Origin of the sequence: Rhizobium sp. IBUN (genome assembly GCF_000510625.1) — a bacterium.
Classification (GTDB): domain Bacteria; phylum Pseudomonadota; class Alphaproteobacteria; order Rhizobiales; family Rhizobiaceae; genus Rhizobium; species Rhizobium altiplani.
In genome coordinates this window covers 1-112,372 of sequence record NZ_AZNV01000009.1, presented here as the reverse complement: position 1 = coordinate 112,372, position 112,372 = coordinate 1, and the positions used below count along the sequence as shown (strand labels likewise).

At 57.9% G+C, this 112,372-nt stretch carries 104 protein-coding genes and 13 pseudogenes (1 of these 117 cut by a window edge); 64 read left to right on the top strand and 53 right to left on the bottom strand.

Annotated elements, in window-relative coordinates:
• Both RHIBUN_RS0111155 and RHIBUN_RS0111150 read left to right on the top strand, forming a co-directional pair.
• A protein-coding gene (locus RHIBUN_RS0111155; RefSeq protein WP_025659639.1) for a peptidogalycan biosysnthesis protein crosses the window boundary here: on the top strand, positions 1–804 show its 3' portion. Its footprint begins 351 nt before the window's first position; 804 of the gene's 1,155 nt are visible here — the last part of the coding sequence; its start codon lies off the left edge, out of view; it ends in the stop codon at positions 802–804.
• Positions 805–845: 41 nt separating this feature from the next.
• Complete coding sequence (locus RHIBUN_RS0111150) at positions 846–1,166, top strand: EamA family transporter (protein ID WP_245271656.1); 321 nt, start codon at positions 846–848, stop codon at positions 1,164–1,166.
• Between the two features lie 18 nt (positions 1,167–1,184).
• Here the strand turns inward: RHIBUN_RS0111150 and RHIBUN_RS0111145 are convergent, their stop codons facing one another.
• The gene (locus RHIBUN_RS0111145) at positions 1,185–2,030 is read right to left on the bottom strand and encodes a MipA/OmpV family protein (RefSeq protein WP_025659637.1); all 846 of its coding nucleotides are present in this window, start codon (positions 2,028–2,030) and stop codon (positions 1,185–1,187) included.
• Positions 2,031–2,651: 621 nt separating this feature from the next.
• On the opposite strand from RHIBUN_RS0111145, the gene RHIBUN_RS0111140 reads away from it, so the two are divergent.
• From RHIBUN_RS0111140 to RHIBUN_RS0111100, 10 genes and pseudogenes are all read left to right on the top strand, one after another.
• Positions 2,652–3,254 carry a hypothetical protein gene (locus tag RHIBUN_RS0111140; RefSeq protein WP_025659636.1) on the top strand — a complete coding sequence of 201 codons (603 nt, stop codon included), beginning with the start codon at positions 2,652–2,654 and terminating at the stop codon, positions 3,252–3,254.
• A 9-nt stretch (positions 3,255–3,263) separates the two neighbouring features.
• Entirely contained in the window at positions 3,264–3,926 is a 663-nt protein-coding gene (locus RHIBUN_RS0111135; protein WP_025659635.1) for an ABC transporter ATP-binding protein, read from the top strand.
• A complete protein-coding gene (locus RHIBUN_RS0111130) occupies positions 3,919–4,590 on the top strand; it encodes an ABC transporter ATP-binding protein (RefSeq protein ID WP_025659634.1) in 672 nt (223 codons plus the stop codon). The genes RHIBUN_RS0111135 and RHIBUN_RS0111130 overlap by 8 nt, the downstream gene beginning before the upstream one ends.
• A complete protein-coding gene (locus RHIBUN_RS0111125; protein ID WP_025659633.1) occupies positions 4,590–7,241 on the top strand; it encodes an FtsX-like permease family protein in 2,652 nt (883 codons plus the stop codon). Before RHIBUN_RS0111130 ends, RHIBUN_RS0111125 begins: the two co-directional genes overlap by 1 nt.
• 177 nt (positions 7,242–7,418) lie before the next feature.
• Entirely contained in the window at positions 7,419–7,670 is a 252-nt protein-coding gene (locus tag RHIBUN_RS0111120) for a DUF1344 domain-containing protein (RefSeq protein WP_025659632.1), read from the top strand.
• A 38-nt stretch (positions 7,671–7,708) separates the two neighbouring features.
• Positions 7,709–7,969 (top strand): annotated as a pseudogene (locus RHIBUN_RS37275) (hypothetical protein); the annotation flags it as partial.
• Positions 7,970–8,150: 181 nt separating this feature from the next.
• A complete protein-coding gene (locus RHIBUN_RS0111115) occupies positions 8,151–9,782 on the top strand; it encodes a phosphoethanolamine--lipid A transferase (RefSeq protein WP_037215650.1) in 1,632 nt (543 codons plus the stop codon).
• A gap of 46 nt (positions 9,783–9,828) precedes the next feature.
• Positions 9,829–10,179 carry a response regulator gene (locus RHIBUN_RS0111110; RefSeq protein ID WP_025659630.1) on the top strand — a complete coding sequence of 117 codons (351 nt, stop codon included), beginning with the start codon at positions 9,829–9,831 and terminating at the stop codon, positions 10,177–10,179.
• The gene (locus tag RHIBUN_RS0111105) at positions 10,179–10,874 is read left to right on the top strand and encodes a phosphatase PAP2 family protein (protein ID WP_025659629.1); all 696 of its coding nucleotides are present in this window, start codon (positions 10,179–10,181) and stop codon (positions 10,872–10,874) included. The genes RHIBUN_RS0111110 and RHIBUN_RS0111105 overlap by 1 nt, the downstream gene beginning before the upstream one ends.
• A 111-nt stretch (positions 10,875–10,985) precedes the next feature.
• A complete protein-coding gene (locus RHIBUN_RS0111100; RefSeq protein WP_025659628.1) occupies positions 10,986–11,276 on the top strand; it encodes a hypothetical protein in 291 nt (96 codons plus the stop codon).
• A gap of 284 nt (positions 11,277–11,560) precedes the next feature.
• On the opposite strand, the gene RHIBUN_RS0111095 is transcribed toward RHIBUN_RS0111100, so the two are convergent.
• The 3 genes from RHIBUN_RS0111095 to RHIBUN_RS0111085 form a co-directional block, all read right to left on the bottom strand.
• Positions 11,561–12,124: a dual specificity protein phosphatase family protein gene (locus tag RHIBUN_RS0111095; RefSeq protein WP_156932693.1), complete on the bottom strand. Its 564-nt coding sequence runs from the start codon at positions 12,122–12,124 to the stop codon at positions 11,561–11,563.
• Positions 12,125–12,194: 70 nt separating this feature from the next.
• Positions 12,195–13,544: a HAMP domain-containing sensor histidine kinase gene (locus tag RHIBUN_RS0111090; RefSeq protein ID WP_025659626.1), complete on the bottom strand. Its 1,350-nt coding sequence runs from the start codon at positions 13,542–13,544 to the stop codon at positions 12,195–12,197.
• A complete protein-coding gene (locus tag RHIBUN_RS0111085; RefSeq protein WP_025659625.1) occupies positions 13,531–14,208 on the bottom strand; it encodes a winged helix-turn-helix domain-containing protein in 678 nt (225 codons plus the stop codon). The genes RHIBUN_RS0111090 and RHIBUN_RS0111085 overlap by 14 nt, the downstream gene beginning before the upstream one ends.
• Positions 14,209–14,412: 204 nt before the next feature.
• Between RHIBUN_RS0111085 and RHIBUN_RS0111080 the strand changes: the two genes are divergently transcribed.
• The 5 genes from RHIBUN_RS0111080 to RHIBUN_RS0111060 all read left to right on the top strand — a co-directional run bounded on the left by RHIBUN_RS0111080 (position 14,413) and on the right by RHIBUN_RS0111060 (position 18,636).
• The gene (locus RHIBUN_RS0111080; protein ID WP_025659624.1) at positions 14,413–14,676 is read left to right on the top strand and encodes a hypothetical protein; all 264 of its coding nucleotides are present in this window, start codon (positions 14,413–14,415) and stop codon (positions 14,674–14,676) included.
• Positions 14,677–14,688: 12 nt separating this feature from the next.
• Positions 14,689–15,465, top strand: a complete 777-nt coding sequence (locus tag RHIBUN_RS0111075) for a membrane protein (RefSeq protein WP_025659623.1) — start codon at positions 14,689–14,691, stop codon at positions 15,463–15,465.
• Positions 15,466–15,566: 101 nt separating this feature from the next.
• Positions 15,567–16,319 carry a phosphatase PAP2 family protein gene (locus RHIBUN_RS0111070; protein WP_025659622.1) on the top strand — a complete coding sequence of 251 codons (753 nt, stop codon included), beginning with the start codon at positions 15,567–15,569 and terminating at the stop codon, positions 16,317–16,319.
• A gap of 237 nt (positions 16,320–16,556) precedes the next feature.
• The gene (locus RHIBUN_RS0111065) at positions 16,557–17,225 is read left to right on the top strand and encodes a response regulator (RefSeq protein ID WP_025659621.1); all 669 of its coding nucleotides are present in this window, start codon (positions 16,557–16,559) and stop codon (positions 17,223–17,225) included.
• 1 nt (position 17,226) lies between these two features.
• Entirely contained in the window at positions 17,227–18,636 is a 1,410-nt protein-coding gene (locus tag RHIBUN_RS0111060; protein ID WP_025659620.1) for a sensor histidine kinase, read from the top strand.
• Positions 18,637–18,796: 160 nt separating this feature from the next.
• Here RHIBUN_RS0111060 and RHIBUN_RS0111055 read toward each other — a convergent pair whose 3' ends face one another.
• Positions 18,797–19,810: an ABC transporter substrate-binding protein gene (locus RHIBUN_RS0111055; RefSeq protein ID WP_025659619.1), complete on the bottom strand. Its 1,014-nt coding sequence runs from the start codon at positions 19,808–19,810 to the stop codon at positions 18,797–18,799.
• 305 nt (positions 19,811–20,115) lie between these two features.
• Here RHIBUN_RS0111055 and RHIBUN_RS0111050 point away from each other — a divergent pair, with 305 nt between their 5' ends.
• From RHIBUN_RS0111050 to RHIBUN_RS0111035, 4 genes and pseudogenes are all read left to right on the top strand, one after another.
• Complete coding sequence (locus tag RHIBUN_RS0111050) at positions 20,116–20,505, top strand: transposase (protein ID WP_025659618.1); 390 nt, start codon at positions 20,116–20,118, stop codon at positions 20,503–20,505.
• A complete protein-coding gene (tnpB, locus tag RHIBUN_RS33315) occupies positions 20,502–20,888 on the top strand; it encodes an IS66 family insertion sequence element accessory protein TnpB (protein ID WP_084659684.1) in 387 nt (128 codons plus the stop codon). Before RHIBUN_RS0111050 ends, tnpB begins: the two co-directional genes overlap by 4 nt.
• 35 nt (positions 20,889–20,923) lie before the next feature.
• Positions 20,924–22,507, top strand: a pseudogene (locus tag RHIBUN_RS33310) (IS66 family transposase).
• Positions 22,508–22,551: 44 nt separating this feature from the next.
• Positions 22,552–23,613, top strand: a complete 1,062-nt coding sequence (locus RHIBUN_RS0111035) for a DMT family transporter (RefSeq protein WP_025659617.1) — start codon at positions 22,552–22,554, stop codon at positions 23,611–23,613.
• Between the two features lie 576 nt (positions 23,614–24,189).
• Here the strand turns inward: RHIBUN_RS0111035 and RHIBUN_RS0111030 are convergent.
• From RHIBUN_RS0111030 to RHIBUN_RS0111020, 3 genes are all read right to left on the bottom strand, one after another.
• Complete coding sequence (locus tag RHIBUN_RS0111030; RefSeq protein ID WP_025659616.1) at positions 24,190–25,071, bottom strand: ABC transporter permease; 882 nt, start codon at positions 25,069–25,071, stop codon at positions 24,190–24,192.
• A gap of 15 nt (positions 25,072–25,086) precedes the next feature.
• Positions 25,087–25,905, bottom strand: a complete 819-nt coding sequence (locus RHIBUN_RS0111025) for an ABC transporter ATP-binding protein (RefSeq protein WP_025659615.1) — start codon at positions 25,903–25,905, stop codon at positions 25,087–25,089.
• Positions 25,906–25,993: 88 nt separating this feature from the next.
• Positions 25,994–27,007, bottom strand: coding sequence for an ABC transporter substrate-binding protein (locus RHIBUN_RS0111020; RefSeq protein ID WP_025659614.1), 1,014 nt, complete (start codon positions 27,005–27,007; stop codon positions 25,994–25,996).
• A gap of 295 nt (positions 27,008–27,302) precedes the next feature.
• On the opposite strand from RHIBUN_RS0111020, the pseudogene RHIBUN_RS0111015 reads away from it, so the two are divergent.
• Positions 27,303–28,040, top strand: a pseudogene (locus RHIBUN_RS0111015) (glycosyltransferase family 25 protein); the annotation flags it as partial.
• A 448-nt stretch (positions 28,041–28,488) separates the two neighbouring features.
• Here the strand turns inward: RHIBUN_RS0111015 and RHIBUN_RS36375 are convergent.
• Positions 28,489–28,608: pseudogene (locus RHIBUN_RS36375) on the bottom strand (ribonucleotide-diphosphate reductase subunit beta); the annotation flags it as partial.
• A 6-nt stretch (positions 28,609–28,614) separates the two neighbouring features.
• Between RHIBUN_RS36375 and RHIBUN_RS0111005 the strand changes: the two are divergent.
• A pseudogene (locus tag RHIBUN_RS0111005) lies at positions 28,615–28,968 on the top strand (undecaprenyl-diphosphate phosphatase); the annotation flags it as partial.
• 344 nt (positions 28,969–29,312) lie between these two features.
• On the opposite strand, the gene RHIBUN_RS0111000 reads toward RHIBUN_RS0111005, so the two are convergent.
• The 5 genes from RHIBUN_RS0111000 to RHIBUN_RS35280 all read right to left on the bottom strand — a co-directional run bounded on the left by RHIBUN_RS0111000 (position 29,313) and on the right by RHIBUN_RS35280 (position 33,237).
• Positions 29,313–31,034, bottom strand: a complete 1,722-nt coding sequence (locus RHIBUN_RS0111000) for an NAD(P)/FAD-dependent oxidoreductase (RefSeq protein ID WP_025659610.1) — start codon at positions 31,032–31,034, stop codon at positions 29,313–29,315.
• Positions 31,035–31,050: 16 nt separating this feature from the next.
• The gene (locus tag RHIBUN_RS35285; RefSeq protein WP_025659609.1) at positions 31,051–31,353 is read right to left on the bottom strand and encodes a UBP-type zinc finger domain-containing protein; all 303 of its coding nucleotides are present in this window, start codon (positions 31,351–31,353) and stop codon (positions 31,051–31,053) included.
• A 449-nt stretch (positions 31,354–31,802) separates the two neighbouring features.
• Positions 31,803–32,012, bottom strand: a complete 210-nt coding sequence (locus tag RHIBUN_RS0110990) for a cold-shock protein (RefSeq protein WP_018859663.1) — start codon at positions 32,010–32,012, stop codon at positions 31,803–31,805.
• A gap of 314 nt (positions 32,013–32,326) precedes the next feature.
• The gene (locus RHIBUN_RS0110985) at positions 32,327–32,755 is read right to left on the bottom strand and encodes a VOC family protein (RefSeq protein ID WP_025659608.1); all 429 of its coding nucleotides are present in this window, start codon (positions 32,753–32,755) and stop codon (positions 32,327–32,329) included.
• Positions 32,756–32,856: 101 nt separating this feature from the next.
• Positions 32,857–33,237 carry a hypothetical protein gene (locus tag RHIBUN_RS35280; protein ID WP_156932692.1) on the bottom strand — a complete coding sequence of 127 codons (381 nt, stop codon included), beginning with the start codon at positions 33,235–33,237 and terminating at the stop codon, positions 32,857–32,859.
• Between the two features lie 334 nt (positions 33,238–33,571).
• Between RHIBUN_RS35280 and RHIBUN_RS0110975 the strand changes: the two genes are divergently transcribed.
• On the top strand, positions 33,572–33,808 hold the full coding sequence (locus RHIBUN_RS0110975) for a hypothetical protein (RefSeq protein WP_025659606.1): 237 nt from the start codon (positions 33,572–33,574) through the stop codon (positions 33,806–33,808).
• On the opposite strand, the gene RHIBUN_RS0110970 is transcribed toward RHIBUN_RS0110975, so the two are convergent.
• From RHIBUN_RS0110970 to RHIBUN_RS0110945, 5 genes are all read right to left on the bottom strand, one after another.
• Entirely contained in the window at positions 33,805–34,473 is a 669-nt protein-coding gene (locus tag RHIBUN_RS0110970) for a 3'-5' exonuclease (protein WP_025659605.1), read from the bottom strand. The two genes, RHIBUN_RS0110975 and RHIBUN_RS0110970, sit on opposite strands and share 4 nt — an antisense overlap.
• Positions 34,474–34,617: 144 nt before the next feature.
• Entirely contained in the window at positions 34,618–34,875 is a 258-nt protein-coding gene (locus RHIBUN_RS35275; RefSeq protein WP_084659682.1) for a glycine zipper domain-containing protein, read from the bottom strand.
• Positions 34,876–35,177: 302 nt separating this feature from the next.
• Positions 35,178–35,675, bottom strand: coding sequence for a DUF1269 domain-containing protein (locus RHIBUN_RS0110965; RefSeq protein WP_025659604.1), 498 nt, complete (start codon positions 35,673–35,675; stop codon positions 35,178–35,180).
• Positions 35,676–36,234: 559 nt separating this feature from the next.
• The gene (locus RHIBUN_RS0110950) at positions 36,235–36,834 is read right to left on the bottom strand and encodes an NAD(P)-binding domain-containing protein (RefSeq protein WP_025659603.1); all 600 of its coding nucleotides are present in this window, start codon (positions 36,832–36,834) and stop codon (positions 36,235–36,237) included.
• A 70-nt stretch (positions 36,835–36,904) separates the two neighbouring features.
• Entirely contained in the window at positions 36,905–37,639 is a 735-nt protein-coding gene (locus RHIBUN_RS0110945) for an SDR family oxidoreductase (protein WP_025659602.1), read from the bottom strand.
• Positions 37,640–37,870: 231 nt separating this feature from the next.
• Here RHIBUN_RS0110945 and RHIBUN_RS0110940 point away from each other — a divergent pair, with 231 nt between their 5' ends.
• Positions 37,871–38,779: a LysR family transcriptional regulator gene (locus tag RHIBUN_RS0110940; protein ID WP_025659601.1), complete on the top strand. Its 909-nt coding sequence runs from the start codon at positions 37,871–37,873 to the stop codon at positions 38,777–38,779.
• A 978-nt stretch (positions 38,780–39,757) separates the two neighbouring features.
• Positions 39,758–40,795: a hypothetical protein gene (locus RHIBUN_RS0110930; protein WP_025659599.1), complete on the top strand. Its 1,038-nt coding sequence runs from the start codon at positions 39,758–39,760 to the stop codon at positions 40,793–40,795.
• A gap of 853 nt (positions 40,796–41,648) precedes the next feature.
• On the opposite strand, the gene RHIBUN_RS0110920 is transcribed toward RHIBUN_RS0110930, so the two are convergent.
• Entirely contained in the window at positions 41,649–42,590 is a 942-nt protein-coding gene (locus tag RHIBUN_RS0110920) for an aldo/keto reductase (protein WP_025659597.1), read from the bottom strand.
• Positions 42,591–43,037: 447 nt separating this feature from the next.
• Between RHIBUN_RS0110920 and RHIBUN_RS0110910 the strand changes: the two genes are divergently transcribed.
• The 3 genes from RHIBUN_RS0110910 to RHIBUN_RS0110900 all read left to right on the top strand — a co-directional run bounded on the left by RHIBUN_RS0110910 (position 43,038) and on the right by RHIBUN_RS0110900 (position 46,328).
• Entirely contained in the window at positions 43,038–44,126 is a 1,089-nt protein-coding gene (locus RHIBUN_RS0110910; RefSeq protein WP_025659596.1) for a helix-turn-helix transcriptional regulator, read from the top strand.
• Between the two features lie 243 nt (positions 44,127–44,369).
• Positions 44,370–44,846, top strand: a complete 477-nt coding sequence (locus tag RHIBUN_RS0110905; RefSeq protein WP_025659595.1) for a DUF995 domain-containing protein — start codon at positions 44,370–44,372, stop codon at positions 44,844–44,846.
• Between the two features lie 669 nt (positions 44,847–45,515).
• Positions 45,516–46,328, top strand: coding sequence for a sulfite exporter TauE/SafE family protein (locus RHIBUN_RS0110900; RefSeq protein ID WP_156932691.1), 813 nt, complete (start codon positions 45,516–45,518; stop codon positions 46,326–46,328).
• Positions 46,329–46,331: 3 nt separating this feature from the next.
• On the opposite strand, the gene arsH is transcribed toward RHIBUN_RS0110900, so the two are convergent.
• Genes arsH through RHIBUN_RS0110870 form a run of 6 tightly spaced genes read right to left on the bottom strand, consistent with a single transcriptional unit; the run spans position 46,332 to position 49,853 of the window.
• On the bottom strand, positions 46,332–47,042 hold the full coding sequence (gene arsH, locus RHIBUN_RS0110895; RefSeq protein WP_025659593.1) for an arsenical resistance protein ArsH: 711 nt from the start codon (positions 47,040–47,042) through the stop codon (positions 46,332–46,334).
• Entirely contained in the window at positions 47,035–47,463 is a 429-nt protein-coding gene (gene arsC, locus RHIBUN_RS0110890) for an arsenate reductase (glutaredoxin) (RefSeq protein ID WP_198021143.1), read from the bottom strand. The genes arsH and arsC overlap by 8 nt, the downstream gene beginning before the upstream one ends.
• Complete coding sequence (arsB, locus tag RHIBUN_RS0110885) at positions 47,460–48,518, bottom strand: ACR3 family arsenite efflux transporter (RefSeq protein ID WP_025659591.1); 1,059 nt, start codon at positions 48,516–48,518, stop codon at positions 47,460–47,462. The genes arsC and arsB overlap by 4 nt, the downstream gene beginning before the upstream one ends.
• A gap of 1 nt (position 48,519) precedes the next feature.
• Positions 48,520–49,047 (bottom strand): arsenate reductase ArsC, encoded by a 528-nt coding sequence (locus tag RHIBUN_RS0110880; RefSeq protein WP_025659590.1) that lies wholly within the window; start codon positions 49,045–49,047, stop codon positions 48,520–48,522.
• Between the two features lie 15 nt (positions 49,048–49,062).
• The gene (gene arsN2 / locus RHIBUN_RS0110875) at positions 49,063–49,506 is read right to left on the bottom strand and encodes an arsenic resistance N-acetyltransferase ArsN2 (protein WP_025659589.1); all 444 of its coding nucleotides are present in this window, start codon (positions 49,504–49,506) and stop codon (positions 49,063–49,065) included.
• Entirely contained in the window at positions 49,494–49,853 is a 360-nt protein-coding gene (locus RHIBUN_RS0110870) for a metalloregulator ArsR/SmtB family transcription factor (RefSeq protein ID WP_025659588.1), read from the bottom strand. Before RHIBUN_RS0110870 ends, arsN2 begins: the two co-directional genes overlap by 13 nt.
• A gap of 352 nt (positions 49,854–50,205) precedes the next feature.
• Between RHIBUN_RS0110870 and RHIBUN_RS0110865 the strand changes: the two genes are divergently transcribed.
• On the top strand, positions 50,206–50,862 hold the full coding sequence (locus RHIBUN_RS0110865; protein WP_025659587.1) for an HAD-IA family hydrolase: 657 nt from the start codon (positions 50,206–50,208) through the stop codon (positions 50,860–50,862).
• A 330-nt stretch (positions 50,863–51,192) separates the two neighbouring features.
• Here the strand turns inward: RHIBUN_RS0110865 and RHIBUN_RS0110855 are convergent, their stop codons facing one another.
• Positions 51,193–52,080 carry a cation diffusion facilitator family transporter gene (locus RHIBUN_RS0110855; RefSeq protein ID WP_025659586.1) on the bottom strand — a complete coding sequence of 296 codons (888 nt, stop codon included), beginning with the start codon at positions 52,078–52,080 and terminating at the stop codon, positions 51,193–51,195.
• Positions 52,081–52,528: 448 nt separating this feature from the next.
• Between RHIBUN_RS0110855 and RHIBUN_RS0110850 the strand changes: the two genes are divergently transcribed.
• The 3 genes from RHIBUN_RS0110850 to RHIBUN_RS36805 all read left to right on the top strand — a co-directional run bounded on the left by RHIBUN_RS0110850 (position 52,529) and on the right by RHIBUN_RS36805 (position 54,009).
• The gene (locus tag RHIBUN_RS0110850) at positions 52,529–52,816 is read left to right on the top strand and encodes a DUF1236 domain-containing protein (RefSeq protein WP_025659585.1); all 288 of its coding nucleotides are present in this window, start codon (positions 52,529–52,531) and stop codon (positions 52,814–52,816) included.
• Positions 52,817–52,932: 116 nt separating this feature from the next.
• Positions 52,933–53,802 (top strand): DUF1236 domain-containing protein, encoded by an 870-nt coding sequence (locus RHIBUN_RS0110845; RefSeq protein WP_025659584.1) that lies wholly within the window; start codon positions 52,933–52,935, stop codon positions 53,800–53,802.
• Positions 53,803–53,856: 54 nt separating this feature from the next.
• Positions 53,857–54,009 (top strand): hypothetical protein, encoded by a 153-nt coding sequence (locus RHIBUN_RS36805; protein WP_198021142.1) that lies wholly within the window; start codon positions 53,857–53,859, stop codon positions 54,007–54,009.
• A 633-nt stretch (positions 54,010–54,642) separates the two neighbouring features.
• Here the strand turns inward: RHIBUN_RS36805 and RHIBUN_RS0110830 are convergent.
• On the bottom strand, positions 54,643–55,074 hold the full coding sequence (locus tag RHIBUN_RS0110830) for a hypothetical protein (protein ID WP_025659582.1): 432 nt from the start codon (positions 55,072–55,074) through the stop codon (positions 54,643–54,645).
• A 385-nt stretch (positions 55,075–55,459) separates the two neighbouring features.
• Positions 55,460–55,600, bottom strand: a complete 141-nt coding sequence (locus RHIBUN_RS36370) for a hypothetical protein (protein WP_156932690.1) — start codon at positions 55,598–55,600, stop codon at positions 55,460–55,462.
• Between the two features lie 341 nt (positions 55,601–55,941).
• Here RHIBUN_RS36370 and RHIBUN_RS0110825 point away from each other — a divergent pair, with 341 nt between their 5' ends.
• Positions 55,942–57,171: an MFS transporter gene (locus RHIBUN_RS0110825; protein ID WP_025659581.1), complete on the top strand. Its 1,230-nt coding sequence runs from the start codon at positions 55,942–55,944 to the stop codon at positions 57,169–57,171.
• On the opposite strand, the gene RHIBUN_RS33305 is transcribed toward RHIBUN_RS0110825, so the two are convergent.
• On the bottom strand, positions 57,143–58,651 hold the full coding sequence (locus tag RHIBUN_RS33305) for a PAS domain-containing protein (RefSeq protein WP_037215621.1): 1,509 nt from the start codon (positions 58,649–58,651) through the stop codon (positions 57,143–57,145). The two genes, RHIBUN_RS0110825 and RHIBUN_RS33305, sit on opposite strands and share 29 nt — an antisense overlap.
• Before the next feature lie 278 nt (positions 58,652–58,929).
• Here RHIBUN_RS33305 and RHIBUN_RS33300 point away from each other — a divergent pair, with 278 nt between their 5' ends.
• Complete coding sequence (locus tag RHIBUN_RS33300; RefSeq protein ID WP_198021141.1) at positions 58,930–59,454, top strand: ATP-binding protein; 525 nt, start codon at positions 58,930–58,932, stop codon at positions 59,452–59,454.
• A 45-nt stretch (positions 59,455–59,499) separates the two neighbouring features.
• A complete protein-coding gene (locus RHIBUN_RS0110810) occupies positions 59,500–59,943 on the top strand; it encodes a Rid family hydrolase (RefSeq protein ID WP_025659579.1) in 444 nt (147 codons plus the stop codon).
• Between the two features lie 20 nt (positions 59,944–59,963).
• Here the strand turns inward: RHIBUN_RS0110810 and RHIBUN_RS36365 are convergent.
• The 3 genes and pseudogenes from RHIBUN_RS36365 to RHIBUN_RS0110795 all read right to left on the bottom strand — a co-directional run.
• Positions 59,964–60,188, bottom strand: a pseudogene (locus tag RHIBUN_RS36365) (EmrB/QacA family drug resistance transporter); the annotation flags it as partial.
• 53 nt (positions 60,189–60,241) lie between these two features.
• Positions 60,242–61,000, bottom strand: coding sequence for an SDR family oxidoreductase (locus RHIBUN_RS0110800; protein WP_025659578.1), 759 nt, complete (start codon positions 60,998–61,000; stop codon positions 60,242–60,244).
• A gap of 93 nt (positions 61,001–61,093) precedes the next feature.
• Positions 61,094–61,513 carry a cupin domain-containing protein gene (locus tag RHIBUN_RS0110795; protein WP_025659577.1) on the bottom strand — a complete coding sequence of 140 codons (420 nt, stop codon included), beginning with the start codon at positions 61,511–61,513 and terminating at the stop codon, positions 61,094–61,096.
• Positions 61,514–61,835: 322 nt separating this feature from the next.
• On the opposite strand from RHIBUN_RS0110795, the gene RHIBUN_RS0110790 reads away from it, so the two are divergent.
• Entirely contained in the window at positions 61,836–62,774 is a 939-nt protein-coding gene (locus RHIBUN_RS0110790; protein WP_025659576.1) for an MBL fold metallo-hydrolase, read from the top strand.
• Between the two features lie 451 nt (positions 62,775–63,225).
• Positions 63,226–63,669 carry a nuclear transport factor 2 family protein gene (locus tag RHIBUN_RS0110785; protein ID WP_025659575.1) on the top strand — a complete coding sequence of 148 codons (444 nt, stop codon included), beginning with the start codon at positions 63,226–63,228 and terminating at the stop codon, positions 63,667–63,669.
• A 679-nt stretch (positions 63,670–64,348) separates the two neighbouring features.
• Here the strand turns inward: RHIBUN_RS0110785 and RHIBUN_RS33295 are convergent.
• From RHIBUN_RS33295 to RHIBUN_RS0110765, 4 genes and pseudogenes are all read right to left on the bottom strand, one after another.
• Positions 64,349–64,636 (bottom strand): annotated as a pseudogene (locus RHIBUN_RS33295) (hypothetical protein).
• A 491-nt stretch (positions 64,637–65,127) separates the two neighbouring features.
• Positions 65,128–65,601 (bottom strand): nucleoside deaminase, encoded by a 474-nt coding sequence (locus RHIBUN_RS0110775; protein ID WP_025659574.1) that lies wholly within the window; start codon positions 65,599–65,601, stop codon positions 65,128–65,130.
• 905 nt (positions 65,602–66,506) lie between these two features.
• On the bottom strand, positions 66,507–66,866 hold the full coding sequence (locus RHIBUN_RS0110770) for a Rid family hydrolase (protein WP_025659573.1): 360 nt from the start codon (positions 66,864–66,866) through the stop codon (positions 66,507–66,509).
• A gap of 109 nt (positions 66,867–66,975) precedes the next feature.
• A complete protein-coding gene (locus RHIBUN_RS0110765) occupies positions 66,976–67,836 on the bottom strand; it encodes a LysR substrate-binding domain-containing protein (RefSeq protein ID WP_025659572.1) in 861 nt (286 codons plus the stop codon).
• Between the two features lie 298 nt (positions 67,837–68,134).
• Here RHIBUN_RS0110765 and speB point away from each other — a divergent pair, with 298 nt between their 5' ends.
• The 7 genes and pseudogenes from speB to RHIBUN_RS0110720 all read left to right on the top strand — a co-directional run bounded on the left by speB (position 68,135) and on the right by RHIBUN_RS0110720 (position 74,548).
• Positions 68,135–69,196, top strand: a complete 1,062-nt coding sequence (speB, locus tag RHIBUN_RS0110760; RefSeq protein WP_025659571.1) for an agmatinase — start codon at positions 68,135–68,137, stop codon at positions 69,194–69,196.
• A gap of 51 nt (positions 69,197–69,247) precedes the next feature.
• Positions 69,248–70,039, top strand: coding sequence for a transporter substrate-binding domain-containing protein (locus RHIBUN_RS0110755; RefSeq protein WP_025659570.1), 792 nt, complete (start codon positions 69,248–69,250; stop codon positions 70,037–70,039).
• A 36-nt stretch (positions 70,040–70,075) separates the two neighbouring features.
• Entirely contained in the window at positions 70,076–70,744 is a 669-nt protein-coding gene (locus tag RHIBUN_RS0110750; RefSeq protein ID WP_025659569.1) for an amino acid ABC transporter permease, read from the top strand.
• The gene (locus RHIBUN_RS0110745; protein WP_025659568.1) at positions 70,741–71,388 is read left to right on the top strand and encodes an amino acid ABC transporter permease; all 648 of its coding nucleotides are present in this window, start codon (positions 70,741–70,743) and stop codon (positions 71,386–71,388) included. The genes RHIBUN_RS0110750 and RHIBUN_RS0110745 overlap by 4 nt, the downstream gene beginning before the upstream one ends.
• A gap of 568 nt (positions 71,389–71,956) precedes the next feature.
• Positions 71,957–72,622, top strand: a pseudogene (locus tag RHIBUN_RS33290) (sulfatase-like hydrolase/transferase); the annotation flags it as partial.
• A gap of 403 nt (positions 72,623–73,025) precedes the next feature.
• Positions 73,026–73,787, top strand: a complete 762-nt coding sequence (cmoA, locus tag RHIBUN_RS0110725) for a carboxy-S-adenosyl-L-methionine synthase CmoA (protein ID WP_025659565.1) — start codon at positions 73,026–73,028, stop codon at positions 73,785–73,787.
• Positions 73,788–73,798: 11 nt separating this feature from the next.
• Positions 73,799–74,548, top strand: coding sequence for an isoprenylcysteine carboxylmethyltransferase family protein (locus RHIBUN_RS0110720; protein WP_025659564.1), 750 nt, complete (start codon positions 73,799–73,801; stop codon positions 74,546–74,548).
• 307 nt (positions 74,549–74,855) lie between these two features.
• Here the strand turns inward: RHIBUN_RS0110720 and RHIBUN_RS0110715 are convergent, their stop codons facing one another.
• From RHIBUN_RS0110715 to RHIBUN_RS0110670, 8 genes and pseudogenes are all read right to left on the bottom strand, one after another.
• Positions 74,856–75,653 (bottom strand): hypothetical protein, encoded by a 798-nt coding sequence (locus tag RHIBUN_RS0110715; RefSeq protein WP_025659563.1) that lies wholly within the window; start codon positions 75,651–75,653, stop codon positions 74,856–74,858.
• A 208-nt stretch (positions 75,654–75,861) separates the two neighbouring features.
• Positions 75,862–76,018: pseudogene (locus tag RHIBUN_RS36360) on the bottom strand (IS3 family transposase); the annotation flags it as partial.
• Positions 76,019–76,084: 66 nt separating this feature from the next.
• The gene (locus RHIBUN_RS34735) at positions 76,085–77,776 is read right to left on the bottom strand and encodes an ATP-binding protein (protein WP_156932688.1); all 1,692 of its coding nucleotides are present in this window, start codon (positions 77,774–77,776) and stop codon (positions 76,085–76,087) included.
• 370 nt (positions 77,777–78,146) lie between these two features.
• Positions 78,147–78,743 (bottom strand): response regulator, encoded by a 597-nt coding sequence (locus RHIBUN_RS0110695; protein ID WP_025659561.1) that lies wholly within the window; start codon positions 78,741–78,743, stop codon positions 78,147–78,149.
• A gap of 242 nt (positions 78,744–78,985) precedes the next feature.
• On the bottom strand, positions 78,986–79,645 hold the full coding sequence (locus tag RHIBUN_RS34730) for a helix-turn-helix transcriptional regulator (RefSeq protein WP_025659560.1): 660 nt from the start codon (positions 79,643–79,645) through the stop codon (positions 78,986–78,988).
• A gap of 669 nt (positions 79,646–80,314) precedes the next feature.
• Positions 80,315–82,087, bottom strand: a complete 1,773-nt coding sequence (locus tag RHIBUN_RS0110680; protein WP_025659558.1) for an adenylate/guanylate cyclase domain-containing protein — start codon at positions 82,085–82,087, stop codon at positions 80,315–80,317.
• Between the two features lie 161 nt (positions 82,088–82,248).
• Positions 82,249–82,794, bottom strand: coding sequence for a transcriptional regulator (locus RHIBUN_RS0110675; protein WP_025659557.1), 546 nt, complete (start codon positions 82,792–82,794; stop codon positions 82,249–82,251).
• A gap of 458 nt (positions 82,795–83,252) precedes the next feature.
• Positions 83,253–84,353 (bottom strand): GSU2403 family nucleotidyltransferase fold protein, encoded by a 1,101-nt coding sequence (locus tag RHIBUN_RS0110670; protein WP_025659556.1) that lies wholly within the window; start codon positions 84,351–84,353, stop codon positions 83,253–83,255.
• 782 nt (positions 84,354–85,135) lie between these two features.
• On the opposite strand from RHIBUN_RS0110670, the gene RHIBUN_RS33275 reads away from it, so the two are divergent.
• From RHIBUN_RS33275 to RHIBUN_RS0110655, 3 genes are read left to right on the top strand one after another with little or no spacing between them, the layout of a single operon-like run.
• Complete coding sequence (locus tag RHIBUN_RS33275) at positions 85,136–87,334, top strand: arylsulfatase (RefSeq protein ID WP_245271655.1); 2,199 nt, start codon at positions 85,136–85,138, stop codon at positions 87,332–87,334.
• Entirely contained in the window at positions 87,331–88,014 is a 684-nt protein-coding gene (locus RHIBUN_RS0110660; protein ID WP_025659555.1) for a hypothetical protein, read from the top strand. The genes RHIBUN_RS33275 and RHIBUN_RS0110660 overlap by 4 nt, the downstream gene beginning before the upstream one ends.
• Positions 88,015–88,062: 48 nt before the next feature.
• Positions 88,063–88,410, top strand: coding sequence for a hypothetical protein (locus tag RHIBUN_RS0110655; protein WP_025659554.1), 348 nt, complete (start codon positions 88,063–88,065; stop codon positions 88,408–88,410).
• Positions 88,411–88,890: 480 nt separating this feature from the next.
• On the opposite strand, the gene RHIBUN_RS0110650 is transcribed toward RHIBUN_RS0110655, so the two are convergent.
• Complete coding sequence (locus RHIBUN_RS0110650) at positions 88,891–89,481, bottom strand: pyridoxamine 5'-phosphate oxidase family protein (RefSeq protein WP_025659553.1); 591 nt, start codon at positions 89,479–89,481, stop codon at positions 88,891–88,893.
• A 244-nt stretch (positions 89,482–89,725) separates the two neighbouring features.
• Here RHIBUN_RS0110650 and RHIBUN_RS0110645 point away from each other — a divergent pair, with 244 nt between their 5' ends.
• Positions 89,726–90,199, top strand: a complete 474-nt coding sequence (locus RHIBUN_RS0110645) for an NUDIX hydrolase (RefSeq protein WP_025659552.1) — start codon at positions 89,726–89,728, stop codon at positions 90,197–90,199.
• 34 nt (positions 90,200–90,233) lie between these two features.
• Here RHIBUN_RS0110645 and RHIBUN_RS0110640 read toward each other — a convergent pair whose 3' ends face one another.
• A complete protein-coding gene (locus RHIBUN_RS0110640) occupies positions 90,234–91,184 on the bottom strand; it encodes a LysR family transcriptional regulator (RefSeq protein WP_025659551.1) in 951 nt (316 codons plus the stop codon).
• Positions 91,185–91,280: 96 nt separating this feature from the next.
• Here RHIBUN_RS0110640 and RHIBUN_RS0110635 point away from each other — a divergent pair, with 96 nt between their 5' ends.
• The 9 genes from RHIBUN_RS0110635 to RHIBUN_RS0110595 all read left to right on the top strand — a co-directional run bounded on the left by RHIBUN_RS0110635 (position 91,281) and on the right by RHIBUN_RS0110595 (position 100,732).
• A complete protein-coding gene (locus RHIBUN_RS0110635) occupies positions 91,281–92,156 on the top strand; it encodes a dioxygenase (protein ID WP_025659550.1) in 876 nt (291 codons plus the stop codon).
• Positions 92,153–93,214 carry a maleylacetate reductase gene (locus RHIBUN_RS0110630; RefSeq protein ID WP_025659549.1) on the top strand — a complete coding sequence of 354 codons (1,062 nt, stop codon included), beginning with the start codon at positions 92,153–92,155 and terminating at the stop codon, positions 93,212–93,214. The genes RHIBUN_RS0110635 and RHIBUN_RS0110630 overlap by 4 nt, the downstream gene beginning before the upstream one ends.
• A 54-nt stretch (positions 93,215–93,268) precedes the next feature.
• The gene (locus RHIBUN_RS0110625; protein ID WP_025659548.1) at positions 93,269–94,549 is read left to right on the top strand and encodes an ABC transporter substrate-binding protein; all 1,281 of its coding nucleotides are present in this window, start codon (positions 93,269–93,271) and stop codon (positions 94,547–94,549) included.
• 127 nt (positions 94,550–94,676) lie between these two features.
• Positions 94,677–95,396: an ABC transporter ATP-binding protein gene (locus RHIBUN_RS0110620; protein WP_025659547.1), complete on the top strand. Its 720-nt coding sequence runs from the start codon at positions 94,677–94,679 to the stop codon at positions 95,394–95,396.
• Complete coding sequence (locus tag RHIBUN_RS0110615) at positions 95,396–96,118, top strand: ABC transporter ATP-binding protein (protein WP_025659546.1); 723 nt, start codon at positions 95,396–95,398, stop codon at positions 96,116–96,118. The genes RHIBUN_RS0110620 and RHIBUN_RS0110615 overlap by 1 nt, the downstream gene beginning before the upstream one ends.
• A complete protein-coding gene (locus RHIBUN_RS0110610; protein WP_025659545.1) occupies positions 96,105–96,968 on the top strand; it encodes a branched-chain amino acid ABC transporter permease in 864 nt (287 codons plus the stop codon). The genes RHIBUN_RS0110615 and RHIBUN_RS0110610 overlap by 14 nt, the downstream gene beginning before the upstream one ends.
• 6 nt (positions 96,969–96,974) lie before the next feature.
• Positions 96,975–98,090: a branched-chain amino acid ABC transporter permease gene (locus tag RHIBUN_RS0110605; protein ID WP_156932687.1), complete on the top strand. Its 1,116-nt coding sequence runs from the start codon at positions 96,975–96,977 to the stop codon at positions 98,088–98,090.
• A complete protein-coding gene (locus RHIBUN_RS0110600; protein WP_025659543.1) occupies positions 98,083–99,837 on the top strand; it encodes an FAD-dependent monooxygenase in 1,755 nt (584 codons plus the stop codon). The genes RHIBUN_RS0110605 and RHIBUN_RS0110600 overlap by 8 nt, the downstream gene beginning before the upstream one ends.
• 7 nt (positions 99,838–99,844) lie before the next feature.
• Entirely contained in the window at positions 99,845–100,732 is an 888-nt protein-coding gene (locus RHIBUN_RS0110595; RefSeq protein WP_025659542.1) for an intradiol ring-cleavage dioxygenase, read from the top strand.
• A 99-nt stretch (positions 100,733–100,831) separates the two neighbouring features.
• On the opposite strand, the gene RHIBUN_RS0110590 is transcribed toward RHIBUN_RS0110595, so the two are convergent.
• Positions 100,832–101,215: a helix-turn-helix domain-containing protein gene (locus RHIBUN_RS0110590; RefSeq protein ID WP_025659541.1), complete on the bottom strand. Its 384-nt coding sequence runs from the start codon at positions 101,213–101,215 to the stop codon at positions 100,832–100,834.
• A 107-nt stretch (positions 101,216–101,322) separates the two neighbouring features.
• On the opposite strand from RHIBUN_RS0110590, the gene RHIBUN_RS0110585 reads away from it, so the two are divergent.
• Together RHIBUN_RS0110585 and RHIBUN_RS35265 are read left to right on the top strand one after the other, a co-directional pair.
• Positions 101,323–102,336, top strand: coding sequence for a zinc-binding alcohol dehydrogenase family protein (locus tag RHIBUN_RS0110585; protein WP_025659540.1), 1,014 nt, complete (start codon positions 101,323–101,325; stop codon positions 102,334–102,336).
• Between the two features lie 354 nt (positions 102,337–102,690).
• Positions 102,691–102,867, top strand: a pseudogene (locus RHIBUN_RS35265) (GntR family transcriptional regulator); the annotation flags it as partial.
• Here the strand turns inward: RHIBUN_RS35265 and RHIBUN_RS37270 are convergent.
• Positions 102,868–103,048: pseudogene (locus RHIBUN_RS37270) on the bottom strand (IS30 family transposase); the annotation flags it as partial.
• A 545-nt stretch (positions 103,049–103,593) separates the two neighbouring features.
• Here RHIBUN_RS37270 and RHIBUN_RS36800 point away from each other — a divergent pair.
• From RHIBUN_RS36800 to RHIBUN_RS0110555, 3 genes are read left to right on the top strand one after another with little or no spacing between them, the layout of a single operon-like run.
• Positions 103,594–103,830 carry a hypothetical protein gene (locus tag RHIBUN_RS36800; protein WP_025659536.1) on the top strand — a complete coding sequence of 79 codons (237 nt, stop codon included), beginning with the start codon at positions 103,594–103,596 and terminating at the stop codon, positions 103,828–103,830.
• 49 nt (positions 103,831–103,879) lie between these two features.
• Positions 103,880–105,106 carry a DNA repair exonuclease gene (locus tag RHIBUN_RS0110560; RefSeq protein ID WP_025659535.1) on the top strand — a complete coding sequence of 409 codons (1,227 nt, stop codon included), beginning with the start codon at positions 103,880–103,882 and terminating at the stop codon, positions 105,104–105,106.
• Between the two features lie 3 nt (positions 105,107–105,109).
• Entirely contained in the window at positions 105,110–108,586 is a 3,477-nt protein-coding gene (locus tag RHIBUN_RS0110555; RefSeq protein ID WP_025659534.1) for a YhaN family protein, read from the top strand.
• Between the two features lie 233 nt (positions 108,587–108,819).
• On the opposite strand, the gene RHIBUN_RS0110550 is transcribed toward RHIBUN_RS0110555, so the two are convergent.
• From RHIBUN_RS0110550 to RHIBUN_RS33270, 4 genes and pseudogenes are all read right to left on the bottom strand, one after another.
• Positions 108,820–109,077, bottom strand: coding sequence for a type II toxin-antitoxin system Phd/YefM family antitoxin (locus RHIBUN_RS0110550; RefSeq protein ID WP_025659533.1), 258 nt, complete (start codon positions 109,075–109,077; stop codon positions 108,820–108,822).
• A gap of 559 nt (positions 109,078–109,636) precedes the next feature.
• The gene (locus RHIBUN_RS0110545; RefSeq protein WP_025659532.1) at positions 109,637–110,650 is read right to left on the bottom strand and encodes a nucleotidyl transferase AbiEii/AbiGii toxin family protein; all 1,014 of its coding nucleotides are present in this window, start codon (positions 110,648–110,650) and stop codon (positions 109,637–109,639) included.
• Entirely contained in the window at positions 110,643–111,236 is a 594-nt protein-coding gene (locus RHIBUN_RS0110540; protein ID WP_025659531.1) for a DUF6088 family protein, read from the bottom strand. Before RHIBUN_RS0110540 ends, RHIBUN_RS0110545 begins: the two co-directional genes overlap by 8 nt.
• Positions 111,237–111,301: 65 nt before the next feature.
• Positions 111,302–111,700: pseudogene (locus tag RHIBUN_RS33270) on the bottom strand (helix-turn-helix domain-containing protein); the annotation flags it as partial.
• Positions 111,701–112,108: 408 nt separating this feature from the next.
• Here RHIBUN_RS33270 and RHIBUN_RS33265 point away from each other — a divergent pair.
• Positions 112,109–112,372, top strand: a pseudogene (locus RHIBUN_RS33265) (hypothetical protein); the annotation flags it as partial.

Below are 112,372 nucleotides of genomic sequence, written 5' to 3'. Positions count from 1 at the left end.
TGCACGGAGACGGGTGCCATTGGATTCAGCCCGCGCGTCCCGACAGTCGGGCGCGAAGAGCTGCTCCAACGATTGCTCAAGGCTTTCCATGACCATGCGGCGTCCCAGCAGTGTTCCTTGACCGCGCTGAAAGACATTCCCCAACCACTCGATCCTGTTGTCGACGATGTGCTCAAGGGGCACGGCTACGCGATGGCCGGCGGGATGGCAACGGCACACCTCGATATCGATTTCGACAGTACCGATGTCTATCTCGCACGGCTTTCCTCGGGGACACGCAAGGACATGCGCCGAAAGCTGCGCATGCGCGAACACGTCCGGATCGAATATCGCAGCGAGCTCGACGGCGTGCAGGAACGAGTGGCTACCCTTTATCGACAGACGCGCGAGCGAAGCGAATGGCAATTCGAAGAGCTTACGCCGGATTACTTCCGGGGGGTTCTGACAAAGATGAGAGGACGCTCATTCTGCGCACTATATTTTGTCGGCGACGAACTACTGGCCGCTAATCTCCTGATCCACAATGGACACGCCCTCGTGGACAAGTTCTTCTGCATGGATGCGGATCGGGGAAGGTCGTTCAATCTCTATTATCTAAGCTGGTTCACCAATATCGAATACTGCCTTCGCCACGGAATCCGGCGGTATCAAAGCGGTCAGGCCTATTATGCAAACAAAGTTCGTTTGGGCAGCAAGCTAACGTCCAACGTCATGCTGTTTCGCCACCGCAACCGGGCCGTTCAATCGATCCTTCAGCTTGTTGCTCCGCTTCTTAGTCCGGGCGAAGCGGGAGGTGGCGGTTGAAGAGCGTACGGCCCATCTGGCTTGTCGTTCCGATCCTGAACGTGCTTCAGCAGATTTTCATCAAGCGAGGGGCCGAAGATTTGCAGGCGTCAACCTCAAACTGGATCATCGGAATGCTGTCTTCGCACTGGCTTGTCGCAGCAGTCATCGCTGAAGCTCTGTGTTTTTTCGTGTGGCTGCGGGTCTTGGCAGAGTTGGAGCTCAGCAAGGCATTTCCGCTTTCGGCCTTGAGCTACGTCCTGATCATGGCCGTTGCTTTCTTTGTTTTCTCGGAGAATGTTTCTTCGATGCAACTCATCGGAAGTTGTCTAATATTGTCGGGAATATGGTGCATTGTTGCGCACCCAGGTCGCGTTCGGTGAAAGCACTTGCCGGCGCTGTCAGAAACTCACACTGAACGACTTGCTGAGAGAAACGCCAATGATGTTTTGGTTGCTGCTGCCCAAATCCGACGTGATTGGGCTTGCCGCCGCATCCCCTACAAGCCGATCGAAGCGGTCGTAGACCTGGAGGCTCCACGTGGGGCTGAAGTCGTAGGTGGCCGAGACAGACAGCCCTACGGACTTGAAGCCACTGCTTGCATCAAACGATGCCAACCTGCCGCTTCGCGCCGCTTCGTCGGAGGTGACAGAGAAGTACTTTCGCATGAACGCCCCGTTGCCATAGGAGACGCGTGGGCCCACCGACAGTGTCCATTTTTCGTTCAGCGGCTGGAACCAGTCCACCCCAAGGTCGAGCTCTAGGCCGCTTCCGTTCGAAACCGCCTGCCGCGCTTCCGTCCTGAAACGCAACTGGTCGGGCACCGCCCAATACTGCGCAAAGAGCCCAAGATCCACGTCCCAACGAACATCATGAAGTCCGGCAAGTCTTCTGTCGTCGGATTGGGAGCGACCGTCGCGAAAACCGATGGCAGGGCCGATTTCAATACCGCCGAGATCGATGAGGCCATAGCTGATGCTGTCGTCGGGAGCACTGTTTTCGTCCGGCTCGTCGAACCGCCTTATGTCGAAGGAAGGAAGGGCGCTGAAGGCGTTGTGACCAGAACCCGGATACTTGGGGCCATACTCGACGGCGCCACCAAGCGTGATGACAAAAGTCGATGGAGACGAGGCGATTGGCGCTGAAGTATCGGCGGCAAAAACATTTTGCGAGACGACGGCCCAAAAGGCCGTTGCACCCGTGAATAAGCCGGTGGCTGTCTTACGCAAAACTGTGACCCGCTTCATCGTTTAGTTTCAGCATATTACCGCAAGGGTGCTGTTCACAAGCGCAATCATAGGCCGCGCCACGGCCTGCGTTTGCGCATTGGTTGCCCGAGGCTTCTCTATCGGCGGATTATTCGTCGCGGAGCTTGTTGATATCATTGGCGAAGAGGGCTCGCCGCGAAGCTTGCGCGGCGCTCTCAATGCCCTCAAGCTTACAAATTCGTAAACTCAGTGTAAGGCGGCAATAAGCATTCCACAGTAGCTCCAAGTTATCATGGTTTCTTGATATTGGATCCTAGGCCTTTCGATAAGCTGTCGGCAACTATACGGATTCGTAAATTTTGACCGGCATCACCGACCGTGCAACGTCGTGAAGCGATCCTGATCTTGCTGTTTCTCTCTGCTACGGTTTGGGTTCAGTGTCATGCGTTCCATTGCTTAGATGAATTGCATAACGACAGGGCCGGCAGAAGGCAGAGCTGGTTTGCGGTCGTAACGATTTTCCGGCGCTGCGAAGGCAGGCGGCGTATCAAGGTCGCGGGGCGTTATCACGAGAGCTTACGGATTCGTAAAAATACAGCGAACCGTCCGTAAACTAGCGATCCTAAAATGGGCCGTCCCTTGATATGAAAGATCGCATCCATGAACAACATCGCTACCAATAGGGCCCGGACGATCCTTGCGGCCGTGCTTTTCTCGGCTGCTTGCCTTGGCTTTGTTCTACCCTTTGCCACCGGTTCGCAAGCCTTGTCCGCCGAAAAGGCCGTTCAGGCGGAGAAGAACCCCCCGGGTGACATTCCCGATACGCAGGTTTTCATCGACTACGCGTCGTCCCAAGGCTTTGCCATGAAGGTCCCTGAAGGTTGGGCGCGTTCCGATCGCGCCGACGGCGCGAGTTTCGTCGATAAGCTGGATGGTGTGATCGTCAAGATTTCGAAGGCCGCCGTCGCACCGACCGTCGAGAACGTCAAGGCAAATGAAGTGCCCAATCTCAAGACCACCGAGCGAGCTGTGACGGTAGCATCGGTCAATGCCGTGAAGCTGCCGGCGGGCTCAGCGATCCGCATCGTCTATACGTCGAACTCGGAACCCAACGCCGTGACCAACAAGCAGATTCGGTTGGAGAACGAGCGCTATCTCTACTTCAAGGACGGAAAGCTGGTCACACTCGAACTCTACGCACCGAAGGGCGCGGACAATGTCGATCAGTGGCAATTGATGTCCCAGTCGTTCCAGTGGAAGTAGGGAGCTTGGATGTCCTTGCTGGTTGCGCATGAACTTTACCGCTTCTTCCACACAGGCGAGGACGAGACGTTCGCGCTGCGCGGCGTTTCCCTATGCCTGTCACCGGGCGAGTTTGTAGCCTTGATGGGCCCCTCCGGAAGCGGCAAGTCCACACTACTGTCATGTCTGACGGGATTGGACGAGCCCGATGGAGGGCATGTTGAGGTGTGCGGCATGCGCCTGACCCGACAATCCGAGGCCGTACGGGCGCGCATCCGCGCCACGAGTTTTGGAATCTTGCTTCAGTCGGGCAATCTGTTCGCGCACCTCAACGTGTCGCAAAACATTCACCTACAGATGCAACTGGCCGATAAGGCCGATCGTGCGCGCGTTGGTCAGTTGCTCGAGATGGTAGGGCTGCAGCATCGTGCGCATTCCTACGTCCTGCAGCTTTCCGGTGGTGAAATGGCGCGGGCCGGTCTTGCCGTTGCGCTAGCCGCCGATCCGCCGATCCTTGTCGCCGACGAGCCCACGGCCGAAGTCGACGCCGACACGGAATCGCGACTGATCTCACATTTCGAAACCAGACGCCGCAACGGCCTCACTACCTTGCTTGCGACCCATAGCAGCGCATTGGCACGAAAGGCTGACAGGATCATCCGGTTGCACGATGGGAGGGTGGAGGGTGACTGACATCCTGACGATCTGCCGGAAAATCTGCCGGACCTTTTCAAGCGGCGGCGAGCGCCTGTCCGTGTTGTGCGATGTGGACTGCGAGATCCGTGAAGGTGATCGTATCGTTCTGGCGGGCCCTTCCGGTTCGGGCAAGACCACCTTGCTGCATATTCTTGGCGGACTGGACCACCCGACGAGTGGCGAGATTGAATGGCCGGGTTTAGGCCCTGTCGAACAGCTTCGTCCACGCCGGATTGGCGTCGTGTTCCAGTCGCCCAGCCTTTTTCCGGCCTTGACGGTGGCACAGAATCTCGATCTGCCGGCGATCCTCGCAGGACAGCTTTCCGTATCCGGCCGCAGCGACGCGCTTTTGTCCTCCTTCGGTCTTGGCGGGCTTGCAGACAAGCTGCCGGAGGACCTGTCGGGCGGCCAGGCGCAAAGGGTCGCGATGGTGCGCGCCCTGGCCCTTCGACCGAAACTCGTCCTGGCCGATGAGCCGACCGGACAGTTGGACGGTGTCACGGCGCAGCTCTTCATGGACAAGGTGCTGGAGTACCTTGAGGCGATCGGGGCAACTCTCGTCGTTGCTACACATGACGAAGCGATTGCCGCGCGGATGCGGTTTCGTTGGACGATACAGCATGGCCGGCTTACTCGCAGCGAAATGAAAGCCGTGGCGTGATGTTTGCTCTGTGGATCAGAGGCGTACTCGGCCACCGGCCCACCCGCGTTGTGGGCTCAGCGTTAGGAATCGCGCTGACGGTGGCGCTTCTTGCCATGTTGGCGCTGTTCCTGGTCAATGCAGGGGCATCCATGACCTCCCGTGCGATATCGACCGTGCCGATCGACTGGCAGGTTCAAGTTGTTACGGGCGCGAATCCGGACCTGATACGAAAGGCAATGGATCAAGCGACGCACGCCCGGGTGGCGCACCTGGCCAGCTATGCCGATGTCGCCGGATTCGAAGCCAGCACCGGCGGCACTGTCCAGACGACCGGGCCGGGACAAGTGATCGCCTTCGACGACAACTATCTGCACGATTTCCCGGTGGAAATTCGCTTCCTGTCCGGCAATCGCGACGGCGTCCTCGTCGCGCAGCAGACCGCAGCAAACCTGCATGTACGGCCTGGTGACAGCGTCGTGATCAAGCGGATAGGGCTTCCCCCGCTGACGGTGCAGGTCGCCGGGGTGATCGACCTCCCAGATGCGGATTCGCTGTTCCAGGCCGTGGGGCTGCCGCCGCAGGCGGCTCCGCAGGCGCCTCCGGACAACGTGCTGGTGCTGGCGCGGGTCGAGTGGGAGCAAGCGTTCCATCTCCAGGCGGCAGCGCGTCCTGATACCATCCGTCAACAGTTGCATGTGAAGCTCGCTCACGACGGCCTGCAAGCGGATCCCGTGTCGGCCTTCACGTTCGTCACCGGTGCCGCAAGAAACCTGGAAGCAAAAGTCGCGGGGCGGGCGCTCGTCGCAGACAATCTGGGCTCGCGCCTCGGGGCGGTGCGCGAGGATGCGCGCTTCGTTTCCGTGTTGTTTCTGTTTCTTGGCCTGCCGGGTATCGCGCTGGCTCTGGTTCTGACCTTCGCGATAACGTCATCAGGAGCTGCACGCCGTCGCGTTGAGCAGGCGCTGTTGCGTGTTCGTGGCGCCGGCTCCCGTACGATCCTCATCTTATCCGCCGCCGAGGCGTCGGTCGCCACAGTCGCGGGCACCGTACTTGGAATTGCCGTAGCTTTATGGCTTGGACCCTTAATGTTTGGGCAGGGTATGGCTCCGGGAGTGAGCGATTCTATCCTGGGTCTTGTAGCCATTGCCGGACTCCTTTCAGGATTTGGGGCCTATCTTTATCCTGCCTGGCGCGATATGCGAATGAGTACCGTCAGCGAGGCTCGACGCGTGGTGGACAAGCCCGGACAGCCACTTTGGCAACTGCTGTGGTTGGACGGGCTGCTGCTTGTGGCCGCAGGTCTGTTCTTCTGGCAAGCGGAAAGCACCGGATACCAGATCGTGCTCGCGCCAGAGGGCGTCGCAACGACCGCCGTGGACTACAATGCGTTCGTCTCGCCCGCCTTGTTCTGGCTGGGGCTGGCACTCCTGGCGCTGCGGCTGTCAAACAACGTGATAGCGGGCAACGGTTCGCTTCTTCGAACCCTAATAAGGCCGGCCTGTGGTGCGCTCGCGCCAATCGTAGCCGCCTCATTGTCGAGGCAAGCCCGCCGGCTCAACGCAGGTATCGCGATGACCACGCTGGCAATCTCGTTTGCGGTTTCGACATCGACCTTCAATTTCACTTACAATGCGCAGGCGCGTGTTGATGCAGAGCTCACCAACGGTGCCGATGTCACCGTATTCGGCACGTCAGAAAAGCCTGCCGACACGCATCTGGCCGCGCTCGCCGCCTTGCCGGACACTGCGGCGGCCGAACCGATGCAGCATCGCTTCGCCTATGTCGGCACCGATCTTCAGGATCTCTTTGGTGTAGATCCTCAGCGCGTTGGGCGTGCAACGAGTCTGTCGGACGCCTTTTTCAGCGGTAGCAACGCCGCAACGATGCTCGCCAAACTGGCCGCGACACCAGACGGGGTGCTCGTGTCCGAGGAAACGGTTCAGGATTTCCAACTGCAGCAGGGCGACGTGATCAACCTTCGGCTGATGGATGCCCGAGATCGTCAGTATCATCCGGTACCATTCAGGTTCATCGGAGTGGCACGCGAGTTTCCGACCGCGCCGAAAGACTCTTTCCTTGTGGCCAATGCCCGCTACCTTGCGGAAAGCACGGGCTCGAAAGCGTCAGAATATGTATTGATGCGTGCCAAGGGCGACCCGGCAATTCTGGCCTCGCGGGCTTCGTCCCTCCTTGCAAACGATCCGACCATGAAAATCACCGATATCAGTCAGGCCACGCACCTAATCGGTTCGAGCCTGACGGCTGTCGATCTCGCCGGCTTGACGACGATCGAGCTGGCATTCGCCGTGGTGATGGCCGCCGCAGCTGGCGGTTTGATGTTGGCGCTTGGGCTCTACGAGCAGCGGAGGAACTTCGCCATTCTGAGCGCCATCGGCGCCACACGTTCGCAGCTGTCGGCTTTTCTGTGGAGCGAAGGGCTCCTCGTTGTGGTTGGGGGGATTACTTTCGGGCTGCTGTCTGGCCTTGCAGCAGCCTTGATGCTGGTGAAACTGCTGACGGGCGTATTTGATCCACCACCCGATGCTCTATCGATACCGTACGGCTATCTGGGGATCGTCCTTTTCCTGGTGGTCGCGGCTGTCGTCGTGGCGGTGATCGCCGCAAGACCGCCACAAGGGCATGACGTAGAGTATCTCAGGGATTTTTGAGCCTCTGGCTGTGTGCCCCAACCCCTCCGTCGCCGCACTTACCGATCTGTAAGCTTCCAGAAATGCGCCCGTAAGCAAAGCGGACCAAGCTGTGTCAGTCGTCTCTATACGGGGGCGCCTGAGAGGGCGGTGTTGGTGGCCGCCCAAGGAAACCCGGACCCGTCGAGGAGTTGAGATATGAAGAAACACATCATCGCCACAGCATTGATTCTGGCGGCGTCGACAATAGCGGGCTTCGCGAAGGAACTGACGGGCACCGTCAAGGCGATCGACAAGAGCCATGACTCGATTACGATGACGGATGGCAAGACCTTCACTTTGCCTGAGGGCATCGAGGCCGAAACGCTTACGGTTGGGGAAAAGGTTAAGGTCGTCTATTCGGGCAAGGCGGGAAAATTGTTGGTGACAGCTTTCCATGCGGTCCCTTAGGCGCGCGTAACCAGCGGAACGGCCCGAAACCGTCGGCGTCGGAACGTACTTCATGGCTCGATTTCACCGAGAATGAGCTATCGCCGGGAGCTGCCCGTGTTGGCAATTATAAGGCGGTTTTCAATCTGCGTGGCGGCGATGGACAGGCGACTGGCGGCGGCCTAGCCGTTGACAGCAATCTTGGCTGGAAAGGCCCGAACACGGGACCGCTGGAAATTTTGAAGTACCAGCAGTTCCAGTGGTTGAGAGACGAACTGGGCAAAGAAGGCTTCAAGCTACCCATGCCGACTGGCAATTGAACCAGCAGAATTGGGGCGGTGCTGCTTGCGTGGTCTTGGTTCGACCAGCCTGGCGTGTCAAATGCCAGGCTGGTCGTACTTCCCACAAGACCACGGCGCCATCGCCTTCTTCTGTTTCAGGTAGCTGTCAGTAATCCTCTCCAAAAAGCACGTTTGCGTTGGAGAGGTAAAATTGACGAAAATGCCTGCATACATGAGCTCCTTGCGGCCGAAAATCGGCAGCATCCCGCTCTGCATACTTACAAGCTGCTACATCCTTGTTTTCTGCAACAACACATTCTGGCAAAAGGCGACGGACTATCTCGGGAGCGGCAGCGGTCCGCTTTGGGCGTTGTATCTCGCGATGCTGGCACTGTTTGTGGCCGCAATCACGCCCTTTTCGACCAAGTACCTCATCAAGCCCTTTCTAATCTTCCTTGTCCTTGTCGCCGCGGTGGCTTCCCACTTCACCGACACATTCGGGGTGGTCATCGACAGTGACATGATCCGCAACGCGATGGAAACAACTCCTGCGGAAGCGCACCATCTGATTAACTCCGACTTCGTTGTGCATGTAGCGGTTTTCGGTATCGTGCCGTCGCTACTCATAATCTGGGCAAAGGTCGATCACCGTCCTTTCATGCGAAAGGTCTTCTGGAACCTTGCCGCGATCCTCACCTCTCTCGCCATATTTGGGATCTGTGGTGTAACCTACTCGCGGGAATACACTGCAGCCGTCAGGGAACGACGGGACATCACGAAGAGCTTCAATCCGGTTACGCCGATTGTGAGCACTGCCCGCTACTTCATGAGTGCGGGAAAAGAGGCATCGCTCGTTGTTGAGACCGTCGGAGCAGATGCCACGGTCAAGCCATCCACGGCACCCATCAACAAGCCGAGGGTTACGATTATCGTGGCGGGGGAGACCGCCCGTGCAGAGAATTTCTCGCTAGGCGGATACCAAAGGGAAACCAATCCGCGGCTGAAGGCCGCAAACGTTATCTACTTCCCTAACACAACAAGTTGCGGCACGGCTACTGCGACGTCAATTCCGTGCATGTTCTCGCGGTTTACCCGATCGGAATTTACTCACTCCAAGGGCATGGCCAACGAGACGCTTGTAGACGTGTTAGCTCACGCTGGCATTGACGTTGCGTGGTTTGACAACAATACCGGGGACAAGGGAGTCGCCAGCCGGATCAAATACGTCGATTTAGCGAGTTCGACGGATCCACGCTTCTGTCAGGACGGCGAGTGCCTGGACGGCATATTCCTGGACAAGCTTGACGACTGGCTGGACCACGTGAAAGGCGATAGCGTTCTGGTACTCCATCAGCTGGGCAGCCACGGTCCCGCATACTATCTTCGGTACCCCGAACACCAGGGCAAGTTCGTTCCCGACTGCCGCACTCCGGAGCTTGGCAAATGCTCGACCGGGGAAATCGTCAACGCCTATGACAACTCGATCCTTTACACCGACTACTTCATTTCGACCGTCATCGATCGTCTCAAGGCTCGTTCGGACAAGATGGCCAGCGGCCTGATCTACATGTCCGACCACGGGGAGTCGCTCGGCGAAAAGGGGCTGTACCTTCATGGAACACCATACATGTTCGCTCCCTCGCAGCAGACGCACGTGCCGTTCCTGACATGGTTTGATAACGACTTCACCAAATCGATGGATCTGGACACCGCGTGCCTCCGAAAAGAGGCAACGACCGCGACGTCTCACGACAACCTGTTTCACAGCGTGCTGGGCATGATGAATGTTGGAACGTCCGTCTACGACAAACGGCTCGACGTGTTCGCAAAGTGCAGGAGTGGAAACTCTTGAACATCGTTGCCATGCAACCGCAACAAAAATATGGGAACGCGATCCGGTGAATGTGCTTGTCGTCGAAGACAACTTCGACATCGGGGACGCGGTATCGGCCCATGTGGTGGCTGATGGCCATCGCGTTGACTGGTGCATGAACCTCAAGGACGCTGCCCGTCGGCTCATATCGAAGAAGTATGACCTAGTGCTTCTCGACCTACGCCTGCCGGATGGCAATGGCCTGTCGCTCCTTCAAGATATCCGAAGGGAAGATGACAAGACCCGAGTTATCATCATGACGGCGCAGGACCAATACAGCGATCGGCTGGCTGGAATGAAGGGAGGGGCGGACGATTTCCTCGTCAAACCTTTCGACCTTGACGAGCTTTCATCACGTATGAGGCGGGTTAAGTAATGATGCGTGCGAATGAGAATGCACGTGGACGATTGAGCTGGAAAGTCGCCCATCGGGCGATACCCTTTGCGTTGCTGCTATTGGCCGCCGCGGCTCTCTTCCACTTCTCAGTTGAGGTAGGTGAGGGCGACACGCTGGCTTGGGACCAGGCGTTCCTTCTATCTTTGAGGCACGCGGACGATGTTGCCCTGCCGCTCGGACCCGCCTGGATCACCACGGCGATGGTGAATTTTACGAGCCTCGGTGGAGTGACCGTTCTTCTGTTCATCACGCTCACCACCATCGGTCTACTCTTGATTTCACGCCGACCTGTGGAAGCCCTGTTCCTCTGTGTTGCGCTTGTCGGCGGCTGGCTTTCCAGCAACACCCTCAAGTTATGGGCCGCGCGGCCCCGCCCGGACGTAGTTACCCATTTGGTTGCGGTCGGCGACGCGAGTTTTCCAAGCGGCCACGCGATGGTTTCGGCGGCAACCTATCTGGCACTGGCAATTGTCGCGTGCCGGTTTCTGCGTGCGCCGGCTCAAAAGGCATATGTCTTCGTCATTGCCGGCTCCCTGATAGGCACCATAGGCCTCAGCCGAATTTACCTCGGCGTCCACTATCCGACCGACGTCCTCTTCGGATGGTGCGCGGGCTCCCTCTGGACCTTCGGGTCTTGGCTCTTATTCAGGCGATTTCTTCCATCACAAGCGTGACTAGCAACTCCTTTCAGGTAGCCGTCAGGCAACTGTGATTAGATCGCCACGCGCTGGGCGCGCTTGGGGAAAAGCAAGCCCTTTTGACATTGCTATATATTTGGAGCGGATATGACCGACCAGTCTAGCCGTCTTGTGCTGCATACGAATTCACGTGACGAGGTGTTTGCCGACGAAGGCAATGCTGTTGCGGATTTCTCATTCAACTCCACCGTCGCGAATGTCTTCGATGACATGGTCAGCCGCTCTGTCCCGTTCTATGGAGAGATGCAGCGGATGGTTTGCGGGTTGGCCTGGGACTTTGCCCAGCCTCAGTCCAACCTCTACGACATTTTCACCGATCCGCTGCCCGCCACAGCAGTCGCCGCATATCCTGACAGTCGCACCCCTCCAGTGCAATAAGTGACTTGCACGCGAGAGTGCCGTCCCGGGAAGCATATCTACCGAACGGAGCTGTTTGTGCTCTCACACTCGAACCAAAGCACCCAGGCTTCCCAGCCGAGGAAAATAGCTAACCAAAAGCAAATCATAGCGGCGTACGGCCAGTAATTGCTCATGATCACCTCTCAATCTCATGATATCCGTGGCGGATGCCCCGGAATCATGAGTGCCTGTGTAGCAGACGGCACAATGGCACGTCGACATGTCGGGGACTGATTGGCAATTCGGGTACAGTCGAAGCTTGCCTAACCTTGTATACCGAAATGAACTTCCAGGTTTTCCCAGCTCTCATCCATGGCGTAAGCAGCGGAAAGGCGGGGAATGCCGATATGGCCAAAATAGTACGAGAGTTGCCGCTCGGCTGCCTCTTCGTCACGTCCGGCAATCCGATTGATATACAGGGCGGACGCAAGTCCGGTCCGATCGGAGCCCGCTTGGCAATGAATGAGGATGGGCTTCGGAAGGCTTGCCATCAGTGCAACAAGCTGATCGGCCCGCTCGGGTGGGAGAACATTGGAAGCAGACATCGGGAAGTCGACGTGATCGACGCCAAGTTTGCCCGCGGTCGCCAGTTCCGCCGAATACCATGTTCCCTTGTCGCCACTTGACCGCAAATTGATGATCGATTTGATGCCGTGTTTGGCGACATATCTTTCCAATTGCCGAGGCGTCGGTTGAGCCGAGCGATATAACTGACCTTCGATCACCGTGTGAAAATTGCCGGCAAGTTGAAGATACAGCGGATAGACGCCGATCGCCGTTCCCAGAGTAAACACGCAGGCAAAAATCAACGAAGTACGTTTCGACATTTATTTCCGCAGGCTTTGAGAACTTGCGGCTTAATGCCAGTCGAGGCTGACAGAGACCTGAAGAGTGCGGCTAGAGCGCCGGGAGCCGGACCGAAATTTTGACGCCAGGATCGTTGTCATCGATCTCGATGCGGGCCGCATGAAGATCGGCAATCGCCTTCACAAGGCTGAGCCCCAGACCACTGCCCGGTGCTGTCCGGCTCTTATCGAGACGGTAGAGCCGTCGGAATACCTTGTCGCGCTCGGCGGCGGGTATGCCTGGACCAGTGTCGGCGACCGAGACAATCGCAGCCTGGCCCTCGCGCCGCAGGGAAACGCTGATAACGGTGTCAGGCGGACAATGCGTAATTGCATTCTCAACGAGATTTACGACCATTTGAACCAGCAGCTCGCGGTCTCCATTGACATATGTCTGCTGGTATGGCTCGACGATCAGCCTTTGGTGATTGTCCTCAGCGACTTCTGCATAGACATCCTCAATGAGATCGAGGATTTCGCCGAGATCGATCGAGTTGAACCGGAGCCTCCGCGCTCCTGCTTCAATCTGCGAAATGCGCAACAACGCTTCAAACGTTGCATTTATCTGATCGCTTTCGTCATTGGCCTCATCAAGAAGCCTGGCAACGTCGTCTTGTTCGTCATGGGCTCTACGTGCTTCCTCGAGCGTCAGCCGCAGGCGATTGAGTGGCGTTTTGAGTTCATGTGCTATGTCGGCGCTGACTTGGCGCATTCCTTCGACCAGTCCTGCAAGCCGACTGAGCGCGTTATTGATCTGCTTGAAGACGTGGTCGAGATCGTCGTCGGCGTTTCGCAATGGTATCCGACTTTCCAATCGCCCGTTTGACACGTCCAGCATCGTCCGGGTAACGCCATCCAGGCGTCTTTGGGCACGTCTCGCAAGGAAAATGCCGCCGCCAATCGCGGCAAGGACAGCGAGGATCGCAGCCCAGATGAGGCTGACGAGCACGGTCCTCAGCATCGAGTCCATCTGGGCGAAGCTCCTGCCGACAACGAGCGTATTCTCGCCCAGCTTGGCCGTCTGGAGCCGGTAGACTGTGTCGCCCTTCAAGCCGATGTCGGCCGATTTCACGGTAAAGACGCCCTCAGGCAGTATGGGCGTTTTGAAGTTGCCGGCCAGTTTCTTTCCGGACCCGTCAATCAAGGAGTAAACCCCGTCGGCCGGTTTGAGATTTGCGTAGCTGTCGAGGGTCGTGACCAAGTCCTCAATGTCATCCGCCGCATAGGTGGACGAAACGACCTGGAACGTGTCGTTCAACGCGGTGTCGAGCTGGGCGTTAAGTCCGCTGCGGAGCAGGTGATACATGACGCCACCAGTTGCTACGACTGTCAGGATGAACAGCAGCGCGAATGATAGCGCCAGGCGAAACGGCGTGCTTCGTCTGAGGCTAGTTAGGCGCATGCAGGCTATATCCGGTATGGCGGACCGTATGCAGCAACTGCGCTTGAAACGGCTTGTCAATTTTTGCCCGAAGGCGGCTGATGTGCGTTTCAACGACGCTGGTTTTGGGATCGAAGTGGAAATCCCAGACCTTTTCGAGAAGCATGGTCTTGGTGAGCACGCGACCTTCTCCTCGCATCAGGACTTCGAGCAGTGTGAATTCCCTTGGTTGAAGCTCGATAGCCTGTCCAGCGCGCCTTGCCTGCCGTCGGATCAGGTCGAGTTCAAGATCGGCCACCTTTAGGACCGTCTTCTGCTCTTGCACCGGAGGACGTCGCGAGAGCGCATTGACCCTTGCGAGCAACTCCGAGAAGGCGAACGGCTTCACCAGATAGTCGTCGCCGCCCGCTTCCAGCCCTTCGACCCGATCATCAACGCCGCCGACCGACGTGAGAAAGAGGGCAGGGGTGCTGACCTTGGCAGCGCGCAGTGACCGGACGATCGACAAACCGTCCAATCCCGGAAGCATGCGATCTACGACGACGACGTCGTATTCCTCCCGTTGCGCTTGGAACAGGCCGTCTCTCCCGTCTTTCATGACATCGCAAACATGCCCCACTTCTCCGAAGCCCTTGGCGACGAAGTCAGCCGTCTTGCGATCGTCTTCGATAAGTAAAATCCGCATGAGATCCGCGTGCCACAGTTTCCTGACCGCTATCTGAACCCATTGGCCTTTCGACACTCTTTCGGAAACTATACAGATCCGTAACGTGACCGATCCAGCGACCTTACGAAACGGTATGGTTATGGCAAGGCGTCCGTATATAGCGCCTCATAGTGTCCGCCTGCTGTCGCTCTGGGCAGTGGAAAACTTCAAAGGACACTCACCATGAAAACGATTGTCGCCGCCGCTGTTCTCAACGGGGTCGCCGCGCTTGGCTTCCTCGCACTCTCCAATCCTGCATATTCGGCCGTTCCCTGTGAAGAAATGCTGAAGGATATGCGCGCTGCCAAGGCCGGGGCGAAGCTCAGTGACACAGACGTTCAAAAGGTCGACGACCTCGAAACGAAAGCCGTTGAACGCTGCAATGCCGACGATGACACCCGATCGGACAAGTTCCTTGCAGAAGCTATGAAGATCATGGGCAAGTAAAGGAGCGGGCAGATGAAAGCATTGGCACAGACTGCCCCCATAAACCGGGTCCCGGAGGTCACCGTCGATTTCTGGTTGATCAAGCTCATGGCCGTAACGATGGGCGAGACGGCAGCGGACTATCTCGCGGTAAACCTCGGTCTAGGCCTGACGGTGACGTCGATAATCATGACGGCGATCCTTGTCGTGGTCGTGGCGATCCAATTCGCGCAGAAGCGCTATGTGCCTGCGAGTTATTGGGCTGCAGTGGTGCTGATCAGCATTGTCGGTACGCTGATCACCGACAATCTGGTTGATAATTTCGGTGTGCCACTGGAGGCAACCACGATCGGATTTTCGATCGCCCTTGCTGTGACGTTCGCCGTCTGGTTTGCGTTCGAACGAACCTTGTCAATCCATACGATCTATACGACGCAACGCGAGGCGTTCTATTGGCTGGCTATCCTCTTCACCTTTGCGCTAGGCACTGCGGCGGGGGACCTGATCGCCGAGACTTTCGACTTTGGCTACCTGACTACAGCCTTTCTCTTCATGGCGGTCATCTGCGTTATGGCGGTGGCGTATGCTCTTGCGGGCCTTAACTCGATCGTGGCGTTCTGGCTTGCCTATATATTTACCCGCCCATTGGGTGCCTCTCTGGGTGACCTTCTGTCACAACCAGTCGAGTATGGCGGGTTGGGCTTCGGAACAGTCTACACGAGCTTGCTCTTTCTCGGGCTGATCGTTGCGATCGTCATCTACATGACACTGTCTCAAAGCTCGAGAGAGCCAACGCAGGCTACCCCATAGCTGTCGCAAAAACACATCGTCGGACTGATTGCCGGTTCAGGTGTTTGTCAGGCTTTGATGAAATTGGAACAGCCTCAGGCTTCATTCGTTGAGATTTGATAATGGCGCACATGAGCCAGTCGTCCTATACGCCAGCCCCATCGGTCACGGTGGTACTTGCATTGATCGTCGCATGGTTCGCGTTGTTAGCCGCGTTCTATCTCCATCCTTCTGTTGATGTCGAGGTGTCCTCATTCTTTTTCGCCGGTCCGCTATGTGAGGCAGCTCTTCCAGATTTTGTCTGCGGGTACTTTCCACTTCGTCGACTGCAGGCCCTCGAACAGGTACGGCAGACGCTGTACATGCTTCCCTACGCGGCAGCGGCGCTCATTGTCGCTTTGGCCGCAGCTGGCGTTTTTTCTAGGGACTTACGCAGGCATCTTCCAATGGGTAGGCTGCTGCTGGCCCTGATAACCCTATGCGTGGGGCCGGGCCTGATTGTAAACGGACTTCTGAAATCCTATTCGGGCAGGCCGCGGCCGGTGCAGACGAATCTCTTCGGCGGCCCCTTCGATTTTACTGCCGCCGGGACGTTCGCTGGCGAATGTACGAAGAACTGTTCGTTCGTCTCTGGCGAGGCCTCTGGGGCCGGGTGGCTGCTCTGTCTTCTCTTCCTGCTCCCCGTCCGAATGCGAATTTGGGTCGGACCGCCGCTGGTTGCGACCTCGTTGACAATGGCGGGGCTGCGGGTCGCCGTGGGATCGCACTACGCTTCTGATGTGTTGCTGGGCTGGCTGTTGCCAATCATACTCTTCATGGGCTTGCTAGTCGCCGAAGCTCGCCTAAATGAAATGCTCGCATGGTTTGACCGTTGAACGTTGGTAGATCGAGAAGAATTGCATGGTCGGGGCGACGGATACTATTACTCTCATCGGCGGTCCTTCCATTAAAGAGATACTGGAAACGATAGTCTATTCAAGATACCTAAAGCGAAGAGTGCGCCAAGCCTGAAACAAGGTGAACCTTCGGGGCTGGGACAACGCGGCAAGCGGCACCGACCTTTGCCATCCGATCAACTTCAACAGCCAGTCAGCCTGTGATAGTAATCTCGTATGAAAATCCTGATCGTTGAAGACAATAAAGAACTTGCCGATTGGCTCGGCAAGGCGCTTCGGCAAGCCCAATATGCAGTGGACATCGCCTTCGACGGCGAAGATGCCGAGTTGATGCTCAGGGTCGCGAGTTATTCGGCGGTCATTCTTGATCTCTCGCTTCCGAAGATCGATGGCATGACACTGTTGAAACGCATCCGTCAAAATGGCGAGAAGGTGCCCGTTATTATCTTGACGGCCAACGCCAGCCTCGACGGTCGGGTGGCCGGGCTTGATAGCGGCGCCGACGATTACCTCGCGAAACCCTTCGAAATCGCGGAACTGGAGGCCAGGATCAGAGCGGTCGTACGACGCGGGCAAGATAGGGCCGCGCCGGAAATCATCGTGGGCGATCTCAGATTTGCTGGTGCAACTCGTCAATTCTTCGTCGGCGATGAACTGCTAGTCCTTACCCCGCGCGAACACGCTGTGCTGGAATATTTGATTATGAAGGCGGGAACCACGGTGTCTAAAGCCAGGCTGTCCGAAAGCGTGTTCGGTTTCGACGACGAAGCCGACCCCACGGCGATCGAGATTTATGTTCACCGTCTGCGCAAGAAGCTTGATAGGAGCTCGGCGCAGATCGCGACGTTGCGTGGGCTCGGCTATCTGCTCCGAAATGCACAGTGACATGCGGCTGGCGTCGTACAACCATCCGTGGTCGGTTTTCAGGCGGCTTCGCGAGAGTCTACGTGCGCAGCTGCTCGCTTGGGTGGTTCTTACTCTTTTTGGCGCGATCTGCTTCAATCTTTACGACAGCTTTCGAACCGCCGATGCGGCATCAAAGCTGGTGACAGACCATACCCTACTTGCTTCCGCACGCGTCATCGCAGAAGCAGTGCGCGTTGACGCAGGAGGTACCGTAGAGGTTGATGTCCCGCCTGCGGCAATCGAAATGTTCGATACCGGATACGGGGATCAAGTCTTCTACCAAGTCATTACGGCCTGGGGAAATCTAGTCGCGGGATATCCCGAACTGCCATTGCCGACTATTGAACGGGTAGGGCAGGATCGCGCCTTTCGCAATGCCGGGGTACGAGCGCTCACGCTGAACCATCCGGTTGTTGGGCTCCCCAAAGACGGCGAAATCGCCGTGACAGTCGCGGTTACTCACAATGCTCAATATGCGTTGCGGCGCCGTCTATGGCTCTCGGATTTCACGAAGCAGGTTGTTCTTGTGCTGCTCGCCGGCGTTGTCACGATTGTTGGTCTCCAGCGTGGACTCGCCCCGGTGCTTAGGTTGCGTGATGCCGTTCGAGGACGAGGGCGAGATCGGCTCGACCCTTTGTCACCGTCGATGGTGCAGTCCGAGCTTCGCCCGCTCGTTGTCGCCCTCAATGACCATATGGAGCGGGTCCAGAATCAAATGGCCGCTCAACGGCGATTTGTCTCGAATGCAGCACATCAACTCCGTACGCCCCTGGCGCTTATTTCGACGCAGGCCAGCGTTGCGGCAAGGGAACAAGACCCGAAGCACCGGGATGAGGCGCTGCAGGCGCTTCGCAACAGCACCCGACAGATATCGCGGCTTGCCAGTCAGTTGCTAACCCTGTCGCGGGCAGAACCAGGAAGTCGACGGCCGCGTGCTGACGTTGTCGATCTCAGTGTGGCGGCAAGGGAGGTGCTTGGGGTGCACGCAGAGGAAGCGCTTCGCCGTGGCATCGACATAGGGCTGGAGGAGAACGGCTCCGTCAAAGTTGAAGGCGACGGCACCATGTTACGGGAGATGTTGGTAAACCTCGTGGACAACGCCATCCGATATACACCAGCGCCAGGTCAGGTGACCGTGTCTGTAACGCGCGAGGGAGATACAGCTGTACTTCGTGTCGAGGACAACGGACCCGGAATTCATCCAATGGAGCATGAGCATGTCTTTGAGCGCTTCTATCGGATTATTGGCACTCAAGGGGAGGGCAGCGGTTTAGGGCTAGCCATCGTGCTTGAGGTTGCGGCAGGCGCTGGTGGTACCGTTTCGCTCGACGAAGCGAAGGGTAGAGGATTGGTGGTCACCGTTCGACTGCCTGTGAGCACAGAAAACTGAGTTTCTTGCAGTTAGCTTGAGCCCCCTGCCTCGTGACAGGCGCACCTGCAAGGCAAGGGCGTCTCGGTCCGTGTTGGAACTGCGCTATGGTGCTCGAGGCTGTTCCGGCAAGCTTGCAGGCAGCCGCCGCTCCCCATTGGCGTGGAAGCGGCGGCGTTCTTTACTTCACGTTTTGCACGAACTCCGTGGTGTAGGTCTTTGACAGATCGATCTGCTTGTCCTTCAGCGATTTCGAAAAGCCCTTAAGCACGGCGAGAACGGTTTCCGGACCGTCCTTCGGCATCACGCCGTCAGCCGTGAACATGGCCTTTCCCCCGTCAAGAGCCTTGATGTACCCGTCCTTGTCGCTGACATAGAAGTCCTTCGGCATTTTCTCGGTGATCTCAGCCCCGCTATGGGTGTTGATGAACTTCAGAGTCTTCACGAAGGCGTTGGCAAGCTTCTGTGCCTCGTCTTTGTGTTCTTCGACCCAAGAGGTTTCCATATAGAGAGATGCTGCGGGATAGGTGCCGCCAAGGGCCGCACGGGTATTCTCCATTGTGCGCATGTCAACCAGAATGCTGGCTTCACCGGTCTTCAGGAGACGCGTGATCGTCGGTTCCGTTGTCATGCCGGCCTGGATTTTGTCCTGCTGCATGGCGGCAATGAAAGTGGCACCCGCGCCGACCGGGACGGATGTGATCTCCGAGAGGTCCAATCCATTCTTGACGGCAAGATACTGCGTCAGGAAGTTGGTCGAGGATCCCAGTCCGGTCACGCCGAGGCTCTTCCCCTTGAAGTCGGCGACTGACTTGATTTCGGCATGCTTCGTGGAAACGAGTTCGACTTCTCCGGGCGCCTGGCTGAACTGGACGACGGATTCCACAAACTTGCCTTTGCCCTGGAGGTCGATGCAGTGGTCGTAGAAGCCCACGACGCCTTGGACTGCTCCCGCCAGCAGCTGGTTTTCCGCGTCGACGCCGGCTGGCTCGTTGAGGAGTTCAACGTCGAGCCCTTCGTCCTTGAAGTATCCAAGCGACTCCGCGAGCTTGGCGGGCAGGTATATCTGCTTTTCGTAACCGCCGACCATAAGGGTGATCTTGTCGGCCGCACTGGCGGCGCGCACCCCAAACGATGTTCCGGCGACGAGTACTGAGAACGCAATGGTGTGAATAAGTCCGCGTGCTATACGCATTATAGTCTCTCCTCCTGATGGGTGAATACATCGCTTCCGCTCACGTTGATCATGTCTCCTCCACGATGCAGTATGTGCGTATCGCGACGAACCTTTCAGCAAGCTTTCGGGATACTTTACAAATCGGTAAGAATCCGAGGAGCTTCGTGCGGCTTGATGGTCTGGGTCCGCGGCGCTGATGTGGGGGCATGCGATGACCAACATCAAGAGTGAGCCTCACAGTAACCGCTGTTCTCTCCCCACGTTGCCCTTTGCGGCCTGATCTGTGATCGACATCCCATGGGTGAGCGGGAAGGAGTTTCTCCATGGAGACTACATTGGAGGTTCTCACAGCGCGTCGTGGACGGCGTGATTTCAATCGCCAATGGCCTGACGAGATCAAGGCGCAGATCGTGTCGGAGAGCTTGCGGCCGGGTGTGACGGTGAATGAGATCGCGGCGCGCCACGGGCTGAAGGCCAACCATCTATCGTCCTGGAGAACCATGGCTCGTCAGGGCAAGCTGGTTTTACCTGCGCCGGAGGATGCGGTCGAATTCGCCGCCATAGTTGTCGAAAAGCCCGTGCAAGAACCTCAGCCGGTCAAAACGGTATCCCGCGCCGAGATCGTCCTCGGCCCGGTGACGATCCGCCTTGAGGAAGGTGCGTCTGTGGCCAGAATTGCCGCTGTTGCCCGCGCATTGGCGGCGGCGACATGATCTTTCCGTCGAACCGCGTCCGGATCATGGTGGCGACCAAGCCCGTGGACTTCCGCAAGGGGCACGATGGGTTGGCGGCGCTGGTGAAGAACGAGCTGCACAAGGACCCTTTTACCGGAACCGTCTTCGTGTTCCGGTCGCGCAAGGCAGATCGTTTGAAGCTGATTTACTGGGATGGCAGCGGTATCGTGTTGGCCTACAAAAGGCTGGAAGAGCACACGTTCACCTGGCCCGGTATCAAGGATGGGCTGATGACACTGACGCATGCCCAGTTCGAGGCGCTGTTTGCGGGGCTCGTTGGCGACGCGTCCGTGCTGTGGAGACGAGAACGCCGGAGACCGTCGAATAGCTGCGGCACGATGACTCACGGCTCCAGATTCTGAAGGCAACATGGACTGGAATTTGGTAGTTTCCGGTCATGCTGAACGCCGCTGATCTTCCCGATGACATTGCCGCCCTGAAGGCGATGCTGATTGCGGCGACAGCACGCGAAGCGGAGACGGTTGCGCAGATCGCCCGCAAGGATGAGCGGATCGAACGGCTTGAGAAGCTGGTCGCCGCCTTCAAGCAGGCAGCCTTCGGGCGCAAATCCGAGAAGACCGACCCCGATCAATTCGATCTGGCACTGGAAGACCTGGAAACGGCCATGGCCGCGATCCATGCCGAGGATGAGGCCGATGCTAGCTTGGCTGGCGGAAGCAGGATTGCCAAGCCCCGCGCGGCCAATCGCGGTTCGCTCCCAAAACATCTTCCCCGTATTGAAGAGGTCATCGAGCCGGACAGCCTGGTCTGTGCCTGCGGCGGCGGCCTGCATTGCATTGGCGAGGATGTCTCAGAGCGACTGGATGTGGTCCCGGCTCAGTTCCGCGTCATCGTCACGCGCCGTCCTAAATATGCGTGCCGTGCCTGCACCGACGGTGTCGTTCAAGCTCCGGCTCCGGCACGGCTGATCCAGGCGGGTCTGCCGACGGAGGCCACGGTCGCCCACGTGCTGGTTTCCAAATATGCCGATCATCTGCCGCTTTATCGGCAGGCACAGATCATGAGCCGCCAGGGCATCGATCTCGACCGCTCCACGCTCGCCGATTGGGTCTGACGGGCCACCTACGAACTGCGGCCTGTCTTTGACGTTCTGATGGCGGACCTGAAGCGGTCAACCAAGCTCTTCATGGACGAGACGCGTGCTCCGGTTCTCGATCCCGGCTCTCGCAAGACGAAGACTGGATACTTCTGGGCATTGGCGCGGGATGATCGACCGTGGAACGGCGGCGCACCACCGGGCGTGGCCTTTACCTACGCATCCGGTCGCGGCGGGCACCATGCCGAACCGATATTGCAGGGCTTCTCCGGCATTCTGCAGGTCGATGGCTATGCCGGATACAACAGATTGATTGCGCCAGAGCGGACCGGTCTCGACATTCGTCTTGCCTATTGTTGGGCCCACGCTCGGCGCAAACTCATCGAGATCACGCGCAACGGATCAGCACCGATTGCCGAAGATGGCGTGAAGCGGATTGGCGAACTCTATCGGATCGAGGCGGAATTGCGCGGCCTCGATCCCCAGGCCCGGCTGGCTGGACGGCGCGAACGATCTGCGCCGCTCGTCGCCGACATGCAGACCTGGCTCATCCATCACCGCGCTCGTGTAGCGACAAAGTCCCCACTCGGCGAAGCCCTGGCTTACATCGCCAAATACTGGGATGGTCTCCAGCTCTACCTGACAGACGGTCGCATCGAGATCGACAACAACAGCGTCGAGCGGACCATCAGACCAATTGCCCTCAATCGCAAGAATGCACTCTTTGCCGGACACGATGCCGGGGCCGAGAACTGGGCGACAATCGCCTCTCTCATCGAGACCTGTAAGCTCAATGCCGTTAACCCATTCGCCTATCTGACAGCGACGCTGAGGGCCATCGTCAACGACCACAAGCAGAGCAGGATCGATGAACTTTTGCCGTGGAACTATCCGACACAGACAGCCGGAAAGTCCTGTCGGTAAGAAGATGGTGGTTGTAGCATCATGACCTGTGGTAGTTCATGGGCATGATCAACAAGAGACACCACCTTTGGCCCGGCGTCCCGCTCGCTTTGGGTTCAGCCGTTCTGTTTGGGGCCTCCGCGCCACTCTCCAAGCTGCTGATGGGGTCAATCGATCCCTGGCTGTTGGCAGGAATTCTATACTTGGGAGCCGGATTTGGCCTCGCCATCCTCAGTTCAGGCCGCCGCGTGATCGGACTGCCAAATGTCGAGGCTCCACTCCAAGGAACAGATACTCCCTGGTTGTTCCTGGTCGTCCTTTTTGGTGGCGTGCTCGGTCCGCTGCTTTTGATGCTGGGACTTGCTCGCACCTCGGCATCGTCGGGTTCGCTGCTGCTCAATCTTGAGGGATTGGCGACCATGGGCATTGCGTGGCTTGTCTTCCGTGAGAACGTTGATCGGCGACTATTGCTGGGTGCAGCCGCCATTCTCGCAGGCGCTCTGCTTCTGTCATGGAACGGCGGCAAACTCCAACTCGATGTTGGTGGCCTGCTTATCGCGGCAGCATGCTTGTCATGGGGTATCGACAACAACCTCACGCGCAAGCTGTCATCGGCTGATCCAGTTCAAATCGCGATGATCAAAGGGCTTGTCGCCGGTGCGACCAATCTTGTGTTAGCCATCCTGTTTGGCGCATCCCTGCCTGGCCCCGCTCTTGTCTTGGCCGGTGCTTTCGTTGGCTTCCTCGGCGTGGGTGTCAGCCTTGTGATGTTCATGCTCGGGCTTCGACATCTTGGGACCGCTCGGACAGGAGCCTACTTCTCGCTGGCTCCCTTCATCGGCGCGGCTCTTGCAGTGCCTGTTTTGGGCGAATCTATCACGATTCAGCTTATTGGTGCGGGAACCCTCATGGGGATTGGCTTGTGGCTTCATTTGGCCGAGCGCCACGATCACGAACACTTGCACGACGTGCTGGAGCACGAGCACGCGCATGTCCATGACGAGCATCACCAGCATGTCCATGACGGACCATTCACTGAACCGCATTCACACTGGCACAGGCACGAACCGCTTAGGCACAAGCACGCACATTACCCTGATCTGCACCATCGTCATTCACATAAATAGCGCCGGTGCGGAAATCCTGGACGTCAATGGTCGGCCGCATGTGTGTGCGGCACACCGCTTACGCCTCACATTTGAAGGTGGTCAGTTAAATGTCGAATCGGTATGCGCAGCGCCGGAGCTACCGAGCGAGCGCAGAGAACCGATTGGTCCAATTAGAATTGTATGCTGCCAGACTATCGCTGTTACCTTTCGGGGGACAGCAATGTAAACAGCGGATAGGGGCGCTTAACAGCTGCAGCGTTGCACGCTGGGACCGGATCTCAACGCGTGAGCAATAGGGGAACGGCTAGCACCAAAAAAATAGGGCCATCGATAGCCGAGGCCCAAGGTTGGAGGTCCGAAACCTCCAGAGGGGAACGATCAGTGTGTGGGATGGGAGGTGTTACGCCACATTCATCACTGACCGCACAACATATACGCGCATTTCTTTGAGCTAGCAATGATCCAGGGCCATCTATTCGCATTCGTGAACACGTATAGGTAAGCTTCGGCCCATTCCCGCTTTCAAGGCGTGGCCCTTCCGTGGGGCCGGGTCCTTTCGAACCCAGCCCCATGGCCCTTGGGAGGACTTGCTACTCATTGCGTGTCGATGTGTTGTTGCGGACGCCATTTGGCGAGCCTGTTTTCGATCAACGTCATGATGAATTCCGCGAAAAGCGTAACGACCATCACAAGGAGGATCGCGGCGTACATCCCGGCGGCGTCAAACGTTCCCTTCGCAATCGAAATCAGCTGGCCGATGCCGAACCGCGCACCGACAAACTCGCCGACGATTGCACCGATGATTGCGAAGCCGAATGATACGTGCAGGCTGGCGAAAATCCAGCTCATGGCAGACGGGATGACGACCGTCCGCGTTACCTGCCAGTCGGACGCGCCGAGGATGCGAGCGTTTGCAATCATGTTCCGGTCTGCTTCGCGGACGCCCTGGAAGGCGTTGGCGAACACCACGAAGAACACCATGATGAAGGCGAGAGCGACCTTGGACGGCAGCCCAAGGCCCATGATCATGATGAAGATCGGCGCGAGAACAACACGCGGGATCGAGTTGATCGCCTTGATGTAGACCGAGAAAATGTCCGACAGGAACTTGTTGCGGCCAAGTCCGATGCCGACGAACACGCCGGTGATCGATCCCGCGAAGAACCCGATCAGGGCCTCTTCCATTGTGACCCAGAGATTGTACCAGAGCGAGCCTTCGGTGGTCCCCTGCGTCGCCCATTCGTAGAGCCTCGCCATCACGTCGCTTGGGCTCGAATAGAAGAACGGATCGATCCAGTGCATATTGGAGGAGAGCTCCCACATGCCGACGACAGCTACCAGAATGAATACCTGCCAGAAGAGAACGAGGTTCTTCCGGCGTTTGATCGCCTTCACGGCAGAAGCTTCAATTTCGGCGTCAGAAGTGCCTGCGGAAAAAATCGGCGCGGTTCCGGCCTCGAAAGTCGTATGAGCCATGTCTGATTTCCTCCTTTACGCGGCTTCGCTTGCGCGCCGATAGCTGGTTTCGACCTCTTGCCGCAGGTCGTCCCAAATCGTCTTGCAGTAGTCGATGAAGGCCTGGTCGTAACGGATCTCGGACACGACGCGCGGGCGGGGCAGGTCGATCGTGTAAACCGACTTCACGGTCGCCGGACCAGCAGTCAATACGTAAACCCTGTCGGCAAGTGCTATGGCTTCTTCGAGGTCATGCGTGACGAAAATGACTGATGCTTTCCGATCCGCCCAAAGCTTGAGAAGTTCTTCGTGCATCACAGTGCGCGTCTGCACATCCAAGGCCGAGAACGGCTCGTCCATCAGCAGGATTTCAGGTTCGTTGATGAACGTCTGCGCGAGCGAAACGCGCTTGCGCATTCCACCGGACAACTGATGGGGATAGTGATGGATGAACTTGGATAGCCCGACGCGTGCGAGCCAATCCTTTGCGCCTTTCTCGGCTTCAGCCCGCGACTTGCCACGGAAGAGCGGGCCGGACATGACGTTGTCGAGGACATTTTTCCAGGGGAAGAGAGCGTCGGTCTGGAAAACGAAGCCAACACGAGGGTCTATGCCGTTGATTGGGCCGCCCATCAAGCGAACTTCACCTGCACTGGGCTTGGCGAGACCTGTGACCAGATTGAGAGTGGTCGACTTGCCGCAACCCGTTGGGCCGACGACCGCAACGAACTCTCCGCGGCCAACCGTCATGTTGAATTCGCGCAGTGCCGTCAATGACTTTCCGGTCGGGGAAACAAAGCGACGGCTAACATTGATCAGCTCGATCGCCGGGATCTGCTTGTTGTCCTGATTCATTGTGATACCTGTGCGTGGTTTTGGGGGCGCACGCGCGATGCCCAGGGTGGGAGCCACTTCCGACTGGACGGAAGTGGCGCAACGTGATTTACTTTACGTTCTTTACGAACTCAGTCGTGTAAGTCTTTGACAAGTCGATCTGCTTGCCTTTGACGTTCTTCGAGAATTCCGAAAGGACCGCGAGGACTGTCTTGGGACCGTCTTCCGGCATCACGCCATCTGGCGTGAACATTCCCTTGCCCTGATCGAGTGCCTTGACATACCCGTCCTTGTCGCCGACGTAGAAGTCCTTAGGCATCTTGTCAGCGATCTCGGCCGCCGAGTGCGTGTTGATGTAGCGGAGCGTCTTCACGAAAGCATTGGCCAGCTTCTGGGCCTCGTCCTTGTGAGCATCCGCCCAGGAGGTTTCAACGTAAAAGGATGCCGCCGGGTAGGTGCCGCCAAGCGCCTGTCGAGTAGCCTCTACTGTGCGCATATCCACCAGAACCGTCGCTTCTCCGGTTTTCAGCATGCGCGAGATCGTCGGCTCGGTCGTCATCCCACCCTGGATCTGATCCTGCTGCATGGCGGCGATGAACGTCGCGCCTGCGCCTACGGGGATGGTGACGACGTCGCCGGGCTGCAACCCAGCCTTCGAGGCCATGTAGAGGGTCAAGAAATTGGTGGACGAGCCAAGGCCCGTTACGCCAAGGCTCTTACCTTTGAAGTCTGCCGGCGACTTGATGTCCGGCTGCTTCGTGGAGACGAGTTCAACTTCACCTGGTGCCTGACTGAACTGGACGATGGACTCGACAAACTTGCCCTTGGCCTGAAGGTCGACACAGTGGTCGTAGAAACCAACAACGCCCTGGACGGCACCGGCGAGCAATTGGTTCTCGGCGTCGACGCCTGCTGCTTCATTCAGAAGCTCGACGTCCAGGCCTTCATCCTTGAAGTATCCGAGGGACTCGGCGAGCTTTGCGGGCAGGTAGATTTGCTTCTCGTAACCACCAACCATGATGGTGATCTTGTCAGCGGCGCGGGCCGTGGATGCACCGAACGACGCGGCGGCGACCATTGCGGAAACAGCGATGCTATTAAAAAGACTGCGTGACGAACGCATTTAGGTCTCCTCCAGTATGAGTTACGCATCGCCTGTCATCACGATACATGTGCTTCCTCCACGATGCAGCTCGTTGGTAGCCGCTCGAAGCTTTCAACTAGCTTTCAGTGGTTCTGCTAGCTCGATAGGGCCTTCGTAGAAAAGCACAAACTTACGAAAGCGTATAATCGCGGACAGAGTGCGGAGATTTTAAGGGCCGAAGTTCTTTGGGATCGCCACGACCCCCGAGCCCTCGATGAATTTCGTTCCCGCCCAGAAACCCTTGCAAGTCCGGCATGTGCCGGCCCAGCCCCGAACCTTTCTGATCAACCTCGATCGGTCAACGGATCGAGGAAAACGCATGGCATTTCTTCTCAGCCACATCGGACTCGATTTCGAAAGGGTATCAGCGATAGACGGGGCCAAGCTCCAGCTGCCAATCGATGAATTCGACGGGCGCGGCTATCTCCTGCGACACGGACGCAGACCAAATCCCTACGAAATCGGCTGTTTTCTCAGCCACGTCGAGTGCGCGCGGCGACTCCTGGCGTCAGCCGACGAGCATGCCTTAGTTCTCGAAGACGATCTCAATTTCGACCGGGATTTTGTGGCTGTCGTCAGCGAGGTCCTTGCTAGAGGAGATCAATGGGACATCGTTAGGCTATCAACGGTCAACATTGGAAAGAAGCATAGAGTCCGTCGCCTCACGGCGCGGCATTCTCTGGCGATCGCCCTTACACGGGAGAAAGGATCGGGGGCATATCTGATAAATCGCCGAGCCGCCGAGTGGATAACGCAAAGTCTTTTGCCAATGCATCTGCCGTATGATCTGGCATTCGATCGGGAGTATTTGGTTGGGCTAAGGGCGTTCTTCGTTGATCCACCACCTGCCAGCCAAGATGCCGAGCCCGGATCCGAAATCCAAAAGAAAATCTCGACCTACAAGTTGGGCTGGCGCAGGCCGCCAACCGTTCTCCCGTATCGGGCAGGGATCGAAATTGCACGTTTCGTTGTTCGATCCGTTCGCTTGCTTGGGCACAGAATGACGGATTGAATTCCTGCCCCTCTTACGGGGGGGGCCGGAGTGACACTGCTTGTCTGCTCGAATGCAGCACCATATCCGTGCGTAATCGGTCCATGATGGCATGGGAGAACGAACATGAGGGAACCAGATCAGTTCGATAGAGAGCGCGAGCGGACGCAGTACCAAGGTCGTCATACGCCCATTTCATCCGAGCACAGGGGCATCTCATTGTGGTCCACCGTGCTCCTTGGCCTACTTCTGATGCTTATCGTCCTACTGGTGGCCAATTCCTGGCGGGGCACCCTGACTGTAGCACCCCTCAGGCTACCTTTGTACTCGACGAATGAATAAGAGTTTTGGCATCCACTCAGTATTGCAGCGTTGATCGTTGTCGATCGGCTTGTTTGAGATTTTTTTGAGACTCGTAGTCCGTCCCACTTGAGGCGCCCCCGGCTATGTACGCTGATGCAATGCCTTTTTAAAAGTCCCAATCGTCGTCTTCGGTCGCGACTGCCTTGCCGATGACATAGGACGAGCCCGATCCGGAGAAAAAGTCATGGTTCTCGTCGGCGTTTGGCGACAGGGCCGAGAGAATTGCTTCGGGATCGGGGTCTTTCAGTGCCTGGCGATGGTCCCGGGGACGTCGCGCTCAGGAGCGACGATTGTGGGTGCGTTGTTGCTTGGTGCCGACAAGCGCGCCGCCGCCGAGTTCTCGTTCTTTCTTGCCATGCCTACGATGCTCGGCGCGTTCACCCTTGACCTCTACAAGAGTCGCCATGAGCTAACCTCCGATCAGGGGCTTTTGGTGGTCGTTGAGTTCGTTGCGGCTTTTGTCGTCGCCCTGTTCGTCGTCCGCCGACTTCTGGAGTTCGTATCCCGACGCGGATATGCGGTGTTCGGCTGGTGGAGGATTCTCGTTGGGATATCCGGCCTAGTCCTCTTGAAGATAATCCCGTAGTCAATCGCCTTTTAAGGCATTCCGGCTGTTTAACTCGGATTACTCAGTCGCCTCAGGAATATCGACGACATCCGATGGTCTTTGATGACGTCTTCCTCGCTGCTTCCGATGCACATGGGAATGTCTGTTGGATTTAGATTGAATAGGCGGATCTACCGTCGCTCGTCCCGAAGGTGCAGACAGCAACATAAGTCGACGGTCGCTACAATCGTGGATTTCAACGCTGCGTCTTCTTAATTGGCACGCTATGGGGTCGCGCGGGCGACTTAACGCTGTCGGGGTCGGCCCGTGAAGTGCACCCCGATTTTGGGTCAGCGGGAGCTGGAATTTTCCGGGGTTCAGGCTCAGTTCGGCGGGGGTGAAGGCACAAGGAATGCAGGTGGATTGCGGTCGCCATCTCGAAATCCCAAAGCTGTGTGAATCTGGCTGACTACCGCCGCGCCTTCGCCCACAGCTGCTGCCACCCGCTTGGTGGAGCCTGCTCTTACATCTCCAATGGCAAAAATGTTCGGTATGCTGGTTTCGAGGGCCAGAGCTGCTCGGCCCACCTCTTGTTCGACGAAGGGATCGAAAGCAGCTCCCGTTACGATGAATCCGGCGCGGTCCGTAATAATATGCGGGCATAGCCAGCCGGTGTTAGGATCAGCACCAATGAACATGAAAAGCTGGCGGACTTCGAATTCCGTCTCTCTTGCGGACTTCAAGTTTCTGATCTTCACTGCCAGAAGCGACGCATCCCCCGATAAGGAGGCTACCTCGCATCCGACGTGCATCACGACATTCGGGAGGGCAGCAATCCGCTCAATCAGGTAGGTCGACATCGTATCCGCGAGGTCCCTTCGGATCACCAGATGGAGACGGCTGACCTTGGGGGCCAAATAGGCGATTGCCTGACCAGCAGAGTTGCCCCCACCGACGACGACAATATCCCGGTTCTCACACCACTTTGCTTCGATGGGCGTTGCCCAGTACGACACGCCGGCACCCTCGAAGTCCGAGACATTCGAGATACTCGGTCTGCGATATCGTGCTCCAGATGCAACCACGACCGTTCTCGCCATTATTGCTCGCCGGTCGGTCGTGCGAAGATTGATTAGACCATCGCGCCGACTGCCGGGAACGGGCGGTGACATCTCAGAAATTCTCAAGGGCAGGGCTACTTCAGCGCCAAACTTCAGGGCCTGATTGAGTGCTCGACCGGCCAGGGCCTGGCCCGAGATGCCGGTCGGAAAGCCCAAGTAGTTTTCGATGCGGGAAGAACTACCTGCTTGTCCTCCTGCGGAACGTTCGTCCAGGACAATAACGCTCAGGCCTTCAGAGGCGGCATAGACCGCCGCAGCCAGTCCCGAGGGACCCGCCCCGACGATCGCAGTGTCGTACACCATCTCCGGGTCCAGTTCCGGTGTAATCCCCAGACAGCATGCTACCTCCGCGTCGGTGGGCTTTTTCAGGACGGTCCCATTTGGGCAAACCATGACCGGTAGATCGCTGTCCCGCATACCCAGGCGCTCCACCAGATCGTGACCCTCGCCCGAACTGGACGCATCGACCACAACGTAGGGGTATCCGTTCCGGGAGAGGAAGATTTGAAGGGCACGCAAATCCGAGTTTCCATCGTGTCCAATCAGCACGGTGCCGGAATTCCCGGTGTCGATGAGCGCGACGCGTCGAAGAATGTAGGCCCGCATGATGATTTCGCCGACCTCGGCCGAGCCGATGATGAGCGCCTTGACGTGCGTGGCGTCAAAGGGGATGGCGACGCAACCATGGTGGCCAGCCCGTGAACCCGCCATAGCAGGCCGTCCCGACAATTGATTGAGTTCCCCTGAGAAGTGGCCCACCCCATGCGACACGATTGCGGTCTCCGAGTGGGAGCCAATTTTCCCGAAGACATCAAGCCGCCCAGAAAGGACCAGCCAAGCCGGGACTTGCCGGTCACCAATCGATGAGACCTGTTCTCCAGGACCAAACGTCTTTGGCTCCCCGCTGGCGAATCTTTTGGCTACTTCTATCTGCAATGGGGTCAGGACGGGAAACAGCTGGGCTTGGCGAGAGTGGACGTCCATTCACTCAACCTCCTGTCTAATAAAACTGCGGAATCGGTCCGACCTGAGGGGTCTGATCAGGAAGGTCAATCATTGTCTCATCCACGTAGCACCAACCCCAGCCTTCCGGCGGATCGTAGCCTTCGATGATGGGATGGCCGGTGCTCCGGAAATGCGCCGTCGCATGCTTGCCGACTGATTGATCGCAGCATCCAACGTGTCCGCATTCACGGCACAGTCGCAAGTGGACCCAAGATTGTCCGATTGCCAGGCATTCTTCACACCCCATGGTCTTGGGCTTGACGGATCGAACGGAGTTCTGATGGCTGCAACGCGTCATTTGAAATCCTATCCTGTCGTTGGATCTCAGCTAACATACCTGAGAACGCCACGTTGGTCAGTCATACGCAAGTGTTATGGTGACCGCTTCACTTGCCGTCCATCGAACTGAGCCGGGTTAGACTGCCTCACTCGACCGTGTGCTAGCCATTTGAAACGTAAGAATGCAGAAATTGCAAAAGACGAGCGCTTTTTGGTGAAGATCATGGGCAAACCCACGTTGGCTTTGCGGGTAAAGCCTTGGTCACGCGTTTGGCAGTTCAGCACGTGGCAAACCGGGGTAAAGTCGCGACGGAGCGCGAAGCCGTGAACGTATTTGCCCGCCCCTGGGTGCCTCAGCTGCCTCATTGTTGAACGCCGCCTTGACAAACGTGTCGTTGAAAGTCGCTGCTTGCGGATAGATTTTGCTGTTGTTGTTTCGGCTGCCGCGTCTCGCGCGGCAGCCTTCAATTAAAGTGCGCGGAGATCTTCAGCCGCTGTTTTACCGGAACGCCGATCTTGCGTCGGTTCGAAACTGACTTTCTGACCGTCCTTGAGGCCTGAAAGCCCGGAACGCTCTACTGCCGAGATATGCACGAACACATCGGGAGAGCCATTATCGGGAGCGATGAAACCATAGCCCTTTTCAGAGTTGAACCATTTCACTGTACCAGTAGCCAATGTAAGTCCTCGGTTGATTTGCGATCAGCAAAATAGTCACGAAGGCCCGTTTGGCAAGATGCACGGTTTAGTTTGGGGGAGTTGACTCTCCGGAAATGTCCGAAGACGAGGCCATTGAACATGGACAAAACAATATGGGCGCTCAACCCGATTGGGGAGCGCCCATATGTTTGCAAGCGACAAAAACCAACTGCGTGGCAGGTTGCTTGCTTGAGTCGTCCATCTATCGACGGAATCCGAGTCTGGCAACACCAGTTACTGCAGCGCAGCTATGCATTGCCCATCGTTTTCGTCCTCGCCCCCAACCATCGTCGTCAGAAGTCAACTACGACTGACCGAGCGCTGCGGTTGGCCGGTCCGTGATACACCGCCTCTATGTTGTTCCCGTCTGGGTCAAGCAGGAAGGCGGCGTAGTATCCCGGGTGATATGATCGTTCGCCCGGTTTACCGTTGTCGGTACCGCCGTTGGCGATGCCCGCGCTGTGGAATGCGTCGACAGTGGCACGATCCTTTGCCTGAAAGGCCAAATGATGCCGCCCAGTCAGCTCCCCGAGGGCAGCGTCGCTGTCTCGGGATGAAATGAAGAGTTCGTCAGCCCAGAAATAGTCATCGGCCTCACCACCAATTGGAATTTCGAGTACCTCTAGAAGTGGGAGGTAAAAGGCGCGGCTTGCCGGAAGATCGGCTACGACCAATTGGATGTGATCGATTAGTCGGCCACGATGAAGTTGGGCAGTGTCCATTTCGACGCCTCCAATTCGGCAAGATAACGAAACGGCAGGAGGCGGTTTCGGTTCCATGTTTCGCCGTGATTTCGGTGGAAGTCGACATCCCCTTATTGTCGTTACCGCTCGAGCGCAGCGTTGCACGATTCATAAATCCCCAAGGGTGGCAGACGATCAGGGACCGGTGGTCCAAGCGGTGAAAATCGCAAAGTGATCGGAGTGTCGATCAGCGGCTGGTCGTCATCGAAGTTGCCGTTACTGGCCGCATCGTAGGTATTCAGGCTCCTTCCGCCGCGCGTGCCGTAAGCCGTCAATTGAACCAATATCACTTGAGCGCGCTGCGTGACTATCAAGTTGGCCCCGGTTGCTTTGGAACAAACCCAACGCCAAATCCGAACAAGCGGCCAATCTTTTCCAACGTTTCGAGCGAGGGCAGCATCTATCCGGCCACCATGGGCATGCTGCCGACCTTCCTTGCCAAGATCGCCCGCAATCCCCATGTCCGCATCTACCGCTGGCCGCGATGATATCGTCGACATCGCACGGTCGCTGGCAAGGCCAAGGCGGTAAGACACCTCCCGCGACTTCGACGACTGTGTTCTTGTAGTTCTGAGCTGTCGCGGACAAGTCCGATTGGTCTGTTAGGACTGGAAGGTTAGTTGCGGTATCAGCGGCCGCCTTAATGTGGACTTGCTCAAAGATGAGACTGGCCGGAAGGTGCGGCCGAGGGAGTTTGACCGCACTGTGCGCGCTCTCGTCGTCAATGGCTTCTGCTCCCTGACGTCTCAGAAAGTGCACTGCGAAGAAAGCCTTTGGCTAACCTAGGAGGGTGCAATGCAGCGAAGCGGCGAGCTCGATTTCAGAACGATGTCCAAAGCCGTTCGGGCGTGGTTTCTTTACTACGAGGAGAGCCCTGATGAGAGGGCGTCGAACGTGCTATCCAGCGCGGCGATAGAGTTTTACAACGACGGCTATCGTAATGCTGAGGACATCGCAGCGATGCTGATCGGCACCTACGTCGGACTGTATTCGACGAGAGTTAACGCTCCAACCTCGCTGGCCATCCACTAGGTAATTTGGGCACTCGAAGCCGCCATCGCGCGCTTTGCCAACTTCGACCGGATTGCCTCAAGTGATTTGACGCTGAGCGAAAATTGCCGGCAGAGCATCTCCTGTGTCCTGTCGTCAGGGGGCAACTTGCCCGCCAGCGCAACAAATATCTTTCCCGTCCGCCACGCGTCGAGCGAGCTCGAATGGACTGTTTTCCGCCTTAGGCCGTCTGGCATTTCTCGGTCGATGCCTAGCCATGCACTCAGACTTGTGACGCCAGGCGTCACGGGCTGGCGCGCGGGAAGGGCGTGCTTTGCCATACGGTAGGTGCAAACTATCCGTCCTGGAAATTCGATAATCGATGGGTCACCTTCGCCGAGCATAAGCAAGTCGCCAGTCATATCGTGGGCGACAACGACCCTTCCGGCCAGCAAGTTCGCAATCTCCTCTTTGACTTCCGTGAATTTCGGGGCAGATCGCACCTTTCGGTCTCCTATCCCGTGCTTCACTCTCGCGAAATAGCTAATCGGGCGCTCGGGATTGATCAGCCAATGGTGCTCTCGCACGAACGCACCGTAACTAAACTCGCAAACGGAAATTTCTACGGGCCGCTGGTTTTTGTTACCGTCGCCTTCAATATCCAAAGCCAGGAAATCACCTTTGGCTAGCTCGGAGAGGCGAAGCATTCAGTATCCTATTTTCGGGAAACATTTCGAGGGCGGCCAACACTTACAGGAAAAGTCTGCCGAGACCAACTGCGCTGACAAGCGGCCGTGCGTCAGACAGCTTTGATCGTGTTTTTGCCGTAGGCGCTCAACCGAGCCTGAAATTCAGCGGCAGCGTGCTTCGAAGGTGCGGCCAAATCGATCTCGGTAGACGCAATATCCGCGGCGCTCTGTTGACCGGCCAATCAAGGCACCAGCGACACCGCCTGCGACTGCACCTACGGCCGCACCGCCTAAGTCGTTGGTGACGGCTCCGCCGACAATGGCCCCTGTGCCCGCGCCAATTGCTGTTCCTCGCTCGGTGGGTGTGCAAGACACCAGTGCGCCGATCGAGACAGATACTACGGCAATCCTTTTAAGCATTTTAACGACCTCCAATTGAAACCGCTGGCGCGGCGATCAAATATCCAGGCGAAGGATGTACCCGCCGGCTGATCAGGGATCAGCACCTGCCGAAGATTTCGGGCTTATTTTTTCCATGGTCCACGTCTGTGTTAGAACCGTTCGGCAGTCGCGTTGAAAAATCCCGCTGCCGTCCGCTCCCCTGCGTGTTCGCCCTATTTTGCGAGACGTTAGAAGCTTTGGTTGAAGTAGCGAAGGTTAAGATCGAAGCGTCAAAGGCGTATTCGCTGGCCGAAAGGGAATTGGGTCCGTCGCCCAGAGGTCTAGCTGGTCGTAGATGCCTTTTGTAATGCGTCACGCAAAACCTGTTCCTTCGTTTCATCGAGCGAAGTTTTGAGCACCACGCCGCCAAAGGCGGAGATCTCCTTGAGGACCTTATCCGCCGTCATCTCTTGGATCAGCACGAACAACGCCCCATTGCCCGGCTGGAGATTGGCTGCAAGATCCTTCATGAAAGCATCGTTGATGCCGACATCAGTTAGAGCGCCGCCTATGGCACCGGAAGCGGCACCTACTGCCACACCCAATAGCGGATTAAGAAACAGAACACCGATCAGCAGTCCCCAGAAGCTGCCCGACGCGGCACCGGCAATCGTGGTGTTGACCAGCTGGTTCAATTTGATCTTGCCGTCTTCGGCCTTGGTCGCGATGACAGCGTCTCCGACTTTTATCAAGTATTCCTTCTGCAGCTCAAGCAAGCGCTGGCGCACTTCCTCGGCCTTGGCTTCGTTGGGATAAACAATCGCAATCAACGTTGACATGGTTATGTCCTCCATCGACGGAAATGCAGACGTCGTCATCATAGTGGTAATTCATGAAAAAATACAACCTACCGAAATCCGCGTAGGGAGCAAGTCGAGGTTAATTAGTGTTCACGCCGAGAGTGTGTTCGTTCGTTTGGCGACTTGAGCCAGAGACATTGTCATCAAAGCGAGCGGTGGGTGCGGTGCCGCTCCCACGAGCGTCTGAGCGGATCGCTCGCAGATAGTTGATGCGATCAAAGGGATTTGCGCCCGTGCGAGCGCCAGGCGGGACCGCGATAGGGCTGTGATGATCGAATGCGCTCTCCAAAACCCCGGCGCCGCCGGATAATCGGGGCAGGACCCGTCGCATAGCCTGGACCTGAGCGGAGGTAACCATGCCTAGCAATCGGGCGATACCGACTTCAATCAGCGTTTCCGCGGATGCTCCTGATTTTGCGAGTGTGACTAGCCTTGTCGCCGCTACCTATCGCCTCAAAGAAGTCTTTCAGAGTCTGAACGTTCTCTTCGATGGTCATTTGAGTTCTCGCTTCCTTTTGGTGGGTCTGCGAAACTTCGGTCAGTCGAACTTGACCAAGTCCTTGAAGATCAGGTGACCCCACTTATTCTCGCGGGCCTGCACAAGCAGTCCGCCTGCGGAAAGGCCGCCCAGGTTGATCGGTGCAAAGCCTAGATTGTCGGCAAGCTTGCCAATCTCCGTCGCCGCAGCCTCGTCCTCGCTCGCCAGGAAAACGACCCGCCTGCCGCCGTGCACGTCCGGGTCTTGCTCAAGAACACCCGCGACCAGATGGTTGAAGCCCTTGACTACCCTGCCGCCTGCGAACGCGTTTGCGACGACCTGTGCGGATGCCTGGTCTCCCAGCTTCTCGAGCGGGACGCCATAGGCGTTGGTAACGTCGACGATGATCTTCCCCTGCCAGTCGGGCAGCGCTTTCGCGACATCGGAGTGGGCCTCGAAACGGACGGCCAGAAAGATGACGTCCGCCTTGATCGCGTCTGCAAGGGTAGCTGGCCTGATCGCGAGCCCTATAGCGGCGGCTCTAGATGCGAGGCTTTCCGGATCGCTAGTGGTCGCTACTGATACTTCAATGCCGCGTCGAGCGAAGGTCCTGGCGAGGGCCTGGCCGATCTTGCCGAAGCCAACGATTGCGTAGGTCATAATCTTCTCCTTGGTTCACGAAATTCCTGCGGGCGCTCCTATCGTTTTCGAAGGCGCGGCGGGCCGCGCGTCAGAGCTGGGCGAGGCCGCCGTCGACGGCCACTTCGCTGGCGGTCATGAAGCTGCTGTCTGATGATGCGAGGAATGCCACCGCGGCCGCGATCTCCGCCGGATCGGCCATGCGCTGCAGCGGGGTCATTGCGCCGTATGCCTTCTGGCTTTCCTCGCCCAGAGCCTCCTTAGCGAGTTCGGTAGCGGTCGCCCCGGGAGAGAGCACGTTCACTCGGATACCAGTGCCCTTCAGATCCTCGGCCCATGTTTTCGCAAGATTGCGGACTGCTGCCTTGCTCGCGCTATAGGCAGTGAATGCCGGGGCGCCCGTGGTGCCTGCGCTTGATCCGGTCAGGACGATTGATCCGCCTTTGCCCATGAGCGGCAGCGCCTTCTGGACCGTGAAGATCGTGCCTTTCACGTTGGTTTCAAAGGTCTCGTCGATATGCTTTGCGGTGATCTCGCCGAGAGGAAGCGGACTTCCCGTTCCGGCGTTGGCAAAGACGATGTCGAGGTTCCCGCGCTCGGCCTTCACTGCCGCGTACAGTCGATCGAGGTCAGCCTCGTCGGAGACCGAACCCTTCACAGCGCGGGCATTGGCTCCTAGGTCGGCCACCGCCGCATCAAGTGGTTCCTGCCTGCGACCGAAGATGAAGACGAAGGCGCCTTCCTCGACGAAGCGCTTCGCGGCCGCGAGGCCGATGCCCGTGGCACCACCGGTGATCACGGCGGTCTTTCCGTCTAGTCTGTTCATGTCATACATCCTTCGTTGGGCTCCGCGGGCATGAGGAAGTGCTTTCCTCCAATCCTTGAGGACACAGACATGGGGTTGCCGGCCCCCGGCGTTCAGTGCGGAAGCGCGCACAAGGGTGGTGCGAAAACGATCCGCTCAACTTGTCGCGCTGATTTGAAATTCGTGAACGCGAAGCTAGTATGCTTCATTGATTGGCCTCGAAGGCGCACCACTGCGGTGCCGGATTGCACCATGATCGACTGGGATGACGTTCGCTATTTTCTTGCCGTCGCGCGCTCTGGATCGGTCCTGGCGGCCGCCCTGGTTCTCGGAGTGAACCATTCGACCGTCCTGCGCCGCATTGCCCAGCTAGAGGAGCACCTAGGAGCGCAGATGTTCGAGAAGCTGCCTTCCGGCTATCACGTGACGGCTGCAGGGGAGGAGGTGCGCGAACTCGCGGAGCAGATGGAAGCGTCGTCGCATCAGTTGGAGACACGCGTCCTCGGCCGCGACCAAAGCGTGCGCGGGCTTTTGCGGGTGACATTGGCTCCTACCCTCGCAACACATCTCCTCATGCCGGACTTCGCCGATTTCGCGCGATTGCATCCTGACATTGAGATGGACATAATGTCATCCGGCGACCTGGCGAACCTGACAAACCGAGACGCCGACGTCGCGATCCGCGTCGTCTATGATCGTAAGACCCTGCCGCCCAACCTTCACGGCCTAAAAGGGCCAGATGTGTTCGGCGGAATCTACATTTCTCGCGATCTGCTACCCGCATGGAGAACTGGCGCGCCGGATCCAAACCGCTGGATCGTCATCAGTGCTCATGGAATCCCGGACTGGGTTCGCCATGTCGGAATACATACCGAAGGCGTGCCGTTTAGGGTCACGGATGCCGAGGCGCAGATCGTCGCGGTACGGCAGGGTCTGGGGATGACGACGCTGCCTTGCTTCGTCGGGGATGCCGATCCATCGCTGGCGAGGGTGCCAGGGACTGATCTGCACATGTACGGCACGGTCTGGCTTCTCACGCAAGGTGAGACACGCAAGACGAAGCGTGTGCGGCTCTTCACCGAGTTCGTATCTCGCAAGCTTGCCGGGCACGGATCACTTCTTGCGGGATCGGGTCAATTGTCACCATCGAACGCGGGCTGACACGCGAAAGGCGGTTGGTATTCGAACTCGTCGATAACCAGTAGTCGGGCAGAGGTTCGTTTTCGCATAGGGCGCGCCTCCTAATATGAAAGCGCAGCGTAGCATCAGAATGGCCTCGGCATGACCGCTTGTGGCGTATTACGCCGTGACAGCAATCGGCCCGAAACGTCATTGCCGCTGAGTGAAAGGCTGGAGTATTGCGTCCACGTTACCTCCTTAAGGTGCGGGTAAGACGATCAGCACGATGCGGTCCAAGCATCTGAGAAAAGGTTCCGAGCAGGTGTCATCGTGAGGCCCCACGACGGCAGCGCGCCCAATACTCCAGCCCGCATATCAATGGGCAACCGCACCTCGACGGCACTTATCTTTTTTGACTGAGGTCGAAAAAGACCCTGCCTGGGCACAAGCGGGGCAGGAGATCAATTAGACAATGAAAGAGAGACAGCGGGGAAAAGAGAAGCTGCCGCTTCATGTGATCAACAACGGGGCGTCGGTTTTTTCCATTAGCGCGGATGAAATAGGTGCCCCGCCGGATGAAGACCAAGCGGGGCCCTTGGCAGCTTACAGTTTCAAAATGAGACGACAGGCTGGAAGTCTTGCCGTTCCATCCGCTGGAGCGAATGATCCTGTTGTTGGTTCCATGACCGCAGTTTGCTGGACATTGGCCGCGGTCGACCCGGGTTTAATCCAGACGGCTGCAAAACCCGACGCGCGGAATATCCGGCTCGCGCGGTTTGTCGGAAATGATGATGGGATAGTAGATGAGAGGGGCGCCGTTATGCCTCGGGAACGGGTGGCTCAGCCTCCGGCGTCACCCGGGCCGGCGAACGCGGAGTTTTGTAGCATTTCCTACGGCGTAGCCTTGATGTAGATTCGTCCGCACAATCCAGAACCCAATCAATCCCGCAGCGGTTTCCATAGAGGCAGTCTACAGCCGAGCAGGCTACAGCCGGGAAAGAGGCTAGTTCAAGGTGGGACATGATTGTCGCTCGTCGACATATCACGCGACGATGGCCGCATTTCATCGCAGTCGCTTTGGCGTTCTTTCTTGATTGCGGATTGCCAAAGCTTGCAGTCGCAGATCCTGTTACCGACGATGGTCGCGCTTTGATGGCGGCCATCGGGAAGAATGATTTTCTTGTCGCTCGCACGATCTTACGTCGTGGGAAGGTTGACGGAAATGGATATGCTGACGGGCGGTTCAAGCGGAGCTTTTTAAAGGAAGCTTTGCTGACGCAGGCTGATGATCGTTTGATTGACCTGCTGATGGAGAATGGCGCGAACCAAGAGGGATGGGACTATTTCGCCGGTCGTTCCTCGGGTGCCTATGCTGTCGCTGTCGCGGGAGTCAAAAGGCGCGGTGCTGAATCTACGCTCCGGATCATAAGGGCGCTCAGGACTAAAAAGTTCGAACATATCCGCGGGGTGAAAGAGAACATAAGCCTCCTTTCAGTTAACGGGCTTCCACGCCCAGATTTTCTTTCCATCGTTGACGAGTTGGCCGCCGATGGAATTGATCTTAAGGGAGAGTTTCGCAACGGGACGCTCAAGATGGTGCGAGTTTTCGATACGGGCTTGGAGGCCACCTGGCCGGATCTACTTAGGATAATTGATGTGAACGAGGCCGATGCATCGGGCAATACCATTGCGAGCGTATACGCCGGGGCCAATTGCACTGTGGAGAGTTGGGAGGAAGACAATCCGAACTGGTTTTGCAACGAGGATCCCGCCAGGTTGAGGAAGATTGAAACCGCTGTCCTTTCGCCAGCGTTTAAGGGAGACACCCTTCTCCAAAAGGCCGGAGGCTGGACCACGTTTGACCATCTGGGCTTCACATCCGGTCAAATTGGGAGGAATTGCTTCAGCATTCCACGCGACGTCAGTCCTGTTCAGGATGAAATTCAGGACTTCCTGAAAGCCACATTTTCTACAGAACTATCGCAGTGGACACCTGTGAAAGACCCGTCATGTTCGGTGCGCGGTTCGACCCTCATTTGCAAGTGCCCGCGGCCGTGACCCAGGTTTGCAAAGGATGCTCACCACGAGAGATGCCCCACCACCAACCGGGCACCCTTGTGCCTATATTTCAGCGCATGGGGCCAGTAACCGGGCACCCCACTTCGATTAAACTACAGATCTCACGAGGTGGTCGCGGAGGGAAAGCTGCATACCGGCTATGTCTTCATGCTTGCCTTCGATCTTCTCAATTTCGATGGGCACGCTATCCGCAGCCTGGAACTCATCACACGGCACCATTGCGTGCAAACTCTTTTGTGGCACTGCACTGCGACTGACGGCAAGGGCAGTGACTGAAGCCAGGGCCGTGGCCAGAAGAAACATACGCTTGATTGGTAACGCTCCAAATTGCCGAAGACCTTAGGAACGCGACGTGAAGAGCCCAAAGCGCAAGATCCCGACGCCCCGGAACGCATCTGAAATAAAAAGGCCCGGCACATCATTCGCCGAGCCTTTCATTGGGCTGGTCACGAGTTGGGACTGGATTCCAGCTTGAGCTGACCGGTTGGATGGTCATCGCATTCCCAAAACTGCTGAGCGTGCTTTAAGTTCCCTGTGATGAGAAAGCGAAAGCCCGGCAGGGAGGGGGTCCCGCCGGGCCTACTGTTGGACCAGCATTTGGGCGATGCATTGATCCTTGTAGCGTGTTGGGATTCGCTACGGTGGGGAAAACTGATGGCGGCGGGAAAAGTTCCAGCTAGCTGCGAAAAGCTCGGTGAGCGTTATGACAATTCGATATTTCAAGCGAGGAACGTAAAAGAACGCAATTAAATCAATTGAATGTCGCGGATCTATGAGAACCGCGATTGCGGCCATTCGCCACAAGCATCCAGAGTGTTGGACGCCGGCCTCCCTAGTTGAGGGCCACAGAATTGAATCTTGACCAGACGTGATCAGGGATCGGCTCCTTGATCGCCGCCACCAAGCCCTTGATACGTTGGGCATCGGTGGTTCCAAGCAAAGCGGAAGCGACTGATGAATTCGCAAGAGGAAATTGCAGGGCGGCGCTTGCCAAGTTGACGCCTGACTGCCGGGCAATTTCCTGCGCTGTCTTCGCAAAAGGCGCCAGAGGATCCGAGACGTCACGCTCTGCATTCTCCTCAAGAAGCGTTCCCCCGTTCAGAATCCCTGCAACGATCAGGGGCGTTGCTGTTCGCTGGCACAGTCCCAAGAGACGAGTTCCGGCGGTCCGATCGATCAACGTGTAGCGGCCCGTGAGCATGATGCAGTCGAGCTTGGCCCTCTGCATTACGTCAAGGCATACGCCGACATCGTTCACGCCGATGCCGAAGGCGGCAATGTCTCCATTCTCCTTTAGTTCGTCCAGCGCCTTGACACCACTTTCAAGGAACTTGGCAAGGTGCCGTCGATAGTCCGCGCGACCAAGGGTAGGGGCCTCGAGATCATCAGCCAATAGAATGTCGATTGATGACAATCCCAACCTGGCCATGCTGAACTCGAAGGAGCGCATCACGCCTTCGTAGGAGTAGTCGTACGCGATGTCGAAAGGCATCACATTCGAAGGACGCCCGCCGACCGGCGTCAGGATCTTGCCGACCTTGGTGGACAGGACGTAGGACGACCGTTCCTGCGCTCTGAGGAAGTCGCCGAGCCGCCGTTCGGAAAGCCCCAGCCCGTATCCGGGAGCTGTGTCAAAATAGCGGATCCCGCAATCCCAGACCGCCTCCAGAACAGCCTCGCAATCCAGAACACTGCCGAGGTCACCAATGCGGCTGGCGCCATAGCCGATTTCTGACAGTCTGAGCGGCGAGGCGCCAAGTTGACGAAACTTCATTGACGATTGAACCGAGGATAGCGCTGGTTGACCACCTTGGTCCCAGACTTTGGAATGTTGAAGCGGGTGTAGAGCTCGAAATAGTAGCCGTCAAGAAATAGGCGATCTTCAACCCCGGTAAGGCGATATTGCACGTCGTCCTTTTCATTTCCGGAAGCAGATAGTGGATACACTAGTGAGGACCGTCCTTGTGCAGGCGAGATCGTACAATGCACTCAAAGGGGTGTCTTTACGTGCCGTCCGCTGCATCCGGCGACGCACGGCGGCGATTGCCTGTAGGTCGAGGGCCATGACGACAGACGACGACCGCTTTCGGCGAGCTGATGGCCGTATCAAGCACGTTGAAGCCACACATGCCGGAAGGCTGCCTCCGTCGAAGGTTGTTGCTCGTCGACCATGTTGCTTCCGGGCGCTGACCGTTGTGATAATGTCGCACCGGAGGCGCCGATGGACCACGATTTCATCGCATCGATATACGAAGCAGCAGTCATTCCCGAGCTGTGGAAGGGTCGCGGACTGCTCGATCAACTGGCACGCCGCAGCCATGCCCACGACGGCGTTCTGATGGGCGTCTCGCCGGACGGTGATTTCCGTTGGATCGGGAACGACTCCGCCGTTCCGAAGATGAAGGTCTACATCGCAGAGAACTGGGGCTCAAAGAACCCATATCTCCTGAGCGAGGAGCGAACCCGCAGGTTCTCTGAACCGCGATTCCTGATGGACACGGACATCATGACCTACGAGGAAATGATGGCGAGCGAGTACTATCAGGGCTTCATGCGACCGCATGGATGCTTCTGGCATGCCGGAACGGGCATAACTTCACCTTCCGGAGATATCATCAAGCTCTCGATCCATCGCAGTTTCGAGGAAGGCCCGCTCCCGAGCACGGTTACCGCATCGCTGACGGAGATAAGGCCACACCTCGCTCGCGCCGCTCTCCTTGCGTCGCGGCTGAAGTTCGAGCAGATCAAGTCGACGGTCGACGCAATGGAAGCGCTTGGCATTTGGGCTGGTGCCCTCAAGAACGGTCGGCTGGTCGTAGCCAATCAGAGCTTCCAACGCCTGATTCCGAGTACCATGCGCGACTGTCGACATCGGCTGGTCATCGACCAGAAGACAGCCGACGCCCGCTGGGAGTCGCTGCTCGAAGCGGGCGTCACCAAATACGGCGGCTCCTTCCCGATCGCCGCACAGGAGGATCAGCATGCAATGGTCGTCCACGCGCTTCCGATAGCCGGAGCCGCAAACGACATCTTCAATGCAGCCGATCTGCTGCTGGCCATCACGCCCCTATCGAAGGATGCAACGGTCGACGAAGGCATTCTTGCTGGCCTCTACGACCTCACTCCTGCGGAAGCGTCCGTCGCCCGCGAGATCGGCCTCGGCAAGAGCGTCGACGAAGTGGCGAAGGCCCGCCAAGTCTCCGTGGGTACGATACGAACCCAGCTTCACTCGGTCTTCGACAAGACGGGTTCGAAGCGGCAGGCTGAGCTCGCTCGGCTGATTTTCGGTCTCGCCAAGTGCGGCGACTGAAGCGTTCGTCTATCAAATGATATATGCGCGCCAACCCAGCTTTTGATAGCCTGCACTGTGGTGGCCGGAGGGGTGTCCTTCCGGCGTTGATGAGGGACTTCGCTAGAAGGTGTCCGGCCACCGATTTGGACAGGAATGCCCGAGCTGGCCCGTTCGAGCTGTGGCCGTTGCGCGCGCATTGTGGCGCCGTTTTTCGGTCCAGGTCGAACGCGATTTTGGTTCTGCTGACAACTGGAGGTTATCATGAGACCGATCATTGCCTTGGCAGTGCTTGCTGCCGTTCCCACCATGGTCCTCGCTCAGGCCGCGCCCAAAGGCGCCGCGCCAATTCCAGCGGCCGAGATCAAGGAAATGTTCTCCGGGAAGACATATAGTTTCACCGAGAAAGGCCACAAGGGCGAGAAAGAACCGATCTCCTGGTACCTTGGCGCCGACGGCAAGATGCTGGGCTATACGGGAAACGGACCATCCCATGCCGCAGGCACTTGGTCGACAGCGGACGGGAAGCTTTGTGTCTCGGATCAGTGGGCCGGAGCATGGGGAACGAACCATTCCGACGAATGTCAGCTCTGGGCGCGCGATACCGCGAAGCCGAAGGTTCTATACCGCGCGGAGCCGAGCAAGGGCGGAAGCTGGACGAAGTTCACGCCGAAGCTGTCCAGCGGCGACACGATCACCCCGAAGATCGAGGCCTTGAAGGTAAAGCTGGCGAAGCAATAGCAAGCCGGACCTTCGCTCCCTGTCTTTTTCGGGCGCGCGCGCCGGACTCCCCGAAAACAGTCTGGCGAATGTTCTCTAGGTCTCCTCATCTCGCTACATGAGTGAGTAGCTCAGCTTCCCGGAACTGATTGAATCCTCATGAGCTTCCTTGTGACGGAAACAGGAGGATCACACCATGGTAGCCACACCCTGAGGCCATACTCCGCATGCCAGAACCCTGATCAAGACCTGGCCAGCGGTCGGGGTCGGAATCTCGCGTTCGACCATTTGCAATGATTGATTTGCGGCTTTTACTTCAACACAGCGCATGCTCGGCATTGAACCCTCCTCAGATTTCGTTGTGCCAGGTTCCACGTGTCGCGACGTCGCCACAGCAACAGGCCTTGGTCCGCGTGGCGGCATCTAGCGCGATCGACAACCTCTTCAACCTGGTGACTGGCGCAAAGTATAAGGACGAGGGAGCAACGAGGTGACGGTGACCAATGAACGCTGTCGTTCCTGGGCGCAGACAATGCAACCATTGCAGGTCAGCGATACGCCTGTCCAGGACCAATCAACGCTACCTTCACCTGCGCCCTCGGCCAATGGAACCTGTTTCGTGAAACATCACTTGCAGGGTATCTTGCCTGTAAGCATAAGGGTTTTCATCGTAATTTTTCTCGAGACATAATGAAGATGGACGCTCCTGCCGATGTGCCATCATCCCGTAGCAAACCGGCTGCCTTCACGGGTGGGGCGGCAATCGGCGCACTTGGCGGTCTAATTGGACTCGGAGGGGCGGAGTTCAGGCTTCCTCTTCTGATCGGAGCTTTCAACTTCGCGGCCCTGGAGGCCGTCATCCTCAACAAGGCGATGAGCCTGGTTGTCGTGGCGTCGGCGCTTCCGTTCCGCGCGGCGACGGTACCGTTCAGCGAAATCGGCTCCCACTGGCCGATCCTGGTAAATCTGCTGGCCGGAAGCTTGGCGGGCGCATGGTTCGGGGCCGGATGGGCGACGCGCCTCAAGTCCGAGACCCTCTACAAGATCATCGCCGCGCTTCTGGTCGCCATCGCTCTGATCCTGATCGTCGGTCACAATGCCACTGCAGGCGAGCCGCTTCTAACGGGTGGTGCCCAGCTAGCCGCGGGCGTCGTTGCAGGCTTCGTGATCGGTCTCGTGGCGTCCCTTCTCGGAGTAGCGGGCGGCGAACTGCTGATCCCGACGCTCGTGCTTTTGTTCGGTGCGGACATCAAGCTGGCCGGATCGCTGTCGCTCTCCGTCAGCCTGCCGACAATGCTCGTTGGCTTCACGCGATACAGCCGTGATCAGAGCTTTTCGGTACTGGGACGCAACAAAATGTTCGTGATGGTCATGGCGGCGGGATCGATCGTCGGCACGTTCATCGGCGGCTTGCTGCTGGGGATCGTTCCGAACGCGGTTCTTCTGCCCGCGCTCGCTGTGATCCTGCTTCTTTCCGCCGTGAAGGTCTGGCGGCACAGGTAGCCGTCAGATCGACTTCAACTGCACTCTCTGTTCGAGCTTGGCAGCGTCTTCCTTCCGCTCGCTGTAGCGGTCGGTGAGGTAGGACGTGGCGTCGCGGGTCAGCAATGTGAACTTCACCAGTTCCTCGCAGACATCGACGACACGGTCGTAGTAGGACGACGGCTTCATCCGTCCGTCGGTGTCGAACTCCTGATATGCCTTGGCGACAGAAGACTGATTGGGGATCGTGATCATCCGCATCCAGCGGCCAAGGATGCGAAGCTGGCCGACGGCATTGAATGACTGCGAGCCGCCAGATACCTGCATTACCGCGAGCGTCTTTCCCTGCGTTGGCCGCACCGACCCGACGGCAAGGGGAATCCAGTCGATCTGGGACTTTATGACGCCAGTCATCGCGCCATGGCGCTCGGGGCTGACCCATACCTGGCCTTCGGACCATTCGGAAAGTTCACGAAGTTCCTGCACCTTGGGATGGCTGACCGGAGCTTCATCTGGCAGGGGGAGGCCCTTGGGATCGAACACCCGAACCTCGCATCCCAGTCGCTCCAGCAGACGGCGCGCCTCGTGAGCGAGAAACCTGCTGTAGGAAACCTCCCTAAGCGAGCCATAGAGGATCAGGATGCGCGGCTTGTGTGTCGAGAACCGCGGGCGGAGCGCTTCGAGGTCAGGCTGGCGCAGGTGCCGCTCCTCGAGAGCGGGAAATTCCTCAGACAACGCGCTTTCCCTTCTCGTCGAGAACCTTCTCGCCGTCTTCCTTGGTGAAGGCACCTTTTTGGGTGTCCGGCAGGATATCGAGCACAGCTTCAGACGGCCGGCTCAACCTCGTGCCGAGCGGCGTGACGACGAACGGACGGTTGATCAGGATCGGGTCCTTGAGCATGGCGTCGAGCAATTGGTCGTCGGTCAACGAAGGATTGTCGAGACCAAGTTCTTCGTAGGGCGTTCCTTTCTCGCGGATCGCCTGACGCACGGTGAGGCCCGCATCTGCGATCATTTTCACCAGTTCGGCTCGTGACGGCGGCGTCTTGAGGTATTCGATTACACTCGGCTCGATGCCCGCATTGCGGATCATCTCAAGCGTGTTCCGCGACGTCCCGCATGCGGGATTGTGGTAGATCGTGACGTCCATGGTCATGTCCTTTCTGTGATGGTGTTTCGGGATACGGCGGGTGAGGCCTCGTACCAGCCCTTGGTGCGGTTCACGATCCAGACCACCGACAACATCACGGGGACCTCGATGAGGACCCCGACAACAGTCGCGAGCGCGGCTCCGGACTGGAAGCCGAACAGGCTGATGGCGGCCGCGACCGCAAGCTCGAAGAAATTGCTGGCTCCGATGAGCGCAGACGGACCGGCGACGCAATGCTGTTCGCCCGATATCCGGTTCATCAGGTAGGCCAGTCCGGAGTTGAAGTAGACCTGGATCAGGATCGGCACCGCCAGCAAGCCGATGACGGCGGGCTGCGCGATGATTTGCTCGCCCTGGAACCCGAAGAGCAGGACCAAGGTGGCAAGGAGGGAGAGAAGCGAAAGGGGTTGCAGCCTTGCCAGCAAACTGTCCAGGGATCGCGTCGTGCCATCGGCAGTCAGGCGCTTACGAACGACCTGGGAGATGGCGACCGGGATGAGGATATAGAGGACCACTGATATCGCCAGAGTATCCCAGGGGACCGTGATCGCCGAGAGGCCCAATAGCAGTCCGACGATCGGTGCGAAAGCGACGATCATGATGGCGTCATTGAGGGCGACCTGTGACAGGGTAAAGTGGGGCTCGCCCTTCGTGAGGTTCGACCACACGAACACCATGGCGGTGCACGGCGCGGCCGCCAGAATGATCAGACCAGCAATGTATGAGTCGATCTGGTCGGCCGGGAGCAGTGGGCGGAAAAGCCATCCGACGAACAGCCAGCCGAGAAGTGCCATCGAGAATGGCTTGACGGCCCAGTTGACGAAGAGGGTGACGCCGATCCCGCGCCAATAGCTGCCGACCTTCGCCAGGGAACCGAAATCGATCTTCAGCAGCATCGGGATGACCATCAGCCAGATCAGCACGGCGACCGGGATGTTCACCTTGGCGACTTCGGCCGCGCCGATGCCATGGAACACGCCAGGCATGACATGGCCGAGCGCGATTCCAACCACGATGCAGAGGAAGACCCAGACGGTCAGATATCGTTCAAAGGTGGACATATCACTCAGCCTTTGCGGATTTGACGGACGCGCCTTCGAGCGAGCCAATCTGCCGGACATGCTGTTCGAGCGCCATGCGGTCGATGGAACCCAAAGGCAGGCTGATGAAGGCGGTAATGCGGTTCTTGAGGAAGCGAGCGGCCTGCGCAAAGGCGCGCTGGATGTCGACCTCACTTCCCATCACGGCGGCAGGGTCCTCGACACCCCAGTGCGCGGTCATCGGGTGGCCGATCCAGACAGGGCAGGCTTCTCCAGCGGCGCTGTCGCAGACGGTGACGATGAAGTCCATCTCGGGCGCTCCGGGTTTAGCGAAGACGTCCCAGCTTTTCGATGAGAAACCCGTCGAGGGATAGCCGAGGGCGTCCAGCTCCTTGAGTGCGTGCGGGTTCACCTTTCCCTTGGGCTGGCTGCCGGCGGAGAATGCCCTGAAGCGACCAGCGCCTTCCTTGTTGAGGATGGACTCAGCGAGGATTGAGCGTGCGGAATTGCCCGTGCACAGGAAGAGCACGTTGTAAGTCTTGTCGGTCATAGTCGTGTTCCGTGGTTAGGTCGCAGGCCGCCTGGTCAGTTTCATGATCGTTGCCGACGCGGGACAGAGCCCCGAGAGCTGGCGGGTGGAAAGGATCGCTTGGGGAACTTGATCGCGGTCAACAGCCACAAAGCCGAGGTGCTCGAAAAACCGTGCAGCGTTGGTGGTCGCGAGATAGACAGCGGATCCGTTTGGCGTTCGCGCGATCGTCATTACCGCGAGGCGGCGGCCATATCCCTGTGACCTGAATGCCGGTAGGATCACCATAGACCGCAGGAGAAAAGCATCGCGCGAGGCCGCTTCGATCCCGGAGTAGCCAACGATCTGGTTCTCGGTGTCAGCGAGCCGGAAGTATGATCGCCCCGGTTCGCCGATGTCGTCGATCGGTAGCCCAGCTGCCGCAAGACCGGTCGTCAGCTCGTCGGAAACACTGATCGGATCGAGTTTCAGTTCACGCACGGCCCGGTCTCCGGCAAACAGCAGGGTGTGAGGTCGGCGATCAGCGGTGCGCACAGCTCGGCGTTTCCGCCGCAGCAGTCCTTGAGCAGAAAGAGCGTGAGTTTGCGGAAACCTTCCAGGTCCGCCCGGTAGATGATGGACCTGCTGCGTCGCTCGCTCTTGACGATGCCCGCCCTCGAAAGGGTCGCAAGATGGGCGGACATGGTGTTCTGGGGGACATCCATCATTCGCGCCAGTTCCCCGGCCGGAATGCCGTCCGGCTCGGACTTCACAAGCAAGCGGAAGGTTTCTAGCCTTGTCGTCTGCGCCAGGGCGGCAAGCGCCGCGATTGCCACTTTTGATTCCATATATCCAGAATAACGGATGTAATTTTAGTGTCAACTGCGACCTGCGGACACGCGGCGTGCCGATACGTTCATCGACGAAATGGCGTCGCAACAAGTGTCTCGCCAAGATCTGCCGAGCTCTGCCACCGAGTTTGAGGGCCTTTAAAGCGCCTTGGTCATTGACGGTTTGGACGATCAGCACTATGCGGTCCAGGCGTCTGACAAAGGGATCCGAGCAGGCGTCACCGTCCCGTGAATAGCGCGGCGCCGGCAACGGCAACGCCCAACACTCCAGTCCGCGCACGTCAATGGGAACCGCGCCTCAACGGCACATTCCTTTCAATTACTCGTCCATCAGGCAGAAGAAGAAAGAATGCTATCGTATAGTCCGCTCGAAACCCAATCCTTTGACGCGTTTCTGTTCGACATGGACGGAACGATCCTCGATTCCAGCGCTGCGTCGGAGCGCGTCTGGGGAGGCTGGGCAAGGGACAACGGAATTCCGACGCCGCCCTATCATGGTCGGCGGGTGGAGGACACGATGGCTGACTTGAGGGCTTCGGGAATTGATCCGGAAAGGGCTGCCGCTGAAATCACAGAACGCGAGCTCGCGGATCTCGACGGCGTTGTTCCGATCCCCGGAGCGCTCGAGTTCCTGACATCGCTTCCAGGTGGGAAATGGGCGGTGGTGACCTCTGCTCCGAAGGAGCTCGCATTGAGGCGTATTGCAGCCGCCGGCTTGCCGCAACCGAAGGCCATCATTGCCGCTGAGAATGTAAGTCGAGGAAAACCGAAGCCCGACCCGTTTCTTGCCGGCGCCGAACTTCTTTCCGTTTCTCCCACGCGATGCCTGGTCTTCGAGGATGCTGACGCGGGGATACATGCCGCGGAGGCTGCTGGTGCCTCTGTTGTTGTTATTACCCACACCAACAGTGCGACCCTCCAGAACCGGCCGGCCGTGCCTGACTACTTGGGTCTGCGCGCCCTGGTGGTGGGAGCTTCACTGGCAGTTGAGCGGACCCAGCGCTGAGTGCAATGACTGCGGCGGAACGCGGACCATAGGCTGCGACCAGAATCGGCCGGCGATCGCTTAGACAGACGTTGGCTCGGGGTCTGGGTGGATCTCAAGGCGTGTCGTTCCTCGGGGGGATTAACCTTCGGGCCCATTGGAATCCGAAACGCGTTAATCGCAGATTGTTTAGCCATCAGATATTGGCTGCGGTGAAGATTTCGAACGGCAGCATATGCTGTGAGACAATTGGCGTTCGGCGCGTGTCCAGCGCCTCCGCCATGGCCCTGACAGGGTGTCCGCAAGCAGCCGGGCAGGGTGCCCCTACGAAACAGCCCCTCCCGTCGAGTATCAGATGACTACGATACCCGTGTGCTTCGCCTTGCTCTCCGGCTCGACATGTATGTTTATGATCGCGCCTTCGATTGCTTTCTTGAGTGCCGCCTCAACGCGGTCGCAGATGCCGTGGGCGATGCCGACCGTCATCTCAGCGGAGACAACCAAATGGAAATCGATGAACGTTGCCACGCCAGCATGCCGCGTTCTGAGAGCGTGCGCCTCAATGGCATCCGTCGCGTTTTGAGAGATGATCGATTTTATCAGAGCGATTTCTTCGGCCGGGGCGGCCTCATCGAGCAGTCCACTCGCGCTCTCCCGGATTACGCCCCAGCCGCTCCACAAGACATGCAGGGCAACCAAGGCAGCGATTCCAGCGTCCAACACGACAATACCCGTGAAAACCACGAGGACGACTCCGACCAGGACGCCGACGGAGGTCACGACATCGGCAAGGAGATGCTTGCCGTCGGCAACCAGCGATGCTGACCGATAGAGCCTGCCTTGACGAATGAGAATATAGCTCCAACCGATGTTGATTAGCGTCGCGACGCCGCTCACGGCAATACCGGTCATCGGCGCTTCGATAACTTTGGGTGCGAGGAACCCGTTGTAGGCTTCATGAAGTATCGCGACTGCCGCGCCGACGATCATCGCGCCGACAATAACCGCTGAAAGGTACTCCGCCTTGTGGTGGCCGTAGGGATGCTGCTCATCCGGGGGCCGCGATGCGATCTTTACGGCAACGATGACGGCCAGCGCCGTCACCACGTTGATTATACTTTCAAGTGCGTCCGAAAACAGCGCAACGCTGCCCGTCATCGAATACGCAGCATATTTGATCGCAAGCACAGACAGGCTGACAGCGAGACTTCCCAACGCGATTTTGAGCGAGCGATCCATGGTTTTTCCCTGCTTGGATTTCGGCGCATCATGCAATGATCCAAGCCACAGAAGCTTCATGCTTCATATCAAGTCATGCATTTGAAATGCGCCGACGCCAGGACGCGAACGAGGCGATGACTGACGTCCATTGGACGGATCTAGAAAGGGGGCGACGTAATGTCAATCAGCTGGAGAATGATTTTATGTAGTAATAAGAATGACTTGCAAAAAGTCCATTGCAAATGGAAATCAGTCGCAACGTGGGTTCGGCGCGTTGCGGAAATCTGCTCCAGGCTGCTGGCCCGATCTGATGCTGAGCCGCTTTTCATCTCAGTAATCGGGATTTGCCGCATCTCGGACTTTGGTCCTGCGGTGTCTGGGACTGAAGTCCGGGAGCTGGAACAGGGGCCTTTGTTGGCGGTTGATCCCCCAGCGGGATTGTCCGCTGTCAAAGGAGGAAAACCTCATGAATCTCAAAATGGTAGGAATTGCATCCGCTGTGGTCATAGCCTCGAGCGGAGCTTTTGCGCAGTCGGCAGTGGCACCGGAGAAGGTGATCACCTTCGTACAGAAGGCTCCGGCGCCGACAACGCGGGTCGTCGTCAAGGACAAGATCGTGGTTGGCCAGCCCCTTCCGGAAACCGTCGTGGTAACGCCGATTCCGGACGACCCGGATTACGCCTATGCGATTGTCAACGACGAGCGCGTGATCGTTGAACCTTCGTCGCGCAAAGTCATCCAGCTCATTCAGTAACGGCCTCATCGTCTGAATAGCAGACGGCGACCGCCGTCATTCCTCAAACAAAGGGCACACATGCGCCGCGTCGAAGACGCGGAATGCCATGTAGTGCCCAAGAGGTGGAAAACACCATGAAACACAATCATCTTGCCGTGCTCCTGGCGGCCCTTTCCCTCAGCGTCTCGCCGCTTGCGACCATACCTGCGGCGGCCCAGAACAGCACTAAAACCCAAGGGGGATCGCAATCCGAGACACAGACCGGCACCAGCTCGACCGACACCACATCAGGCGCCCAGGTCGACCAGTCGCAGTCCGGCACCAGTGCCACCGGCGACTGCACCCCCGATGCTTCGGGCGCATGTTCACAAGGTAAGGGCCAGTCTTCGCAGCAAAAGAGCGGCGAAGGTTCCGACATGCAGAAGAGCACGACGCAGCAAACAAACGACAATTCCTCCACCAGTGGAAAGGCATCCGGTAAATCTTCGACTGAAACGAAGTCCAAGACTGGTGAGAAAAACGCCTCCGGCGGCACCGCCGCCGAGCAGAAGGCCAAGCCTGGCAGCAGCGACGCTGCGGCAGGCACGGGGAACGCAACGCAGGATTCCAAGACGTCCGGCACGAGTGGCGATGCCGCCAAACAGCCCACCGATCAGAACAGACCAACGACCAACAAGAAATCGACCGAGATCAACGTCAACAACAATACGACGACGAACAGCGACACGACCAGCACCAAGACCAACGTGAACGTCACGGTCGAGCAGAAGACCGAGATCCGCCAGGTGATCAAGGAAGTTCATGTCGCGCCGGTGACGGAGGTCGACTTCATGGTGTCGGTCGGAACCAGAATTCCCAGGAAGGTCCATCTCCAACGGCTGCCCCCGCGAATTGTGAAGATCGTACCGGCGTACCAAGGCTATCGCTTCTTCATCCTTGCGGATGGCCGGATCGTCATCGTCGATCCAGATGCGCTCACGATCGTCTACGTCATTGAGGTCTAGCAGGCAGTTCCCGGCGGCGTTTTTTCGCGTCGTCGGGCCACTGGAGGATTATGAATGATTTACAACGAAGACAAACCTTCCGGAATTGCATTTCCCTTGATCATCATACTCATCGCGATGGCCGCAATCGTCGGAGGTCTGGTGATGACGGAGGAGCACACAATGTCGGCGCGAGTGTTCGTGCCGCCGGCCGCAGCAGGATCGTGACGCCCGGTGAAAATCTCATGTCATGCTTGAAGATCAGCTGCGCATATTAGGCTCAGGGTCTCATATTGCGTCGAGAGGCCCTTCACGCACCGTGCCCGGAGGACGGGCTGCGGCTCGATCATAGTGATCTGGGGTTTCGCATCCTCTTGCTGACTGACGAAAATGACAAACGGCATGTTGGCGAATGAATTGTTGAAGTGCGGGGCCGCCGTCATAACAACAGGCGCGCGGGCGTGAGAGGGCTCACGACGCGGCGACGACCTTCTGCCTGTCAAGAACAGCATCGACCTTTGCAGTCAGTCCGTTGCCGCCCAATCCGATTTTTACGTCACGAATAGCCTCGCTGCTGTTCAGCCCTTCGAAGGCGCCAGGTTCCGCAACGACGACGTAACATTGGCATCGTATGCCACCTCAACGGTCTCGGCGCGGGCGGCGTAGGCGCGAGCCTTCGTTGGCGGGACGGAGTTTGGCCGTGCGCGTATTCTGAGTTGGCGAAGGTCCAGGTGTGCGCGAAGAGCCGAACGTGGCCGATTTCCTGCTAGAGTTGCCGGGGGTGTCAGGCCGGTATCGCCGGAGGCCATTAGCCGATGTAATCTATGGACGTGCCTCGCGAGGCGCCCCAGTCAACTCGTTCTACAGCAGGATCCAACATTCTCCGTCACAGCAAAGATACGGCACGTCGTCGAATTCGAGGATTTCGCATCCCCGGCGAGTCATTGCACTCGACTTTGCCATTCCTCTTGTGGGCGCGGACGCTTTGGCCTGAGCAAATAGCTGCATGAAAAGAACCGCCTGGGCATTATCTTTGTCGGGTTCAGCGAGCGTAATCTTTGCAAGTGGATGCTGGTGATCTTTGCATTTCACATTGCGGATATGTGATACGGACGAGATCAAGGAAACGGGAACTGATATCCATTGCTCGCAGGAGCGCGCAGGTGAAAAATACAAAACAGAGCTGTCCTTTTCATCGACTTTGACGAGCCCATAAAGCGTTAAGTCAAATGGCTCAACGAGCTCGTTGGCAGCCAACTGCGAAATAAACTCAGATGGTTCGTACGTACGCATACAAATAACCCTCCAGTTTGATGTTGCTTGAGTTGATTGCGGGCCGGTATCTGCTCACGGCCAAGCTATTTCGAGAGAGCCGAGGCAGTCGCGTTGCAGCGACCTGGCTATAGTCGGCACAATGGTCTCGTCGGCCGAATTTGGGCCGTGCTCATAAGAGCACAACCGGCCATAGATGACACGTACGCCAATAGCGGTACGTGCTGCCATCGCTGATTGAAAGTCGGAGAAGTCAATGGATCGCGCGAAGTTCTTCGCCGTGCTGCGTCCTCGCACGTCTGGCGTTTTCTGCCCGTCGCTCAGTCAGGCGCAGGTAGCCGGCATCACGGCAGACGCCATGATTGAGCACGCAAGCGGATCAAGACCGAGGCCATGCAGATCTACGTCAACGCGCAGGCGCAAGTCCCAACTGGCCGCGGCTGGTGGTTTCCGCTGCTGTTTCAGGTTCCTGCTGGTCGAGGCTGGATCTACCCCAGACGTGGCCGTAGCGGCGCTCCCACCTCCACTCGATGGCTGGATGGGGCATCGTCGGTTCCCTCTTCATCGGCTTGTGACCGGATCAAGGCGAAATGGCGCAAGTAGCAAGGGTCCGACCTTCACAGGTGGCCGGACCCTCCAATTGCCGCCTCGGGGCATATGAGCACGGCGGCTGCGAGATAGTCGATCGGCGGCCTCCGGTCAATTCATGAAACCGGTGCATGCGCATTTAGTAAGGGCATTCGGGGCGGCGATAGAGGCTAGTGATATGGATGTGCAGATCGGGAAAACGCCGACGAGCTGACAACGGTGTGGTCGTCTAATTTACACCTGCCCAATGACGGGGTAGGGTGCCGGCCGACAACAGACGCGGTCGGGGAACCGCCGAATATGGGCGATGTTTCAGGCGATGCCGCCAAATCTCGCGATTCTGCCTCTCTGGTGACCGGCGCGACAGCCGCCCAGATCATCGGCGGACTCGTCCCTCAAATGTCGCCATTTGTTGTCGCTGGATTGATCGACGGTCTCTCGCTGTCGGAGCGCGATGCGGGTTTCGTTGCGTCCGTCGAATTGCTGTCTCTCGCGACTGCCGCGACCTTGATCGCACCGTTCTTGTCGCGGTTTTCCTATAGACGGACCAGCCTATTCGCGATTGTTTTAACGCTTTCTGCGCAAGGCGCATCGATCTTCGCCGCCGGATGGAGCTGGCTCTTGCTTTTGCGTGGATTGGCGGGCATCGGGGAGGGGGTTCTCTACGCGATTTCGCTCAGTATCGTAGCTTCTCACTCCCGGAACCCCGAAAAGATTTTCGGCTATTTCCAACTCGTCTGGGCGATAGGAAGCGCTGCGCTCTTCAGCGTCGGAGGTGAAGTCACCGCCGCGTTCGCACATCGTGGCATTTTCACTCTCCTTGCGGCAACATCCCTTGCATTCGCACCGCTACTTTTGCTCGTCCCCGACGTCCGCGCAGTGAAGGACGGCAGTACCAGTGTGGCCGCAACCAAGCCGCTGCTCGGAATTTTGCTTTTTGCCGCAATCGTTCTGTACGTGGCCGTTTCCGCCGGGCTGTTCGCTTTTAGCGGACCACTGGGCGAACGGGTCGGCCTTGATACCAGCGCGGTCGGATACATACTGACTGCGTCCACACTCGTTGGGCTGGTGGGAGCAGGTGCGGCCACGGTGCTTCACGTCCGCTGGGGCAGGGCAATTCCCATCACGGGGTTCTGCGTTGGTTACATCCTCGTCGTCTTGGCGCTCTGCCTCTGGCCTGACCCGGTGGCTTACAGTGTCGCGGTCATTGTATCGGCCGTCCTTTACTACTTCTCGCTGCCGTATCTATTCGGCCTGGCTGCCGCGCTCGATCCCAGCGGACGGTGGGCGGCAGCGGCAGGTTCTGCAAATCTCCTCGGATTTGCAGCAGGTCCTGTTGTTGCGGGTGTCGTGATCGGGGCTTCCGGCTATGCGAGCTTGGCGGCGGTTTCCAGCGCGATGATCGCTGCCGCCTGGGTGCTGGCCATGTACACAATAGGACGCGGGTACAACGGTCGGAACCTTCCCGAGCACCTGCCAAGCTCGGTGGCATTAGACCTGTCTAGTCGAACACCTCGATCGGCAAAGTGAACGCGACAGTCGCGCCCACCGTCTCGTTGTTTTTTACCCAAAGACGGCCCCCGTGGGATTCCACCATTGAGCGGCAAATCGGGAGTCCCATCCCCATCCCCGTGCTCTTCGTCGTGAAGAACGGCTCGAAAACGCGGTCAGGATCGCTGAAGCCGCTCCCGGAATCCTCAACGGAGATGACAACGGCCTTGGGACCATCTCGATCTGTTTTTATCCTCAGCTTCCTCAAGGGGTTCGTGCTGTCCATCGCCTGAATTCCGTTCCGGATCAGGTTCACCAAAATCTGTTGCACTTGGACGCGATCGACTAAAACCTGCAGAAGCGTTGGATCGAGTTCAGTATCGATACGGGTTGTTGTGGCGGCAATTTCGTCCGACATGAGACTCAAAACCTCGTCGATCAGATGGTTCAAGTCCTCGACTGTTCGCGTTTGGGGCCTGTGCTCGAACAGGGCGCGGATTCGACCGACCACATCCGTGACCGCGCCAACGTCCGCGGTGATACGTTCCGCAGCACGCCTGCCCCTCTCTACGTTCGGTGGGTCGATCGACAGCCATCGCCAGCAGGCCTCGGAATCAGCGGCGATCGCTGCAAGCGGCTGATTGATTTCGTGGGCGATAGACGCCGAAAGCTGTGACAGGTTGGCAGCTTGCGTTGCCTGCGCCAGCTTTTCCGCTGATCGGCGCAGCGCCGCCGTCGCCTGTATCTGATCCTCGATGTCGTGGCATAGGCCGAACCATTGGACTATATTGCCGTCCTGATCCCGCAAGGGTTCCGCGCGACCCGACATCCACCGATAAGCGCCGTCCGCGCGAAGAAGACGATACCGCATTGAGAATCTGTCCCCGGATGCCAGGCAGCGGGTAAGCTCGGTACCAACGGCCTCGACGTCATCCGGATGGAAAATTGTGTCCATAACGGACTCGAGTGAACTTACGTTGGACAAATCAAGGCCAAGAAAATCGGCCATGCGCTTGTTGACCAGGGTCGTCGTTCCGTCAGGCGTCAACCGCCACAAATGACTTGGAACCATATCGACGAGTAAGGATAGCTCGACTGTACGCGCCTTCAGCTCCGCCTTTTGATCCTCGATATCGACGTTCTGACCGTGCCACGCCGTTACCCGGTGGTATGTGTCCCTCGATGGCCGTCCCTCGCTACGAAACCATCGATATTCACCGTCTGCGCCCCGCAAACGATGCTCGCTCTCGAAATTGTCACCGGTATGCAGCGAATGTCGCCACTTGGCGGTCGCGGCTTCGCGGTCGTCCGGATGGACCCGAGACAGCCAGTCAAACTCTTCGTTCGAAGACCCGACAGCGAAGAACTCTTGCATACTGGGGTTGCTATAGGTGAACTGGCCAGCCGAATCCGTTGACCACACATGGCCAGGCAACGCTTCCACAAGGTCACGCAGCTCCGCAAAATCGCGCTCGCTTCCGGATAAATCAACCCTCGACAGCGCCTTGCCTTCAGACATTGGCTCCTCCGGTCAAACAAACACTAAAGCCCACCTTTCGCTCGGTTTGGCGATCAGGCGGCTTGTTGAAGGGATGGCGTATTATACGCAGAAGGAACTGATCTTCAACGTTACAGCCGTGCCGCATGAAAAGCGTCCTATGGTGTGCCGCTACCAAACCTTGGAAGGAGAATACCCCAACTTCAGTTTACTTGTTGAGGCCGCGCCCGCGCCGTACGAAGGATATCACAGTCGCTCAAAGCGGCTCGATATGGAGGTTCCTGAAAGAGGTTATGGAGATGGACAACAATCCCGCCAACTCGGCTTCCCTGATCTCTTCTTTACCCGGCATCGAACCAGGGGAGTGCGAGGTCGCCGACCTTCTCACAGAAATCGCGCTGGAGGTCGAAACGATGATGGGTCCAGATATCAACCTGGATATCGTTGCACGCTCAGCCATTCCCCGCGTGAGTTGCTCGCGCGACCGACTTCGCGACGCCGTTATCCAACTACTAGCGAACGCCCGCGAAGCATTGCCAACGGGCGGAACGATTTCAATTGAAGCTTCGACTAACCATCGTTCCGGCGCAAGAGCCGTGGAACTTCGCGTTGTCGACAATGGCATTGGCATGGAACACGAGACCCTCCGGCGTGCTGTCGAGCCGTTTTTCACTACGAAAGCTACTGGACTTGGGGGCCTCGGCCTGACGATCGTCGGTCATTTTGCCGATGAAATCGGAGGACGGTTTCATCTTCACAGCGAGCTGGGCATCGGTACGCGCGCAACACTGTTCCTGCCTCTGTCGGGCGGGCCAGCGAGATAGTGTTCTAAGCGATGGCCCAATTCCCGGGAATGAGAAGGAGATGTCATGAAACCGTCTAAGAAGACCGTCAACTTCGGAGTTCCCTGGGAATCGGCCTATGGCTACTGCCAAGCGATCCAAGTCAAGGATATCGTTTATCTTTCCGGGCAGCTCAGCCACGACAGCGACGGCAACCTCGTCGCTCCTGCCAAACTCGATGCATCCGGTCGTCCTTTGAACTTTTCGAATATGGAACCTCAGATGCGGCAAACCTACGCCAACGCCGCTGTACTCCTCGAAAAATTCGGAGCTACGCTTGACAATGTGGTCGAGGAAACCCTGTTCGTTCTGGACGTCGATGCCGCCTTCGCGGTTGCCGGAAAGGTCCGGAAAGAAGTGTACGCGACAGAGCAGCCGCAGTGCGCCAGCAACTTGATCGGAATTTCACGGCTCGCCTTCCCCGAGCAGCTCATCGAAATCACGTTTCGTGCAGTTTTGGCCTCTGGCTGACTTATTTCGGCCGAGGCGTCTCAGTGTGCTCCACCACCCGCGGAAGGCTGGCCCGGCTTCTTCAGCAGGAGCGACGCTAGCAATGCAGCGACGAGCGCCGCTCCCCTGAGGGCGATGGTCGCGATAGCCTTGTGAGTCGCAGCGGCTTGGTCGCTGACGCCGTGGTTCATGTAGTGGGCCGCCAGCTTGGCTATACCACTACGGAATGTCTCATCGAAAGCGTTGATGGAGTTCGTCAGGATGTTGGGAGCCGCCGTCGGTCACGGTCTTACGCGCCCGGCGGCTGGATTTATCTGACTCAGGCCGCGGCTTGTGAGCGTTGCGCGTGCCACGTCCTGAAGTCGAGCGTTCCGAGCTTGGCGATGTCTAACGGCACCAGTGCCCGGTCATCGACCAGTGTGCCGAAGTACCGCGCCTGAGGATCGACAAGAACCTTCCGATTATCGCCGATGGAAGCGAGATATTCGATCACGAAGTCACTCATCGGTTTTTTCTCGGGTCCGGCGACTTCTATCGTTCGGTTCTCGGCGGTAGCGGTCGCCACTTCCGCGACGAAGCCTGCAACCTCGTCGGCGGCTATCGGTTGGAACGCGCCATGAGACACGTGGACGGTTCCGTCGACCGTAGCGCTATCAGCGATGCCTCCCAGAAATTCGAGAAACTGCGTCGACCGCACGATCGTATAGGGAGCGCCATCCTTCTTTATAAGCGCTTCCTGTGCGAGTTTCGCCCTGAAGTAGCCGTTCTCCGGAGATCGCTCGATCCCGACGATGGAGAGCGCGACATGGTGGCGAACTCCGGCGGCACGCTCAGCCTTGAGCAGATTGGTCGTTGATGTCTCGAAGAACGAAAGCACGGCGCTCGGTTCCCAGGAGGCGGAGTTTGTGACGTCTATTACGACGTTTGCGCCAGCGAGCGCGCTGTCGAGACCTTCGCCCGTTAGAGTGTTGACACCGGTAGACGGAGAGGACTGTACTACCTCGTGCCTGCGTTTTCGCAGGCGCTCGGCAACTTTCGTCCCGATCAGGCCGGAGCCCCCGACGATGACGATTTTCATGGGTCCATACCTTCTTGGGGGCGGCACATCAAAGTTCGGATGCGGCCGCCCACGATCAGAGTAGAGTCGGGTTGAGCCGTAACGCTCGTAACCCTAATCGGTAGCGCCGTCGGGTATTGTAAGTTTCGTTTCGCCAGTGTCGACAACGAAGACAGCGAGAATTTTGGCAGGCTTCGTATCGCTGGCATTGGCGCTGACCTGGTGGTGGTCGCCGGGGACTTCGATCCAATTTTCGCCGGTCTTGTAGATTGTCACCTTACCGTCGTTGAGCTGGCTCTTGATCTCGCCCTCGATGACGGTGGCGTAGATGAATGCGCTCTTGGCATGGGTATGCGACGGGTTATGCCCACCCGGCCCATATTCGACGAGCACGCCGCGCATGCTCTTGCCGGGCACGTTGGGGAGGGGGTGGTCGAAGACCACGGAGACTTTGGCGTTGTGAGGTTTGTCTGCCGCGGCGGCCGGTACTGCAATCAGCGCCGAGCAAAACAAAAAGGTCGCGAGCTTTCGCATCATGCTTCTCCTTCGCTTTTGATCCTGCCTATGACCGGCAGGGATCGTATGCGACCTACGAGAAAGAAAAATAGATATACCAAGGTTAGTAACGGCGGTCGGGAAAAGGACAGTCGATAACGCCTGCCTTTGATCACGCGGGACGAAGGCTTTGGCAGCCAGTGGGTTCTGTAGGAAAGCATGGTCACTGAGGCCGTGGCGCTCGGTCGTCCCAAATGAGCCCCCAAACCTAAGCATACCTCGACCACATCTCGTCCCCGATCTAGGGTTCCGATCGCGACCTATGACCGACAGCTCTCAACAACCCAATCAGGAGCCTATCATGTCGACGGTAGAAGCAAGACCGACCACCACATCGATCCCCGGGGCAATGCTCGGTAACCCGCAGGACGAGCTGGTCCCCTCGCGCTATGCAGTGCGCGTCGGCGACATCGACGTACTTGTGATCAGCGACGGCGTGCTGACGCCGCCGGCCGAGTCAATGGCCACCAACGCCGACCCAGCAACCCGTTCGGCTTGGCTGGACGACATGTTCTTGTCGAAAGACGCTTTCGACTGGGCTTTGAATGCTGTTGTCGTGCGCAGTGGCAGCCAGACGATACTGATAGACACCGGTCTGGGGGAGGAATATCCGGACTTCCCGCGGGCGGGCTTGTTCGTCCAGCGGCTGGAGGCGGCTGGAATCGATCTTGCGGCCGTGACCGACGTCGTCCTCACCCACATGCACTTCGACCACGTTGGCGGATTGCTCGCTGAAGGCGTGAAGGAACGGCTGCGTACGGACCTGAGGGTTCACGTGTCGTCCGCAGAAGCCGAATTCTGGAAGTCACCCGACTTCTCTCGTACGGCAATGCCGCCGCCACTTGTGGAACTCGCACGGCGTGCGTCTCTCGAATTCTTGGGTGAATACAGCAGTCACCTTCGAACATTTATCGACGAGGCCGAGGTAGCACCGGGCGTCGTTGTCACTCGCACGGGTGGCCATACTCCAGGACACAGCGTTGTCCGCCTGACGTCAGGTGGCGAACGACTGATGTTCGCGGGCGACGCCATATTCCCGGTTTCGTTCGAACACCCGGAATGGCATAACGGCTTCGAACACGATCCGGAGGAAGCAACCCGCGTTCGGCTTCGCCTTATGCGCGAGCTTGCGACGAACGGCTCGTGGCTTGTCTCCACGCATTTGCCATTCCCGTCTGTTGGCCGGGTGGCGGCGGCTAACGATCTATTTCGCTGGGTTCCGGTGTGGTGGGATTTCTGACGGCTGAAGCGCATTAACTCGATAACTGCCGTGTTTGATTCCGCTTTCGTGGCTCGATCCCGGCTCGTTGTAACGCCCGCTTGATCTGCGGCTAAAGCGGGCGTTGTTCGGAGCAAGGCGGCACTCGTGGGGCACGATTGATTTGCGCTTGACCTCAACGACAATCAACCTCGCGCTCAACCTTCCGATTTCTGACATACTACGACACGGGGACGACGTTGATCGATACCTATGTCGGGCTGGCTGCGACGTGCGTCAACGCGCCATCTTCCGCCTCGGGTGCACCGACCATCCGCCTTTTGCTCCCGCGCTATGAGTGACGAGTAGCTGTAGTTGGCACTTTTCGATCGCTCATGCCTAGGACGCGCACACACGATCCCATGAATCTTTAATGCCGGTGTCGGCTAGCTCGACTCTTGTTCGTCCTTGATGAGAAAAAGGAGGATCCAGAATGAACGATGAAAAAGCCCCCACCAGCGACGATGAAGCAATTGCCGCGATGTTGATGATGCGCGCGACCGCGATCAGGGAAAGAAACGCCAAGGATGCATTGTCCTATGACGCTGAGGATTCTGTCGAGTTCTCGCTGGCGCCGCCCCTCGTTCATCACGGAAAGGATAAGGCTGGTCTCCAAGCATGGTGCGACACCTGGGATGGTCCGATCGGCGGCGAGGTCGAGGATGCAAAGCTGACAATCGGCGTCGACGTAGCCTTTTGGAGCGGGCTGGTCCATATGACGGGTACGAAGACGGAGGGGACAAACGTTGATCTCTGGTTCCGGCAGACGCTCGGGCTCGTGAAGCGCAATGGCCGTTGGTTGGTTGCCCACCAGCATGAGTCTGTTCCGTTCGCCATGGATGGCAGCGGTCGCGCTCTGCTGGATCTGAAGCCCTGACGGAGCCAAGAGGAGCTCCTCCACAAGCGGGTTTTCCGAGGGTGTCAATCCGCGCTTGTATTGTGGCGAGCTATCATTGCTGCCTCCATTGAATGATCTGGTCGATACTGTCGGAATAGCGAGTAGTGGCTGAACACGAAGTCCCTTGATCGGCCGGAAATACGGCGTCGATCTCAGGCGATGACTTATAGACATATGTCAGACGCGCAATCATCGTTTCGTCCGGAAATGGGAGGTGCCGTCGCGTAAAGTCCTCACGGCGATGACGGTGCCAACGACTGCGAGGATGTCGTTATTCTTTCCGGCTTCACGGGCCACCGTGATCAGATTCCAATCGCGGTATCCTTGGGGAGAGCGGGCCGTTGACGAGATCGGACGTTTCGACGCTAGGAAACAGCGGGAAGGAACCCGCCATAACACGGGAATTGGGGAATGTTCCAATCGCGCGGGACAAAAATAAGTGCCCCCGCAGGAGTGCTGACAAGCGGGGCACCTAGGCTGTTTACAGTTTTGAAAAATGGAACAGCGGAGACCGGAATATCTTGCCGTTCCATCCGCCGAAACGAATCACGCGGTAATTCAATCGCAGCCTCTCGGGACGGGACGCATTCGTAAGGTGTCCCTACCAGGTGATGCTCGCTCGCTCGGGTACACCGGTCGTCGCCTGGCGCTCTGCGCCTTACTTGTTCTTAAGTAGCCAGACCTTCCCGGCCATCGTGATCCCGTAGACGTCTTTCGAGTTGTCATCGTCGAGATGCCGCCGCTCTAGGAAGCCATGTCCATTTAGCTCATCCAAAGTTTTAGCTGTTACGGACTTCACTTTCTGGGGCCGTTCCTTCCAGCGGTCAGACTTCGCGTAAGTCACCGTTGCATTCTGGTGCGTCTATTTACTCGACGGTTGCGGATATAGATCTCCGTCCTTGGCGAGTTTTAATGCGGCAATCTGCGATGGGGTAAGCTCAATCATGTTTAGGGAACCTGTGTCGTTTGAAGACGTCGTCCTAACACAATCCACTGGCTTTGCACGCCCAGCTTTTTCCCAATCATTGCGGCCGTGCACAGTCGAAAGCATGGGCGTCCTAAGTGCGACGGATTACCTGTAAAATCGCTCCAACCGCACGCGCGAGCCTTTGCCAGCACCATTCTAGTGCCCGAGATAGGTGCCGAAAACACCGATGATGGTGACAACCTCCCAGTGCGCCTCCCAAACCTGAAAAATGCACTTAGGACATTGCCATCAATTTGCAGCTTGACGGTGTGTTTCCGTGTCGCTTCGATGATGGGTGGTCTGCTTCCCGCTGTTAGCTTGCCGCACAATCCTTGCCGCGCATCGCGTTATGAATTGGCCGTTTAAAGCTGCGCGAACTTTTCCACTGTCGCAACTATTGGCGTGATCCGAAGGGTCATCAACCGCAAGCGGCCCTGTCTGCGCCATTGGATTATGACCACCCAACGAAGCTATGCCCTGCCAAGATGCTTCGGCCAGAATTCCATATGTACTTTTGCGGCTTCGTCTTGAAGGTTCGTCGGACCAACCACGGTGACGACGCGCGCGCCGGTTTGCAAAATCGACCGGCTCGGCACGTTCAACCCGATCCCAGCGATCTCGCCAAGCCGCGTTTCCGAGCACGCAAACACCATGCGCCCGATACCCGACCAGTAAATTGCCCCCGAGCACATCGCGCAAGGCTCCGTGCTGGTGTAAATCGTGCAGTGATCGAGAAAAGCACTATCGTAGTGCTTTGCCGCCAGCTTAACCAGATTCATCTCGGCGTGGTTGGTCATGTCGTGGTCGGTATAGACACTGTTTTCAGCGCGCAGGATTATGTCGCCGTCCTTGACCAGCAGCGACCCAAACGGTTCGTCGCCGTGTTCTACCGCGGATTTCGAAAGTGCAATTGCCTCGTGCAAAAATGGCTCGTGGTTTTCCATCGAAACGTCCCCAAACACTAGAGCGGCTTGAATTTGCCTTGAATCGAAGGGATTTCCAAGGTGCTGCTGATGATCCTGGCGGATAATGTGGCGTTCCGCGCTTCGAGATCGGCGACACCGTGGGCGGGTAACGAGTGCCGATAGTCACCATGCTCTCCTGAGCGGTTGCCGAGGCCGCATGTTGTCGATGATTTGGTTCCCGCTCCCGCCCCGAGAGTAAAAGACATGCGGACGTGATGGCCCATCACGTCAAGCTCTTTTCAACCGCCTATTCCTTTTGCCCATTGTCATATCGGGTTGAATTGTTTTCTTGAGCTTTCACTTTAATCGCCTGATGGCAAAGTCACCGCCATCCAGGCCACTCCTGGCAGAGGAAAATGACGACGGTTTAGGTGAAGTGACGGTCGAGCAAACTGCCACGATGGGTCCAAGCGGCCATCCCATCGTCGCGGCCTTACGGCTGAGTACCGGTAGACGGATTTGCCGGAGCGCCGGCCGGCGGGCTTACGGGAACCACTGGCTTCGGAATAGATCGAGAAATCGCGGGCGGTGTGGATGCAGTTGAAGTTGGGTCGGTTGTCGTGCCACCCCACTGGATCCATGCAAATGCGACTACCAAAATGATGGCGGCGAGAGCAATCCAGGGACCCCAGGCTCCGCCTCGGCGTGCAAGTGGCGTCGTGCGAAGATCGAGGCCTTTACCAGAATTAGGCTCATAGGGCATTGCATTTCCTCCATTGATAGAAGGTAAATGCCGTTACACGTCGTTTGTTCCTGCAGGAACGCACGATCACGCGTGTGACCACTGGTTAGAAACAGTCACCAAATTTAGTCCGCAGCTGAGCCCACGTATCGACTGTGTCCCTGCGACGACTGTCACTGCAATAGGCATGGCGTCAACACCTTCACGGCGAGGCGAACTCTTCGGTTTTCCGCCAGGCGATCACGTCTATGCGGATATCGCACAAGCGTGGCAGAGTCTGATCTTCAAAAGTGGTTCTCCGAGGTGTCGTGCCGGCAGCTACCCATCCTTCCCAAACGGCATTCATTTCGTCAAAACCCATGAGATCCCGAAGCCAGATGTTAGCTTGAATCAGTTCGTCCCTGTCGGTGCCCGCCTCTTTGAGAAGGGCATCAATGCGATGAAGAATTTCGGTCGTTTGCGCACTTACGCTGTCTCCCGCGGCGGTGCTGGCGATCTGGCCGACAATATGGACTGTTTGGAGTGGCGTTTCCTCGTCCACGGACGAGTGCTCGATAGCCATCGGCCGGTATCCTTGTTTCACTTGGCATGCCGGTTGCTGCCGAAGGTCAGATTGCAGCCATCGCGCCAGTTGAACAGGCTGTTTTATTTTTCGCGGCTATAACGGGTCGTTATGGGCGGTCCGCCATGGCGGTGTGTCGTGACACGAACTCGACGAGATAACGGACGCCCTCGGATGCCTCGGACTGGGCATAGAAGCCAATCTCGATCCGCACTGCGCCAGGTAGGTCGGCGGCCTTGTCCAGCGCACGACATCCCTCGGGGATAGTGGCTTCAAGCACAGGACCGACGCCAATGCCGACTCTTACCGCCGTTGCCATCGCGACTAACGTGGAAGCAACGCATGCCGTCTTCCATTTTATGTTCCGCTGCGACAACGTCGCGATGGTGCGGACATTCCAGGGGCAGCTCTCATCAAACATGATCACCGGGAGCGGCCTGCTTGCGTCGACCACGAAATCCGATCTGACAACCCAGGTGAGATACTCGGTCCAGATCAGGATAGGTTTCCGATTGAGGACGGTGATATCGCAAACAACGATATCGAGTTTCCCTTCTTCAAACATCTCTGCCAGACGCCGGTTGGGCTCGACGATTATATCGATATCAATCTTGGGGTTCTGAGCCCTGAAGTCACGAAGGATATTGATCAGTCGACTGGCGGCGAAGTCCTCGACGACTCCGAGACGGATGCGCCCTTGAAGTATCTTTCCGGTGAGCCTGCGGCCGACCTCGTCGGACAGGACCACGATCTCTCGGGCGTAGGCCACCATGATCTGGCCGTGAGCGGTGAGGTCAAGTCCTTTGGACGACCGGGAAAAGAGCGTTACCCCGACAAGCTCCTCGAGCTTGCGGATCTGCATGCTCACTGCCGCTTGAGTTCGGTGCAATTTGGCAGCAGCGCCGTTGACAGTGCCGATTTCGGCGACCGTCAGAAACGCCCGCAACAAGTATGAATCGAGATCAAGCATTAGGCGGGTTCTTCGTCTGCGTTAACCAGCCGTGCGACGGTCCCCGTCTTCGGCTAAGCCTGGACATTGTACGATCTGAAGTTCATGCGCAACGGCCAAAGCTTTGCCGTCGTCTGTAATGTCATTATCGCCCCCGCGCTAAGAACTATAAGATTTTCTGAACGGCCCGGCCGCTGAATGCTGCAATGGGAGTGACTGGAGTATCAGAAATCGTTATAGGCCCTCACGAAATATCAAGGTTGTAAAGCCTTTTGGCTCGGCGAATGATGGCATCTCGGATCAAACGGGGGAGCTTATCTTGACGATTGACCAGGATTTTCTGGAGGACCTACGCCGTCGCTTCGGCAATGCCGCCGGCGGTGAAATGCAGGATCCACACTTTCGCGAAGTTGCGGCAAGCGTCTTCAAGGATGGCGACAGCCGCAAATGGCCTTTTGCCGATCCGGCGACCTTCCTTGGCGCGTCCTTCATCGAGAACGGCATCAGGCCGGAGGTTTTGGAGGCCCTTGATGTAGCTCTTATCGGTGTGCCAATGGACCTTGGCGTAACCAATCGAGCCGGATCACGGTTGGGTCCGAGGGCTGTCCGGGCGATCGAACGTGTCGGACCCTACGAGCATGTTCTTCGGGTCGCGCCGATGGGCAAGCTCAAGGTTGCTGATGTCGGTGACGTTCCGATGAAAAGCCGCTTTGATCTCGCCGGTTGCCACGCCGACATCGAGGCCTGCTACCGCAAGGTCGCCAATACCGGAGTGATCCCCTTGTCCGTGGGGGGTGACCATTCCATTTCCGGCGCGATTCTCAAGGGATTTGCAAGCCGTACTCCCGTTGGAATGATCCACATCGATGCCCATTGTGATACGGCCGGGCCATATGAGGGCTCCAAGTTCCATCACGGCGCACCGTTCCGGGAGGCTGTCCTCGCCGGTGTCCTCGACCCCAAGAGAACGATCCAGATCGGCATTCGAGGAGGAGCCGAATACCTCTGGGAATTCTCGTTCGCTTCGGGCATGACGGTTATACACGCCGAGGAAGTCGCGGAGATGGGCATCAAGGCCGTCATCGCGCGCGCCCTCGAGGTTGTCGGTTCCGGCCCGACATATATCAGTTTTGATGTCGATAGCCTGGATCCCGCCTTTGCGCCGGGAACTGGAACACCGGAGGTTGGTGGACTGCTTCCGAGAGAAGTTCTCGCCATGCTGCGCGGTTTCCGAGGTGTTAATCTCGTCGGCGGCGACGTGGTGGAGGTCGCGCCGCAGTATGACGCGACTACCAATACTGCCCAGATAGCCGCACAGGTGCTGTTCGAACTGCTTTGCCTTGCCATGTTCAGTCCGTCCGCACGCAAGCGGGCGGCCTGAAACAGTCGGATCTGTCGTCAAAATCCAGAACCAAGAAAAAGGGAACATAAAATGAATATGAGCAAACTAGGAAGAACCATCGCCGCTGCTGCCGCATTCACTCTGGTCGGGCTGTCGGCACATGCCGACGACCTCGCCGACATCAAGGCCGCCGGCCAAATCAGTGTCGGCATTTTCTCTGATTTCCCTCCATTCTCGTCGGCCAGCGCCGACATGAGCCTCAAGGGATATGATGTCGATGTCGCTCAGAGCATTGCCGACAGTCTTGGTGTAAAGCTCAACCTCGTAAGCGTCACCGGACAAAACCGAATTGCCTATCTGAACGACAAGCGTGTCGATATTCTGATGAGCGTCGGCTTTTCCAAGGAGCGTGCCGAGGTCATCGATTTTGCGGCTGCCTACGCCCCGTACTACATCGCGGTCATAGGCCCGGCAGCTGTCTCGATCAAAGGCAAGGATGACCTCGCCGACAAGACGATTGCGGTTAACCGCGGCACGCTCGAAGACACCTCGTTGACGGCCGCAGCACCGGCATCGGCAACGATCCAGCGCTTCGAAAACTACAATTCCGTCATACAGGCCTTCATTTCTGGTCAAACCGAGTTGATGGTGGTCGGAAACGATGTTGGAGCGCAGGTCCTGGCACGCCAGGACGCGTTGAAACCCGAGCAAAAGTTCCAGCTCTTGACGTCGCCTTCGCACATCGCCCTCCGCAAGGGCGAGGAGGGTCTCAAGAGCACGGTCAATGACGTCGTTGCCAAGATGATCTCCGAGGGGAAACTCGACGCAAGCTCGAAGGCCTGGTTGAAGACGCCACTCAACCCTGAAAATCTCAAGGATTGATCGAAATGAGTGCTCCCCGCCGTGAAAGGATTGGCGATGTCCTATAGCCTTGGCTTCGACTGGCTCTGGGGCGGTGCGGGAGCGCTCGCATATGGTGCGGGCATGACACTTTTCCTGATTGCCTGCACCACCGTCTTCGGGACGGGGCTCAGTGTCTTCGGTGCTGCTGTGCGAAGAGGTCGGTACGGCTGGTTGCGACGGGCAGTTGGCATCTATGTTGAAGTGATCCGAAACACGCCGTTTCTTGTCCAGTTGTTCTTCATCTTCTTTGGCCTTCCAAGCATTGGAATCCATCTCAATCCTGTAACAGCGGCAATACTCGCCATGACCCTCAACATGGCGGCCTATACGACCGAGGTCATAGGCGCCGGCCTGGATGCGATCCCGAAAGGGCAAAGCGAAGCGGCACTGGCGCTGGGGCTGAAGCCGAGATACGTGTTTTTTAAAGTCGTCTTGCCTCAGGCGCTAAAGGTTATCTTCCCGGCCCTGACAAGCCAGATCGTTATCATGATGCTGGAATCAGCCGTGGTTTCGCAGATTTCCGTTCGGGAACTGGCGCAGGAGGCCGATCTTTTGCAGGCCCGCACGTTTCGTTCATTTGAGACTTATCTGGTCGTCACCATGATCTATCTTGCCATGTCGGCAAGCCTCAGGCGGTTGCTGATCGCTGGTGGTCGTCGGTTCCTTGGAGCGGGAATATCATGATCGAGTTCACGTTCTGGGATATTTTGCGCAATCTTGCCTTCGCGACGCGTTGGACAGTGCTCTTGTCGATCGCCGCCTTTTTCGGCGGGGCAACGGTCGGCATGGCAATCCTCTTTGCTCGGATATCGCAGTCCTTTTGGCCACGGCGGCTCGCGTCAGGCTACATAGCGCTATTCCAGGGAACACCGCTGCTCATGCAGCTTTTCCTGATGTTCTTTGGATTGCCCATGTTGGGATTCCGGATTGAGCCTTGGACGGCTGCCGTGTGCGGGCTGACGCTTTATGCCAGTGCCTATCTGGCCGAGATATGGCGCAGCGGTGTCGAGGCACTTCCACGTGGCCAGTGGGACGCGGGCGCAAGCCTTGGTCTGCACCGCCTGCAGGAACTTCGGCTTATCATCCTACCACAGGCTTTCCGGATAACTCGCGCGCCGACCGTCGGGTTTCTGGTGCAGCTGATCAAGAGTACCGCCTTGACGTCCATTCTCGGCTTTGAGGAACTGATGAGGACAGCAAATGCGATCAACAACGCCACGTTCGAGCCCTTCAAGGTTTACGGCCTCGTTGCTGCAATCTTCTTTGCCCTGTGCTATCCGTTGACCGAGTACGCGCGAAAGCTCGAGAGAGACGCCCCAATTCGTTGATAACGGCTTAGGGAGAGACCTTACGGATTTCCTTCATCGCACCAGCCATAGATTGGGACCATCCGTTAGCTGGGCTTCCTGCCGGGCCTCCACTTTATCGGCCTTGACTTTGCCTCCACGCTCAGCTCAGGCATCATTTTGGCGATCGCGGCTCCTCGCCTTATCGAACCTATCGCAAGGCATTTATGACGGCGTCCAATCTGGGCGGAGGCGTCGCCGTCAGCCAATTCCTCGTACAGGCGGTGTCCGTTTCATCCCCTCGGCGACATTGCCGTTGAGCGACGCAAAGGGCTCCAGCGATGGCAGCCGCGAAAATCGCATCGTCGCCTTTTCCGTTTCAGGTAACTGTCAGCAACCGTCTCCAAAACGCGCGTTTGCGGTGGAGTGGTGTAATTGACGAAAATGCCCGGACATATGAGCTCACTGCGGCCGAGGATCGGAAGCATCCCGCTCTGCATACTGACAAGCTGCTACATCGTCCTATTCTGCAACAACACGTTCTGGCGGAAGGCAACCGACTATCTCGGAAGCGGAAGCGGTTCGTTGTACCTCGCGATGCTGGCCCTGTTCGTCGGGCGGTAAGGGCGTTGCTGATAGTGTCAAATACCTCGACTTGGCGAATTCGAAAGATCCGCAATTCTGCCGGGGAGGCGAGTGCCTGGACGGCATCTTCCTAAACAAAGTTGATGGCTGGTTGGACCACGTCAAAGGCGATAGCGTTCTGGTGCTCCATCAGCTGGGCAGCCACGGACCCGCTTACTATCTACGATGTCCCGAACATCAAGGTAGGTTCGTTCCCGACTGCCGTACCCCGGAGCTTGGCAAGTGTTAGACCGGGGAGATCGTCAATGCCTATGACAATTCGATCCTCTATACGGACGACTTCATCGCGACTATTATCGACCGCCTCAAGTCCCGTTCGGGCAAGATGGCGACGGGCCTGATCTACATGTCCGATCATGGGGAGCCCCTCGGCGAGAAGGGGCTCTACCTTCATGGAACAGCGTACATGTTTGCTCCCTCGCAGCAGAAACACGTGCCGTTCCTAACGTGGGTTGACAACGACTTCAGTAAGTCGATGGATCTGGACACGGTTTGCCTCCGAGAAGAGGCACTTGCCGCGACGTCTCACGACAACCTGTTCCACAGCGTGCTCGGCATGATGAATGTGCAGACGTCGGTTTACGACAAGCGGCTCGACGTATTCGCAAAATGCAGGAGTCGAAATTCGTGAGCATCGTTTCCACGCGACAGCAACACAACGGAAAGGAGCGCGATCGGGTAAATGTGCTTGTCGTCGAAGACAACTTCGACATCGGGGACGCGGTATCGTCTCATATGGTGGCTGATGGGCATCTCGTTGACTACGCGCTGAGGATGTTGGCCTGCCTCTCGAACCTGCCTGGATCACCACGGCGATGGGGAACGCCTCCGTGGAGTGGCGGTTCTTCGGTTCATTACCATGGGCACGGTCGGTCTTTCTGTGGCTTCGCGCGGACCGGTCGAAGCATTCCGCCCGGCGGTGTCAATGGCGTCGCTTTCAGGTAGCCGTCAGAATATTATGACAGAATCGGCGGACGCCGGGTGTGCAGGGGAAAAGCACGCCCTTTTGACATTGCTATATATTTGGAGCGGACATGACCGATAAGTCTAGCCGTCTTGTGCTGCATACGAATTCACGTGACGAGGTGTTTGCCGACGAAGGCAATGCTGTTGCGGATTTCTCATTCAACTCCACCGTCGCGAATGTCTTCGATGACATGGTCAGCCGCTCTGTCCCGTTCTACGGAGAGATGCAGCGGATGGTTTGCGAGTTGGCCCGGGACTTTGCTCAGCCTCAGTCCAACCTCTACGACATTGGTTGTTCGACGGCCACGACGCTCCTCGCACTCGACCACGTCGTCGACAACCACGTGGACTTCGTCGGTATCGACAATGCCCCCGAGATGCTCAAAAAAGCTGCTGAGAAGATCGAGGAGTCGGGAACAAACCGATCTATCGAGCTCGTCACAGGCGACCTTCACCGCGGCTTCTCCGTAGAAAACGCCAGCGTCGTGACGATGTTGTTAACTTTACAGTTTGTACGTCCGCTGTTCCGCGAACGGGTCATGAAAACGATCTACGACGGTCTCAACGAACACGGATGCCTGCTGCTGATCGAGAAGTTGACCAGCGAAGACACAACCTTCAACAGGCTTTTCATCGACCACTATTACGACTTCAAGCGGCGTAACGGATACTCCTCGACCGAAATATCGAAGAAGCGGGAGGCGCTGGAAAACGTCCTCATCCCTTACCGCCTCGAGGAGAACACCCAATTGCTCAAGGAGGTGGGCTTCAAGAGCACGGAAGTGTTCTTCCGTTGGTATAATTTCTGCGGCATCGTCGCGGTTAAGTGAGACAAAGTGCTATGAAGAATCTCATGCTGTCGATCGGGAATTTCTTTTTCAAATATCGAAACCAGGCGTTTCCGCTCATCATCGTCGCATTGTTTGTTGCTGCACCGCCGGCCGCGACGGTTCTGGGCAGTGCGACGCTCGAACGGTGGAAAGACGCCGCCGCACTGCTCATTGTATCCGCGGGTTTGATACTGCGCGCAACCGTGATCGGTTATGCCTATATCAAGCGTGGCGGTCTGAATAAGCGGGTCTATGCCAAGGACCTGGTCACGGAAGGCATGTTCGGTGTTTGCCGCAACCCGCTGTACGTTGGGAACATGCTCATTTACGCCGGGCTCTTCCTGTTCCACGGCAATCCAGTGGTCGTTGCCGTCGGATGCTTGTTGTTCGGGTTTATCTACCAGTGCATCATTTACGCCGAAGAGGAGTTCTTGGCTGACAAGTTCGGGGAGGCCTACAGTGCGTACTGCCGGGACGTCCCCAGGTGGGGGCTGAAGCTGAGTGCATTCTCGGCATCCACGGAAGGAATGGCATTCAATATGAGGCGCGTTATTGCCAAGGACTACTCGACGATGTCGTCGACGCTGATCGCGCTGTTGGCCACCGAGTTTTACAGGGTGGCGGCAGATTCCATAACCGATCAGGAACTTTCTTACGCGATGGTGCTTGCAGCCCTTTTCGTCGGGGTAATTGCACTGACCGCTCTGGTGAGCTCGATGAAGAAAATGGGTGTCTTTGACGAACTGAAAGCCGCGCGCTGAAATTTGACCTGCGTGGTCTTCGGGCCGAGCTTCAGGGCTTTTTAAAGTGCTGGAGTTCGGCTTTTAGTTTGGGGGCGCGGGAGACTGTCCTCGGACTGGGCGATCTTGAAGACCATATCGACTGGACTGCTGCCGGTTTCACCGACGAGCCGACGCCGAGGATTGTCTGCCTGCCAGGCGTTCTGTCGTGAACGGCTTCTACATATGGTCACCCCCCTGGTGGCTTTATTCTGTCTGTGCCGCTTTTCTTCGATTTCGATCCTGCCGGTAACTGAGCGTTTCTGGGCAGCCGGAATGCGAAGGAACGTTAAAGTGCCCGGTGCGCTGCTACTAGGCCTGGTAGCTTGAACAAACCGCGCGCACGATCGACCAGCTTGCGCCCGACTGAGTGTCTCGGCATTTCAAAAATGATGTTGAAGAGGCGGCGGTAGCTGTCCTCGGGGGAGGTAAGTGCTGTAGCGCCGTGCCAGGCCGACGACGTGTTCTTGAAGAGAAAGCTGTGGTTGTCGGTGATGCAAGCCGCAGCGCTCGTCTCGAAATCCGCGAAATCGGGATTCATAGCTTTGGTCTTCTTACCGCCGAGTACCAGCGTGGCGCCACCCCACTCGGGGTTCCAATCATCGCTCGTATTGAAATAGAGAATATGCGTCCCGATCTTTGTTGGGGTGTCGAGATGCGGCGAGACCTCGGATCCACGCGATCCAACGTGCCAGGCATAGCGCGGGATGAATGTGGAAATTCCGAGCGCGCGGCGAATGAAACGCTGGTATTCGTCGCTCGTCTCTAGTTCGTCCATGAAACCCTGCCAGGCCGTGGGTAGTTGGTCGCGACCGACAACGCCGCCGGCCTCCGCTGGCCGATCTTTATGATAGATCGAGCTCTCGTAGGCCAGATAGTGTCGGTTGTGCGGGCGCTGATCGTGGGAGCGACGCCTATTGTTGTGGTATTCGAACAGCTCAAGCGATGGGAAGTTGGTATAAAGGGACTGAAATCCCTCCTGGGTCAAAAAGCCTCCAATGTTCTCCCAGGGAAAGGGTGACCTTTTCTTAAACGCATCAATGTCGAACCGCCGCAGCAGTTCGTAGTCAATAAAAGTCCCCTTCATAGAATGTCCCCCGCCTCTTTCCCCAAACCCGTACTTCAAAAATTGCGTAAATTGCTGACGCGAACCTGAAGGGAGCGTCGTAGGGTGTTGATTTGCTCGCGCTGAGTCAGAATTGCTGCTGTTGCGGGCGAGGTTTCGGCTGACTCACTGGTGGATCAGCATATGCTGCATCGATTCCAGCGCGCGAATCTCGTCCCTGACGGCCCTGTCGGTTATAGCGTTCGACATAGGCATTCTGCTGCGGCTTTTCCGGTTGGATGTGGCTCAATGCAATCTCCGTTTCTTCGCCCATTCCATGAGCCTGCCGCTGACGTATTCTAGGCCGTTGTTGACCCGTATTGCCATGGCTTGCCGCGCCATTCGATACTCGATTTCAGTAGGACGACCGTTTGCGCTTTGGTCGCCTTCTAGCGACGGCAACATCAACGCCTTTAGAACTGCTTTGTCTCGCGGTGACATCGAGCCTCGTCGGCCGTAACCGGCTGCCGACGGTTTGACGACGCTGTCCCGCCCGTCGCCTTTGGCAACACTATCTCGAAGATCGCTCCCCGACCTTGATGGTTCTGGCCAGAAAGCCCCCCTCCAGCACGCTCTACGATACGGCGAGAAAGAGAAAGGCCCAAACCCATACCCGAAACTTTAGTCGTCGAAAACGGGACAAAGAGTCTCTGCAGCATATTCTCCTCGATACCTGGTCCCCGATCCCGTACTCGGATAGAAATACGATCGTCAGTACGCCGAGCGCTGATCGCGACAATCCGGTCTTCGGCGTCAAGATGCTCCCCCACCTCCAACGCATTGCGGACGAGATTGTAAACGACCTGTTCGAATTCAACTCTGCCGATTTTGCAAAGCAGCGGTTCCTCGTCGAAATCGAGTGCGAGTTCGAAACCACACTCTGCGAACAGAGCTTCCATGAGGGTGACAACCTCACGTATCGCTGCAATTATGTCGGTGCAGGCTGTGTCTGTTGGCTTCGGGCTTACGAAGCTTCGAACATTCCTGATGATTTCGCTCGCTCTCTGTGCATCTTTCACGTTCGAGGAGAGAATACTCGTCACGTTCGCCTGGGGTGTCGACATGGCATCCATCAACTTCACGCCAGTTTGGCTGTTGATGAGAATGGCTGTCAGTGGCTGAATCAGCTCGTGAGCAATTGCCGCCGCCATCTCCCCAATCGCGTAGACACGCGACGCATGTTCGTGCCGCTTTTCCAGTTCAAGGCGGTTAATATTCGCTTTCGCGAGGCGCTCGGCCTCTCGCAGGCGCTGCGTGACCTGCCCTTGGTGGAGAGCATAGGAAGACAGGCCCGCTATAAGTATGGAGAATGTTGAGAAGACGTACAGCATGCTGTTGTCGAAAATCGCGTCCAGGGCGATTGATTTTTCAACATTGATGCTTGTTTTCAGGAAATTGTCGTTTGGGTTTTGATATATATCGCCGATAAAAACCTCAATTCGGCGTTCTATGGTTGAAAGTATAAACGAAGTATTAATTTTCTTGGATGCATTGGAGAATAAGGTTAATTCGTCCGATGTCCATGTAACTTTTGGGCAATTATCTACTAAAGATGGCTTGAGCATTTCTCGAGAATCGATCGTGATTATGATGGAGAAATGATTTTTGTAGTTACGGACGTGCTCAATAATGTAGTATTTGTTGTGTAAGTTACTGTCTACAACAACATGCACTTGACCATGGTGGCCTGCTAAAGCCTCAAGCAGCTTTTCAGACTTCAGTATCGGGCTCTCCCCTTCGGTGGGCACTTGCACGATAGGTTTCAGTCGCACCTTCTCGTCCGGCTCCATTTCATACCACGCTATGCCAGATATTTGCGGGTACCGGGCGTGGAGGCTCTCCGCGAAATTCGTGAAAGACGCGATAGAACGGCTACGTGGAGCGTCCGCTACCATCGTAAGTGATTGCATGAAGCCGAAGTTCTGGCTGTTCCGACTAACTGCCAGACGCTCAAGGCTTTGGGCGTAGGAGGAAATGTTCTGCTCAACCGTATCTATAGTGGTATAGATCAATACTGCTGTAAATAGAAACTGCAGAGCAACCCAAATCAGGATGGCGGGCAACGCCAAATTAACTGCGGTTCTCAATCGCTGGGAAGCAAACAAGCTAGCAATCTCTGAAGTTAGAATAAAGTTACACGTCGTCGTGAGCGAAGGTGGCGCTGACGACGAATGCCCGCATCGGTATATTTACTTAGATGCAACCTCTAACAATTGCTGACTTAACAATTTATCCTCGATGAGGCAGGTGACGGTGGAATGAAATGGCTCAGCGAAATCGTCGATCGTGAAGGGTCGCGGAAGGAGACTGTCCTTCATTGGTTTAAGAAGGTCGAGCAGGATATAGCCCGGCTTCAAAGGTCAATCCGTCGCATACTCTGTAGTATCGCATCCCTCACCGATTCATCGTCGTCATTGAGATGCAGCGGATTTCGGCGGTGTCTCGGAGTCTTTCTTCCTCACCCAAGTCAGCTGCCTATACGGATGCTAACATCTGAATATGGACGAACTCAGCAACGGACCGTGTGCCCAGTTTGGTGGAAATGTTGGCGCGATGTGCATCAACGGTTCGGGTGGAAATAGCAAGCACCTTCGCAATCTCTTTGGTGCCGAATCCGCGACACAACAAGTCGAATACCTCCCGCTCTCGCAGCGTGAGCTGATGCACTAGAAGGCTTGCTTCATCGCGTTCCAGGAGTGTTTCCAGTTGTGCGAACGCTGGCTTGAGCGCTTCCCGTAGCTCATCGCCACCGATGGGCTTGCAGAGGAAATCGACCGCGCCGGCGCGAAATGCCGCTCGGCAACTTTCGAGATCTCTGGTTCCGGTGACGACAATGATGGGCCAGTAAATACACGCCTTAGTCAACTCCGTTTGAAGTTCTAACCCACCCTTCGTCGGCATATGTAGATCAAGCAAGATACAGCCCGGCTTCAAATTCGGAAGACTGGACAGAAAAGCGTTGCAGTCGGGAAAACCCATGGCGATCAACCCGTCGACATGCAAATTCAGCAGAATCGCATCCCTGATCGATTCATCATCATCGATGAGATAGACCGGATTTCGCTGAACCATTTACGAATACCATCACAACTGCATTAAAAATGAAATCTCAGGAAGATACCGCGTTTCCATCTGCAATTGGTAGAGGCGCCGGGTAGGTAAACATACCGATGCGCACGTTGCTGAGCTGCTAAAGCCGTCTATTTGAGGGGACCGATCTCGGCGCGTCCAGCGTGCGGCGCTTACCCCGGCGCCTGCCTTTGGTCTTCGCGCATTGCTGAATGTGGGCGGTAGCGTTGCAATGGACAGCAGCGTCACAAGACTTTCTGTTTGTAAGCTTGCACAACCGCCTGAACCCTGTTGTATGCATTCAACTTGCGCATAGCCGATTTTAGGTACGTGTTAATTGTTGATCCGGACAGGGACAGGATGATCGCAGTTTCTTCACTGGTCTTACCCGCCGCCGCCCAGCGCAGGCACTCGATCTCGCGCTGAGATAGCGGCGATCTTTGTTTTGAGGCAAGAGATTGCCTGAAGTAACTGTTAATGGCAGCAAGGCATTTCATCAGAACAGAATTACTATTATGGTATTGATGCGGGGTTGACGTAAATATTAATAGATATTTACTGTTTTCCGGGTCGTATATGCAGAAGGTGGAAAGTCTATTTCCCAAATTAGACATGATGAATACCGAACCGTGGCAAGTTTCTATTCTGGTTTCTAGCTCTATCTCCATCGGCAACGTCGAAAGCTTGACAAGATCTAGGAGTTTCGTTTGAAAAACGCTTTCCTTGCATATTTGAAGAATGGCGTCCTTTGACCAATCTGTGCCAATAAGCATGTCAGAAAAATTGGCAGTGCCAGCGTCGGGAAATTTGAGGACGGCATACGATTTGAAATGCTCCTCGTCGCATATCTTTTTTAGATCGGCGCAGAGCGTAGCAGTGCAAGGGTGCTTAACGAACAGCGTCATACGGAAATGTACCTAGTTACTTGGCCGGAATCCGCACCACACCCGCCATTCGGCTGTAGTCTGCAAAGGCGGCCCGTGTCTGAAGTAGCCCATCAAAAACCGCTTGGAAATGTTCTCTAAATTCGCATCTGAAATCTCCTTGCCGGTGGATGTGGCACGATATTCTTACATCCCGCTTTTCCTCTTGTATCTTCGTAGCTTTACCTACGTGGATCGGCGCGGCTTGGCGCGAACCTCTGCTGCTGTCTCAGCGCTCATCGGCGCGTTTGAAGCTGCTGGCCGTCTTCTCTCATTGGCAGCCCCGGTGCAGTGGACTCGCCAGGTCGGTTCCAGTCGATAACGCTATGCACCGAAGTCTGTTCTACCAGGCGCTTAACCACCATGGGTGAGGCGTTGCCGTCAGATGCTCATCGGAGTGGCATTGAATTTCTCCTTGGTGAGCGGATCGGCGGTCTGAGCCCATGGCAGCCGGAATGCTCTGCAGGGTTTGTTGGAATAAGGGTCTTGATCTCCGAACAGCTCGCCGTGCTTGAGAAGGAGCTTCGATACCCGCCGCGCAAGATGCCCTCGCTTCTCGACTGATGACAATTCCGGGTGTCGGCGCAGTTTGCGCCACAGCGCTGGAAGCATTAGCGCCGCCGCGGATCAGGCTGTAGACGGCCGCGTCAATTACTCGGTGAGACCGGCTTTGCGCAGGCCATCCACAACGCGCTCGAAATCGGCAGGGTTCTTGTAGGGCAGCACCTTGCGCCGGTGCTCCAGTGAATAATCAGGGTTGATGCGGAACACTCCGTCCCACTCCTCGCGCGCCTCCGCGAAGCGGCCCAAGTGACCATAGCTCGCCGCTAGCAACACGCGTGAGATGTCGGTGCCGGGATTGCGCACAAGCCGACGCTTCAGGAAGGCAACGGCTTCCTCGTACCTGCCCAACTGAAACATCGCCTGCGCGTGGAAGTGCAGGAAGATGTCGGGATAATATGGATTCAGCGCAACTGCCCGCTCGAAACAGACGAGGGCCTCGTCGGACCGGCCCGCATAATGCAGAGCGTTACCGAGGCTCTCGTGGCCCTCGGCAAGATTGGGAGCAAGCGCGATCACGCGTTCAGCCTCGCGGATGGCCACGTCAAGTCGTCGCAGGTACAAGTTGGTGACGCCCAGCGCCCAATGCGCGTAGGGATATCGATCGTCGAGCGCGACCGCCTGCGTCGCGGACTCGATCGCCTGTTCCAGTGACTTCGAGGGCGATTGGCTCCACTGGTTGACGTAGGCCAGTGCCTGCGCCACGGCGAGGAACGCGTGGGCCGGTGCAAAATTGGGGTCCAGATCGATGGCGCGCTGCAACAATTGCTGGCCCTCGATGTTCTGCTCTCTCGTGAGCCGCCACATGTGTTCGCGACCCCGCAGGAAGCAGTCATAGGCTTCCAGATTTTGTGTCTGCTCGGCCGCGAGGCGCTGCTGGTCTCCGGCCGTCAGCTTGAGTTCCAAAGCACCGACGATCTGCTGCGTGACGTCATCCTGCACCGCGAAGATATCGCTCAGGTCACGATCGAAACGCTCAGCCCACTGATGCCCGCCAGTGGTCGCATCGATGAGCTGCGCGGTGATCCTTACCTGTTTGCCTGATTTGCGAACGCTTCCCTCCAGCACGTAACGCACGTTGAGATTGCGCCCAACCTCCTGCACGTTCACGCTCCGGCCCTTGAATGTAAACGATGAGTTGCGAGCAATGACAAACAGCTGCGACAGCTTCGATAGCGCAGTAATGATATCTTCGGAGATGCCGTCGGCGAAGTACTCCTGCTCGGCATCGCCGCTCATGTTGACGAAGGGCAGCACCGCAATCGAAAGCTCCGGCGGCGATTCGGCCCGAGCATGAGCCACGGCGCCTGCTGTTACTGCTGGCTTTGCCTCCGCATAGGCCCCGACCTGAAGCGAATAGACCCGGATCGGCTCGGCGATGTTCTTGAGTTGCATCACACCAAGATCACTGACGGAGAGATCGAGCCTCGCCTTAACCTGGCGATAGGCATCCTCGGACAGGCAAATGGCGCATGGGGCCGCGATACCTTCCAGACGGGAGGCAATGTTGACGCCATCACCCATGAGGTCGCCATCGCCTTCCTCCACTACGTCCCCCAGATGAATGCCGATCCGGAACTCGATGCGTCGATCCTGCTGGACGCCGGCATTGCGTTCGGCCATGCCATTCTGTACCTCGATGGCGCAGCGCACGGCATCGACAACGCTGCGGAATTCGACCAGCGCTCCATCTCCGGTGCGCTTGATAACACGGCCGTTGTGCACGGCGATGGTTGGATCGATCAGGTCGCTGCGCAATGCCCGCAGCCTTGCCAGGGTGCGATCTTCGTCTTCGCTGGCGAGCCGGCTATATCCGACTACATCAGCGGCCAGAATTGCAGCAAGTTTGCGATTCTCGCTCATAGGGTCGTCCCTGATCCCACAATAGCAGGAAGACAGAGGCAGGAGAACTTCCGCTCGGTATGATCTCGGTTGAGATCAAGATTTTCTGGTGCATCTGTGCCTCCAGCGTGTGCGCCGACGATGTCTGCTTTCTGGGGCAAAGTTTGCCCCGAACAGACGGGTCAATCGTGGCAGGAGGCTGCAATTTTCCTGGCGGCACCCTGGACAAGCCCGAGCCGTTTCAGCTCGAGGCGTGCGTCGGGAAGAGCGCGATGAGCCGGATTAACAGGTTCCGACTGGGCGATGACATCGGCGACGAAAGTCGGAATATCGACGTTTGCGCTATCGGCGCCAAGGATGGCAGACGCCGCTTCGATGAAGAGATCGTCTGATTTGCGAAGCCGCAATGCATGGCGCGGCTTTCCTCCGCCCCGAAGCAGTGCGCTGAGCCACTTCCCGTCCCAGGAGGGCGAACTTGCATAAAGCTCGTGTCCCGAAAGCTCTGCCATCAATTCCCCCACGACGAGTTCGATGTCGCTTCCTTCTTCCTGCAGGCGGTCGCGCGAAATACCATGGATCTTCTCCGCATCTGCGGACCAGTCCGTCCATCCGGACTTCGGTTTGATCAGGAATGACCGCGAGCGCCCATCCTCGAAGACCCAGGCGATCTCGACGGGGTAGCTGTGCTTGCTGAGGGAGGAGGCTTCGAAGTCGAGAAATACGATCATCGCCAGTAGGTAGGGCGTGATGGAAATGGTCGCAATCCCGAATCCGCGATCGGAGCCCTTTCTCTTCGATCGGTCTGATGGCTCGCCCTGCTCGAAGGCGTGCACGTCACTCACGACCATAGTTGGGGCACGTTAGCTCACCAGCAGTGTTTTTCGGTTTGCTGGCAGGGATGGGCAGCATTCTTGCGTGTCGCGTCCAGTTCCGGACTGCCTATAGCCGAGTCGAAGCGGTTGCCCCCTGGCTGCCTAGCTGCTTGAGTTTGATGAGCTCGCATCGCACGATTTGAGCACAAGGCATCGATGGGTGCTAAGACCATCTCGGCGGTGCCGAAATCAAAACATCGTTTCTTCGCAACTCGCGATGCAGTTGAGTGTATTACTGATTGGTAATAATGGTATAAAGTGCATTAACTTCAAGTTGAATTTTCCGTTGCAAATAATGCGCGATGAGCAACCCGTCAGACATTATGCTCATTGGATAGACGGGCCTTTTCCACTTCCTCTAGCGGCAGAATGCCAAACGTGCGATGGACGGCCGGTTCATATTGGTTGTGAACTGCATCAACGCCCGCCGTGATCGCACTCCTCCATGACGGCCCTCGACCCCACGCCTCACGCAAAGCGGCAGCCAGTTCCCGACCATAGGCAGTTTCTTGCAGTGCCTCGAAAAGCATTCCGGCCTGGCGCAAGTCTTTCTCCTTCTTTGCGCGCCCACCGGCATCATCGAGGCGACGACCAGCGACAATCAGCTTATGGACCGCGAACCGCGACGGATCGGGCACAACGACTGAGACACCGGCCCCATGCAGCAGGATCGTTCGGACCGGATCACGGATCAGGAAATCCATGTATCGGAGCGGTTCCGCCGCAGCTCCGCCGAGCGCAGGCATGTTCGCCGGTTGATCAGCGTATTCCTCCGATCCCCGGTTTGTCGTCAGGAACTCGACGCGGTAGCCGCTATCATTCCGGAAAGCATTAGAGCGGGGCGATCCGGATATGTGCGGGAGCGCCCGGAATGACGGATCGATCCCTTGCAGCAGTTCCACAACTGGCGGCATGGAATCTGCCACTTCTCCCGAGATCGCGTAATCTTGGGCAATGTCGGCATCACCCGTCAGGATCGCGGCCATTGGTAGGCGCACGCCAAGGTATGCCGCATAGCATTGAAAGGCGACCGTTCCCACCAAGACGCCACGAAGCCGGAAAAGACCGGCTGCAGCCAGCGCCTCGACGACCGCGCCCGTGAAACGATCCGGCGCGATCATACCGGCTTCTCGCGTCAGGGCTGAGACCATTTTTCGCCGGTTCTGGTAATCGTCCTTTTCAGCCCTGAACGTTGCGACCCGAGCGGAGATTTCGGTATCGTCAGCAGGTCCGACATAACGCCGCTTTTGACCGCCCGCGCCGTCTGGTTCATCGAAATACCAGTATTTGCGATTATCGACTGTTACCGGGACGAAGCGACCCGTCGGAGGAAAGTCGGCCGACCATTGAGCATCGAACGTCCGCTGTTGGAGTTCCGCTACCATCGTGCGAAACATGAGGTCAATTTGCTTCATGAGATCGGTTCCTATACCATTTCCACAAATCTAGTATAGCCAACTCGTTTGGGCAAGCTGCATCGCCCAACTGGCGGTCTATACTGTTTCCGCAGAATCTAGTATAGCCGCCGTTTGGCCGCGCTGATGGCCTCGATCGGGTACTCAAGGATCGTGGCCGAACTCGCGGGTGCCGTCAAAGGCGATGTAGTCCTCGTGGCCTTCTCCCGGCCATGTCTCACGCCATTTGTATCGCGGCGCTGGGCCATTCTCCCCTTGGCCAAAGTGTCAACATTTGTCGTTCTTGTTCGTCGGCGGACTAGCGCTTCTTACGGCGGCGTCCCCAAACAATTCGCCGTCAATTCAAGAAAAATTCGTTGACCGTTCCAGCGAAATCAAGGGTTCCCTATTCTGTCAGCTTATTGGCCCAAGATAACCGGTATCAAGTCCTCGGAGATATGGATCCCAATGGGTTCGCGGCCTTGGCGCACGAATTAATTGATGCAAATTAGCCACCTCTAAATTATAATCGTGCCTTGCTATGTTTGCGGGCAGGGGGGCGTCATGAAAATTGGCCGGAGCATGCTTGCGGGTGTGGCTTCCTAGCCCTTGGTTGTGTCCCAGGATGGGCTTGGGCTCAACAAGTAACGGGTACGCCAGGTTCTCCCGGAGCCACCACTACCATTACCGGAAAACAACTTCCCACGCCCGATCCGAAATTTGGCGGCGCAATAAGGCAGAAGGCATCGGAATCGACACCATGGTGGGCCCCGCGCATCGTGCCACCAAAAGGGGCGCCCAACGTGCTGCTCATCATGACGGACGATCAGGGGTTCGGTGCACCGAGCACCTTTGGTGGGGTGATCCCTACGCCCGCGATGGATCGCATCGCGAAGGAAGGGCTGCGCTTCACGAATTTCCACTCCACGTCGCTCTGTTCGCCGACGAGGGCTGCCCTGATTACCGGACGCAACCATCATTCGGTCGGCTTCGGGGTCGTGGGTGAAATCGCGACGGGGTATCCCGGCTACGATTCCATTATCCCGATCGAGAAGGGCACCATCGGTACCATCCTAAAGGAAAACGGTTATGCCACTTCGTGGTTCGGCAAGAACCACAATACGCCGTCCTATCAGTCGAGCCAGGCGGGACCCTTCAACCAGTGGCCGAATGGCATGGGCTTCGACTACTTCTACGGCTTCGTCGGTGGCGATGCTAGCCAGTGGCAACCGAACCTGTATCGCAACACCACAGCCATCTACCCTTTCGAAGGCAATCCGGGCTGGAACCTCGAGACGGCGATGGCCGATGAAGCGATCGGATACATCAAGCAATTGAAGGAGATTGCCCCCGGTAAGCCATGGCTCGTCTACTACGTCCCGGGCGCAACCCACGCGCCTCATCATCCGACGCCAGAATGGATCAAGAAGATCAGTGACATGCATTTGTTCGACGACGGCTGGAACAAGGTGCGGGAGACGATCTTCGCCAACCAGAAGCGGCTCGGCATCATGCCTCAGGATGCCAGGCTGACCCCTTGGCCGGACGGCCTGCCGCAATGGGATTCGCTGAGTTTCGATGAGAAGAAGCTGTTCATCCGTCAAGCGGATATCTACGGCGCCTATCTTGCCTATGCCGACCACGAGATTGGGCGCGTCGTCCAGGCGGTCGATGACCTCGGCGAACTCGACAACACGTTGATCATCTATATCGGCGGCGACAATGGGGCGAGCGCGGAGGGCATGGTCAACGGCACTCCGAACGAGTTCACGACCTTCAACGGTGTCTCGGTGCCGGTCAAGGACCAGTTTCTCTGGTATCCCTTCTGGGGCTCGGAGCGAACCTTCCCGCACTATGCGGCCGGGTGGGCCTGGGCGATGGATACACCGTTCAAGTGGGTCAAGCAGGTGCCCTCGCATTTTGGGGGAACCTCGCAGGGCGTCGTCATGTCGTGGCCCGGCCATATCACCGACGCCGGCGGCGTGCGCCGTCAGTTCCACCACGTGATCGACATCGTGCCGACCATACTCGAGGCATCAGGCATTCCGGCGCCGGACATGATCAATGGCATTCCACAGAGCCCGATCGAGGGTGTCAGCATGGTCTACACCTGGGACAAGGCCAACGCGAATACTCCGACAAGGCACGAAACCCAATATTTCGAGATGCTCGGCAACCGCGCCATTTATCACGACGGCTGGGTGGCGGCGACGACGCCAGCCACGCTGCCATGGGAACTCAGCACCAAGACGCCGCCTGATGTGATTACCGGCTACAACTGGGAACTCTACAATGTCGTTGATGATCCGACAGAAGCCAACGATCTGGCGTCAGCCTCGCCCGACAAGCTGAAACAGATGCAGGACCTCTTCTACTCCGAGGCAAAGAAGTACAACGTGCTGCCGCTCGACAACTCGACGCTTACCCGCTGGAACACGCCACGCCCGAACCTCACGGCCGGTCGAACGGAATTCAGCTATTCCGGAGAACTGAGCGGCGTGCCAGCGAGTGCGGCCCCCGACATCATGAACAAATCCTACACAATCACCGCCGATGTCGATATTCCCGAGGGCGGTGCGGAGGGCATGATCGTCACGGAAGGCGGGCGCTTCGGCGGCTACGGCCTGTTCCTGAGCAAGGGCGATTTCGGCGTTGGCCGGGGCAGGGTGGTCTTCCTCTACAACTTGCTCGACCTCAAGCGGACCTTATGGGAAGGCCCCGAACTGGAAGTAGGCAAACACCGGGTCACCTTTGACTACAAGGCGGACGGCACCAATCTCGGTACAGGCGGCATGGGCGTCCTCTCCGTCGACGGAAAGGAGGTGGCCCGCAACTCCCTGGAACATGGCATTCCGGTGACGTTTCCCGAGGACGAGACCTTCGACGTCGGCCTTGATACGCGCACAGGCGTGGCGCTCTTGGAATATCGCTACAACACACCATTCAAGTTCACCGGCAAGATCGACAAGCTGACCTTTGAGCTCGGGAGAAGTAACCAATGAGCCTTAAGCACACGATCATCACCCTTGGCATCACCCTCGGCGTAGCCGCGAACCTCGGCATTCTGACGTCGTCGACGTCGATCGCCGAGGATGCCATCACCGCGCCAGCGACGAAGTCCATTGGCACCTCGAGCACGCAAAAGACGGAACTGGTTCCGTCGCTTATCGTAATGAACTCCGATGGTGCGACCTTAAAGGGCGACACGCTGACGTTGACGAGCATTTCCAACAACTCGATCCTGTTCGCCGACCGGCCGGTGCGCTCCGCCAGACATGCGCTGACAACGCACTTGCTGGAAGAGTGGGCTCAGGGCGGAAGCTTCGAGAAGGATCCGCCAAACGCCACCGTCTCGGTGCTGAACAAGGACGCGTCGAGCGTTGAGGACGCCGTCGTCGTCTTGAAGGAGCCGAAGCTCGAGGGCGCCGACCTGACGTTCAAGGTGGATATACTGGAGGGCAGTCTCGCCAAGGCAGATGGCCCGGCATCGATTTTCATCGACATTATTGGCATGCCGAGGACCCCGCGATCCTTTGCGGGTGTGGCACGACGAACCGCTTATCGGGGAGCATGGTACGGAGCGGCTGCCGCTGGTGCGGCCGCGGCCGCCTACGACCGTCCCTATTACCGGCCCTACTACCCGCCGCAAGCCTGCGGATACTATCCGCTGCCACCGTGCTAGTGTTGCCACGTCCTCGTGACCCGGCCGTCCGAGAGGAGGATCGGCGTGATGAACAGGGCGCTGGCTGTCGCGGCCATCGGTGAAATTGTGACTGGCCTGGCGCTGGTCGCCATTCCCGCGCTCGTCGGTGAACTTCTGCTTGGGGAGGCCCTGGTCGGCGTGGCGGCGGCCGCCGCGCGTGTCGCCGGCATCGCGCTGATCGGATTGGGCATCGCCTGTTGGCGGAGCAAACCCCTTGAGGGCATGCTCTCTTACAGTATCCTTGTGACCTTCTATCTCGCCTATCTCGGTCTAGCTCACGGAATGACCGGTATTCTGCTTTGGCCAGCTGTGGTCCTGCATGCTGTCCTTTCGCTTTTGCTGGCACGTATCTGGTGGGGCGATGCGATTAAGTGAGTTTCGCCGCGACAGTCTGGCCAAGCGGTATTTGAATGCGACCATCTCGACCCACGGTCGTGGCGGGTCCGGCTGAGCCGTGCCTGCGGCTGGTTTGGTACGTCACGTCGAGCATTTCGCCTGAAAGAGTGGAAGAACTTCGTCAGATTGGATTTCTGCGAGAAGGCGATCATGGCGCCTCCTGCGGGAATACGGTGTGAATCAAGTCAACGCAGCATCACCGGTCCGGGCGGTTCCCGCATGGAGCACCGGAAGTGCCGATTGAGGGAAGCAGGTCGGCTCCCTGCATTTCAGAAACAATCTCGAGACCGCCAACAGGTTTCTCGTCACCCCACTCCGCTCTGGTCACCTGACGCAAGACCGGGATGATCCTTGTGGGGGAAAGGTCGTCACCTAGTCATGACCGCTTATGACTTTGATCAGTCGGCATGTTTACAGTCGCATATGTCCATTTCTTCAAGCAAATTCTCGCCTGGCTCCTCAAGGATTGATCGAGCGAAAGGACACGAGTACGCCCATGTCATTGTAGATAAACTCCGCCCTTCGGTTATTGTCCCGCTCCAACATGAACCAATCCAATGTTTCGACCTGGAAGGTCAGTATTCCGAAAACCGCTTTCCCGGTGGTGTCGCCTGATGCAGCCATGGGCACTTGTATGTCATTGCCCAATGCGTCTCCGGGCGGTCCACCTGTATAGGTTCTACGGGTCCACTCCGATAGCTTTGTCCAAGCCTCCTCTGCCTGCTCACTGGAAGGTCCATGAAGCGTCACCGTCCCCTTTAGACGAAGCTGTAACCTGGTTCGGCTGCAGAATCCAAGAACCGTGACACAGGCATTTGATTTTATCTCGCTCCACTTTCGGCTTCGAATATCGGTATGGAACTCCAAGAGGCAGCCACGTCTGTCTGCCTTTCGCAGCACGACCATGCGTGCTTGCGGCCGCAACGATGCGTCGACCGAACACAGGCTCACCTGCCTGAAACTTGACTCTGGACTGAGGGCACCGTTCTCAAGTTCGCTCCACGCCGATGCTTCCACCTCGAGCAGGCTTGCTTCTTCTTCGATATCCAAATTATTGTCTCCTGCCAGAACCTTGGGGGCTCATGCTCGCTCTATCCTTTAATAGCGCGCCTGTGATCCCAGGAGAAAACAGTTCTTCGCGTGATTGTCAGTAGCAAAACTATGTCTTCGAAGACGCGCCTCAATGGCTTTTGAGATCGTGGCTGGCAGACAGTTCATCATGGAACTGTCATAAATGGCACGAGCTGATTCGACATGACCGAGATCACCGGCGCTCTTTTTGTCAGGACGGAACATGTTGACGACAACTCCACTCCGACCGGCGCTTGGCAGCTCCCTTGAAGATACGGTCGAACAGGCAGGCGCACTGTGCTTTCGCCAGGTTGAATTTGGTGGCGAGCCTGAGGTCTTGCTTATTTCCAGCCGTCGTACCGGAGACTGGGGTATTCCCAAAGGGCACATGGAATCTGGGGAGACTGCATCCGAGGGTGCCGTGCGCGAAGCTTTTGAGGAGGCAGGCGTTCGTGGCATCGTGACGAGGGATCCGGTTGGATTCTTCAGTTACCAAAAATCCGGAACCTCTTCGATCTTTCGTGTTCGCTTGTATCGCATTCGCGTTACCACGACCTTCGACGATTTTCCCGAGAAGGGTCAACGCATCCTACGTTGGCTACCCGCATCGATTGCGGCGAATGAGGTTGCCCATCCGGACTTGCGCGGTCTGATTTCGATCGCCTTTTCTGTCACTGACTGTCACACCAAAGTTTAGGAGCCTTGTTTCGGCGGGGTAATGCAAAAGCTGTTCAAAGCCCCCAGATGACAGCCTCTTCATGGCGTTTGATGAGGTGGCGGAGATCCTGAAAGCCGGTTCGGATGAAGGAGGCGAATTGTTCGACGGCGGGCGTCCTTGGGGCGTCCGTCCTCTTCAGGATCGCCAGCGCCCGCTCCGGGTGGGGAATGTTCACCGGCAGGGCAGTGATCGTCTTTTCCTTGCGTTGCGCGAAAACGACGCTGTGCGGCATCACTGTCAACGCGTCTGCCGATTTCAGATAGTTGATCACTGCCATAAGCGACCCGCCTGAATAGCGGATCTTGATCTCTGTCGCGCCGAAGGAGAGCAGTAGCGCGCGAAGGTCCGTCATCAGCGGGCTTCCGGGCGGCGGGGCGACCCAGGGATAATCAAGCAGATGGCTCGGCTGCGGCCGGCGTTTCAAGAGCAGCGGATGCGTCATGCGGCAGGCAATGACGTTGCGGCCGGGCAGGATTTGCTGGAATTCCAGCCCGGAGCCCTCGTCGAGAATGTCGATCGGGCAGATGGCAAGGTCGATCTGGTCGGCTTTCAACGCGGCGCGCAGATCTGGGAAATAGCCGTAGCTTTGATCTATGCGCACATCGGGATGGTGTGCCTGGAATTCTGCGCAGAGCCCGGCGATCAGGGCATCCATGAAGAACGGCGTACCGCCGACGCGCACGACGCCGCTCTTGCCAACTCGGAAGCTTTCAAGGAGATCGGAAGCCTTGCGGGAGGCGGCCAGCATGACGAAGCCATGCTCTGCCAGTGCCAGGCCGAAGGGCGTCGGCTGCAGCGGTCGGCGGCCTTTGATGAACAGCGGTTCGCCGACGCGTTTTTCCAGCATGGAAAGTGTGCGCGATACGGCTGGCTGGGCGAGCCCGAGCAGGGCCGCGCCCTCCGTCACGCCGCCAGTCTTGACGACGGCAGCAAGCTGGATCAGGTGACGTTCATCGATCTTCATAACGATCTGTTATATTGAGCTGAAGCAAAATCATCAATCCATCCGCTTCCGGTTGTTATGATGGATTTATCAGACGGCGGAATGGGGAGGTGGAGCATGTCGTTGGGTGCCAAAGCGCTCACATTCAGCGAAGCGACATCGTCGGAAGCCTTCGCCGAGCGTTTTTCTACGGGTCCAGACAGCAATCTGCCGCGGCTGATCGCTGCCGCCGTAACCCATGTGCACGATCTCATCAAACAGTTCCGACCGACCCAGGACGAGTGGCGCAAGGTCATCGCCTTCCTGACGGAGGTCGGGCACGCGTCGGATGAGCGCCGCCAGGAATGGGTGCTGCTCTCCGACCTCATCGGTGCCTCCGCGCTGGTGGAAGAGATCAACATCCGCCGGCCGAAAGGCGCAACGCCGAACACCATTCGCGGCCCCTTCTTTCGCAACGACACACCGGAGCGCGCCTGCGGATCCTCCATCTCGCTCGATGGCATCGGGGAGCCGCTCGCCGTCTCGGTACGGGTGAATGATCTCGATGGGCTGCCGATCGGCGGCGCCGAGGTCGTGACCTGGCAGGCCAATTCCGAGGGATTTTACGAGAACCAGCAGCCCGACCTGCAGCCCGAACACAATCTGCGCGGCCTGTTCCACACGGATGCGCAGGGCCACTTTGACTACCGTTCTGTCGTGCCCTCGGGTTACGGTGTACCGGATGATGGACCGGTCGGGAGACTTTTCGCCGATACCGGCTATCCGCTGCGCCGCCCGGCGCACCTGCATTTTGTCATCCGCGCCAAGGGATTCGAGACGATCACCACCCATATTTATGATGCCAGCGACCCGCATCTTTCCGAGGATGCGCTGTTCGGCGTGCGGCCGGAACTTGTTTCCCGTTTCGAGCCCGCCGACGTCGATGGCAGGCACGGCAAGGCCGCAGACCTCACCTTTGTCATGGTTCGCGCCAAGCCGGGGAGGGCGTCATGACCCAACCCTTTTCCTATTCCGGCAGCGCGGCCCGCATCATCTTTGGTGAAGGCGCGAGAAGCCAGGTGGGCCAGTGGATCGAGAAAACCGGCTGCAGGCGGGCACTCATTCTCTCGACCCCGCAACAGAGGGCGGATGCCGAGGCCCTGGCCCGGGAGATCGGCAACCTTGCCTGCGGCGTGTTTTCGGGTGCCACCATGCACACTCCGGTCGATGTGACGGAAGCCGCTGTGAAGGTTGCGGCTGAGACGCTGGCGGATTGTGTCGTCTCTCTCGGTGGCGGATCGACCACCGGGCTCGGCAAGGCGATCGCCTATCGAACCGACCTTCCGCAGATCGTCGTACCGACCACCTACGCCGGTTCGGAGGTCACGCCGATCCTCGGCCAGACGGAAGCCGGCCGCAAGACGACAATACGCGATGCGAAAATCCTCCCGGAGGTCGTCATTTACGATCCGGCACTGACCCTCGGCCTGCCGGTCGCCATGAGCATCACCAGCGGGCTCAATGCCATGGCCCATGCAATGGAAGGACTTTATGCGCAGGACCGCAATCCGATCTCGACGCTGATGGCGCTGGAGGGCCTGCGTGCCCTTGCGCGCAGCTTGCCGGAGATCGTCAACGCACCTCGCGATGTAAAAGCCCGCAGTGACGCGCTCTATGGCGCCTGGCTCTGCGGCACGGTGCTTGGCACGGTCGGCATGGCGCTGCACCACAAGATCTGCCACACGCTCGGCGGCTCGTTCGATACGCCGCATGCAGAAACCCACGCGGTCATGCTGCCACATACAGTCGCCTTCAACGCCACTGCAGCCGCTGCGGAACTTGCCCCGGCTGCGGAGATTTTCGGCGGATCGATCGGTGGCGGGCTCTGGGATTTCGCAAAAGCGATCGGAGCGCCGCTGTCCTTGAAGGAATTCGGATTGAGCGAGGCCGATCTTGATCGCGCCGCGTCAATTTCGGTCGAAAATCCCTACTGGAATCCGCGGCCGATCGACAAGACGTCGATCCGGGCCTTGTTGCAGGACGCCTTCGAGGGGAGGCGGCCGACAGACTGACATTTGCATGCCGCTTTGCGCGCTCTTTGGGAGGAGAGGACAATGGGAGGAAGCATGTTTACCAGACGCGATTTTCTGAAGACGACGGCCGCCGGCGGGGCCGTTCTCGCCACATCGGGCCTTGCCGCCCCGGCGATCGCCCAGAACGTTGCGATCAAGCTCGGCTATGTCAGCCCGCAGACCGGCCCGCTCGCCGCCTTCGGCGAAGCCGACAAGTTCGTCATCGATGCCTTCCTGGCAACGACCAAGGGTATGGGCCTCAATTACGAGGTGGTGGTAAAGGACAGCCAGTCCAACCCCAACCGTGCGGCGGAGGTGGCAAAGGAACTGATCGTCGACAACGAAATCAACCTCATGCTGGTCTCCTCGACCCCGGAAACGACAAACCCGGTCTCGACCACTTGCGAGGCCGAGGAGATGCCCTGCATCTCGACCGTCGCGCCCTGGCAGCCCTGGTTCATCGGCCAGCAGGGCAATCCCGGCGACCCGGCCTCATGGAAGCCGTTCAACTATGCCTACCACTTCTTCTGGGGGCTCGAGGATATCATCGCCGTCTTCACCGGCATGTGGGGCCAGATAGAGACCAACAAGAAGGTCGGCGGCCTCTTCCCGAACGATGGCGACGGCAATGCCTGGGGCGACAAGGTGGTAGGCTTCCCGCCCGTCTTGGAAAAGCTCGGCTACGGGCTGACCGATACCGGCCGCTACCAGAACCTGACGGACGATTTTTCCGCACAGATCAATGCCTTCAAGAAGGCCGGAACCGATATCCTGACCGGCGTGATGATCCCGCCTGACCTCACCACTTTCTGGAATCAGGCCAAGCAGCAGGGCCTGAAGCCGAAGATCGCTTCGATCGGCAAGGCGCTTCTCTTCCCGCAAACCGTGGAGGCGCTGGGCGATGCCGGTCACAACCTGTCGACCGAAGTCTGGTGGACGCCGAGCCATCCGTTCAAGTCGTCGCTGACGGGCGAAACGGCTGCGACCGTTGCAGAGGCCTTCACCAAGGCGACGGGGCGTCCCTGGACGCAGCCGATCGGCTTTGCCCACGCCCTGTTCGAGCTGGCGGTCGATGTGATGAAGCGCGCCGAGGACGTGGGCGATGGCGATGCGGTGGCCAAGGCCATCGGCAAGACCAAGCTCGATACGCTCGTTGGTCCAGTTGCCTGGGGCAGCGACAAGCTGCCGCCTTTTGCCCAGAAGAATATTGCCAAGACGCCGCTGGTCGGCGGCCAGTGGCGACTGAAATCGGGCGGCGGGTATGATCTCGTGGTTGTCGAAAACAGCCTGGCGCCGAATGTGCCGCTGGGAGGCAAGCTGGAGGCATTGGCCTAGGCCCTTCTCGGGGAGGAGGGAACCGGAATTGTGGATTTGCTCTTGCCTCTCCCCGCGCGGGGAGAGGTGGCCCGTCAGGCCGGATAAGGGGTTTTCCCGGAAAGCCACATAAAGAACCGAGAACGTGATGCCCATACTCGAACTCAACGCTGTATCAAAATCCTTCGGCGCGCTCGTCGTTGCCGAAAACATCGGCTTTTGCGTGGAGCCGGGCGAGGCGCTCGGCGTCATTGGGCCGAATGGCGCCGGCAAATCGACCCTCTTCAATCTGATCAGCGGCAATCTTTCCGTCGCGACCGGCACCATCCACTTCGATGGCCGTGACATCACCCGTCAGCCCCCGATGCAGCGCTGCCTGGCCGGCATGGGCCGCACTTTCCAGATCCCGCAGCCTTTCGATCAGCTGACTGTCTATGAAAACCTTCTTGTCGCTGGCGCTTTTGGTTCGCAGGCGAGGGAAAGCGAGGTCGCCGGTCTTTGCGCTGATATTCTCGTGGAAACCGGTCTGATTGCCAAGGCCAACATGCCCGCGGGCGCGCTTACCCTCCTTGAACGCAAGCGGCTGGAGCTTGCCCGCGCGCTCGCCACAAAGCCGAAGCTTTTGCTGCTCGATGAAATCGCCGGCGGGCTGACCGAAGGCGAATGCCGCCAGTTGGTTGCCACCATCAAGCGCGTGCATCAGCGCGGCATCGCCGTCATCTGGATCGAGCATGTGCTGCACGCCTTGACCGCAGTCACCGAGCGCATCCTCGTGTTGAATTTTGGCCGGGTGATCGGGGTCGGCGATCCGGAGACGATCATGGCCTCCAGCGAAGTACGCGAAATCTATCTGGGAATGGAGGTCTGATGCCAAGCCTCATCGAAACCCGGGCCCTCACTGCCTTCTATGGCGATTTCCAGGCAATCTTCGGCGTCGATATCAGGCTCGACGCCGGTGAGACCGTCGCCGTGATCGGCGCAAACGGCGCCGGTAAATCGACCCTGATGCGCTCGATCGCGGGCATCATCACCAATCGTGCCGAGATGATCCTGCATCGCGGCGAACCGATCGGCGCGCTTGCCGCCCCCGATGTCGTGCGCCGCGGCATCGCGCTGGTGCCGGAAGGGCGAAAGCTGTTTTCCTCTCTCACCGTCGAGGAAAACCTGCTGGTCGGAGCTTACGGCCGCTCGGTGGCCGGTCCCTGGACCCTCGACAGCATCTACCGGCTTTTTCCAATCCTGAACGAGCGCCGCCGCAATCCGGCGACCGCGTTGTCTGGCGGCCAGCAGCAGATGGTGGCAATCGGCCGGGCGCTGATGTCGAACCCGGACGTCCTGCTTTGCGACGAGCTGAGCCTCGGTCTTGCGCCCGTCGTCATCAAGGATATCTACGCCGCCTTCTCCAAGATTAGTGCCGCCGGCGCTGCCATCATCATCGTCGAGCAGGACATCGCCCAGGCGTTGAAGGTTGCCGACCGCGTCTATTGCATGATGGAGGGCCGCGTTACGCTGTCCGGTCAACCGGCGGAGTTTAATCGCGCCGATATCCATGCGGCCTATTTCGGAGCAGAGCCCAATGAGCTTCATTGATACGCTTCTGCAGGGTGTGCTGCTCGGCGGCCTTTATGCTCTTTTTGCCGCGGGCCTGAGCCTTGTCTTCGGCATCATGCGCCTTGTCAATCTGGCCCACGGCGACCTTATCGTGCTCGCGGCCTTCCTCATCCTTGTGATCGTCTCCACGCTCGGGCTCGATCCCTTCGTCGCCGCCGTTATTGCAGCCCCGCTGATGTTCGCCCTCGGCTGGGTGCTGCAATATCACCTGCTGAACCGCACTCTGGGCAAGGATATCCTGCCGCCGCTGCTCGTCACCTTCGGCCTGTCGATCGTCATCCAGAACGGCCTCCTGGAAGGGTTCACCGCCGATAGCCGCCGCATCTCGGCCGGTGCGCTTGAAACGGCGTCTGTCAGTCTCGGCAACATCAGTGCCGGTGTGATGCCGCTGATCACCTTCGCGTCCGCGATATTGGTTATCGTCGCGCTCAACCAGCTGATCTATCGCACAGCGCTTGGCCGCGCCTTCCGCGCCAGCTCCGATGACGTAGTGACCGCAAGTCTCATGGGTATCCGGCCGAACTCGATCTTCGCCGTCGCCACCGGGCTTGCGATGGTGATCGTTACGATCGCGGCGCTCTATCTCGGCACGCGCGCGAATTTTGACCCGACGGCGGGGCCGGCGCGGCTGATCTACGCCTTCGAGGCTGTCATCATCGGCGGGCTTGGGTCACTCTGGGGCACGCTTGCCGGTGGCATCATCCTCGGTGTCGCTCAGACCGTCGGCGCGGCTATCAATCCGGAATGGCAGATCCTTGTCGGGCATATCGCCTTCCTTCTCGTGCTTCTCTTCCGGCCGCGCGGCCTGTTTCCCCGAGCGGCGGACTGAGACGCCATGACCCCAGGTCTTGAAACCATGACGACCGAGATCGAAGCGCCCGCGGGCTGGCGGGTGGAAACGCGCACACGGCTTTCCACCATATTCGCCGTCATTTCCCTCGTCGCGGTCCTGGCGCTGGCGGCGGCTCCCTTCCTTGTCTCGCGCGGGGTGATTCAGGATCTGTTCTTCATTCTCACCATGCTGGCGCTGGCGCAGAACTGGAACCTGCTTGCCGGCTATGCGGGTCTGATCTCCGTCGGTCAGCAGCTCTTTGTCGGGTGTGGTGCCTACGCTCTGTTCGGCCTGGTGATCCTTGCTGGTCTCGATCCGATCCTCGCCATCCCGCTTGCCGGTCTCTTCGCCATGATCATCGCCGTACCCACGGCCTTCTTCGCCTTCCGGCTTTATGGTCCCTATTTCGCGATAGGCACCTGGGTCATCGCAGAAGTCGGGCGGTTGCTTTTTGCGCAGTGGAAGACGCTCGGTGGCGGCACCGGCACCTCGCTGCCACGCGAAGCGACACGGGAGATGCTCGGCATCTCGCTGCTTCAGGACTGGTTCGGCATGCGCGCTTCCGCGGCTGCCGACGCGCTGGCATACTGGTTGGCGTTGGCGCTCGCGGCGCTGATGATCGCCTTCGTTTACAAGTTGCTGCGCTCCAAGCAGGGCCTCGGGCTCGGGGCCGTGCGCGACAACGAAACGGCGGCCCGAGCGCTCGGCGTCGATGCGCGGAAGCTCAAGACTGCGATCTACCTGCTGACGGCGTTTCTCACCGGCATCGTCGGCGCGCTCATCTACCTGCAGAAGGCGCGGATTTCGCCCGATGCCGCCTTCTCGCTCACCGATTGGACGGCCTATGTCGTCTTTATCGTTGTTATCGGCGGCATCGGCACGATCGAAGGTCCGATCCTCGGCGTCATCATCTTCTTTCTGCTGCAGAATGCCTTTTCGAACTACGGCTCCTGGTATCTGATGGCGCTTGGTGGGCTGGCCATCGTCACCATGCTTTTTGCGCCAAGGGGGCTCTGGGGGCTGATCTGCGACCGCACCGGTTGGGAACTCTTTCCGGTCCGCCGCCTGCTGAAGGGCGGACCACTCAGACAGGATGACAAGGGAGGGCCGAATGGCTGACATCACCACCGACGTTTTGATCATTGGAACGGGACCCGCGGGCTCGGCGACAGCCGCGCTGCTTGCGACCTACGGTCTCGAGCCGCTGGTGATCAACCGCTACCGCTGGCTGGCAAACACGCCGCGTGCGCACATCACCAACCAGCGCACCATGGAGGTTCTCCGTGATCTCGGCCGCGACGTGGAAGACGAGGCCTACATGTTTGCAACCGAGCAGGATCTGATGGGCCAGAATGTGTTCTGCACCGCCGTTGCGGGGGAGGAGATTGGCCGCATGCAGAGCTGGGGCAACCATCCGCTCTCGCGTGCCGAGCATATCCTGTCGTCGCCCGGGCGCATGAACGACCTGCCGCAGACCTATATGGAGCCGCTGCTCTTCAAGACGGCCTGCTCGCGTGGCGCGCAGTCGCGCATGTCAACCCAGTATCTGAGCCATGTGCAGGATGCCGAGGGCGTCACCACCACCTATCTCGACCGGTTGACCGGCAAGGAAATCACCATCCGCTCAAAATTCCTGATCGGTGCCGATGGCGGCAACTCCAAGGTCGCCGAACATGCGGGTCTTTCCTTCGAAGGAAAGATGGGGGTCGCCGGCTCGATGAACATCCTGTTCGAGGCCGATCTTTCCCGCTATGTCGCCCATCGTCCCTCGGTACTTTACTGGGTGCTGCAGCCGGGCGCGGATGTCGGCGGCATCGGCATGGGGCTCGTGCGCATGGTGCGGCCGTGGAACGAGTGGCTGATCGTCTGGGGTTATGACATCAACCAGCCGGCGCCTGAGGTCGACGAGGCCTTCGCGACCAAGGTTGTGCGCGAGCTGACCGGCGTTGCCGACCTCCAGCCCAAGATCAAGTCGGTCTCCACCTGGACGGTCAACAACATGTATGCGACGACGCTTTCGAATGGCCGCGTCTTCTGCATGGGCGATGCCGCCCATCGCCATCCGCCGTCGAATGGTCTCGGTTCCAACACCTCGATCCAGGATGGTTTCAACCTCGCCTGGAAGCTCGCCATGGTCATCAAGGGGCAGGCCGGAACGGGACTGCTCGACAGCTATCAGGCTGAGCGTGCGCCGGTCGCCAGGCAGATCGTCACCCGCGCCAACAAGTCGATCGAGGAATTCGGTCCAATCTTCAAGGCGCTCGGCCTGCTCGATTCCGTCGATCCGGTGAAGATGCAGCAAAACATGGATGCGCGCTGCGACGATACCGCCGATGCCGAACGCCAGCGCGCCGCAATCCGCGAGGCAATCGCCTACAAGGTCTATGAATTCGATGCCCATGGTGTCGAGATGAACCACCGCTATGACTCGACCGCTGTCGTCAAGGATGGCCAACCGGAACCGGCCTTCGGGAAGGACGCCGAGTTGCATTTCCAGCAGACGACATGGCCCGGCGCCCGGTTGCCACATGCCTGGCTGTTTGGCGCCGATGGTGGCAAGGTGTCGAGCCTTGATCTCACCGGCCACGGCGTCTTCACCATCCTGACCGGCATCGGCGGCGATGGCTGGGTGGCGGCGGCAAAGGCATTGTCGAAGGAATTCGGCCTGCCGATCACCGTTCACAAGATAGGCCCACGGCAGGCATGGCAGGATCTGACTGGTGACTGGGCCCGCATCCGCGAGGTCCGCGATTCCGGTGCTGTGTTGGTGCGGCCGGATCACCATGTTGCCTGGCGCGCAGATGCGGCGGTCGCCGATCCCGAAGGCGTCCTGCGCCGCGTGTTGAAGACCATCCTGGATCGGTGAGGTGATCATGAACGCCAAGGAAAAGGGCTATTTCACCGAGGAAAATTCCGTCGAGGTGGTCACAAGCCGAAACGCCGATGCGAAGAGCGCGCGCTTGAAGGAGGTGATGGAGGTCGTCACCCGCAAGCTGCACGAGGCGGTAAAGGAACTGGAGCCGACGCAGGAGGAGTGGATGGAGGCGATCCTCTTCCTCACCCGCACCGGCCATATGTGCAACGAATGGCGGCAGGAGTTCATCCTCCTGTCAGATGTGCTCGGCGTCTCGATGCTGGTCGATGCGATCAACAACAGAAAGCCCTCGGGCGCCTCCGAGAGTACCGTCCTTGGACCATTCCACGTCGCGGATGCGCCGGAACTCCCGATGGGTGCCAATATCTGCCTCGACGAGAAGGGCGAGGACATGGTGATCAGCGGCCGCATCCTCGATACCGCGGGCCGGCCGATTGAAAATGCGGTCATCGATGTTTGGCAGGCGAATGACGAGGGGTTCTACGACGTGCAGCAGAAGGGAATTCAGCCGGATTTCAACCTGCGCGGCATTTTCCGAACGGGTGCCGATGGACATTACTGGTTTCGCGCGGTGAAGCCGAAATACTATCCGATCCCGGACGACGGCCCGGTCGGCCAGCTGCTTGGCCATCTCGGTCGCCATCCCTATCGGCCGGCGCATCTGCACTATATTGTCAAGGCAGACGGGTTCGATAAACTCACCACCCACATCTTCGATCCGGATGATCCCTATATCCATTCGGATGCGGTCTTCGGCGTCAAGGAAAGCCTGCTCGCAAAATTCTGCCTGATGAACGATCCTGTTCGGGCACACGAACTCGGATTCCGGGATAAGTTCTGGCAGGTGGAACACGATTTCGTACTGGCTCCAAATCCGCGTCTATGAGCCGGAAGCGGGTCCCCGCCGCGGCAGTATTCACGACGATCGCGCTCTACCGCGCCTTGAAGAGAAGACACTGATGGAAGTGGCGCGCAACCTTCGTCCTTACGCGGCTTTACTCTCATGAGGGGCAGGAGTGCCTTTAGGCTTGCCATACAAGTCGATATTGGCATCGCCCCAATGCTTCAGGGCGAGGAGGATCGGCTCCATGCTGCGGCCAAGCGGGGAAAGGCTGTATTCCACTTTCGGCGGCACCTGCGCATAGACCTTTCGTTCGATCAACCGATCCTCTTCGAGCTCGCGAAGCTGGTTCGTCAGCATGCGGGGAGTGACGTTCTGCAGCTGCCGCCGGATCTCGTTGAACCGGAGCGTGCCAGAAAGAAGGTGGAAGAGCACCACAGACTTCCATTTACCATCGATGAGGCCGATCGCAGCCTCGACAGAGCAACCCGGCGAGCAGTCGAACCGGGAATGACGAACCTTTCCCATCTACAGTATCCTCTTTGACACTACGTGCATATTTTGTGCGTATTGCGCTTTCGCGAATATACGCCAGCTTATGCCTCATATCAAACAGCAAGAAGCAGGAGCTGAACATGAAGGCTGTGGCGTACAAGTCAGCAGGATCCATCGAGCGCAGAGATGCCCTGGTCGACGTCGAACTTCCTCGTCCGACGGCGTCCGGCCGCGATATTCTGGTCGAAGTGAAGGCCGTGTCGGTGAATCCGGTCGACACCAAGATCCGCAGAAGCGTAAATCCTGCGCGGGATGAATGGAAAATTCTGGGTTGGGATGCCGTCGGCAAGGTCCTCGAGACTGGCCCGGACGCGGGCGACTTCTCAGTCGGTGACGAAGTGTTCTACGCAGGCTCCCTGATCCGACCCGGCGCCAACAGCCAGTTCCACGTGGTCGACGAACGTATCGTGGGACTGAAGCCGAAGACGCTGTCCGATGCCGAGGCTGCAGCCCTACCTCTCACGGCTATCACTGCCTGGGAAATGCTCTTCGACCGGCTCGACATCCGCAGGCTGGTGCCAGGCGCCGCCAACGCCATCGTCATTATCGGCGGTGCTGGCGGCGTGGGGTCGATCGCAATCCAGCTCGCACGCGCTCTGACTGATGTCACTGTCATCGCAACCGCATCTCGGCCGGAAACGCAGGAATGGGTGAGGTCTTTGGGTGCTCATCACGTGATCGATCATTCAAAACCGATCGCCGAACAGGTGGCTGCCCTCGGCATCGGTGCCCCGGCTTATGTCTTCTCGACGACGGAGACCAACCGTCATCTGAAGGAAATCATCGAGCTGATCGCTCCGCAGGGGCGCTTCGGCTTGATAGACGATCCTGAAACCCTGGACGTGACAGGTTTCAAGCGAAAGGCGGTCTCGACACACTGGGAGCTGATGTTCACGCGTTCGATCTATCAGACGGCAGACATGGCGGAGCAGGGGAAGCTGTTGAACGAGGTCTCTCGTCTCGTCGACGATGGCAAGATTCGCACGACCTTGACGGAGACACTATCGCCGATCAATGCAGCAAACCTGCAAAAGGCGCACGCCCGGATCGAGAGCGGTAAGACCAAGGGCAAGGTCGTTCTTGAGCGCTTCTGAACCACCGTAGGCGGATCTCCATGGTGTGATCCGCCACCTAGCCATGTCGAGCCAGATCTCGCCAGGGACCGGGATGTTAGGTCTTACCAGACCTCATTCCCTACTGCTCTTTGCCACCTGTTAGACCCAGGCATGTTGCGACCAGCGACCGGCACAGTCAGGTCTAACGAGCCGCGAACCTTCTTGAGCTTAGAGGTTGTCGAAAAGTCTTTCCTCGCCGATTGACCTCTCGTTGTCGCCATTGGCTTCGCCTCATCAATGTAGAACATTTATACAACATTGGAATGAGTAGGTCGCAGGATGCGCACGTCGGGCGCCAACGCCCCCCGAGGTGGCGATGGCCCGAACAATTCGATCTATGTCGCTTTCAGCGAAGCGATGCTTGCTTGGCTGAAGGAATACCACATGAAAATGCTGATCTGGACGGGCAAGGAGAAGTTCACCTTGGCTGAACACGAGGAAATCGTGAAACGCCTGGAGGCCAATGATATGGACGGTTCGAAAACCACTATCCTCAAGCACCTCGAACGCCCTGGCGCGATGCTTCGGCAGGTGTTGCCACAGCTTGATCGCATGGCCGTCGGCCGGGTATGCGAACTTGTAGATCGTTTTGGCTGACCGAAATCTGATGGCGCTCCAGACACATCCGACCGGCGATTTGCTGTGGCGACCAACCATGCACGATCCGCTCGATCACGGACTGCCGGACATGTTTGTCGAAGCGAGAGCTCGGCCCGCGACGTCCGTCGGACTGATGCCGGCCATCTCTGCAAGCACATTGAGGGCGCACCGTCGCCGCGACCGGGAGCGAAAAGCCCGGCATCGACCTCCAGCTTCGCAGCGTTCCGCGCTCCACATGTAATCCTCAAGCTCTCGGCTGACACCGAACTTGACCGTAAATCAAAACTGTCATTTGCGTTTTGTGGCCATGTTGATACCTCGAGCACGAGGCGCGATGGACGGTCACTCGCTTAGCCCTGCGCGTTTCCGGCCGTAAACCTATTGACAAAACAGAACATACCGTGAACACATGCCTTCATGTCCAGGCGCAAAGGCGAGCTCACTCCGGCAGAAATCGACCGGACGTATCCACCCCAGATAGCGCTGTTTGCCGAGCTGTTCCTCGGCTGACTCGAGCAGGCGGCGTTCTGCCAGGGAAACCACCTTCTCATCTGCCCGCGCGGACATCAGGTCGAATGCGAGGATTGGAATTGCAATGTTTTTTGCTTCGCTGCAAAGCCGCACGCGGAGCGTTTCATGCAGGAATTTGGCGGCGAGGCGTCCGATCGGCGCGACAGGGGAGGGCGCAAACTGGATGAGTGGTTTAACGCCAAGCTACGCTATGGAAGTGATCTACTACGCGACGAGCACACGTTGCTCCTTTCTTATTTTGGCGCAGGCATTCTCTACGAGTCTTCTGAGTTCAGAGCCATCTGCATCGCAACACGGTTAATCGAAACCGGTGGACAAAGACCGCAGCTGGCTACCCGCTGAAAGTGGTGGCGTTAAAGTGAACCTTTAAGCAACAGACCGGAGACGTGCCATGACATCGTTCAGATTCATTCATGCCGCCGACCTGCATTTGGGCAGTCCCTTCAAGGGGCTGTCGGTAAAGGATGAGCAGCTCGCGGCGCTCTTTTCGAGGGCGACCAGACAGGCGGTAACGCTGCTCGTCAGCCGTGCGGTCGAACTCGCCGTCGACTTCGTCGTCATTGCTGGAGACATCTATGACGGGGACTGGAAGGACAACAAGGTCGGTCTGTTCTTCAATCGTGAAATGGGTCGGCTGCAGCGGGCGGGCATTCCAGTCTACCTGATACGTGGAAACCACGATGCTGCGAGCGTGATCACCAAGACGATCACACTACCCGACAACGTGCACGAATTTGCAACGAGCAAGCCTTCCACCTTCCTCATCGACGAGAAGAAGGTCGCCCTCCATGGACAGGGTTTTACGGACCGGGCGGCATACGAAAATCTAGCAATCGGGTATCCTTCGGCAATTGCGGGCTGGTACAACATAGGAGTTCTGCACACCTCAATGACTGGACGTGAGGGGCATGAGGCCTATGCGCCGTGCTCGGTCGACGATCTGCGATCGCGTGCTTACGATTATTGGGCGCTTGGCCATGTTCATGAATTTGAAATAGTCGCATCCGATCCTCTGGTTGTCTTCCCAGGCAATCTCCAGGGTCGAAGCATCCGTGAGCAAGGCGCAAAGGGTGCAGTACTTGTTACTGTCGATGATGGCATCGCGACCGTTGATCGCCTTATCGTTGACAGCGCCCGATTCATCTCAATCGGTATCGACGTTAGCGAAGGCGATCTCGATGTCGATGTATTGAAGCGGATCGAGGAAGAAGCGATTCGGTTGTCGGCGGAATTCGACGGCAAGCCAGTCGCGGCACGCATCCGGATTTCTGGGGCCTGTGCCTTCTACGACGAGTTGGCGCGTGATCGAGCGCAGTGGCAGGATGAGGTGCTCGCGGCCTGCCAGCGGGCGTACAGTGACATCTGGATCGAGAAACTTGAGCTGCGGCTCTCCTCCTCGGTGCCCGTCGCGGCGACCTCCTTTGCAGGAATTGAGCTTTTCAGGGCGTTAGAGGATCATGGGGACGATGCTATCCATGTCGATGAGATCCTGATGGAGATCTTGCCGAAGATGCCCGGAGGTCTTGCTACCAACGACAGCCCGCTTGGCCTGACAAATGTCGAACTGGTGAAAGAGGCACGTGAGCTGCTTCTGGCACGAATGGCGACGGCAGGCTGAATCATGCGCTTCGATCGGCTTGATCTTCTCCGATACGGCTCACTTTCGGACCGATCCATCCCATTTCGGCCGGATGCAAAGTTGCACATCGTTTATGGACCGAATGAGGCGGGCAAGTCCACCTTGCTCCGTGCCCTGTCTGATCTCCTGTTCGGCTTTCAGAACGAAGTTGCCGGATTGCACAAGTTCGAGCCATCCATCCTCAGGGTCGGCGCGAGCCTAACGCGACGTGACGGTGCATCGATCGATTTCCGGCGCCGTAAAGGTCGCAAGGCAACATTGGTCTCCAATTCGGAACAAGAGCTGCCTCTCGCGGACGATATCCTTTCTCCCTTTATTGGCGGGGTGAACCGATCAGTCTTTGAAAAGGCTTTCGGAATGGATTCTGCCAGGCTCCGCCACGGGGGAGAGGAGATGGCGACGGGCGATGGCGAGATCGGCCGCCTCCTGTTCTCGGCCGCCTCCGGACTGACGGGGCTCACCCAGCTGCGCAAGAGCTTGGACGGTGAGGCTGACGCGATCTTCTCTCAGCGAAAGTCGAAGGACCGGGCCTTCTATCAGGCGCTCGATCGTCACGAGGCTGCGCGGCAGTCCGAGAAAGTTCATGAGCTCCGTTCGCCCGACTGGAAGCGCCTCTCTGATGAAATCCGTGAGGTCGAGCGCCAGTTGGAAGAGCTAGGGCACGCGCGCCTGCGAACGAAAACGCGTCTTGATCTTCTACAGAACCTACGCACGCTCGAACCGCTTCTGACCGATGTCGATGTAGAGTTGGCCGGACTGGCGGAATTTGACGAGATCGCCGCAGTGCCGAATGAGATCGAGCAGCAGCTCGAAAACCAGCTGGCGCGTCTCCATGAACTCGCCGCGCGAGAAGCTGCTTCCCTTGCGACGAGCGAGCGCATTCGGGACGAGTTTGAGGCACTGCAGCTCGACCCTGCTGTTTTAAACCAGCGAGACCTGATCCACGAGCTTCTCACGGAGAAGGTGGCGTACTCTCAAGCGAAGGCCGATTTCTCGAGAGTCCGGGCAGAGGTAGCGGATTTCGATCTTGAGCTTGCTGGCCTTGGTCGAAGGGCAGGGCACCGGGGTTCGGTGGAGACGCTCATCCAGACACAGCCGGCTGATGCTCAAATCAATCGTCTCAATAGTCTTATCCGCGATGGAGACGAGCTGAAACGCGCCGAGACGAGCCTACGGCAGCGCCTGGAAGACCAGACCTCGGAATTCAGCCGTATGCAACGAACCGAAAGCGGTGGCACGCTTCAAGATGTCGGGCCTCTACAGGAACGTCTTGGTGCCCTCCAGCCAGATATCCGATCGCTCGAACGGATTGACGAAATTGATACCGCGCTGGCAAGGGCACGCCAGGATATCGGCGAAGCGAAGGCTCGCCTGGCTCCTCCAGTCCAGGACCTCGAAGCGCTTCTGAAGCTCCCGCTTCCGGACGAAGTTGAATTGGAGAAACACCGCCCGAATCTTGTAGCAGCTTCCGACCGTGTGAAACGTGCCCAGGAAAAGCGGACAGAGCGCCGCTTGGAGCGCGAGGACGTAGTACAGCTCATCTCGGACCTCGAAGATGATCGGCAACTCATTACCCGTTCGATGATCGAAGAAGCGAGGGCTGTCCGCGATGCGGCCATTCAAGGACTTCAGTCCGGTAATCTCTGGGACGGCGCGTTGCCAGTACTCGTTCGCGAGGCGGACAAACTGTCGGACGGTGCACTTTCGCAAGCTGAAAGAACCGCGCGCCACTCGGCGCTGACGCTGAGATTGGCTCGACTTGATGGTGACATTGGTACCTGTGATATCGAACTCGAGGCCGCACGGGATCACCAGGAAGGTGTATTGGCCGCATTCTCGGGACTTTTCGATCATGCAGGAATTCCGGTTCTCGATATAGACCAAATGGGCAAATGGCTCCGCGGCATAAATGCCATCGCCAAGAGGCGCGAGAACGTCCGGGACCTGGAAGATCAGCTTCGCATTGTTCAAAGCCGGAATGTCCAAGTTACATCTGAACTTGCGAGCATCGCAGCAGCCATCGGGCTCGAAGCAAAGCTTGCCGGTCCGCTTTCCTCGAATGTCAGGCTCGTGGAGACAAAGCTGGCCGAACTGGCAAAGGCCTGGGATGAGCGGCGTATCGTCCGCGCCCGGCAGGAAACGCTGGAGAACGACATTGCTGATGGAGAGCGCAAGATCGCTGCCTTGGCCACAGAAGTTGATGAGTGGCAGTCGCAATTCGCTGAGACATGCGTTGCTTTCGGGCTTGATGGTGCTCCAACCTTGGAGATGGCTGAAGCTGCAATCCAGGTCTGGAAAGAAATCCCGCGCTGTTACGCTGAAAGACAGAACAGACAGCGCCGTGTCGACGGCATGGCACGTAACATAGATCAATTCGAGGAGAAGCTGTCGGGCATCTGCAAATCGATCGGTGATGATCTTTCCAAACTCGCTCCGTTACTCGCTGTCGATACCTTGCACAAACGAATGACCGACGCACAATCCGCCGAGGATCGTAATCGACATCTCGCTACAAGCCGAGAACGAGTGTCCGCTGATCTTAAGCAGATAGCCGAAGAAAGCCAGTCGATCAGCCAGGATGTGGCTGCTCAGTTGGCTCGTCTGAATGTCCGGATAGACGGCAGGACACTTCTCGAGCGTCTCGGAAGGCGTCGTGCCGTGGTCGAGAAGCTTGACGACAGTCGGCGGAGGCTGTCGCTGCATTCCAGAGGCATCAGCGAAGACGACATCCGGATAAAACTTTACGATTTCGATCGAGTCGCCGCCGATTTGGAGATCGAGACGCTTGCGGCCGAGGATACCCAACAGTTCGACATGTTCGGCAAGCTCAAGGGAAGACTCGCTGAGCTGGCATCGACAAAAGAGGCGCTCGAGACCGGACTGAGCGCGGAGGAGGCTGCTTTCGATAAAGCATCTGCGGAACAAGAGACACAGGATCTGGCACGGCAGTGGGCAGTTCTGAGGCTCGCCTCAAAACTGCTATCAACCTCTTTGGAACGCTACAGGGAGTCACAGGCAGATCCGCTGCTCGCACGGGCAAGCGAGTACTTCTCCACATTGACGAATGGATCTTTCGTTCGCTTGGTGCAGGAATTCGACGATCAGGATGCGGTAAGGCTAAAAGCAGAACGATCCGACGGCGAGCGGCTTCCGACGAAAGCCCTCAGCGAAGGATCCGCAGATCAGCTTTACCTAGCCTTCCGCCTGGCGTTCATTGAGGACTTCTGCAGTCGCAACGAGCCACTTCCTTTCATAACAGACGATGTATTTCAGTCGTTCGATGACGAGCGCAAGGCTTCCGGGTTGAGAACTCTGGCGTCCGGAGGACGGGCGTTCCAGCCGATCTTGTTCACGCACGAGGGCAAGATTGTCGAAATTGCGAATGACTTGCTGCGGGGTGATGTCGATGTCATCAGCTTCGAACGCGTCGCATCGAGCCTGACAGACGCGTCGAGATGAACCCGCGCATCTTTCCACTCACGGATTTCAAGCGTGGCGACATTCGAGCTGGGAATCTCCAAGGCGGTTTGATCGGAACGGGAGGCGGTGCCTGAGATAGCCAATAAGATCAGGCTAGTCTGATTGCCTTTTGGGATTACCAGAACCATGCAAACCGGGCGTGACTTTCTGCCTTCAGTTTCTCTCTTGTCGCTCTGCCATGTCCAGAGATGATCGAACCATTGGCCGGAGCATCAGCCCTTGATCTCGCTTCCTTCCGCTATTAGCCGGTCCAGTTCGGGACCGATCAACTTAGCCAATTCGGGGGGGACTTCATGGGGGCCATAGACCCTGCGTGGACCACCTTTTTGTTTCATGGACTCGAAATCGTCGTAGGTCATGAGGACGTAGCGGGCCTTGCGATGTTGAGTAATAGCGACTGGCTGGCGATCTGCCGCCATGGTCACGGTCTTAAAATCCCGCAGCAATTCTTCCGTTGAGAATTTTTCCATCGTGGGCCGCTCCTTCGAATTGTGCGAATATGCGATTTATCCGACTATTTGGTAAGAGTAATGTCCGCTGCGCTACGGGTGCCGATGCTCGCTTGGAGATATGGCCAATCCGTGAACTCCGTGCCACGCTCGAAAGTGATGGGAGCGCGAGCGAGGTGGGGTAGGGCTTGGGTTCGAGGCTCGTATGCTTCGGGCCCGAGGTATCGATCTGGTGCTCGATGAGACGTTTGCGAAGTTCGTCGAGTGCCACATTCAAAAATTTCGATTGAAGTTCAGTGAAATGTCCGGCGGTGGGCTTGTAGCGCGCTTTTCCGCTTCGCTTCCAGTTCCTCTCGAAATGCTTTCAAAGCGCGGCGTCGCGGTGTCTGGCCCGCTACCACGCGCGCCCATTAGCCCCGGGGAGGCTTGGGAACCTGCATTTTCTCGCAAAGCTTCCGACTGCGACGTCGGAGATGCCTTGCTTATTAGCGATCTCGCTGGTCGGGCGTTCCCATACCAATGCGAAGAGTTCCTCTCTCGACAGGTCGCGTCTTGCCATCGGAGGACCTCCAAGCAGCTGTCAGCTTGCGACGTTTGCCTTGCCACAGATGGCAGCACACCGCTCGAGCAAATCGTGGAACGTCTCGGCGTCATCGAGAAGGAGACCGTCCTCCACCATCCTGGAGTAGTCTTCTTCGAGGGCTTTCCGTCCCTCGCCGACCGGCGTCAGCACCAGGTTGCCGTTTACCGCCGCCTCGTAGTCAATTGGCGATCGATCGGCGGCTTTCTCCGCGAAGAACGTCGACTTATGCGTGGCGACGGCGGTTGCTAGCCCGCGGTCGGAAATTGCTCTGTCGGCCAGACCAATGTCGTCAAGGCGCACGATGTCGTGCCAATGGCGCGAAAAGCGCTCGCCTCGGAGTCGCTGCTGTAGGCAAAAGACATGGATCGCGGTGGCCTTTTCCCAGAACGTCCGTTCCGCGTGCATTACCCTCGGGTTGGCCGTCGGAAAGTCGACTCCCTCAACGAGGCCGACCGCATCGCAAGTGACCTCTCGCAGGCTGGCCGGCTCGCCCGTCGACCGAGCTCCAAACTCCAGCATCACACTGGGTGCGACATAACCAGATCCCAAGCCGATGGCCTGGTAGTCGATATAGAGCCTGTCGGCCTCGACACGGACCTCCGCTGGAAGCGATTGGCTCTCTAGCTCAGCGGCGATGATTGGTGCAACCGTGTCGCTCACCCACATCGGTAGTCGCCGTCGCACCTCGCTCGACCATCGCTTCTCCTCGCTCCGGGTTTTCGGGAGCGCTTCTTCGCTGTCCCCGACAAGATCAGGGGCAAGCGCGCGGATGTCGTATGTGAGGTCGACGTCTTCCGAGAATCGTCGAATGGCGCCGTAGGCCTTCGAGAGCGAAGTCCCGCCTTTGAAGACAAGGCTCTTTCCGAGCGCCGTGGCGTAGAGTGTTCGAAGCGCCCAGACGACCCAGACGTCCTTTTCGAGCAAGTGGACTGGACGCTTCGATCGATCTGACGCAATTGCGAGAACCTCTCGCTTTTCCTCGGATGAGAGCTCGAGGAAGTGATCAGCCATGCGCTGCCTTTCCGACGCTTCGCGCGAGCCAGGTCGGAAACTGGGGTGCTGCAGCAACAAGCTCGTTGAACGCCTCGGGGGGCAGTTTCCGCTTGATGCTTGAAAGAGCATCATCCGCTCGCTCCGGCCCCAGCCAGGCGAGCGCGCGTACAGCGACGCCGGCCGGCCGGCTAGCGAGCGACAACTGCCAGCGAGGGACGTGCTTGAGCTCGACCTTTTGGCTTCCGACATTCATCGTCCGGCTGCGGCCAGACGTCAGGTAGATGGAGCGAACCGGAACCTGCGTCGTGAGCCCAAGGGCATTGGCCGCCGCCGCTCCATTCGAAACGATGACCTCGCCACGTTGATGTGCGATTGCCTCGACCGCTTGCTCGACGGTCGGCGGCCTGCTTCCGAACCGGCTTCTGATAGCCTTCATATAAATACCACGCCCAGCCCTGATCAGTTGGCCACGCTCATGCAGCCGCGACAAAGCCTGGTCCACTGCGGCCCGGTTTCCGAGATGCAGGAGGCCTTTTGCGGACAGGGCCGTACCCTGCGGCAACTGCTCGGCATAAGCAAGAATTTGAGATGGCAGTCGTTGCATGGTAATTCTCCTGTCAGAAATATATTCAATTTTCTGACATTCTGCAAGTGAGCCCATCAATGCATTTTACGCCTCACGTGTCGCGGCCTGCGCCTGGGGCGATACACCGGCAGGTGTTGCCACAGCTTGATCGCCTGGCCGTCGGCCGAGTATGCGAATTTGTAGATTGTCTCGTGGCTCACCGAGATCGGATGGTGCTCCAGGCGCGTCCGACCGGCAATCTGCTGCGGTGACCAGCCGTGTACGATCCGCTCGATCACCGACTGCCGGACATGCGAGAAGCGCGCGAGCTTGCGCAGCTTTAACCGGCGATCACAGGCCATCTGATGCGCGGTCACGCAGTAGTAGCCGCTGAGATCAGGAACTTCCTTGTCGACGAATATGTTGCGTCGGACTTCGCGAAAGATCGTCGAACGATGCCTTCCGAGCTTCTCTGCAATGGCGTCGATACTGAGCCCAGCCAACCTCTAACGGGCGATCTTACGGCGTTCGTCCAATCCGATCTGAGAGTAGGTGCGCTTCATTGCATCGTCCTTGCAATTGATAACCCATTGGGATCATTAGCAAGTCGCACTTCATTCTAGAACCCACCCGGCTACACCCCATGTGGCGGCAAGGTTGAAATGTCCGCCGGTTTGCAAAGTAGAAATGTCACCTTGGGCGGGTCTTCAGCCATTTAGAAATGCGACACTCACCATGTCCACTTGCACTGAGGCAAGCCCCCGACCGGACCGGCTGGGCCAGGTTGCAAGGGAAGGGAGGGGCGGGTGGGACACACCCCTTCGGCTTTAGCTTTGTCACTGGCAATTGTTCTTTTACCGCTCGATACTCGCTAGCACTTGCAAGGCCCAGTTGGGGATCAAAACCGCACGATGCTTCCGGAAATCAACCTGCAAGGTGACATCGACATCGCCGCGTTGTCACCACTTCTTCGCGGCATGCTTCTTTCGGTTGCCTATGCTGACGGCGAGGGGGCATAGGATTGACGGCAACCGGCGCCATGAACCGCAAGTTCGTGGATTGGGCCGCTGTTAACTTCCTCTGGCCCGACTTTACAGCCGAAGATCTCTACAGCATGCACAAGGTGCTCAATGAACGCGACATGCCGCCGCTCTGGGTCGTGCGCGACATGACCC

Coding starts and splice junctions, on each gene's coding strand:
- RHIBUN_RS0111145 (WP_025659637.1), bottom strand. CDS start 2,030: ATGAAGCGGGTCACAGTTTTGCGTAAGACAGCCACCGGCTTATTCACG.
- RHIBUN_RS0111140 (WP_025659636.1), top strand. CDS start 2,652: ATGAACAACATCGCTACCAATAGGGCCCGGACGATCCTTGCGGCCGTG.
- RHIBUN_RS0111135 (WP_025659635.1), top strand. CDS start 3,264: ATGTCCTTGCTGGTTGCGCATGAACTTTACCGCTTCTTCCACACAGGC.
- RHIBUN_RS0111125 (WP_025659633.1), top strand. CDS start 4,590: ATGTTTGCTCTGTGGATCAGAGGCGTACTCGGCCACCGGCCCACCCGC.
- RHIBUN_RS0111120 (WP_025659632.1), top strand. CDS start 7,419: ATGAAGAAACACATCATCGCCACAGCATTGATTCTGGCGGCGTCGACA.
- RHIBUN_RS0111115 (WP_037215650.1), top strand. CDS start 8,151: ATGCCTGCATACATGAGCTCCTTGCGGCCGAAAATCGGCAGCATCCCG.
- RHIBUN_RS0111105 (WP_025659629.1), top strand. CDS start 10,179: ATGATGCGTGCGAATGAGAATGCACGTGGACGATTGAGCTGGAAAGTC.
- RHIBUN_RS0111100 (WP_025659628.1), top strand. CDS start 10,986: ATGACCGACCAGTCTAGCCGTCTTGTGCTGCATACGAATTCACGTGAC.
- RHIBUN_RS0111095 (WP_156932693.1), bottom strand. CDS start 12,124: ATGTCGAAACGTACTTCGTTGATTTTTGCCTGCGTGTTTACTCTGGGA.
- RHIBUN_RS0111090 (WP_025659626.1), bottom strand. CDS start 13,544: ATGCGCCTAACTAGCCTCAGACGAAGCACGCCGTTTCGCCTGGCGCTA.
- RHIBUN_RS0111085 (WP_025659625.1), bottom strand. CDS start 14,208: ATGCGGATTTTACTTATCGAAGACGATCGCAAGACGGCTGACTTCGTC.
- RHIBUN_RS0111080 (WP_025659624.1), top strand. CDS start 14,413: ATGAAAACGATTGTCGCCGCCGCTGTTCTCAACGGGGTCGCCGCGCTT.
- RHIBUN_RS0111075 (WP_025659623.1), top strand. CDS start 14,689: ATGAAAGCATTGGCACAGACTGCCCCCATAAACCGGGTCCCGGAGGTC.
- RHIBUN_RS0111070 (WP_025659622.1), top strand. CDS start 15,567: ATGGCGCACATGAGCCAGTCGTCCTATACGCCAGCCCCATCGGTCACG.
- RHIBUN_RS0111065 (WP_025659621.1), top strand. CDS start 16,557: ATGAAAATCCTGATCGTTGAAGACAATAAAGAACTTGCCGATTGGCTC.
- RHIBUN_RS0111060 (WP_025659620.1), top strand. CDS start 17,227: ATGCGGCTGGCGTCGTACAACCATCCGTGGTCGGTTTTCAGGCGGCTT.
- RHIBUN_RS0111055 (WP_025659619.1), bottom strand. CDS start 19,810: ATGCGTATAGCACGCGGACTTATTCACACCATTGCGTTCTCAGTACTC.
- RHIBUN_RS0111050 (WP_025659618.1), top strand. CDS start 20,116: ATGGAGACTACATTGGAGGTTCTCACAGCGCGTCGTGGACGGCGTGAT.
- tnpB (WP_084659684.1), top strand. CDS start 20,502: ATGATCTTTCCGTCGAACCGCGTCCGGATCATGGTGGCGACCAAGCCC.
- RHIBUN_RS0111035 (WP_025659617.1), top strand. CDS start 22,552: ATGATCAACAAGAGACACCACCTTTGGCCCGGCGTCCCGCTCGCTTTG.
- RHIBUN_RS0111030 (WP_025659616.1), bottom strand. CDS start 25,071: ATGGCTCATACGACTTTCGAGGCCGGAACCGCGCCGATTTTTTCCGCA.
- RHIBUN_RS0111025 (WP_025659615.1), bottom strand. CDS start 25,905: ATGAATCAGGACAACAAGCAGATCCCGGCGATCGAGCTGATCAATGTT.
- RHIBUN_RS0111020 (WP_025659614.1), bottom strand. CDS start 27,007: ATGCGTTCGTCACGCAGTCTTTTTAATAGCATCGCTGTTTCCGCAATG.
- RHIBUN_RS0111000 (WP_025659610.1), bottom strand. CDS start 31,034: ATGGACGTCCACTCTCGCCAAGCCCAGCTGTTTCCCGTCCTGACCCCA.
- RHIBUN_RS35285 (WP_025659609.1), bottom strand. CDS start 31,353: ATGACGCGTTGCAGCCATCAGAACTCCGTTCGATCCGTCAAGCCCAAG.
- RHIBUN_RS0110985 (WP_025659608.1), bottom strand. CDS start 32,755: ATGGACACTGCCCAACTTCATCGTGGCCGACTAATCGATCACATCCAA.
- RHIBUN_RS35280 (WP_156932692.1), bottom strand. CDS start 33,237: ATGGGGATTGCGGGCGATCTTGGCAAGGAAGGTCGGCAGCATGCCCAT.
- RHIBUN_RS0110975 (WP_025659606.1), top strand. CDS start 33,572: ATGCAGCGAAGCGGCGAGCTCGATTTCAGAACGATGTCCAAAGCCGTT.
- RHIBUN_RS0110970 (WP_025659605.1), bottom strand. CDS start 34,473: ATGCTTCGCCTCTCCGAGCTAGCCAAAGGTGATTTCCTGGCTTTGGAT.
- RHIBUN_RS35275 (WP_084659682.1), bottom strand. CDS start 34,875: ATGCTTAAAAGGATTGCCGTAGTATCTGTCTCGATCGGCGCACTGGTG.
- RHIBUN_RS0110965 (WP_025659604.1), bottom strand. CDS start 35,675: ATGTCAACGTTGATTGCGATTGTTTATCCCAACGAAGCCAAGGCCGAG.
- RHIBUN_RS0110950 (WP_025659603.1), bottom strand. CDS start 36,834: ATGACCTACGCAATCGTTGGCTTCGGCAAGATCGGCCAGGCCCTCGCC.
- RHIBUN_RS0110945 (WP_025659602.1), bottom strand. CDS start 37,639: ATGAACAGACTAGACGGAAAGACCGCCGTGATCACCGGTGGTGCCACG.
- RHIBUN_RS0110940 (WP_025659601.1), top strand. CDS start 37,871: ATGATCGACTGGGATGACGTTCGCTATTTTCTTGCCGTCGCGCGCTCT.
- RHIBUN_RS0110930 (WP_025659599.1), top strand. CDS start 39,758: ATGATTGTCGCTCGTCGACATATCACGCGACGATGGCCGCATTTCATC.
- RHIBUN_RS0110920 (WP_025659597.1), bottom strand. CDS start 42,590: ATGAAGTTTCGTCAACTTGGCGCCTCGCCGCTCAGACTGTCAGAAATC.
- RHIBUN_RS0110910 (WP_025659596.1), top strand. CDS start 43,038: ATGGACCACGATTTCATCGCATCGATATACGAAGCAGCAGTCATTCCC.
- RHIBUN_RS0110905 (WP_025659595.1), top strand. CDS start 44,370: ATGAGACCGATCATTGCCTTGGCAGTGCTTGCTGCCGTTCCCACCATG.
- RHIBUN_RS0110900 (WP_156932691.1), top strand. CDS start 45,516: ATGAAGATGGACGCTCCTGCCGATGTGCCATCATCCCGTAGCAAACCG.
- arsC (WP_198021143.1), bottom strand. CDS start 47,463: ATGACCATGGACGTCACGATCTACCACAATCCCGCATGCGGGACGTCG.
- arsB (WP_025659591.1), bottom strand. CDS start 48,518: ATGTCCACCTTTGAACGATATCTGACCGTCTGGGTCTTCCTCTGCATC.
- RHIBUN_RS0110880 (WP_025659590.1), bottom strand. CDS start 49,047: ATGACCGACAAGACTTACAACGTGCTCTTCCTGTGCACGGGCAATTCC.
- RHIBUN_RS0110870 (WP_025659588.1), bottom strand. CDS start 49,853: ATGGAATCAAAAGTGGCAATCGCGGCGCTTGCCGCCCTGGCGCAGACG.
- RHIBUN_RS0110865 (WP_025659587.1), top strand. CDS start 50,206: ATGCTATCGTATAGTCCGCTCGAAACCCAATCCTTTGACGCGTTTCTG.
- RHIBUN_RS0110855 (WP_025659586.1), bottom strand. CDS start 52,080: ATGGATCGCTCGCTCAAAATCGCGTTGGGAAGTCTCGCTGTCAGCCTG.
- RHIBUN_RS0110850 (WP_025659585.1), top strand. CDS start 52,529: ATGAATCTCAAAATGGTAGGAATTGCATCCGCTGTGGTCATAGCCTCG.
- RHIBUN_RS0110845 (WP_025659584.1), top strand. CDS start 52,933: ATGAAACACAATCATCTTGCCGTGCTCCTGGCGGCCCTTTCCCTCAGC.
- RHIBUN_RS36805 (WP_198021142.1), top strand. CDS start 53,857: ATGATTTACAACGAAGACAAACCTTCCGGAATTGCATTTCCCTTGATC.
- RHIBUN_RS0110830 (WP_025659582.1), bottom strand. CDS start 55,074: ATGCGTACGTACGAACCATCTGAGTTTATTTCGCAGTTGGCTGCCAAC.
- RHIBUN_RS36370 (WP_156932690.1), bottom strand. CDS start 55,600: ATGCCCCATCCAGCCATCGAGTGGAGGTGGGAGCGCCGCTACGGCCAC.
- RHIBUN_RS0110825 (WP_025659581.1), top strand. CDS start 55,942: ATGGGCGATGTTTCAGGCGATGCCGCCAAATCTCGCGATTCTGCCTCT.
- RHIBUN_RS33305 (WP_037215621.1), bottom strand. CDS start 58,651: ATGTCTGAAGGCAAGGCGCTGTCGAGGGTTGATTTATCCGGAAGCGAG.
- RHIBUN_RS33300 (WP_198021141.1), top strand. CDS start 58,930: ATGGACAACAATCCCGCCAACTCGGCTTCCCTGATCTCTTCTTTACCC.
- RHIBUN_RS0110810 (WP_025659579.1), top strand. CDS start 59,500: ATGAAACCGTCTAAGAAGACCGTCAACTTCGGAGTTCCCTGGGAATCG.
- RHIBUN_RS0110800 (WP_025659578.1), bottom strand. CDS start 61,000: ATGAAAATCGTCATCGTCGGGGGCTCCGGCCTGATCGGGACGAAAGTT.
- RHIBUN_RS0110795 (WP_025659577.1), bottom strand. CDS start 61,513: ATGCGAAAGCTCGCGACCTTTTTGTTTTGCTCGGCGCTGATTGCAGTA.
- RHIBUN_RS0110790 (WP_025659576.1), top strand. CDS start 61,836: ATGTCGACGGTAGAAGCAAGACCGACCACCACATCGATCCCCGGGGCA.
- RHIBUN_RS0110785 (WP_025659575.1), top strand. CDS start 63,226: ATGAACGATGAAAAAGCCCCCACCAGCGACGATGAAGCAATTGCCGCG.
- RHIBUN_RS0110775 (WP_025659574.1), bottom strand. CDS start 65,601: ATGGAAAACCACGAGCCATTTTTGCACGAGGCAATTGCACTTTCGAAA.
- RHIBUN_RS0110770 (WP_025659573.1), bottom strand. CDS start 66,866: ATGGCTATCGAGCACTCGTCCGTGGACGAGGAAACGCCACTCCAAACA.
- RHIBUN_RS0110765 (WP_025659572.1), bottom strand. CDS start 67,836: ATGCTTGATCTCGATTCATACTTGTTGCGGGCGTTTCTGACGGTCGCC.
- RHIBUN_RS0110755 (WP_025659570.1), top strand. CDS start 69,248: ATGAATATGAGCAAACTAGGAAGAACCATCGCCGCTGCTGCCGCATTC.
- RHIBUN_RS0110750 (WP_025659569.1), top strand. CDS start 70,076: ATGTCCTATAGCCTTGGCTTCGACTGGCTCTGGGGCGGTGCGGGAGCG.
- RHIBUN_RS0110745 (WP_025659568.1), top strand. CDS start 70,741: ATGATCGAGTTCACGTTCTGGGATATTTTGCGCAATCTTGCCTTCGCG.
- cmoA (WP_025659565.1), top strand. CDS start 73,026: ATGACCGATAAGTCTAGCCGTCTTGTGCTGCATACGAATTCACGTGAC.
- RHIBUN_RS0110720 (WP_025659564.1), top strand. CDS start 73,799: ATGAAGAATCTCATGCTGTCGATCGGGAATTTCTTTTTCAAATATCGA.
- RHIBUN_RS0110715 (WP_025659563.1), bottom strand. CDS start 75,653: ATGAAGGGGACTTTTATTGACTACGAACTGCTGCGGCGGTTCGACATT.
- RHIBUN_RS0110695 (WP_025659561.1), bottom strand. CDS start 78,743: ATGGTTCAGCGAAATCCGGTCTATCTCATCGATGATGATGAATCGATC.
- RHIBUN_RS34730 (WP_025659560.1), bottom strand. CDS start 79,645: ATGACGCTGTTCGTTAAGCACCCTTGCACTGCTACGCTCTGCGCCGAT.
- RHIBUN_RS0110680 (WP_025659558.1), bottom strand. CDS start 82,087: ATGAGCGAGAATCGCAAACTTGCTGCAATTCTGGCCGCTGATGTAGTC.
- RHIBUN_RS0110675 (WP_025659557.1), bottom strand. CDS start 82,794: ATGATCGTATTTCTCGACTTCGAAGCCTCCTCCCTCAGCAAGCACAGC.
- RHIBUN_RS0110670 (WP_025659556.1), bottom strand. CDS start 84,353: ATGAAGCAAATTGACCTCATGTTTCGCACGATGGTAGCGGAACTCCAA.
- RHIBUN_RS0110660 (WP_025659555.1), top strand. CDS start 87,331: ATGAGCCTTAAGCACACGATCATCACCCTTGGCATCACCCTCGGCGTA.
- RHIBUN_RS0110655 (WP_025659554.1), top strand. CDS start 88,063: ATGAACAGGGCGCTGGCTGTCGCGGCCATCGGTGAAATTGTGACTGGC.
- RHIBUN_RS0110645 (WP_025659552.1), top strand. CDS start 89,726: ATGTTGACGACAACTCCACTCCGACCGGCGCTTGGCAGCTCCCTTGAA.
- RHIBUN_RS0110640 (WP_025659551.1), bottom strand. CDS start 91,184: ATGAAGATCGATGAACGTCACCTGATCCAGCTTGCTGCCGTCGTCAAG.
- RHIBUN_RS0110635 (WP_025659550.1), top strand. CDS start 91,281: ATGTCGTTGGGTGCCAAAGCGCTCACATTCAGCGAAGCGACATCGTCG.
- RHIBUN_RS0110630 (WP_025659549.1), top strand. CDS start 92,153: ATGACCCAACCCTTTTCCTATTCCGGCAGCGCGGCCCGCATCATCTTT.
- RHIBUN_RS0110625 (WP_025659548.1), top strand. CDS start 93,269: ATGTTTACCAGACGCGATTTTCTGAAGACGACGGCCGCCGGCGGGGCC.
- RHIBUN_RS0110620 (WP_025659547.1), top strand. CDS start 94,677: ATGCCCATACTCGAACTCAACGCTGTATCAAAATCCTTCGGCGCGCTC.
- RHIBUN_RS0110615 (WP_025659546.1), top strand. CDS start 95,396: ATGCCAAGCCTCATCGAAACCCGGGCCCTCACTGCCTTCTATGGCGAT.
- RHIBUN_RS0110610 (WP_025659545.1), top strand. CDS start 96,105: ATGAGCTTCATTGATACGCTTCTGCAGGGTGTGCTGCTCGGCGGCCTT.
- RHIBUN_RS0110605 (WP_156932687.1), top strand. CDS start 96,975: ATGACCCCAGGTCTTGAAACCATGACGACCGAGATCGAAGCGCCCGCG.
- RHIBUN_RS0110600 (WP_025659543.1), top strand. CDS start 98,083: ATGGCTGACATCACCACCGACGTTTTGATCATTGGAACGGGACCCGCG.
- RHIBUN_RS0110595 (WP_025659542.1), top strand. CDS start 99,845: ATGAACGCCAAGGAAAAGGGCTATTTCACCGAGGAAAATTCCGTCGAG.
- RHIBUN_RS0110590 (WP_025659541.1), bottom strand. CDS start 101,215: ATGGGAAAGGTTCGTCATTCCCGGTTCGACTGCTCGCCGGGTTGCTCT.
- RHIBUN_RS0110585 (WP_025659540.1), top strand. CDS start 101,323: ATGAAGGCTGTGGCGTACAAGTCAGCAGGATCCATCGAGCGCAGAGAT.
- RHIBUN_RS36800 (WP_025659536.1), top strand. CDS start 103,594: ATGCAGGAATTTGGCGGCGAGGCGTCCGATCGGCGCGACAGGGGAGGG.
- RHIBUN_RS0110560 (WP_025659535.1), top strand. CDS start 103,880: ATGACATCGTTCAGATTCATTCATGCCGCCGACCTGCATTTGGGCAGT.
- RHIBUN_RS0110555 (WP_025659534.1), top strand. CDS start 105,110: ATGCGCTTCGATCGGCTTGATCTTCTCCGATACGGCTCACTTTCGGAC.
- RHIBUN_RS0110550 (WP_025659533.1), bottom strand. CDS start 109,077: ATGGAAAAATTCTCAACGGAAGAATTGCTGCGGGATTTTAAGACCGTG.
- RHIBUN_RS0110545 (WP_025659532.1), bottom strand. CDS start 110,650: ATGGCTGATCACTTCCTCGAGCTCTCATCCGAGGAAAAGCGAGAGGTT.
- RHIBUN_RS0110540 (WP_025659531.1), bottom strand. CDS start 111,236: ATGCAACGACTGCCATCTCAAATTCTTGCTTATGCCGAGCAGTTGCCG.